The organism is Methylophaga thiooxydans DMS010 (assembly GCF_000156355.1).
GTDB lineage: Bacteria > Pseudomonadota > Gammaproteobacteria > Nitrosococcales > Methylophagaceae > Methylophaga > Methylophaga thiooxydans.
The window spans coordinates 8,746-124,088 of sequence record NZ_GG657889.1 but is presented as its reverse complement, the minus strand read 5'-3'; the positions used below and the strand labels follow the sequence as shown (position 1 = coordinate 124,088).

Here is a 115,343-nt window from a genome sequence, read left to right as displayed (position 1 = left end):
TTTTCCGGTTTTTTCGTTAAGGGGCCCCATCTGCATATCATGCAAAGTAACAATACGAGGTAATGAGGCAATTCCACTGATAAACTCACCAAACTGGTGATAGTTTCCAGTCACTTTCATGTTGATGGGCAACTCAGCATAGAAGTCGATGGGTCGTTCACCCTGTGGTTGGAATAGTTCAAATTCCAACCCATTAATCAATCCAGTTCGTGAAATATCGACCAGCAATTCAGGCACTTCCGTTTTTTTAGGTAACTGCTCAAGCATCGAAGCAAACATGACTCGCATCTCTGCTAACTGTTCTTTATAGGCTTCTAGATTAACCGCTTTGGCCTGTTTTACTTCAAAGGTCGTTCTGAGTTCGACTTCTTTCTGCTCAAGGGCTTCCAGTTCTATTTTTTTATCTTTCAACTGAAAGTAATACCCGCCCCCCCAAACCAGGACACAAATCAATAGAATGGCAATACTTTTTATCGGGGTCGGCCATTCACCACTTTCGTTAAAATCGAGCTCTGTGATTGAAGACAATTCCATTATTTTTCTCCGTCTTCAGACTTTAACTTGGACTCATTCACTTCAACCGTGAATTTCCTAATCGCATTGTCTTTACTTGACGTACGTTTAATGACGTTAAGCCGTGACTCACCATATTCTTCATTATTATCAACTTGGCTCATAAAAACAGAGACACGAGCATTTGATTGGGCCACCCCATCAAAATTGATTTTGTTACCTGTACGTTTAACTCGCTCAAGGTTAACCCCTTCAGGAACAAGCCGAGGTAATGAATCAAATACTTTTACAATTTTGGGACGACTTTCCTGTAACTCTTGAATCACTTGCATTCTTGCCAATAAGCGCTCACGTTGCTTTTCAAGATCTTTAATTTCTTTGATTTTTTTATCAACTTTTACAATTTCTTGCTGTAAAAACGTATTTCGTTGATTTTGTTCATCAATGAGGCCATTGGCGTAACTTAAAACGGCATATAAAACCAAGCCAGCAAAAACGAAACTGGCGATCAAAGCCATATAGAATTGTTTTTGTCTTTCTTCACGGAGTTCTTCACGCCATGGCAGTAGATTAATATGAGCCATTAGTCAAAACTCCTCATTGCCAATCCACAAGCAATCATCATTGATGGTGCGTCATTACTCAAGGCCTGAATTTTAACTCTCGACCCCAACACCATATCTGAAAAAGGATTTGCTACCGATGTCGATGTACCCGTTTCTTCTTCTATCATCTCGGCAACGCCCTTAATAGACGCACAACCACCAGCAAGGATAATGTGATCGATTGACTGGTACTGTGTCGAGGCAGAAAAGAAGAATTGCAAAGCCCGAGTAACGGTCATCGTCATCGTGCGTTTAAAGGGCTCAAGAACCTTAGGACCATAATCATCTGGCAGACTACCGTCTTTTTTGGCACGACCGGCTTCTTGATATGACATGCCATAATGCCGCTCGATATCTTCCGTTAACATTCGGCCACCGAAAGTCTGCTCACGAGTAAAGACGATCTTGCCATCGACAAGCACATGCAAGGTTGTCACTGTGGCACCTACATCAGCTACCGCTACCGTTAGACCTTGACCATGATGTGGTAATTGTCGCGCTATTAATTCAAAAGCATTTTCCATTGTGTAGGCTTCGACATCGACCAACATAGGTTTCAAGCCAGCCTTTTCAATCACCTCGGTACGGGCATCAACATTTTGACGTCGAGACGCTGCAAGTAACACATCTACAGCATCGACATCTGTGGCGGAGGTACCTAAGACTTCAAAATCTAATCGGACTTCCTCGAGTGGATAAGGTATGTAGTTTTCGGCTTCGAGCATGACATTTTCTTCAAGCTCACGATCCGATAACGTTGCAGGGAATGACACTGTTTTGGTGATGGCTGAGTTGGCCGAAACAGCAACAGCAGCTTCTTTAGTCTTGGTTCCAGAGCGCTTGACCGCACGACGGATAGCGCCGGCAACTTCGTCCCTGTTTTCGATTCGATTCTCGACTACAGCATTCACAGGTAAAGGTTCTACCGCATAGGACTCAACAGTATATCTATCCCCTTTCTTGTTGAGTTCAAGCACTTTCACCACTGATGAACTGATATCTATCCCTAAAAAAGGAGCTTTTTTTCGTCCTAACATTCGTCGCCTCAATTCCTGTTGAACCAATAGTGAGTGACTCACTTAGCTGTCTTAGTTAAAGTAGTTTATTAAGAAAATAACGGATGTCAACATAAATCTCAATAAAACTAAGGGTTTGAATTCAAGCACTGTTTTTATTGTTACCTTTATATATACTCTAGTGACTTATTTTTTGCGAACTTTTAACCCTTAAATTAGCGACCCAATTCACACAATGCTGCGACTTAGCCGATTTCTAATTAAACTCATATTAGCGCTCTCTTTCCTATCTTTGGTAGCAGCTATTGTTGTTTATTTTTTCCTAGCACCAAAGTTACCTGATACCAAAACATTGAAGCAAACTCAGCTGCAAATACCGCTACGTATCTATAGTTCCGAAGGTTTGCTTATGGCAGAGTTTGGTGAAAAACGCCGAATCCCGGTCGAAGCTAAAGAGATACCACAACCACTGATCGATGCCTTCCTCGCTGCTGAAGATGATCGTTTTTATCAGCATCCCGGGGTGGATTACCAAGGCATCATTCGTGCGGCATACTCACTCCTTACCACTGGCTCAAAGACGCAAGGTGGTAGCACCATCACCATGCAGGTTGCGCGCAATTTCTTTTTAAGCAATGAAAAAACCTATTTGCGCAAATTAAATGAAATTATTCTGGCCTTGGAAATGGAGCAGTTTATCGAAAGAGAAATTCTGACGCTGTATCTCAATAAATTACTAGTAGTCGGCTATGGTGTAGTGCTGCCGCCATGTGTATTACGGCCGTCCACTGAGTGAGCTCACACTGCCAGAAATGGCTATGATTGCCGGCCTGCCAAAGGCGCCCTCCAAATATAACCCGATTGCCAACCCTGAGCGTGCGTTGATTCGCCGTAATTATGTTCTGAGAAGAATGTGGGAAGTCGGCTACATTTCTGAACAGGATTATATTGATGCCAGTAAAGCACCCGTTTCAGCTCAGTACCACAGTCGAGAAATAGAAGTTTATGCACCCTATGTTGCGGAAATGGTACGAACCAGACTCATCGAACAATTTGGTGATGAGGCGTATACCAATGGCCTTAACGTCTACACCACAATTCGTGGCGATCACCAAAAAGCAGCCAACCTAGCTCTACAAAACGCCTTGCTATCTTACGATCGTCGCCATGGCTACCGTGGTGCCATTGCAGAAATACCTATAACGCTGGACAGCTCTGAAGACGAACTGCTTGCCAAAATCGACACCTTCGATTCAATCGGCCCACTCAAACCTGCCGTTGTGACTCAAATAAGTCAGGAATCGGCCACCATTTTTATTAAAAAACATGGCTTTGAAACACTCAGCTTAGGTTCAATGAAGTGGGCTCAGAAAAAACTCAGCACCAATAGTCGCGGCGCCGTCCCCAAAAAAGTAGCAGATGTCGTTAAACCCGGCGATGTTATTCGCGTTGAAAAAATGGAAGGTGACAGTTGGCAGTTAGCCCAACTACCAGAAGCTGAAGGTGCTCTTGTAGCCGTTGCTCCCTACGATGGCGCAGTAACGGCACTCAATGGCGGTTTTGACTATTTTAATAATAAATTCAATCGTGTCACACAAAGCAGGCGACAACCTGGCTCCGGCTTTAAACCGTTTATCTATTCAGCCGCTTTGGAAAAAGGTTACACGCCGGCCACAATCATCAACGATGCACCGGTCGTATTTGACGATCCTGGTTTAGAAAATGTGTGGCGTCCAGAAAACTACAGTGGCAAGTTTTTCGGTCCCACTCGCCTACGGGAAGGTCTGATCCATTCACGAAACCTAATCTCAATTAGACTATTACGTGATATCGGTGCCAATTACGCTGTGGAATACGCCAAAAAATTTGGCTTTGAAGACGGCATGTTGCATAAAAACTTATCATTAGCTCTGGGCAGTGGTAGCGCCGCCCCCTTGGATATGGCAACAGCGTACTCTGCACTCGCTAACGGTGGCTATCGTGTTAAACCCTACCTGATTACGAGGGTGGAAGACTCACAAGGCAATATTTTGTCGCAATCTGCGCCTGCTACTGTATGCGAAACCTGTGTTCTGGAGAATCAGGCATTTGCTAGCGAAACAAACGGCTTAAATGCCGCTGAGCAGATCATGACACCCCAAAACAATTACATCATGAATAGCTTGCTTAGAGACGTCGTCAAATACGGCACAGGCCGAAAAGCAATGAGTCTGGGTAGAAATGATCTCGCCGGAAAAACCGGCACCACCAACGATCAAGTTGATGCCTGGTTCAATGGCTTTCATCCTGAGTTAGTCGCGATAAGCTGGGTAGGTTTTGATAAACCGCGCTCATTAGGCCGTTATGAAACCGGTGGCCGTGCTGCCCTGCCAATGTGGATAGATTTTATGAAAGTCGCACTGAAGGGGCTTGCTGACACGCCACTTGAAGTACCTGTCGACATGGTTACGGTTAGAATTGATCCTGAAACCGGTAAGCTGGCCAGACCAGATGCAACAAATGCCATTTATGAAACATTCCGTGAACAGATGGCACCGACCGATATGGCTCCGGTACCCGGCACATATGCAGGAGAAAATGGCAGTACACCGGTGATTGATCTATTTTGATCAGTGTACTCTTTTTGCCTTTTTCCCATTTTTCAACTCACCATCAGGATAGTCTCCGTTCAGCAATTTCAACTGCTGCAATGGGCTATTACTGATGCGTGAGGTTTGCGCCCATTTGCCATAACTATCGTTATTCGTCACAGACACGATTTCAAGTTTCAACTCTCGGGCATGCTCGATTTCATCATCGCGTAGAGCATGAAAGCTGTTGATAGAACTCAGAAAGTGGTCATCAAACTGGGTAAAATCGCGGCTATCTTTGGCCGTTCCCAAAAAGATAAATGCCTGATCACGTAAATAAATCACAGCAATACGTACTGGTTTGTTCTGATGAACAGTCAGGCCTGTGTAACCGTCAAGTCCATGAGGTTTTATGGCTTGCCCGGAACGCAAATTATCCACTTTCAAGCGTTGCTCAATAAACTGCTTCGGTGACAACTTGCGGTTGATATCTGAAACCCCCATATCGATAAATGCTTTTCCGCCAGGAGAAATTGCCTGCAGACTGTTGGGGTTATTATTCACGTGCCAGCTAATAGGAAAGTCGACCGAAAAGCGCATAGCTAAGTGATAGAAATGATTTTCTGAACGAATACCCTGCTTTTCACTGTCTCCAAAAGTCATACCCGCGACTTTTTGTAAGTACGTATCGCGATAAACCTTACCGTTGCCTGCGCTAGTGTATTTCTCCGCTTCCCCCACAACTTGCTGAAGTCGCGTGTCGTTATCCGGGTGACTGGCAAATAAACCGTGATAGCCCTGATAATCTTGCCCCAGTTTTTTCGCTTCAGCGGCGGCAAATGTTTGCTGGTCTTTCAGTACACTAATAACATCGATCATCGCCCGTGGCTCATAACCAGAACGCGCTAAGTATTCGGCACCTAAGCGATCTGACTCCAGCTCATGCTCACGACCATAGCCGCTAAGTAACGCACCGCCAAGAATATTAAACAGATTTTGTGAACCCGCCCCACGAAGCCCCGGAAGCAAGATAGAACCAAGCGTGTAACCAAGGTTGGCGGCCTGTGCTGCACTTTGCTGACGCACACCGTGGCGTGCCGTCACATGACCAATCTCATGGCCTAATACAGCCGCTAGCTCTGCTTCTGAATTGAGGTAAGCCATAAGACCACGCGTGATATAAACATAGCCACCAGGTAGCGCCATGGCGTTGATGGTCGGCGAGTCTAATACCGTAAACCGATAAATAAGATCATCACGATGACTATTTTTGGCCAGCTTTTCACCCACTGATTGGACATAAGCCTGAAGCGCCTCATCCTCATAGCGACCATATTCAGCAATGATCTTAGGGTGATTGGTTCGCCCGATTTCCAGTTCAGTGTCTTCACCAAACATAACAAAGTTCTGATCACCCGTAACCGGGTTGGTGGCGCAACCTGCAAGCCCCAGAAACAACAAAGCCCCGACCATAAGGCAGAGGCTTCGAATTCTGTCGTGACTTGTACTAATTTGTACTAACACGTGAATCATAATCAAACCATAAGGGTTGATTCCGACAGATTATTTACCGTATTTCTGACGGAATTTGTCTACACGACCAGCCGTATCCAGCATTTTTTGCTTACCGGTGTAGAACGGGTGGCATTCTGAGCACACGTCCAGAGTCAAGTCTGAAGTGCGTGTAGAGCGAGTTTTGAAGGTGCTACCACAGCTACAGGTAACATTGATCTCGTTGTAATCTGGATGGATATCCGCTTTCATATCTGTACTCGTTAAATGTGTGTTTGCAAAAAATCTCGCTCCAACCATAGGTTATGAGCTTTTGAACCGCGTTATTTTATAGATCATGCCTTGCGCAAGCAAATTTATTTAGTCAAAAAAAGCTTTATACCTTTTCAGCCACTAACATAGCCTGATTTCGCCATCCCATAGAATGATCCCCTAACAGCGATTCTTCGCGGTATACCCTGACTTTAAGACCGGCGAACATCGTCAGGAGTTCATTATCTTTTAATAAGTAATCCGGGTTACTTGGTCCCTGCTGAGACACTTTATTGCGGCAAAATGTTTGGTAAAACAATAAACCGCCGGGTCTCAGCGTTGCTGTTAATAATTCGGTCATATCGCGCTGTAAAAAATGTGTCACAACCAGCATATCAACGCTATTTGCCTCAGGTGGCTGCTCAATGACATCTCTTACTTTGGCATCAATGCTGAGATTTTTTTCCTGAGCACGCTGCTGCAAATGGCGAATCGCTACGGGGGAAATATCCCAACTGCTGACGGTTAGGCCCTTCTCTGCCAGCAACAAGCTATTTCCCCCTAAACCACAGGCCAAATCCAGCACGTGGCCTGTTTCAGGTAGCAAATGCTGATTGTGTTGCAATACTTCTGCTGTAACGGGGTTGGTATCAGGTCTATTTGAATAAATCCGATCCCACTTTTCTTGATCTGGATGCACTTAACGCCTCCAGAATGCGGGCGTCAACACCACTAGCAAAGTAAAGATTTCCAGGCGACCTAACAGCATGGCCATGCATAACACCCATTTTGATGGCGAATTGATATCACCAAAGTTAGCGCCAACCTCACCCAAGCCTGGGCCTAAGTTATTCAGACAGGCAGTAACAGCTGAGAAAGATGTGACGACATCCAACCCTGTTGACATCAAAAACAGATGCATGATGCTAAAACAGAAAACATACATGGCAAAAAAGCCCCACACCGCCCCCACGACTTTCGCAGGCAAGGCTTTACCATTAACCTTGATGGCAAATATCGCATTAGGGTGAATCAGACGTAAGACTTCACGATAGCCCTGCTTGAACAGCAGCATGATGCGAATCACCTTGATACCGCCACCGGTCGAAAATGCACAGCCACCGATATAACTCGCCATTAACAGCAATATCGGTAGAAACCCAGGCCATAGGTAGTAATCGGTTGTAGTGAAACCGGTTGTTGTGCCTATCGAGACAGCCTGAAACACGCCCTGATGCACTGATGTCCAGATATCATCAAACGTACCACTGAAATAAAGATAGCTGGATGTGACCACCGAAATAAAGGCCAGAATGGCAAGATAAGTACGAAGTTCGGAATCTTTCCAGTAATGTTTAATACTGCGATGACGCCAAGCCAAAAAGTGCAAAGAAAAATTCATCCCTGACACCAGCATGAAGGCCACGGTGATCATTTCAATCATGGCGCTATCAAAAAAGCCCATACTGGCGTCATGCGTAGAAAAGCCACCTATTGCCACCGTAGAAAAACTATGACCGATGGCATCAAACCAACTCATACCCGCCCAGTGAAATGCTAAGGCACAGGCAACCGTTAGAGACAGATAAATATACCAGAGCGCTTTCGCTGTTTCGGTAATGCGTGGGGTCAGTTTGGCATCTTTCATTGGGCCAGGCGTTTCCGCACGATATAACTGCATACCACCGACACCCAATAGCGGTAAGATAGCGACCGCTAATACCACGATCCCCATCCCGCCTAACCATTGCAAAAACTGACGATAGAACAACACGGCTTTGGGAAGCGTATCCAAGCCGGTTAGTACAGTGGCCCCGGTTGTAGTCAAGCCTGACATCGACTCAAACACGGCATCTGTAAATGACATTTTGGGCACTTCTGTGAGGAAGAACGGTAAAGAACCGGACAAGCCCAACGCAATCCAGAACATGACGACAACAATAAAGCCATCGCGAATTTTTAACTCTTTACGGTGATGTCGTGCCGGTAACCAAAATAACAAACCTATCAACAGCAATAAAACGAAAGCCGACAGGAATGCCTCACTGGCGCCATCGCCAAAATACCAAGACACCAGAACTGGTGGCAGCATCGTCATGCTGAACAGAGATAATAAGATCCCTAAAATGCGCTGAATAGTCAGAAATTGCATGTATGTCGATTTTAGCCAGAATTTTTTTGTCGATAATACGCCCACAACAGCAACATGAACAACGACATCAGCCATATTGGCCAACGTTGCCAGCTAACGTAGGGGGTTTCTCCCTGACGTGGCTGCACGGTTTGGGTCAAAACGGACTGTTCAAATTGCGGTGTTTCCGACTGTATTTGACCTTTGTGATCAACAAACGCGGAAATACCGTTTGTTGTCGAACGTACCAGCGGTCGCCCGGTTTCTAAAGCGCGACTACGCGATATCTGCAAATGCTGATGTGGCGCAAAGGAATCGCCATACCAGGCATTGTTGGTCACATTTACCAGCAGCGTCGCTTCTGGCAAAGTTTGCAGCACCTCGGTGGAGAACACATCCTCGTAACATATCGAAATACCGACCTTGTTACCTGCTGCCTGCAATAAGGGCTGATTTATCGTCCCCGGCGCAAACGATGACATCGGTAAATTGAAAAAGGCTATCAAACCGCGTAACCACTCAAACGGTACATAATCACCGAATGGCACTAAATGTCGCTTGTGATAAAACCCCTGTTTCTCGCCCACTAGCATCATGCTGTTGTAATACTGCTGTGTTTCAACATCCTGCACCGGCAGACCGAGAAGGATGTCGGTATTGTTTTTCAACGCCAGTTGCCGCAGCGGGTTGAGATAAAAGTTTTCCAGTTGATGATAAAACGCCGGTAATGCATTTTCCGGCCATACCACTAAATCATTATCCCAATAAGCTTGGGTTGTTTTTTGGTACAAAGCGAGTGTATTAACAAGCTGCTCGGGGTTCCATTTGATGTTTTGCGGCACATTACCCTGCACAATCGCCGTTTTGATGGGCTCGCCTACAGGCTGTGTCCACTCAATGTTTTTTAAAGCTTGACCACCTACCCAGATAGCTAAAACAGCGACAAACCACTGCCAGCTTCTTTTTTGCCAACTAAGTAATAGCCCACCAGCCGTCAACGCCACCAGTACCGAAACACCATTAATGCCAATAACGGGAGTCCAGCCCGCGAGAGGACCTTCAATCTGGCTGATTCCTAATTCCAGCCAAGGGAAGCCACTTAAAAACCAGGCCTTAAATAATTCAAACCCCAGCCAAGCAACCGGTAATAACAACACTAAGTCGAAACAATCAAACTGACCGGGAGCCAGCTTTTTAATGCCCCAACCAAGAACGGCTAGATACAAGGCGAGAAAGGCGACAAAGATAAATGTCAGTAATGAGGCGAGAAACAGGCCTGATTGCCCAAACACATGAATAGCAACAAAGATCCAGGAAACACCGACACCAAACATGCCTAGACCAAATAGCCATCCACGCCATGCGGCCTGTCTGGGCGTAACTTGCTGCCAACTGGCAAACAATAAGACCAAACTAAGCACTGCAACAGGGAAAAAGTAAAACGGCGCGAAGGCAAGCGGCATAATGGCACCGGCCAGTAATGCTAAGGCGCTACCCTTCCAACCCTGAATACCTTCAACAGTCTCTGTCTGCATTATTCGAGTTCGGCTTCAGGCTCATTTTCCGGCGGCATGACCACCATTTTTAATAAATACACGCGGCGGTTGTCCGCACGTAACACGGTAAATTGAAACTGATCGATAGTGATCTGCTCGCCACGTTCTGGCAAATGCCCAAACTGGTTCATCACATAACCACCAACCGTGTCGAAATCTTCATTACTCCACTCAGTTTCAAAAAACTCGTTGAAGTCTTCCACCATCGTCAAGGCTTTGATGGTGTAGGTATCTTCGTTACGCTGCAAAATCGGTGCATCATCATCGATATCATGTTCATCTTCGATCTCACCGACAATTTGCTCCAGCACGTTTTCAATGGTCACGATACCCGCTACACCACCATATTCATCGACAACTATTGCCATATGATTACGACGCGCACGAAATTCACGTAGCAACACATTCAAGCGTTTACTTTCGGGAATAAACACAGCCGGACGCAATAATTCACGCAGTTCAAATTTAAATTCACCGCTGCTAACCACCGCTGAGAGCAGGTCTTTAGCCAGTAAAATACCGATAACATCATCCCGATCATCATCAATTACAGGAAAGCGGGAATGTGCCGTTTCTGTCACCAGTTTCAGCGTTTCTTCAGCGGGTGCATCACGCGACACCATCACCACTTGCGAGCGTGGCAGCATAATATCGCGCGCCTGCATTTGCGAAACACTGAGCGCGCCCTCAACAATAGAAAGCGCTTCTGAATCAAGGATATGGCGTTCAGATGCAGAACGCATCAGCTCGATTAATTGTTCCTGATCCTGAGGCTCCAGAAACAAATTACTTAATTTTCTAACCCAGGATTGACTGCCCGAGCGACTCGGTCGACCTTCACTCATGCCTGCTGATCTCCCTGTAGTTCATAGGGATTAGTAATATTCATTTTGTGCAGAATCTGGATTTCCAATGTTTCCATCTCTTCAGCTTCATCATCTTCAATATGGTCGTAACCAAGCAAATGCAAACAACCATGAATCACCATATGAGCCCAGTGATGTTCGGCTATCTTATCTTGCTGCTGGGCTTCTTTTTCTACTATCGGCACACAAATAACTAAGTCACCGAGCAAGGTTGGTTCTAATGCAATATCGGAATCAAACGGAAAGGACAACACATTAGTTGGGCCGGTTTTACCACGATACTGACTATTCAATTCAGCGCTCTCGTCTTCATCAACAAGCCGAATACTCAGTTCACAGTCCTCTTCAACTGTGGCTAGCGCAGCCTCCGCCCAACGTTGAAACGCTGCTTCATCAGGCGTATCACCATCAAATGCAGGCTGAAAATCAACGATGACGGTCATAACTGTTTGTCAGCCTTATCGTAAGCCAGAATCACTTTTTGTACCAGTGAATGGCGCACCACATCTTTCGCCTGGAAAAAGGTAAAGCCAATGCCTTCGACATCCTTTAACACTTCTATCGCATGACGAAGACCCGACTTTTGTGATCCGGGCAGATCGATCTGGGTAATGTCACCGGTGATCACCGCCGTTGAGTTATAGCCCATTCGCGTTAAAAACATCTTCATCTGTTCGATAGTAGTATTTTGCGCTTCGTCGAGAATAATAAAGGACTCATTCAACGTTCGACCACGCATATAAGCCAATGGCGCCACTTCAATAACATTACGTTCCATCAGCTTGGCAACACGCTCAAAACCAAGCATTTCGTACAAAGCATCAAATAAAGGTCGTAAATAAGGGTCAACTTTCTGCGCTAAGTCACCGGGCAAGAAGCCCAGTCGCTCCCCCGCCTCTACCGCCGGTCTCACCAGCACAATACGACGTGCGAAATCACGCTCCAAAGCCTCAACAGCACAGGCAACGGCCAGATAAGTTTTACCGGTACCTGCCGGGCCAACGCCAAAGTTAATATCATGTGTCATCACGCGGCGCAGATAGGCTTGTTGATTATCACCACGGGCTTTAATCAAGCCACGTTTGGTTTTGATAATCACTTCCTTATCTTCTTCAACCGCTGCAGAGGTATCTTCACCACCGCTTTTACGGATTGCTAAATGAATTTGCTCAGGCGCCAACACCATCTGAGCGGTTTCTGCATAAAGGTCATGTATAACCTCTTGTACAACCACCAGCACCTCAGCGGGACCAATAAGTTGAAATTTGACGCCACGATTATTGATTTCCACACCAAAGCCCCGTTCCATCATCCTGATGTGTTCATCAAGATGACCGCAGAGGTTGGCTAAACGAGGATTATCGGCAGGGCTTAGTTCGAAGCTAATGCTGTCGAGAGAATGCGAAGAATTGGTCACTATAAAATTCCGGATTTTTAGGCTGTCACGCTAGCAGTTAGCAATTCACCACGCAAGGAATTGCTAAACGCCTCTTCGATGCGAACATCGACAAACTGTCCAATCAGCGACTCATCGCCTTGGAAGTTCACAACGCGATTGTTTTCGGTGCGACCAGCCATATCTTCATCACCACGATGAGCAGCTCTTTCTACCAAAATACGCTGGGTGGTACCTACCATGGATTGAGCATGCATTTGCTCTAATTCCCACAGTCGGCTTTGCATGATTTGCAGCCGTTCTTTTTTCACATCTTCTGGCACTGAGTCGACGAATGCTGCAGCTGGCGTACCTGGACGAGCGCTATAAATAAAGCTAAACGAGTGATCGAACTCGACCTCGTTGATCAGATCCATGGTCGCCTGAAAATCTGCCTCGGTTTCATTGGGGAAACCAATGATAAAGTCACTCGACATACTCAACTCGGGACGAATCTCTTTCAAACGACGTATTTTTTCCAGATATTGTTTAGCGGTATGCCCCCGCTTCATCATCGTCAGAATACGATCAGAGCCTGACTGCACTGGCAAATGAAGATGATTGACCAGTTCAGGTACTTCGGCAAAGGCTTCAATCAGGCTGTCAGAAAATTCAACCGGATGTGAGGTCGTAAAGCGAATCCGCTCAATCCCTTCAATGGCTGCAACGTAATGGATCAATAACGCTAAATCAGCCGTTTCATCCTCGTCAATCTCACCTTGGTAAGCATTGACGTTTTGCCCAAGCAGATTGACTTCGCGTACGCCTTGCGCAGCAAGTTGGCGAATCTCACGTAAAATCGGACCAACTGGGCGACTGACCTCTTCACCACGTGTATAAGGCACCACGCAGAATGTGCAGTATTTGCTGCAACCTTCCATGATTGAAACAAACGCTGTCGGCCCATCCGCGCGCGGCGCAGGCAAATTGTCGAACTTCTCAATTTCTGGGAATGAAATATCAATACTGGGTTTACGGCTGATTTTCACCTCTTCCAGCATCGCAGGTAAACGATGCAAAGTTTGTGGGCCAAAAATCAAATCAACATAAGGCGCGCGCTTACGAATCGCTTCACCTTCTTGACTCGCCACACAGCCGCCGACACCAATCACCAGGTTCGGGCGCGAATCTTTCCAACGTTTCCAGCGGCCAAGTTGATGGAAGACTTTTTCCTGGGCCTTTTCACGAATCGAGCAGGTGTTGAGTAACAACACATCGGCTTCTTCAGGAATATCAGTCGGTTCCAGTTGGTGTGAGTCTGCGAGCACTTCTGCCATCTTCGATGAATCGTATTCATTCATCTGACAACCAAAGGTGCGAATATAAAGTTTGCCGGCCATAAAATCAGTTACTGTAAAAGGGCGCACAGGATACTATTTTTTACCTAATTAGTACATACAAGTGTTTGTTTTTACTAACAAGTAGAAATATAGTACTCACTTTGTGAATGACAAGGATGTGACTCATGGCTATCAAGGACTGGCCTGCCGATGACCGCCCGCGCGAGAAACTTTTGCGAGCAGGCGCAAAAGCCTTATCGGATGCTGAATTGCTGGCAATATTTTTGCGTACCGGCGTCAAGGGCTTATCAGCCGTTGATTTGGCCCGGCAACTTTTATCGGAATTCGGTTCTTTACGCCGCTTACTGGAAGCGGATGAGCCTAGCTTTTGCAACGGCCATGGACTGGGGCAAGCTAAATTTGTGCAGTTGCAAGCCGTACTGGAAATGAGCCGGCGCCATCTTGAGTCGACCATGATACGAGGCGAAGCGCTCAAAGACTGTGATCTTACAAAAAACTATCTCAAACAACGTTTACGCGCTTATCCGCATGAAGTGTTTGCCTGCTTATTCCTCGATAACCAACATCGCATGATTGCTTTCGAAGAACTGTTTCGTGGCACCATTGATGGCGCTAGTGTCTACCCTAGAGAAGTCGTCAAACAGGCATTACAGCATAATGCTGCGGCGGTAATTTTTGCCCACAATCACCCTTCTGGCGTAGCCGAACCGAGCCAGGCTGATATCCATATCACCCGCCGCCTTAAGTCAGCGTTAGAATTGGTTGATATACGCGTGTTAGATCACATCATCGTTGGTGATGATGAGCCGATATCAATGGCACAGCTTGGACAAATATAAGTGTGTCAATTGACACACCTTCACGTTAAATAACGCAGATACCTGGCTAAAGGCTTCTCTATAATCTTCCAGCTTTTACTGGACAAACTGATATGGAGAGCATTTTGAGATCAACTAATATTTTTGCTTTAAGTGGACTTTTGTTGAGCTATGCAGCAGGCATTCATGCTGAGATAAATCCATTGCTCGACGATGCTAGCCTGAGCTTGGGTAGTATTGTCGTCTCATCAAGTCAAAGTGGCCCTCTTACTTCACGAAGTTTGTCTACGTCTGTCGATGTTTTGGGTGAGGAGCGGATTGCAAATCAAAATGTGAATTACACATGGCAATTATTTGATCAGTTACCCGGTGTCATGCTGACCCAATTCAACATGGGTAATGAGTCGGGGAAAATCTCTTTTCGCGGCTTCAATGGTGAAGGTGAAATTAACGCTGTAAAGCTATTAATCGACGGAATCCCCAGCAACCAAAACTCAGGGAATATGCCCTATTTGGAGCTATTAACACCACTCGACATTGAAGCCATTGAAGTGGTTCGTGGCACCAATGATCCACGTTATGGTTTACATAATATTGCGGGTAATGCTGACATCCTGACTAAGCAAGGTGGCAACTACAATAAGGCCCGCCTAAGCTACGGCAGCTTTGCAACACGTAATGTGCAGTTTGTTAGCGGTATAGAAACCGATAATTTCACACAAAACTATGCCGTTAGTTACCACGATTCACATCGCTATCGCGACCATAGTGATATCGAAAAAACCACATTCTCCGGGAAGTGGTTTTACGCACCCACTAATGGTCGTGCACAAATTGGGTTTATAGCCAGACATGGACAGGCCGATGCTGAAGAAGCAGGCTATCTATCACGTTCACAAGCACGTAATGATTCAGAACAGTCTCGTCCTCATAATGAAACCGATGGCGGCGATCGCAGCATGAATCAATTTAGCGCCCACCTCGATGTTGATCTCAGTGACAATTTATTTTGGAGTACAAAAGCGTATCTCAATCAACTTGATGAAGATCGTTATGTCACCTTTTCAGAAGGCGGCAATCATAATGAACGCCTGACCAAAGAAGATCATAAAGGCGCATTAAGCACCTTAACCTGGCGGCCTGATGTGAGTTGGGCGCATGAATTTGCTTTGATGGGTGGGGTGAGTGCTGAGTTTCAAGATAATGAAAGTCGCCGTTTTATTACCGAAGATAGAGTAAGAACATCACAAACCCGTGATCAACAGTTTGATTTTGATATTTATGGCAGCTTTATTCAGGCTATTTATAAACCCACTGCAAAATTGAAGCTGGTACCGGCGTACCGTGTTGACACCGTCAGAGGTAGCTTTGACGATCGTTTAATCGGTTCGCATCGCGATATTAATGATTACGGTAACATCCACCAGCCTAAACTCAGTGCCGTCTATTCTTTCAATGAAAAGTATGCGCTCTACACTAACTGGGGTAAGACTTTCCAAGTCGCATCCGGAGCGGCAAGCTATAAAAAAACAGTCCTTTCAAATGACTTAGATGCCTCGATCAATGAAGGCTGGGAAATCGGGTTGAAGTTTACGCCAACCGATTGGCTAAATGGTCGTATCGCAGTCTGGCAGCAAGTTGCCTCCGGCGAGTTTAAAACGCGTTTAGGCGATGCTAATAATGACAGTGAAAACATTGGTGAAACCGAGCGTCATGGTGTTGATATACAATTCAACGCTCAAGCCACTGAGAAACTTGGTTTATGGATTGCAGCAGCGTTGCAGGACTCAGAAATCCGTAAGGCAGGCAGCAACGCCCCATTAACCAAAGGCAACGAAATTGATCATGTACCTCATTACCTCATTGATGCGGGCGTAGACTACCAAGCAACGCCTAAACTGAAGTTAGCCAGTTGGGTGAGTGCCCAAGACGATTATTATTTAAGGCAAGACAACAACACACGAAAGTTTGGCCAATATGTCCTTGTTAACGCCTCAGCCAGTTACGCTGTTACCCCCAAAGTAAAACTGGAATTAGAACTGAAAAACGTATTTGATCGTTATTATGAGTATGTTTGGCTCAATGGCACAGACACCATGCATTCACCAGGAGATGGTCGCGCAGTATATGGCTCTGTTCAATTCGACTTTTAATCTATCGTGACAGCAGCCCGACGGCTCTGGCTGCAACTGCACACCTACCTAGGACTTAGCATCGGTGTATTGTGGGTACTGGTCGGTCTCACCGGCAGTATTCTGGTGTTTTATCTACAGTTAGATCTTTGGATTAATCCAGAAATTGCCGCCGCATCATCACAGCCTGTTGCCTCACAACAGGCTGTGTTCGATGTGCTTGATGAGACATACCCTAATCGACACGCATCATGGCGTATCGAACAGCCACTGCATCCCGGCTGGCCCATTATGGCGCGTTATTACACGCCAGTGGAAAAAGCCCATTTACAGTTTGCGCCGTTAATGGTCACTGTAGATCCCGCTACGTTGACTGTCAGCAGTGAGCGGTTCTGGGGTGAGTTTTTGATGACCTGGGTTTATAACCTGCATTACAATCTTTTACTCGATAAGATCGGTAAGACTTTAATCGGTATTTTTGGGCTGGTCAGTCTTCTTTCACTGCTATCAGGAATAATTTTATGGTGGCCTGGCTGGCATAAATTACGCACGGTGTTGAGCTGGCGACTGCGATCAAGCACCGCCAAGAAAGTGTTTGATTTGCACATATTGTCAGGCAGTTACGGTTTTATTCTATTACTAATGCTTAGTCTTACAGGGGCGGCGCTTGCGTTTCCCACGCAAACCCATCAGATTCTGAAACAATTCTCCACGCTCTACTCTTCTAAGAGTCACCCACAGCATACCTCGTCATCAGACTCTGTCAGCATTACTGCTGATGAAGCGGTACTGCTTGCCCAGAAAGAATATCCAGAAGCCGAACTACGCTGGGTTGAGTCTCCCGGCAATAATAAAGACAATTGGCGTGTGGTGTTTTACCAGGCAGGTGAACCCAGCCGGCGTTTTTCCAGAACACAGGTTTGGATCAATCCACACGACGGAAAAGTGATTGCTGTGCGTGATGGTTTAGCTGAGACTGCTGGCGACGTGGTCTTGAACTGGTTACATCCTCTCCACAACGGCGAGGTATTTGGACTGACTGGCCGTCTGCTCGTCTTTATGAGTGGTTTTGTTCCACTTATTTTGTTTGTCACCGGTGTGATGCGATGGCAACAAAAGCGACGCGCGAAACAACGTATCGCACGTCGTCATTAATCCCCTACTCTTTATCCAACGGCTTTTCTTTAAACACTTTCTTACCTGTAACCATTGCTGAAACAAGCCCATTACGTTCACGTATTTCAGTGACAATCACACCAAACAAATGTAAGAAAATCGCTGCTAACAGAATAAAAAAGGTGATTTCATGCGTGTCTTTAAAGGGTGATCGAAAATCACGCATGGCTTTATAAGCTTCTTTATCAACCCCAATATCGGAATAAGGTCTGATTTGCTCAATCATGGCCGGACTCTCAGCGACCCACTCTTTAAACTGACTTCCGAACGGCGGCTTGTAAATATCGGTGCCGGCAAGCACCAGACCCGTGACAGCCATCACCGTCATCAACAAAAAAAGCACCATCACCATCCAGCGCGCTAGCGGGTTATGCCCCATAAACGCGGCGGGTTTGCCTTGCTTCCAGCCTGACCAGAAAGCACGACTTTGTTGTCTGTAGTTCGCACCAAAAGGCAATACAGCATTCCAGCGGCTAAACCGGTTACCGATAAAGCCCCAAACCAAACGCCAGCCGAGGTTAATCGCGAACACGTAACCAATGTATACGTGCCAAGTTTTGAGGAATATCTTGCCATCATCGGTTATACCAAGCGCTTTGCTGTTTATGAATGCAACGCCGATTGCTATCAGCCCTAAAACACATAAAACATTGATCCAATGAAACCAGCGTACGCTGCGATCCCAGACATGATATTCAGTTACGTGTGATTCTTGTTTCATAACAGACTGTCTCCATAAAAACAGTGAAAGCGTTTAAAGGCAGTCAGGATAGCGTCGTTAACTTAAAGCTCGCTTAATTTTTACACTGCTTTACACAGAAAATGGATAAGCAATCGGTTCGTGGCTTTGATAGCCCTCTACCTCAAAGTCAGCCAACGTTACCCATGTTTCCAAATCACTTAGTGATTTAATCTCGGGGTTGATATGCAATTTCGGCGAGGCAAAGGGTTCACGTTTGAGTTGCACATCACGCATCAATTCCAGCTGATCTTCATAGATATGGGCATTCGCAATCTTATGATACGCCTTACCCGGTTTCAGTCCGCTGATTTGAGCCATAATTTTAAGTAAGAAAAAGACCTGAACCTGATTGAAGTTTTTTGTTAGGTCAAGCTTTTTTTTAAATTTGCTACGCACACTTCCAGATGTATATCGATTTTTATGTTGTCAATGCATTAGCATGCTACAAGGATATATCCGTGAGCTAATAGCCATTACCTAATTATCAATAGAGACTTGTCACCTGATACATATGAATGACAGCTTATTATTAAACTATATTTGGCCATAGTCTACTCATTTATGTAATTGTCAACACCTGACTTGAACTATCGGCATTCAACCCCATATCTCCTACTTAACTTCTATGGAATGGGAGCAAGAACGATGAGTGGAAAAGTGTTGGCTTTGTCTGGCGGTGGCTTCAGGGGACTTTACACTGTGCGGGTTCTTAGACAACTCGAAGAACGCATAGGAAAACCTCTGTCTGAACATTTTGACCTCATCACAGGTACTTCAATCGGCGGAATTATTGCTCTGGGCATTGCCGCAGGAATACCTCTAAAGACTCTCGAAGATACCTTTATCGAAAAGGGAAAAAGCATTTTCCCTCATCCAGTCAAACACCCTCTAACCAGAGAGTTACCATGGCCATTTCGAGGGGTAATTTCTTTTTACCTTACAGTTCGAGCAATCTTCAAACCCATCCATAAAGTTGACGGCCTTAAGTCAGCCCTCATCGATTTGTTCGGTGACCTGCAAATGAAAGATCTAGATAAAGCATACGTGGCGGTAACATCGGCAAACTTGAGTACGGGGTCTCCCAAAATGTTCAAAACGCCACACCATCAAAAAATTTACCTTGATAAAAAACTCAAAGTCATTGATGTTGCGCTGGCGACAAGCGCTGCTCCTGCCTATTTCCCAATCCATGAGATTTCAGAGATAAATACATTCTTTGCAGATGGCGCATTGATGGGTAATGCGCCGGGGCTCTTTGGATGGCTAGAGGCGAAAACACGCCTCAATGCCCCTGACGACAAAATTTTTGTACTTTCAGTCGGCACTCTCGCGGGCAAGCCAAGTATTAGTGGTTCCACTAAGCCGTCCAAAGGGGCGTACTTCTGGCTGGGTCCCAAAAAACTTCGTCTAATGACATTTTTGATGTCTCAACAAGAACAGCTGACAAATTATATGCTCAGCTTATTACTCAAAGATCAATACCACCTCATTGATGGTTCTGTAAGCGATGATGCCATAAGAGACATCGATCTGGATGATGCTAGCGACGCAGCAAGAAAGACTTTGCTAAGCCATGCAGAAAAACATTTCGCAGACTTTACTGGCACACCATTTTGCCAAACTCATTTCCCAAGAAAGGATGCAATCTAATGCCAAATAAATTTCATAGTTTATTAGCTAGCACTACTCATGAGTCATTATTGGCCAATCTTGACTTATCTAAACGAGACGAAGAGGCGCTAGTTGATGCAGCCGAGGAAATTCGGAGTGCAATCATCGCTGGTTTCGTTGAATTAAGAGAAAAGCTACAACGCCAACACCTCGATTACGAGGTTCCCAAGCCAAAATTTGCTATACAGGGCTCCTACATCTACGGCACGCTCAACTCACCTGCAAACCCTCCGAAACAACAGGTTGATATTGACCTAGGTATGTACCTTCCATTTTCTGCTCTAGGTGATGGGCAACGTCCTAAAACAGCCACTCAATTCTATTTTTCTGCCGTTACAGAAATTTTAGAGAAATACATTCAAAACAAAAGAAAGCATTGGGTACTCCCCCCAGCAAGCCAACAAAAAGATACCTGTATCAGAGTACTAATCAATGAGAAAACACATATTGATATTCCATTGTACGCTGTACCGGAGGGCGAGTTAAATCGTGTAACCGAGGCAAATTTAGCAGCCTATGATCAAGACAGCTATATGCCTGAAATGATGCGGGGTAACGAATTATCGCTCGAGTATTTCGCACTTGAAGCAATTACCCCAGATGTCATTCACATGGCGCACCGCAAAGATGGTTGGCAACCGTCAGATGCGTTAGTGATTCGAGATTGGGTCAAATCGCAGTTTCGTAAAATGGGCTCGATGATCCGGCCTGTGAATCGATTTCTTAAGGCTTGGCGAGATCATGCCTGGCCTGATGGTGGCGGTCCTAGTTCAATTTTCTTACTCGCGCATAGTCTGCATAGTTTTCCTTCAGATACCAATGGATTGTCACACTGTGAAGCGCTTGAGGCTGTCATTAATGAACTGCCGAGCGTTTTTAACAGGCCGCTACTGGTTCCTCGTCCAACATCTACAGATAAGTTTGCTAAAGAGGATTTATGTGAACGAATTAGCGATGAAGAGAAAAAGGAGTTTTACACATATTTTGAGAGCTTAAGACAGCAGTATGCTTTGGCTAAACGTACTGACCCTAGGGCTGCAAATAGCATTCTAATCAGTATATTTGGCAGACGGATGCCAAATGATCCATCAAGAATTGTAGTCACCAATACTACTACGTCGAGGGTTGAAGAAATCAGAGGCTCCAAACCAGATATACGCCCTCTCTACACCACTGATCGTAGCAATTCTGGTTGATAATGGAGACTATTGAACGATTTCTAAATACGAGAGGCTTTGCCGCTACAAGAGCAATTGCCCTCACTGATACGCCCTGTTTTACAGGGCGTATCGATATTGAGACATGGAAATTACAACTAGAACTACGATTTCTCGAAGGTAAATTTAATTACCCTCAAGCCTATCTGCCAGAATGGCCTCATAACTCTAAAATGCGGGCAGCATTTGGGTTTCGTCATATTAACCACGAAGGAAAAATTTGTTTTGTGGATGAGAGTCGCTCTTGGTGGGACTCCTCTATGGCAGCAGAGTTAGTTGCCGGTGCACTCGAACGGATCGAAAAACTTCTCCAAGACAATCTCGCTGGTATCGCATCTGATGATGTTATTGCGCGAGACTTTGCTGGTTACTGGGGTTCAAATAAAACACTTCATGTTGCTGGTGTAGTTCAGAATGGTCAGCAATTTCTCCAAATCAAAGAACATGGTAGTCAACGACAATGGCTGATTCCAAATGAAGGTGACAAGAGTTGGGTCAAAAGAGAGCAGGAGGTTAGTCCCGGCACCTCATGGGTTGTTTTAAGACTTACTCGTCCGGCGACTATATTTGATACTGAAACCTGGCCTCCCAAAAGGCTTGATCAGCTACTGAGTTGGATGAACGAGAATTCTCCATGCAGTGTTACTAACCTAGTGAGACTTATTCGAAACTCGATTATCCCCAAAGGGAAAAAAAGACAATCAGGTTATAGCACACGTGTAGGTGTTGTTTTAATTTGGCCGAATCAAAATAGTATTGAAACACTTGGATGTGGTTTTAGCTTCAATATTCCTGAAGTCACAGCTCAAGAGATAGGTCATGGGCGGCTCGGTAAAGCTGAAAGAATGTTGAAAGCGGATCGAAATGAAATCATTCGTTATAGTCTTAACCGTGCTGATCCAGGTTATATTCAAACCCGAAATACACCTAATACTGAGCCCTCTCTCAGAAATAAACGAGTTATATTAGTTGGAGCTGGAACGATCGGTGGTCATCTGGCCAAGTTGCTTTGTGCTCACGGTGCCGGCTGGGGACCGCATGGGAAATTGCATATTGTCGACCCTGATTTTTTTAGCATTGAAAACATTGGCCGTCACCTCCTTGGGGCAGGTGAATTAGATGAAAATAAAGCTTTAGCTTTAGCGAATCATTTACGTCGTGATTTTCCGTATTTAAATATTAAACATCATGGGAAGTCACTAACGAATTGTTGGGATCTTATATCAGAAAATTCTGTAGTTATAGATGCCACAGGCTCACAAACTGTCAGCATTGCTATACCTGACTACTTGTCAAAAAATAATCTGAATCCAGTAGTCTTACACAGTTGGGTACATGCTCATGGCGCAGCTACTGTTGCCTTTCTAAATGACAGAAAAAAACATGGCTCAGCCTGTTTTCGATGCTTGTGGCGTCTTGTCAACAACACATACGAACCTCGATATATACTGAGCAAAAACTCAGAGCAGGACTCACCGGTGTTTGGAAGTTGTCACCATAGTTACCATGCCTATGCGTCCACTGTCTCAATGATAGCTGCTACACAAGCAATGACCCTTCTTTATGATTATCTATCTGATAAGGTAACTAATACACTGAATTTTCATACCATCAATAGCGATGTCTGCCAGAATCGTCCCAGTTTGTCGCCTAAAATCGCCAGTGAGTGCCCAATATGCAATCGCTGAGACGGTTTATCTCCAGAGATGAACAACTGTGGGATATGGGTAATGGCGGTCATCTTTATATAGATCCTAATATTTTAGATCTCATAGACCGTTACCGACAAAGATCAGAGCTCTCACCTGAGTCTGGAGGCTTTTTAACGGGCTACTATAAAGGGAATGACCTCCATGTTATGGACATAACAGTCCCACAACAAGGAGACTGCTACGGTCGAAACTATTTCAACCGAAAGGACCCAGAACACGTAAAAAAGGTTAAACAGTGGTATATCGAGACAGGTGGAGAAATCAACTGCCTCGGGGAGTGGCATACTCATCCAGTCCCTGATCCGTATCCATCGGGTGTTGACACAGCTGGCTGGTGTAAGTTCAATAAAAACCGCAACGGACAACAAGCCATTTTCCTCATTGCTGGTACAAAAAGTATTTGGGTCGGAGAACTATTATGCTAGCTGTATTGACTCGACCAACCAGAGCCTAAGTCAAAACAATGAAATCATGCGCTTGGAAAGTACAGGTCCAGGGTGAGAAAGTATCCATGCGGACATCCATAAGGAATTGGAGTTATTCCTAGAATTCTCATTACATCACCCGACATGGTCAAGTTATGTGGGTAGATGAAGTTTCTCAAGAAGCCAGTCAATTGCTGGTGCATTCAACACTATCATGAAGAAACTGATGAATTGGCTTGGATTTTAACGCCAACACAAGGATGAAATGATGTCTGAAAAGATTCGCGACTTTATAATGTATTTCGTTCAGCTAAGGCCATGTTCTAAGTTTTATGCTTTGGCTGGGACGCTATTATCTATCTATTTAGTAATCACCATACCTTTCACACTATTTGGTCAAACTAACGTTACCCAATCCGTTGCACAAATAATTGGCCCCGTTTGTATTGCTTTACTGACGTGTGCATTTCTCATCGAGTCAGCTCGACTGATATGTACATTATGGGAACATAAATGGTTCAAGGTGTTATTTGCTTTTCTTACATTCTCATCCTATTCAGTAGCGAAAATCCAAGCTGATAAATTCATTAATGAATTGACATCATTGGATCCAGCCACACTTCCTCAAGCACAGCTTTTATTAACTTCATTAGCTCTTGTGCCAAGTTGGATGGTAGTTCTCTTGATCATCGTTGTAGTCTATATGGTGCTTTCCATAATATTTTTCGGGTATCCGGATTATCTGGTTGGTATGCGAGATAGAAAGGTGGCCGGCAAGCTCAACCCACAACGGATTAACTGGTTGACATCTGGCTCAGTACACTCATTTGCTAGATAATAGATACTTCAGCAAACAAGTAAGTGATACTCAAGATCAGCGTAACAGTAAGGTAATATCTGTCATGGGCATCATCCAGCCCATAACCCCCATCATCCCGCAAGCAGTTGGTGTCATGTTCGTCATAATAGAACTCTTAGTGGTGTTGATGCCCAATCCAAATGGTGTTTCATGACGACATCACGCATGCATTCATATCGTTCATCCCGCACAGCAGGACAACTGATTCACATCTTTGGTGAAGGTCTGAGCGCAAAGCTTAAGGCCTTCCACCATGGTCAAATAGGGAAAAAGCTCATCACCGATGGCCTGTACCGTCATGCGTGCCCGCAGCGCCATTACCGCAGTCTGAATCAGTTCACCAGCATCCCCTGCGACCGCCTGCACCCCCAGCAACCGCCCTGAGTCGCGGTCGGCGACCATCTTGATTAATCCATGGGTGTCAAAATTCACCAGTGCACGCGGCACGTTCTCCAGATTGAGCACCCGGGTATCCACGCTGAAGCCTTGCTTGAGCGCCTCGGCTTCCGTCAGACCTACGGTAGCCACTTGGGGGTCGGTAAACATTACTTTTGGCATGGCACTAAGGTCTAGGATGGCCTCGCCTCCCGTCATGTTGATGGCGGCCCGACTGCCTCCGGCGGCGGCAACATAGACAAACTCGGGCTGATCAGTACAGTCACCGGCGGCATAAACACCCGGCACCGTGGTTTGCAGGTGCTCATCCACCAGAATCGCACCATGCGCAGTCTCCACGCCGATGTCTCCCAAGTTCAACGCCTCTGTATTGGGAGTCCGCCCCGTCGCCACAAGCAATTGACTCGCCCGTAAGATGCCGACATTGGTTTCGACAATAAATTCATGGTCGGTGTAGTCCACACGGCTCGCCTGAGTCTGCTTGTGCACCTCGATGCCCTCACGCTTAAATGCTGCCTCCATTGCCTCACCGATGGCGGGGTCTTCACTGGATAGCAAGTGGCTGCGTGCCAACACCGTGACCTCGCTGCCTAACCGGGCGAACGCTTGGGCCAATTCCAGGGCGACGAAGCCGGCACCAATAACGATCAGTCGTCCGGGAACGCTGTCCAGAGTCAATGCACTGGTGGATGTCAGGTAGGGCGTATCGGTCAGACCGGGTATCGGTGGCTCGGAGGGGCGGGCACCGGTACCAATAAAAGCGCGATCGAAGCTGACCGCCTGTTCGCCGCCTCCGTTCAACGTGACCACCAGGTTTTTGGTATCGACAAACCGAGCCTCACCGTTTAAAACCGTGATGGCTGTGTGGTCGCGCAGTATGCTTTCATACTTGTTATTACGAAGCTCCTCGACACGTGCCTGTTGTTGCTGAACCAGTTTCACTCGGTCCACCACGGGTAGATGAGCGCTCACCCCTGCGTCAAAGGGGCTGGTCTTACGCAAGTGCGCAATTTGTGCGGCGCGAATCATGATCTTTGAGGGCACACAGCCGATATTAACGCAGGTACCGCCGATGGTGCCTCGTTCGATCAGGGTGATGCGGGCACCGTGCTCGGCCGACTTCAGAGCGGCTGCCATGGCCGCCCCGCCGCTGCCAATCACGGCAATATACAGGTTGTTATCATCACTCATTCGAAGGCTCCTTGTATTGATAGAAGTATCGGGGTAGCCCCGTATCATCAGAGCAGGCGTGGAATTGCTTCTTACGCCATAGCTCATAGAAAGTCAGGCCAATGAAGAAGCCCCAGCACATCGCCACGAGCGCGGTGCCAATCACGCATACGTGCAGCAGCGTTTTAGGGTTCTTCATGTGTTATTCCGGATCTTCTTCCGAGGCTGTAGGGCTCGAGGGGTAGCCGGCGTTGGTGGTGGCTTGTGTCAATGCCTCCACAGATGTCAGGGTGCCATCGAAGGTGACCACGGCTTCACGAGCCGGATAGCTCACATCAACTTGCATGACGCCGTTCACCTTATTGAGGGCGGCTTTGACGGTGAACGGACAGGCCGGGCAAGTCATACCCGGCACCGATAAGGTGACAGTCTGCTGGGCCGCCAAGGCTGGCATACTAAGCAGGGCGAGAAGTGTAATAAGGGCAAAACGAGCTTTCATGGAAATATCCTTTTAATCGAACAGGGGCAGGACGTAGGGGAACAACATGGCAATCAGGATCAACACTGACACCACCCAGAAGATCACTTTATAGGCGACTCGGACTTGTGGAGCGGCACAGACTTCCCCGGGCTGGCATTCTTCCACTGGCCTATAGATGCGGCGCCAAGCGAAGAACATGGCCACCAATGCGACGCCGATGAAAATTGGACGATAGGGTTCGAGAGCCGTGAGGTTACTGATCCAGGCACCGGAAACACCCAGTGTGATCAGCACCAGCGGCCCAAGACAACAGGCCGAGGCGAGAATCGCCGCTATCCCCCCCGCAGCCAAGGGGCCACGCCCAGATTTGGATTTTGACATATCATTTTCACCTTTCTTTACTTTGTTCACTGAGATAAGATTACTTCCGTAGTCAGCTACGGAGTCAAGACGTATGCAGGATAAAGGAAATTCACTGACCATTGGTGGTTTGGCGAAGGCAACTAAGGTGCATGTCGAGACGATCCGTTATTACCAGCGACGAGGGCTATTACCGGAGCCCGAACGTCCTCCCGGTGGGATCCGACGCTATGGTTCGTCTTACATCGACAGGTTGACGTTTGTAAAAACGGCGCAACAGTTGGGCTTTAGCCTCAACGAGATCAGCGATCTACTCCGCTTGGAAGATGGCACCCACTGTCAGGATGCCAGTGTTCTCGGCGAGCACAAATTGCGGGACGTGCGTGAGAAGATCCACAGACTGGAGCAAATTGAGAAGATTCTGAGCAAAATGGTCGATCGATGCCACGCTCACCAAGGAAAGATCACTTGCCCACTGATTGCATCATTGCATGCAGGGGTCAGGGGGGCAGAAGACCCAAGGGACTAACTCATCGGAAGTTTGTAGAAATCGACTCAGCGAGTGAGCCGCAATTGCCTATATGCCTATATCGACAAAGACTGTTTACATGACCAGCCTGCCCGACAATATCATCTGCCTTCCAAAGTACCAGATCTTGAACATCAAGGAGGAGGAGCACGATCTCCACTTCCAAGTCGAAGCCCCTGAGCCTATAGCCTGTGAGGAATGTGGCGTAGAGGGGGAGTTTGTCAGGTTCGGCAAGCGGGACGTCGCTTACCGTGATCTGCCTATCCATGGCAAGCGGGTCACCCTCTGGGTGATCCGCCGTCGTTATACATGCAGGGCATGTGGGAAGACATTTCGACCAGCGCTACCGGGGATGGTGGATGAACACCGCATGACGCAGAGGCTATACAGCCACGTCGAGAAAGAAGCCTTCAACCATCCCTACGCTTACGTGGCAGATACCACTGGCCTCGATGAGAAGACTGTTCGCATGATATTCAGGAAGAAGGCTGAGTTCCTAGCGGCTTGGCACCCCTTCGAAACGCCCCGCTACCTAGGAATCGACGAGCTATACCTGAATCGCCGCTACCGTTGCATCCTGACCAATCTGGAGGAGCGCACCTTGCTAGATCTGCTACCCAGTCGCCAGCAAGAGGCAGTGACAAGGCGCCTCATGAGCATGGCCAACCGCCACCAGGTGGAGATCGTCAGCATGGACATGTGGAAGCCTTACCGTCGCGCTGTTCAGGCGGTGCTACCACAGGCCCGCATTGTGGTCGATAAGTTCCACGTCGTGCGGATGGCCAATGAGGCGTTGGAGAAGATCAGGAAGGATCTCAGGAAGGAGCTAACGGCCGGCCAACGCCGAACCCTCAAGGGTGATCGCAAGATACTCCTAAAGCGGGCTCACGACATTTCGGACCGCGAACGGCTCATCATGGAGACTTGGACCGGGGCCTTTCCTCAACTCCGGGCTGCCTACGAGCACAAAGAACGGTTTTACCATATCTGGGGCTGTACCAACCGGAGTGATGCCGAGAAAGCGCTGACTGCTTGGATTGACGACATCCCACAAGGGCAACAGGCGGTCTGGAAGGACCTTGTCAGCGCCGTCAGTGGCTGGCGTGAGGAGATGCTGGCCTACTTTGAGACCGACATCCCGATCACCAACGCCTTCACGGAATCGATCAACCGGCTAGCTAAAGACAAGAACCGCGATGGGCGAGGCTATTCGTTCGAGGTGATGCGAGCCCGGATGCTCTATACCACTAAGCACAAGAAGAAGTCACCGCAGACCAAGGAATCCCCGTTCCTGGGCAGAGCAATCAAGACCTACAGCATGGGAGTGTATGAGCCTGAGAAGAACTTCGGTGTCGATCTATCAACCTTCTGTGAAGACTAAGGTTGGGTGGGGCTGGAAGATCCCATCAACCACTTAATCCGGATACCCTATTTTTCCCTGTTCAAACCATAACAAATAGGGATGAACTCCTTGGTTTAAAGCGAATGGGGAGAATCGTGGGAGTAGTAGGTGTTATTGCACTGCTCACATCGGCACTAGAAACATATAGAGATGATGCCTCAATGATTAATGCCTTGATGAATGAGGTAGTCCTTCTGACGGAATATCATCCCCAAACACATTGTAAAAATATAACGGGAGATTATTTAGTGGCAGATATTGGGCGAGGTTATGCATCCATCTTTTCAAGAAAGAGCATGAAGTTCACTACACTCCAGTGCCGCTACAACTAAATCGATTCTATTTCTTTTGTACATCTGTGGAAGCATATTCCCCTCATGTAGGTTCTAGAGCTCCACGTTATGCCGTTACTGCTATTGAAATAGATTCATCAATATCTCGCTGCTCGCATATGTTAATTGGTGCATATATGAATTTCATTTTTGTAGGGTCGACCATAAATTGCAGCTTTACGACCATAAAATGTAATCGAACGTAATTGGCGCTTAAAGCTAGTCCATACAATAAGCCCAGATGACGCTGAAAATGATTTTCAGCGTCATCTGAGATTTTTAGATTTATGCTTTCACAGGGATACTGCGTGAAGGTAAGCAGCGCCATAACTAATCTACATTCTTTTTTAAAAAAGAAAGAAGCTAATCACCAGCATATTACATGCTCTCAGCTTGTCGATGCCACAAGTTGGAAAAACGTCACATTCAAAACGTATCTTGCCAAAGGTCAGTTATCCGATCTCATAAGCAAGGTTGGAGTTGAGCTATATGAAGCATACAATTGCACTTCTATAAACGAAGTCGAATTTGCAAAACTTTTATTTCAAAGCAAACACCGGCGTGGTTTAGGTCATAACTTTAAATCCAAGTTTGCTAAGGCCCTTCTTTAATAAAGCAAAAGACAATATTTTATTAGCACTTGAGCTTTATAACCGCCCTGCACTTGAAAACATAATGGATGCATTTGTCATGCTTTTTTGCACAGCCTGGGAACAACTTCTCAAGGCAGTAATAATAGAAAGACATGGCGAAGAAACAATATATCGAAAGAACCCGAAAAGCGGATTGAAAGAGACAATTTCACTCAGAGCTTGTTTAAGTATGTTGTATGTACCTAGCTCTAATGTTAGGAAAAATATTGAGCGTATCGCATCCATAGGGATAGCGCTGTACATCTCCTGATGCCAGAAATCGTTTATATGACTTATTTTTATTCTGATGCTGATTTCACGCTCAAGAAGTGTAATAGTACGAATTCAAAGTTGCGCCGTTTTGCGCATACTGGGAATGTTTAAGGTTCTATTATCGCTGACTTATTCATTCCGGTTTTCGGAAGCTTTCTTGATAGAAGCAGACTTTTGATCAACATAGCTCTCTGCGAGCTCCTCTGCCGTCGCACGAAACATTCTGTCAGCGGCGAGCCTTGAAGCTTTCGAGGTCAATGCCTCATACCAAGCATCATCTTCTGTCTTTGGTACTTTGTGTCCCGTATTTTCTTCTTTGTCGTCATTCATGGTAAATACCTACCAAGCTAAGTTAGCCTTTACGTTAACTGATCCTATTTAAAATATCATGCTGATAATGAAAACATTTTCTCATCGATTATTCTAGCTCAGCACTTTCATGCTGATTGAAGGCGGTATAACTGGACGAGTTGATTTGAGGTCTAATTTATTAAAGACGTCGTAGATTATTAGGAGAGAACTCAACCAATAGACGACTGTACCATTAGAGGGTATTATTTATTTGTGGTTCGTAAAGAGCATTGGGATTGGGGCGTCACCTGAAATTGGCCTCACCTTCGGACGAATAACCTTCAGGTGGTTATTGAATAGGACACGTGATGGTGGACTTCGACCCTATAAGCTAAGAAGTGGCTACTACTATTCCCACACCATTCCACTTGCAGTTGTTAGTTTGTTACAAGGCCACGCCAAATCAGTGTCGCCACACTAAAAAGAAGTTTTACATAGAACCTGTGATGTATTGAATAGCCACCGATTTTCTAGACATTTATCAGCCGTTTAAAAATCGGTTTTCAAACTCGATAGGCGACAGTTGATTATTAAAATTTTATAGTCGTCTTGAGTTGTAAAGCATCTTGATGTAACCGAAGATGTCGCTACTTGCTTCCTGTCCATGCACAATTATCAGGCGGTCAGGTCAATGATGTGGTTTATGCTCAAAGCCTAATTGCATGCGCTCTCACCGCCGAAAATGTCACTGCCGACAAAGGCTATCATAGCGAAGCATTAAGGCATCAAGTCAAGCGCCATAATCTGAGGCCAGTAACCTCACGATTTTAAAATAATCGTATTGGCAATCAGGGTATGGAGCGGTGTTGTACCGCTAGACACCTGATTGGAAATGTCTTTGCGAGAATCAAACATTTTCAGGCTATTGCAATGCGTTATGACAAGATTTAGCGTAATTATCACGGCATGCTTATGCTTGCTTTCAGCATCATGTAGCTGCCTGTGCGCCTGTGCGGGTTGATTGAGTTTTGAACATCAATGATCAACAAGCCCTAGAAAAACGTTGCGATATTTATTACCTGCTAAGAATCTAAATGAAACCTGAATCTGATCTGACAAATCTCTGTCTGTCAGCTGCGTAGGAATAACGACAACTAATTAGGAATGTATCTTTGGATCACTAATTTCAGCAAGAACACCACACGTCTCAATTTCCCGCTCATTGCTACAACTCGCTCTTAGTGAAACAAGTTGATTCTCAAGCGCTTGCAGAGAAGTTATCTGGGTTCGCACGTCAGATATGTGGTCATCGAGCAAGCTATTAATTGCGGAACAAGGTTGATGCGGATGTTTCTGGTAGCTTAGGAGTTCGTGAATTTCTACGAGTGACAGATCCAGTTTTCGGCAGCGCCGTATAAAGGTGAGCTGCTCTCCATGCATCTTCGTATAACTACGATAACCGTTCTCTTGTCGATCAGGCGGTGACAACAATCCTTGCTGTTCATAGAAGCGGATTGTCTGTGTTTCGATCCCTACCAACTGCGCCAATTGTCCAATACGCATCTCCCGGCCCCCCAACATTTATTTTTCTCTATTGACCTTATAGTAACTATATGGTTTTTAATATTCTTCATCAAGCTTCATTTACTGAATACGAAGGTCAAAATAGATTTCAGGTGCTACAGAGTTCAACATTACTAGAGGTAAACACTCATGAATAAGCGCAATCGTATGTTACTTGGCAGTACGGTAACCGTAATGGCTACTTCACTAACTGCATTACCTGTCATGTCAGCTGATAAGACCCCCTTTGAATCGCGTGAGATTCAACGCCCTGCCGATAATGGTCAAAAAATCGCCCAAGCTATGTGTGGTACCTGTGGTGGAAGTTGGGAAGGACGCTGCGGTGGTATGAAGGGAGGGATGATGCCTAATGCCTCTGGTACGGTGGAATTACCTGAACTGAACTCGGCCGGGGCGCGGCTGATTAAGCAGTACTGCATGCAGTGCCATGCATCACCAACCCCTAAACAGCATACGGCTCCAGCTTGGCCGACCATCGTGGCTCGCATGAATACGCGCATGCAATGGATGAGCAGCAATAATAAAGCAATGAATATCAAGGCGCCTACAGAAAACGAGCTGCGCACAATCACAGCCTACCTGCAAAAGCATGCTGCACAGCCATCGGATGCAAATACACAAGGGCCACAAGAACCCCTTGTCCCAGGGAAATCAGCTATCGAAATTCTCAAGGACCGTTATGCACGGGGAGAAATCGACCGTAAGGAATACTTACGCATGCTCGAAGATTTGAATAAACGTTAGTGAGGACGGTATTTTCGTGAGCGATATTGGCTATTCTGCTCAGTGTGAAATAAGGCCTTCAGCGTTCATCCCACGATTCATATTGAATTGCTGCTCACTTGGTATAGCCTCTAAAGCCATTTAAAATGGTTATCAAAGCAGTGTAAATGTACAAATAATCCCAAGAGTTTATAACTATTATCTATACACCGATGAGTAATGTGTCATATGACTGAATATAGTTATGTCAGTGAATACAAAGTTCCAAAAATGGACTGCCCTTCTGAAGAAGGTATGATCCGCATGGCATTGGATGGGATTGAACCCGGCGTCATACTTGAATTTGACACACCTAATCGTAAAGTCCGCATCTTCCACGGAGACAATGCAACAACGATTGAGTCGCGGATGCAATCATTGGGGTTGGGCGCCACACTTGAAAAAACTGTGCCCGTGGCAGATAAGGCTCTTGCCAGTGCATTGGATGCAGACGCTAAAGCATCACTGCAAGAAGCTGGAATTCTGAAATGGTTACTGGCGATCAATGCCACCTTATTTGTGACTGAATTATTTGTAGGTTGGTGGGCAGAATCGACCGGGTTGATTGCCGATTCTCTTGATATGTTTGCAGACGCCGCAGTTTATGGCGTCTCCCTCTATGCCGTTGGGTATAGCGCTAATAAGAAACTACGTGCTGCGCACTTTTCCGGCTGGTTGCAGTTGATACTTGCCGTTGGTGTCCTGGCTGAAGTCCTGCGGCGATTCATCTATGGCAGTGAACCATTATCCAGCATTATGATCATGATGGGACTAATCGCTCTCGCTGCTAATGTGACCTGCTTACTTCTTATTGCAAAAAAACGCCATGCTGGCGCTCATATGAAAGCCAGTTGGATTTTCTCCGCCAATGACGTCATAGCCAATTCTGGCGTTATCCTGGCAGGTTTGTTGGTTTCATGGACAGGTTCACACTACCCCGACTTAATCATCGGTTTGGTGATAGGACTTATTGTGATGAATGGGGCCCGACGCATATTACAACTGCGTCACTAGTCCCTCAACGTTAATTAGTGAGCGGATTCATCACGGCAGTATTCTTGTTTTAACTCGATCTCGATGGTGGTATGAGCCAGACTGAATGGTTTTAAAGTCTCGGCTACGGAATCTTTCATGCTGTTGTATCGCCCGTTTTCAAGGCTGCCCTCAATCACGAGATGAGCCGTCAGGACATGCTGTTCACCATCGAGCGACCAAAGGTGTTGATGATGAATGTCACTGATACCATCGATGTGTAAGAGTTTGTGTCGGATCTCATCATGCAGGTTCTTGTCGGGCACTGCCTGTAGAAAAATCTTGCCGGTTGCCCAGAAGTTACGAATCACATTGAATAAGATAAACAAGGTAAATCCGACTGATAGCAATGGATCAAGTATTGGCCAGTCCACGAATTGCAGGATCACCGACACAACCAGCACAGCAATCCATCCCAACACGTCTTCCAGTAAATGCCAGTTCAGCACTTTTTCGTTCATCGTGCTGCCTTTGCTAATACGATAAGCCGCAAACCCATTAATGGTCACACCCAATATGGCTAATGCGAGCATACCTTCAGTGACTGGCATCACTGGCTCAGAAAGACGGGGTATGGCCTGAGTGAGCACCCAAATGGAACCGGCAATAAGCACAATACTGTTTAAAAAGGCACCAAATAAGGTTAAGCGGCGGTAACCGTAGGTGAACTCATTATTAGCCGTTTTCTGCCCCCAGCGTGATAACAACCAGGCACTGCCAAGAGAGAGACTATCACCCAGATCATGTACCGCATCGGCCATAATCGCGGTACTGTTGGTCAGCAGCCCGCCAATAAACTCAATGATCGTGAAGCCCAAATTCAGCAAAAACACCAGGCCAATACGTCGTGAACTCGTCTCGTCCTGACTGTTGTGATTATGCATAAAACACTCCAATGTACTCAACAACACAGCAATTTCTTGTGATGAGATACACCGTTGCTGGTCATATCATGACCAGCAACGGACTCAGCATCGCCGGCTAGCTTTTTTTATCTCTACTATGAATCAACTTATAAAGTGCGGGTAACACAACCAGCGTCAATAACGTTGAGGAAATAATGCCCCCAATCACGACTGTCGCCAGCGGTCTTTGTACTTCAGCGCCGGTACCGGTATTAAGCGCCATAGGAACAAACCCCAGACTTGCCACTAAAGCCGTCATCAGTACGGGCCGCAACCGCGTCATCGCGCCCTCGACAATCGCTTTATGCAAGTCTCCGTGGCTATGCCAATAGTCGCGGATAAATGCCAGCATCACCAGGCCGTTAAGCACTGCAATCCCTGACAAGGCGATAAATCCGACACCGGCTGAAATCGACAGCGGCATATCTCTGAGCAGAAGCGCCATTACGCCCCCCGTTAGCGCCAGTGGCACACCGGTAAAAATAATGGCTGCATCACGAAACGAGCCCAACACGGTCACCAGTAAGCCCATGATGATCAGTAGCGTTACAGGGACTACGATAGACAGTCTTTGACTGGCTGACTGCAGCTGTTCATAAGTGCCGCCATATTCAACCCAGTAACCAGCTGGAAGCTCAACTTGCTCTGCAATCTGTTGCTGTGCCTCCTCAACGAATGACCCAAGGTCACGCCCTCTGACATTACTGGTCACAACAACTCGTCGTTTGGCATTTTCTCTGGAAATCTGGCTGGGAGCCTGGGTCAATTCGACTTTGGCTACTTCAGAGAGTGGGACATAATTACCATCCGGCAGACTGACCGGAAGCACTGACAGTGCCTCAATATCTTCCCTGATCTTCTCCGGGAGACGTACCACAAGATTGAAGCGCCGATCGCCATCATAAATGAGGCCGGCCATACCGCCGCCCACAGCTGTGGAAACCATATTCTGCAGATCATCAACATTGAGACCATAACGTGACATTGCCATCCGTTTAGGCTCGACCGTCAGCATGGGCATATCATCAACCTGCTCAAGACGTGCATCCGCGCTACCTGGGATCTGCTGCACGACGGCGAGAACCGCTTCTGCATTTTGCTTAAGCAAGTCTAAATCGTCACCGTATACCTTAATGCCTAAGTCAGCACGAACCCCTGAAATTAGCTCGTTAAACCGCATTTCGATCGGTTGGGTAAACTCATAATTATTGCCTGGCAATTGTTTAACCACAGCTTCAATTTGAGCTAAGAGTTCGCTTTTGGGTAATTCCGGTTGAGGCCACTCACTCCTTGGTTTAAGTATTAAGAAAGTGTCAGCCACATTAGGAGGCATAGGATCCGTGGCGACTTCCGGCGTGCCCAATTTAGCAAAGACTTTATCGACCTGCGGAAATTCCTTTAACCGTTTTTCGAGCAGTCCCTGCATCTTAATGGATTGTTCAAGACTGGTACCTATACTACGCAGTGCATGCAGTGCTATATCCCCTTCATTAAGTTGTGGGATAAACTCAGAGCCCATTTTGCTGGCCATATTGATTGATACCGTAACCAAAATAGCCGCAACGAGGAGAACAACCCAGCGCAATTTCAGACTGAGTAGCAAGACAGGACGGTAAAGCCATTTTGCCCCACTGATAATAAGGCTTTCCTTTTCCCTTACACTGCCGCCCATGAATGTCGCCACAGCGGCCGGCACAATGGTAAGGGTGAAGATCATGGCAGAAACCAGGGCAATAATGACTGTTGCAGCCATCGGTTCAAACATCTTCCCTTCAACACCGGTGAGTGAAAACAAGGGGATGTAGACGACGGTAATAATCGCCACCCCAAACAGACTGGGCCGTATTACTTCGTTAGTGGCTTCAAAAACGACCTGTAGTCGATCTTTTAAGGGTAATATTCCCCCAGCCTGTCTTTGTGCAATAGAGAGCCTGCGAATCGCGTTTTCAACCACAATCACAGCACCATCGACAATCAAACCAAAGTCGAGCGCCCCTAGGCTCATGAGGTTGGCAGAAATGCCCGCTTGGACCATACCGGTAAATGTTGCCATCATGGCCAGGGGTATAACTGCCGCAGTAATTAATGCAGCACGGATGTTCCCCAGTAGCAAAAACAATACGACGATGACCAGCAGAGCGCCTTCCAGCAGGTTTTTTTGCACCGTTTTGATGGCCTTGTCGACCAGTGTTGTGCGGTTATAGACCGCTTCCGCGATGACACCTTCCGGTAATGAGGATTGAATCGATTCAAGTTCCTTTGCGACCCTTTCAGAAACTGCGCGTGAGTTTTCACCGACTAGCATCATCACTGTACCTACAACGGCTTCTTTGCCATCGCGAGTCCCTGCACCGCTGCGTAGTGGTTTGCCGATGACGACATCGGCAACATCTTGGACTAATACTGGCCGATCATTAATATTTTTCACCACCACATGGCGAATATCGTCGATAGTCTTGAGTTGTCCAGGTGACCGAACCAGAATTTGTTCACCGAAGCGCTCAATATAACCAGCTCCTCGATTATCATTGTTTTGCATCAATGTCTGTTTCAATTCACTGAGACTGACACTAAAGTTCAGTAGTTTCGTAGGGTCTGGCTGAACATGGTATTGCTTGTCGAAGCCACCGTTGGTATTCACTTCAGTGATACCTTTAACGCGCTCCAGACGCGGCTTAATTACCCAGTCCTGAATGACGCGCAACTCGGTGGCGTTATAAGGTGAGCCATCATCCTGCTTGGCCCCCGGCTCGGCTGTCACCGTGTACATCAGAATCTCACCCAGCCCCGTCGCGATAGGTCCCATCTCAGGTTCTAGCCCTGCGGGTAATGAGCCTTTGATGACCGCTAGACGATTATTGATTAAATTACGAGCGAAATAGAGATCTGTTCCCTCCTCGAATATCACGGTGACCTGTGATAACCCATAACGCGATATTGAGCGGGTATAATCAAGATTTGGCAGGCCGGCAATCGCCCTTTCTACCGGGTAAGTGATCCGCTGCTCTGCTTCAAGTGGCGAGTAGCCGGGCGCTTTGGTATTGATTTGTACTTGTACATTGGTGATGTCAGGTACCGCATCAATCGGCAGTTTCTGGTAACTCCATACACCCAGACCGATGATGAGTAATATCAGGGACAACATCAGGCCCCGTCTCTCAATTGAGAGCGATAGAATGTTATTTAGCATGTTTAACTCCGTATTAGTGGGCGTGTGCCGCGCCTTCTTTTTCCAGATCAGCTTTGATGAGATAGCTGTTCTCTACGACGATTTCATCGCCTTGCCGGAGTCCGGATAACACTTCACTATATCTGCCATCAGAAATACCCAAATTCAAAGGTTTGACCTGATATTTTCCATCCGCTTTGAGAAAGGCAACTTGTGAGCCTTCATAACGTTGAATGGCACTGTTGGGGATTCTAATGTCTACGGTTTCTTGCTGGATAATGACTTGTGCTTCCACTAATAAGCCCGGAAATAGGGTTGCTTCAGTACTTTCAATGGGAACACGGGCAATTCGGTAAGGCTGGGCCTGATTATTTGGCAACAGTTGCTTGATGCTGGACTCAAACTTTCGATCGCCGTTGAGCAACTGAACTTTCTGCCCAGCTTTTATTTCAGAGGCCTGCTCAGGGAACACTTTAAGCTCCGCCCACAGTGAATTAGTATTGGTGATGGTGAATAGGGCTTGATCAGTGGCAACCTCGCCTGTGCTGGCTTCTTTTGCTGTAATAGTGCCAGAGATAGGGGCATGCAAATTGTAGCTCTGCAAACTGTTATTGGATTCCACACTCGCCAATAACTGCCCTTTTTTAACTTCATCACCAAAGTTCACATTAACGCGGGTAATTCGGCCAGGAAAACGGGCTCTGACCTGACTCACCTGATCAGGTGAAAGTACAATCCTGCCATAAAGCTTGGTCGTCAGTGATACCTCTCCGGCTAGGGCTTTCGCAGTAGCGAGGCCTTGTTGACGAGCCATCTCATCATCAATTTCGACGTGGTTTTCGTCTTCACCTTCATGCCCGTGCCCGTGCTCATCCTCATTAGCGTTCGCGGGTGACGTCTGCTCACTCTGAGATTCAGTTAAATTATGCGTTTGTTCGTCATGCTGATGCTGGTCGGTACTATGCGAGTCGTCTTCTTTGTGCATAGAACTTTCAGACGCTGAATCATGCTTATGGGCATCTTCTGATTTGTGTTGTTCAGTTTGCTTATCACCATGTTCATGCTCGTTTTGAGCGATAACAGGTGATGCTAGAATTATCAGCAATAGTGCCGACAGAATTGATAGACTGCTGTTCAAGGAAAAGTTAATCCATCGTTTTTCAAACATTTTGTTCTGATACATTTTGTTTACTCCGTTTTAGCCAGTGGCTCTGCTGTCAGTTGCTCAATTTCAGCTTCGTATTTGAGCGCTGCTGTGGCAGCCTCGATAACAGCTCGTCTGGCGTTGAGCAAATCCTGCCTGACAGTGAGTAAATCCAAATAACTATAGAGTCCACGCTGATAACCGACGCGTGTCTGCTCCAGGCTGGTATTAAGTTTAGGGATGATGTGTTGTTGCAGCTTCTGAATGCTGGTAATGGCCTGACTACGCCCTGAATAGGCGCGATACAATTCCGTATGAAGTTGCAGCAACACGTCCTGACGCCGATAGGTCACTTCATTTCTGGCCGCCAGTGCTGCTTCTATCCTGCTCTGAGCTCGCTCCTGGCTGAACAGGGGCATAGAAATGCCTGCAACCAGGGCTGAATCATCAATACCTTCATCTCGTCGTATCCCGACTGACCAGGTCAGATCAGCAACTTGCTGGGTGCGAGCCAGTCGGACTTCGGCATCACGAACCCGCGCCTCGGCAGCAAACATTTCGATCTGTGGATTTTGTTGTGCTTTAGAGAATAAGGCATCGAACGGCATCGCTTCATTAAAGGAATAGAGTGATCCTGATACCTCATCGAAAGCAGGCTGGTAGCTGCCCCACAAGTTAGCCAGTGCCATTCGGTGCGACTCAAACTGTCGCTGCTCTGCAAGCAGGGTCAACTCTGCTTGTTGAACTGAAGCTTCAGCACGGCCCAGGTCGGCCTTAGGCGCCACAGCAGCACTGACACGCCGGTTGACTTCTTTTAATGTCGTTTGCGCGAGTTCCAGTCCTACTTCTGCTAGTTTTACTCGCTCCTGGCTGTTGAGCACGTTGATGAATCTTCTTGTCACTTGCCCCAGTAAATCCAGTGCTTTGACTTTGCGATCGACACGAACAACATCGCTTTGTTGTTCAACCAAATCGACACGTGACTGGCGTTTATCGCCTAGCTCCAAAACAGATGATAATGTGACCCGTGTTTCAAGGGCTTTGATACCGCTTAGCTCCCCTGTTCCGGCGACATTTTCGACTTCAGCACCGACCACATAAGCCGGTTTAAGGTTGGCAGTTTTTTTCTGCGCTTCCAGACCTTGTTGTCGTAGAGGAAAAACCTGTAAGGAAGGATGCTGTTGTAGCGTTTGTTGCATCGCTTCCCTCAGACCCAATGCCTTTTCTTGTTGCCCGGCATCAGCATAGGTAAGCGGCGCCATCGCTGCTAGAAGCAATGAATAAACCAAAGCAAGCACAACGGGCTTACGTGAACTCAGCACGCAATCATATTGCTTTTTCATGAAAGAAATCCTGTATATCTGTGAACAACGGACTCAGATCGAGTCCGCGTGAAATGTCAGCAGATCAGGATTTAGGAGGGCGGTACATACTGACTGAAAAGTCAGTGACAGAAGCTAGCTGGTAGGGATAATAAAAGTTTTCCGGACTCGGATAAACTTCGATGTTTGAATTGGTGTTTATAGCGATAAAGTGTGAGCAGTGGCAGTGCATACACAAAACACAACTCTCAGCAGGATCAGAAGAGGGTGAATTGTGTTCACCGCCGAGTTGAACCTGGTCTTGGTGGCTGTCATTGAATTCATTATTGCTAAGGTGTTGCTCAGATGCATGCTCTGGCACAACATTGTGAACGTCAGCCGCAACAATGCCTGATTGAATGACAATCATCAGAATGAGCACTTTTACGAAAGAATGGACTGACATTTGGTTTAGCTATTTAAGATCACAATAGAATCTGAGACACGCCTATTATGAATCAGTTCCAACTATGAATACAACTTTTGGATTTTACTCTGCTTGTCTAGGTTTTTTGCGAATACGCTGGTTTGTAATCGAATCATGCTATTTACGGCACACTTTGCTTTTCATTAATATACGTCAATAAAAATAGCCGCTGAACATTTTTTATGATTTAGGTTGGTGCTGATTGAACTCCTACAGGGATACAAGACTGAGCACCATCAGGAATGGTGCTCAGCCAAGTCCGAATTTTTAAGCTTCATGACTTGCTCAGCGCTATTTAGCTGCTTTGATTGCTTTTCTGGCAAGTCGGTCGGCAGCGCCCTTGGCATCGGCATTTTTGATTTGTTCAAGGTTTACTGGATCACCAACAATGATCACGCCACCCATTCCGGCACCTCAGTGTGGAACACATTTCTAAGACCACGGCACTTATTCAACTGCTCAACGCCCTCTATAAGGTGTTTTACCTGGGGGGCCACGCCTAATACTCTTGGTTTTGGCGTCAGATTTTGATTGTTGGCCCTTTTCAGTTTTGTGTTCCATGTAACGGCGGGGACCTTTCCCGGGTGGACCATACGGATGCTTATGTTTTGCCTCGGCAGGTTGAATAATTACTTTGTCAGAATTTGTCGATGAGCTGCGTGAAGTGTCAGCATTGACAATACTGTAAGACATCGTCAATAAAATAGCTAAGAACATTCCAGCCCAAGATTTAAACTGTGTTTTCATGGTTATTTACCTAGAGTTAATGGGTGCAAGACCCAGTTTTCCTATTCTTTTAGACAATTATTTTTTTAATCGCTCATTCCGTAGTGTGTGCATTAATTAATGCAGAGCTGATTTTTTAATCAGCCCTGCATATTGTCAGTTACTTGACTTCAGTGATGACATAACCTTGTTCTACTTTCATAAACTCGAAATCAACAGTTTCTCCCACCTTAAGCTTAGTGAGTAAAGCCTCATCTTTAACTGAGAATCCCATGGTCATTGCAGGCCAGCTAAGACTTTCAACCGGTTCATGAGCCAAAGTTACTTTTTTTGAGCTGGCATCGACTTTAGTGACAGTTCCTATAGCAGAGTGGCTGATCTGTTGATCCAATGTATCCACTTTGGGATCCATGTTGTTCATATCGGCATGATTCATTTTTGGCTCTGCTAATATCGAGGTTGTCGAAAAGGACAGAATGAGCGTCAAAGAACTTACTAATAATTTTTTCATTTTCTTTTCCTAGAAGTTAAAAAGTAGATTAAATATCCGGCTCAAAATAGCTTAAACCGGGGGTCGTTTTTTCACCCGTTATTTGCTGATGAGTGAAAGGTTTCATTTTTGGCGTTCTGCTCGCCCCGTGGCTTGCGTATCAGTAAATAGATCACGGGAATGACCAACATCGACAACAGCGGTGCAGTCACCATGCCTCCCACCATGGGGGCAGCGATACGTTGCATCACTTCACTACCAGTGCCAGTGCCGAACATGATTGGAAGCAAACCGGCAAGAATCACTGTTGCCGTCATCGCTTTGGGTCTGACCCTTAATACAGCACCTTCACGGATGGCATCTAGCAGATTTGCGTCCGTAGCATTCCCTTCATCCAATCGTTTTTGCCAAGCCTGTTTTAAATAGAGCAGCATAATAACGCCAAATTCAGCGGCCACTCCGGCAAGGGCAATAAACCCGACTACACTGGCCACTGACAGGTTATGGCCCAGCAGATACAGTAGCCAGATCCCCCCCACTAGAGAAAATGGCAAGGTCAGCATCAGCAGCAATGCTTCGCCGAAGTTCTTAAATGTCAGGTAGAAAAGAATGAAAATGATAAGCAGGGTAAATGGCACCACCAGTTTGAGCTTGGCAGTCGCACGCTCCAGAAACTCAAATTGACCTGACCAGGTGATTGAATAGCCAGTCGGCAAATTGATTTGATTGGCAACGGTTTGCTGCATCTCCGCCACTGCCGAGCCCAGATCCCTGTCACGGATATCGACATAAACAAACCCGGCTAGACGCGAGTTTTCGCTACGTACCATCGGTGGACCGTCACTGATACTGATGTCAGCTAAGTCAGACAATAATATTTGCTGGCCGCGCATAGTCACAATAGGCAACGACCGTAATGACGCCAGTGAATCCCTTATTTCCCGGGGATAGCGAACATTGATAGGAAATCGTTCAAGCCCTTCCACGGTTTCACCAATGTTCATGCCCCCCACAGCCGAGCTGATAATCAACTGAACATCATCAATATTGAGCCCATAGCGTGCTGCAGCATCACGTTTGATATTGACATCAACATATCGGCCACCGGTCAGACGTTCAGCAAAAACACTGGTGACACCGGTGACTTCTTTGAGCACCGTTTCAATTTCGCCAGCTATCTTATCGATAACGTCCAGATCTTCACCGAGTACTTTGACGCCCACCGGGCTTTTGATACCCGTAGCAAGCATATCCAGCCGATTTCGGATCGGTGGCACCCAGATATTGGTTAACCCAGGTACTTTCACGGTGCGATCCAGTTCGTCGATCAATTTCTCCCGTGTCATGCCTGGTCGCCATTGTTCACGGGGTTTGAACTGAATGGTGGTTTCAAACATGACCAGCGGCGCCGGATCAGTTGCCGTATCAGCCCGCCCTGCTTTGCCGTACACGGTTTCCACTTCCGGCACAGATTTGATCATGCGGTTTGTCTGCTGTAATAGTTCCGCCACCTTACCGGCAGAAAGGCTGGGTAAAGCACTCGGCATATAAAGCAGGTCGCCTTCATCAAGTGGTGGCATGAATTCGCTGCCGATTTGTTGCAATGGCCAAAGGCTCGTCAGTAGCACCAGCAAAGCTGCGACTAAAGTAGTTTTGGGAAAGCGCAGTACTGCTTCTAATATAGGCCGGTAGATCGCAATCAAAAAACGGTTAAGTGGATTGGTCTTTTCCGCAGGGATCTTGCCCCGGATCAGATACCCCATTAATACCGGGATAAGCGTGACAGCAAGACCTGCGGCAGCCGCCATCGCATAGGTCTTGGTAAATGCCAGTGGCGAAAAGAGCCGACCTTCCTGTGCCTCCAGCGTAAAAATCGGAATGAACGACAGCGTAATAATAAGCAGCGAGAAAAACAGTGCCGGTCCGACTTCAACAGCCGAGTCACCAATCACCTTCCATCTACTTTCGCCATCAAGCTTCATTCCAGGATGGCTGTCATGCCAGCGTTCAAGGTGCTTATGGGCATTTTCAATCATCACTACAGCGGCATCCACCATGGCACCTACCGCAATGGCTATACCCCCGAGAGACATGATATTGGCATTGATTCCCTGCCATTGCATGACGATAAAAGCCATCAGGATGCCCAAAGGTAATGAGACAATGGCCACCAGGGCTGAACGAAGATGGAACAGGAAAGCGAGGCATACCAATGCGACGACAATAAATTCTTCAACGAGCTTTTCACTCAGGTTATGAACTGCCCGTTTAATCAGGCCCGAGCGGTCATAAACCGGCACAATATCGACGCCTTCCGGCAAACTGTTTTGCAAGGTTTTCAGTTTGTCTTTAACAGCCTCAATCGTGCTCAGCGCATTCTTTCCAGAGCGCATCACAATCACCCCGCCGACCGCCTCACCTTCGCCGTTGAGCTCCCCGATAACCCGCCGAATTTCAGGGCCTACTTGAATATGTGCCACATCCCCCAAAGTCACAGGCACACCGGTCTCACTCGTCAACAAGGGAATGGACCGAAAATCTTCCAAGGATTGTAGGTAGCCCGTGGCGCGGACCATATATTCCGCCTCTCCCATCTCCAGAACTGAACCGCCAGATTCCTGGTTACCGTTATTGATGGCTTCAATCACTCTAGAAAGTGGAATACGATAAGCCGCTAACTTATCGGGATCCACGACGACCTGATATTGTCGAACCATGCCACCCACGGTCGCTACTTCCGCGACATTAGGCACGGTTTTCAGCTCGTATTTAAGAAACCAGTCCTGCAGCGCACGTAACTGTGAAATATCCTGGGTTCCGGACCTGTCGACCAGTGCATACTGATAGATCCAGCCCACACCGGTGGCATCCGGACCAATAGACGAATTTGCCGTGGCCGGCAGTCTGGACTGCGCCTGATTCAGATATTCAAGCACCCGGCTGCGGGCCCAATATAAGTCGGTGCCCTCCTCGAACAAGATGTAAACATAGCTGTCGCCAAAAAAGGACAAGCCGCGAACCACCTTGGCGCCGGGCACAGAGAGCATCGTTGATGTCAATGGATACGTGACCTGATCTTCTACCAACTGAGGCGCTTGTCCCGGCCAGGTGGTTTTAATAATCACCTGCACATCTGAGAGATCGGGTAAGGCATCCAACGGTGTGCGTGATAAGGATACTAGGCTCCAGGCAAGCAACATGAGCGTCGCCAATAACACCAGAAACCGATTGCTGATAGACCAACGGATGAGATTTGCAATCATTTCGCACCTTCCATTTCCATCGCGGATGACAGTGATTGCAGATTAACAATGACAGGTGCCGCTCCCTCTTCTATACGGAACTCGATGTCTATTTTTTCACCGACGGTGAGCTCTTCTGGGTTTAATGAAGGGGCCAGTTTAAAATCCATGGTCATGCCCGGCCATTGCAGGCTGGGAATAGCTGGATGCGTTAAGGTCAACATCCGTCCATTGATAGCCTCCACGGTAGCCTGAGTTTGATGGGGCGCCATTTCCCTATTTGACCTATCCGGCATCGATGGCATTGCTGATATATTGTCAGCATCATCATCAGACAGGCGTGCTTCCACCCCGCTCAGGCTGGCTTCCGAATCCACCAGGAACTGACCGGATACCACGACTCGTTCATTTTCTTGCAATCCCTGCCTGATTTGAGTTTGACCGTCGGCCTCAATACCGGTTATCACCTCAACTGGACGGAAGCTACCGTTATTCATTGCGACCATCACCAGGGTGCGTTTCCCGGTTCGGATAAGCGCTTCGGTTGGCACCATCAACGCATCGCTGATTTCTTTACCTGCCAGTTGCATGTCGACGAACATGCCCGGCAGCAATTCACCATCAGGATTAGACAACACCATGCGCGCCCTGACCGTACGGGTGGTGGGATCCACTTGCGGTAATAGCCGTTCTATAGTGCCTTCAAACGTCTTACCGGGAAAGGCGGGACTGGTGGCGATAACCGAATCGCCAGCACTGATTTTTTTAACCTGATTCTCAGGCACTTCCGCATTGGCCCAGACAGGATCCAAACCATTAATCCGCATCAGTGTTGAGCCGGGTGATATGGTCATCCCTTCACGGACCACTAACTCTGTGACAACCCCATTGATGGGCGCGTTAATAGTTAATTGAGGTTGTAATTTGCTCGTGTTTATCACCCGCCGGATTTGAGCTTCACTCATCCCAACCTGACGCATGCGGGCAATTGAAGCTGTTATCAAGTGTCCTAATTTTTCACCCTGCATGCTTTTCAGAGCCAGATATTCTTCCTGCACAGCTAACCAGTCAGGCACATAAATAGCCATGAGTGGCTGACCTTTTTCGACTCGTTCCAGGCTGGTTTCCACAAAAAGCTTTTCCACATAACCCAGCGCCCGGGCCTGAATATTCACTTGCTCTCGCTCATTCCAGGCAACCGCTCCCACAGCAGGGATCGTCGTCGCAATATCTTCTCTGGTGACTGGCGCTATTCGCATACCAATGTTTTGCTGGATACGTGAATGAATGCTGACGCCTCCTTGTTCAGCTGTGCTATCGCTGGCATCAGTTCCTTTGTATGCTGGTACCAGCATCATATCCATATAAGGTGACTTACCCGGTGTCTCAAATTTATTGCCGGGCACCATAGGATCCTGATAGAAAAGAATTTGTCGGCCAGTATCCGGGTCGATGTCACCTGCTTTGAGTCCCGCTTCCATATGTCGGCGTGTTGCTTCTTCTCCTTCCGGGATGCTCCAGTTTGAGGGATCTTTGGTAGCCTTGGCGGCCGTTGTATTTGCGGGCATTGTTGACATGCCCATTCCCCGCTGCATGCCCCATTGGTAGGCGGCATAGCCTGCGGCAATCATCATCAGGATTACGAATATAAATACAATAATAGTTTTGAGATTCATTCTTTGAACTCCAGCAGTTGGGAGGAAGGCATTAAGCCAGCTTCAATATGACGTTGAGAACGATCAGGCAATGTCAGGTATTCGAGCGCGGCCCAGAGGGCAGCAGTTTCCATTTCAATACGCAGCTGTTCTATACGGGTGGCAATTTCCATTTTTCGGGCATCAAGCACGGCCACTAATTCTCCAACTCCCCCCCGGTATTCAGCTAAAGCGGCCTCAGTACGTTGACTGGCAAGCGGTACCAAAGCTTTTTCATAGTCCGCAAGCCTTAACAAATTACTTTGCCAACTGGTCAGCCAGCGTTCAGTCTCGGCCAGATGCTGACGAGTCATTTCTTCCCGTTCTGCTCTGATTTGCTCTGCCTTGGCTAGTTTGGCCGCGACCACTCTGTCCTGGCGGTTCTCCTGATTCCACTGCAGCGGTATGCTGACTCCCAGTGAAATCATGTCCGAAAAATCCGAACCGCGTTCGCTATAGCGCAGCGACCAGGTCCAGTCAGCTTGCTTTTCCTGACGCGCTGCTTTTGCTTTCGCTTTGGCGACGACCTCTTCGGCCATCATCACCGCAATATCGGGATGCTCACTTATCTCATGAGCTAAATGCTGCGTGTCGAGCTTGGTTTGAGAGATGTCAGGCGCTGAAACCAATCTCAGGTTGTCTGTCTCGCCTACCCAGCGCGCCAAAGTTGTTATCGCATTGTCAAAACCTGCCTGAGTTTTATGGATGCGATCCTTGATTTCAGCCACAGTGGTTCTGGCAAGGAAAATATCGGATTGAGGCCCTTTGCCACCACGATAGGCAGCTTCGGCGGCTTTCACCTGCAAAGTGGCTTCATCTTTCTGGCGTCTCAACAACGCCAGCATCTGCTGCAGATAATAAGCATCAAACCAGGCCGCCGCAGTTTTCTGGCGTAACTCTACGAGTGTGAGCGCTTTTGCTATCTGCGCTTTACCGACTTCCTGTTCAAACACATTGGCACGAGCTCGGCGCTTGTCTTTCCCCGTAAAGGTCTGGGAAAGGCCGATGCTACGCATCGTCATGAAATCTTCCGTCAGGCTGTAGGCCATTGAGCCGTTAGCTGGCACGTTGTCTATTGATAACTGTAATTCCGGATCGGGAAGTTGCGCAGCTTCAATAGCCAGTTCCCGGGAAGCCTGTGCTGAAGCATCTTGCGCTAACAAAGCCTGGGAGTGGTGTTCTGCGAGATGCAGTGCTTTTTCTAAGCTTAGTGGCTCAGAGGAAACGTGTGGTTGCGCCATTACTGCAGATGCAAAACTGGTAACCAGTAATGCAATAAAGTATGGCCAATGAATTCGCCGTTGTTGTGACGAATATCTTTTGAGCACAAAGGCTCTGATAAATTGGTTTGACATGAGCTGGAACCGAAGAAGTCATTGACGTTGCATCACATGCAACGTAAATGTTTCAAGCATAGAACAAAGTCATAGCTTGAAACGCTACGGAAATAACAGGATCAGCTCAGGGTTGGCGGACGCCAGAGGTCATTGGGCGCTAAGTTAGGCTCGAACGGTATATTCGTTAATGTCGAACTCATACCAGCGGAAACGAAGTTCCATGATGGAATAGAAGGAAAGATGATTAAATTAGGAATGCTGCAACCTTGCTCAGCTTTACAGGACTCACCTGATTTTGCGGCAGTCTCGGCATCATTACAGCAGTCGGGCATATCAGCATAATCCATGGTTGCCATGCTGACACCCTGCACCATAGGGCAATCGACATTATGGCTCTGCGCATAGCTAACATTGGCGAACGCCAACGAAAAACAAAGCAGAATTAAACTTAATATGCGCATTATCAAATAATACTTTTTTATAAATTTATTAACAAGTGAGACCTAAAGTCTCTGGTTAAGTTTCAAGCTAGATCTTTTTTTAAATCGTTCAGTGGTCAGGCCAGATAAAACTAAACATTCTAAGTTGAAAATGTAGCTACATTACTAGAGGAAGATACACAGTAAATGTGGTGCGAGCATTGTTCGACTCAACGGTTATTCGCCCATCATGTGTTTCGATAATAGACTTGGTAATAGCTAACCCTAACCCAGTCCCTTCAGAAAGGCGGTTTCTTGAAGGGTCAACTCGATAAAACCTATCGAAAAGTTTTGAAAGATGTTCAGCGGGTATCTGTTCCCCCGGATTGATTATTTCAACGTACACATTGTGGTTTTTATTTTGACCTATCTTGACTGTAATCTTCTCTCCATAAGGAGTATGCCTGATGGCATTTGATAGCAGATTTGATAAGGCACGTTTAAGAAGTTCTCGATCAGCAGGTATGGCTGGTGCTTCTCCTTCCAAGGTAAGCGTAATCTGGCTCTCTGCAGCTAAGGCATCAAAAAATTCGAACAAGTCTTTTATTTCAGAACTTAAATCAATAAGCGTAGAGGCCGGTTGAATAAGTTTATTATCGCTTTGCGCTAACCAGAGCATGTCACTGACCATTTTGGCTAATCGCTCTTGTTCCTCAAGATTTGAATAAAGAAGTTCTTTGTATTGCTCTATCGGGCGAGCTTGCGTGAGCCCTACTTGCGTCTGTGTAATGAGGTTAGTCAATGGTGTTCGCAATTCATGTGCAATGTCGGCAGAGAAGTTTGAGAGTCGTTCAAACCCATCCTCTAAATGCTGCAACATTTGATTAAATGATAGAGCTAATTCTCGTAATTCAATAGGCAATGAGTTTGGAGCTATCCTTTCATCCAGCTGGTTTGTTTGTATATTTCTAATTCGTCTACTGAGTTGGATTAATGGCCGGTGGCCTTGATAAATGCCAAACCACGTTGCAGTCAAAGTCGCTATACCAATGACAAGCATGATTAACCACATTTTTTCTTTAAACTTCTCGAGAAAACTTAAGTGAAATGCCATATCCATGGCAGCCATAACACGATACGGGATGCCCTCTACAGTGAAGTCGACAACAAGTCCTCGGTAAATCTCACTATCAATTTTCCAACTGACTAGGTTTGATTTATCTATACGATTAGCTGGTTGGGGATGTGTTATTTCCGAAAAAAACTCAGCACCTTTCGAGTGAAAAAGGTGCGTGCCAGGCGGTGTTTCTACTTGAAAATAAACACCGTGATGACCCGATATAGCTTGAGATAAGACGTCGGGTGCCTGACTTACATTGCCATTAATACTGTCAAGCCTCTGCTCAACAGTTTCTATAATAATTTTGAGTTCATCGTAGTCCTGCTCAATAAAGTGCTGCTCAACGGATTTGATGACAAAGAAACCGCTCAGTAATAAGCAAGCCAGGATAGCAAAGCCAGCGAAACTCATTACGCGTAGTGTTAGAGAAATGGGCATACCTTTTTTTTGTTTATTCACTTTCGTCTTCCAGCTTGTAGCCCATACCTCGAACAGTGTGTATCAGCTTCTGCTCAAATTCATCATCAATTTTTGCGCGCAGTCTTCTCACAGCTACATCTATCACATTTGTATCGCTGTCAAAATTCATATCCCAAACTTCTGAAGCAATGATTGAGCGAGGCAACACTTCACCCTGTCGACGAATAAAAAGCTCCAATAGCAGAAACTCCTTTTGTGACAACGTGATTTTTTTACCTGCACGGGTCACTTTCCTTGAAGGTATATCTAAAACGAGATCTGCAACCTTAAGCTCCTCAATAATTGCGGTGCTGTTACCACGTCTTAGGAGGCTTCTTATTCTCGCTAACAGCTCAACAAAGGCGAAAGGTTTCACAAGGTAGTCGTCAGCCCCTAATTCTAAGCCCTTCACCCTGTCAGTAACGCTATCTCTAGCAGTTAGAAATATAACAGGTGTTTGATTTCCAGCCTCGCGAAGTGATTTCAGTATTCTCCAGCCATCAATATCTGGCAGCATGACGTCAAGAATGATGACATCAAATGTTTCCGTCATTGCTTGGTGATAACCATCAAGGCCATTCGACATCCAGGTCACCAAAAATCCCGCCTCGGTCAGGCCTTGTCTGATGAACTCCCCAGCTTTGCGCTCGTCCTCGACAACGAGTAGACGCATTGGACACACTCCATTTCAATCTATTGACTGTTCTAAAACAGCATACTGGCTCAAGACTCAATGCACATTACAATTTTGTCATCAACAGGTCATGTCTACGTCAGACAGGTATCACTAACATTTGAGTAGTAACACGGAGGCCTCAATCTAGGTTGAGGTAGAAACATACTGAAAAACTTATCTGAACGAGGAATGAGCCGGTGATAAACAAAGCAACGCCCATCTGCATGGCCTTATTATTTCTATCATTCAATAGTCTTGCCCATGAACAAGAGAAGCATAATGCCCCGTCATCTCAATCCAGTTGTGATGCGATGTTAGATAGGAATCATACAGACATGGATATGGATGATCCTGTCGCCTTGGCCATGCTGAAAAAATGTCAGTCTTTGCCAAAAGAAAACGCTGATAAAAAGCCGGGACTTGATCCTCACCAAGAAAATAAAGCCGAGGCAAAGCAACACTAAACGCCGTTTTAACTGTATATAACTTTTTGGAGATAGCCACTATGGCGAAGACTCTACCGTCAAGTCGTCGTAAATTTATAAAATCAGCCTTAGGGCTAAGCTCTGCACTAGTGTTAGCAAGGTTAGCACCTGTATGGGCCTCACCATTAGGGCGTAGCTATGGTGAGCTTATACATAGTGACGGCCCCATCGATTTATTGATTGAACAGTCACCGATGAATGTGGCGGGTAAGTCTGCTTTCCCCATCACGCTTAATGGCTCAATGCCAGGTCCACTTATCCGACTTCGAGAGGGGCAGCGTGCACAACTCAATGTCACGAATGCACTGAAAACGGATACTTCGATTCATTGGCACGGGATCATTCTCCCTGAAAATATGGACGGTGTGCCGGGTGTAAGTTTTCCGGGCATTAAGCCCGGAGAAACCTTTCATTACGAGTTTGATGTCACCCAAAATGGGACTTATTGGTATCACAGCCACTCAGGCTTACAAGAACAAGTTGGTCACCTTGGTCCACTTGTTATCGAGCCCGCTGATGGTGATATAGGCGCCGATCGTGAACATGTGATTTTACTGAGTGACTGGACGTTTGAAGATCCTCACGCGGTATACCGCAATTTAAAAGTTGCAGAAGGCTATTACAACTATCAACAGCGGACCCTTTCAGATACGTTCGATGATATTAAAAAACAGGGTTTAGCTGATACCTGGAAGCAACGCTCGATGTGGAACAAAATGCGAATGAGTTCGCGAGATATTCTGGATGTCACTGGCTCGTTCTATACCTATCTAATGAATGGCAGAGACAGTGAAACCAATTGGACAGCACTTTACCGGCCTGGAGAAAAGATCCGTTTAAGAATCATAAATGGATCTGCCATGAGCTTTTTCGACTTCAGAATCCCGGGACTTGAAATGGTCGTGGTAGCGGCTGATGGACAACCAGTGAAACCAGTCACTGTTGATGAGTTCCGAATTGGCGTTGCCGAAACCTACGATGTCATCGTTCAACCTAAAGACAGTCAACCCTATACCTTTTTTGCTGAGAGTATCGACCGTAGTGGTTATGTTCGAGGCACACTCGCGACAGAAATGGGACAGCAAGCTGAAGTGCCTGAGTTGAGGCCAACACCGGAGCGAGGCATGGATGCCATGGGAATGGGTATGGACCATGATATGGGGAGTATGGGAGCGACAAATATGGATAGCATGGCGATGAGCCATAAAGGCCATGAGATGGCGTCTGGTTCTATGGACGGTATGCAGCACCAAGAACACGCTATCAGTGCAACCCGGCCCATTGCCCCGGTGATAGACATTAAACACACAAAAGCAGGCCATGGTCCTGGTGCAGCCATGCTGGCAGAAAACCCCACAAGCCGCCTAAACGAGCCGGGAATTGGTCTTGAAAATGTGAATCATCGTGTTTTGGTCTACGGGGATTTGATTGGTGCTCACCCATGGCCTGATGAAAGAGAGCCAGAACGCCAAATAGAACTACACCTTACCGGCAATATGGAAAGGTATATGTGGTCCTTTGATGGTGTGAAGTTCAGTGAAGTCGATGGCCCTGTTGAATTTCATCATGGTGAACGACTCAGGCTAGTTTTAGTTAACGATACGATGATGGATCACCCTATTCACTTACATGGTATGTGGATGGAGCTTGAAAATGGGCAATATCCTCGGCCACGGAAACATACGATTAGTCTCAAGCCAAGCGAAGTAGTCTCTTTACAGATAAGTGCTGATGCCCCGGGAAGCTGGGCATTTCATTGTCACCTGCTTTACCACATGAAAGCCGGTATGTTCCGTGTTGTATCAGTTGTTTGAATAGGTGTTTAAATGAAACGAGTAAAAACACTCACCGGATTATTATTACTGGGCTTTGCCTCTGTAGTTTCTGCTCAACATGCTGAGGATGATTGGCCCGAGCCGATGAAAACATCGCTGACAGGGCAGCTCATGATCGATAGATTGGAAATCAGTCAAACTGACAATGGCGACAATGTTGTCACCTGGGATGCCATCGGCTGGTATGGGGGGGATGAAAAACGCCTCTATATCAAAACCGAAGGAGAAAACCAGTTAAATGATGGTGAGCCTAGTGAGCTAGAAAGTGCTGAAGTGCTCGCCAGTCATTTGATAGCCCCTTTCTGGGAATTTCAAGCAGGGCTTGGTCTTCGGGGATCTCTAGACTCGGATGTGAACCGTGAGCATTACGCTGTATTTAGTTTATTCGGTTTAGCCCCCTATCGCTTTGAAATAGATCAGTCCTTAACGGTTAATGAAGATGGCGATATAGCAGCGAGCTTGGAGGCTGAATATGATTTACGCCTCACTCAGGTTTCCTATCTGCAGCCCAGGTTGGAAGTTGCAGCCGCTTTGACAGATGCACTCGACTATGACCGGCCACGAGGGTTCAATAGTATGACGTTGGGGCTTCGTTACCGTTATGAACTCAGCCGCGAATTTGCTCCCTATATAGGAGCCTATTGGCGGCAGTCTTTTGCAAAGACGGCGGATTTAGAAGCGGCACGAGGTAAAGACGATTCTGAATTTGGCATGGTGATTGGGGTACGTATGTGGTTTTAAATCGTGGCTCACGAGTTACGTTGAAGATTGAAAAGGAGTAGTTGATGCAAGAGCAGCAAGAAGATCATACAACGCATTATCAAAAGAACAGTCTTTCACTACTAGGCACAATAGCATTAGGAACCGGCGTTATGATTGGTGCCGGTATTTTCTCTTTAACGGGACAAATGGCAGAACTCGTCGGGTCTGCTTTTCCGTTCGCATTTTTGGCGGCGGCCATTGTAGTCAGTTTCAGTGCTTACTCTTACATTAAAGTCTCCAATAAATATCCCTCGGCTGGGGGGATCGGCATGTATCTTCATAAAATGTATGGTCACTCATTATCGACCGCATTTCATGCTTTGTTGATGTATGTTTCCATGGTCATTGCTCAAAGCTTTCTGGCAAGAACTTTCGGCAGTTATACAATGCAGTTATTTGATGTTGAGCAAACAGCATTCTGGGTGCCAACTTTGGGAGCCTTCCTGATAGCTGGCATATTTGCGGTCAACCTGACCAGCAACCGTTATATACAAGGTACAGCCTATTTTCTAGGCTTAGTCAAGATAGCTGGCATCCTGGTGTTTGGTGTATTAGGCATTTATTTGATGGTGAGCTCAGGTCAGACACTGGAATCTGAAATCAGTCTTGTTGCAGCAGAAAACGACTGGACCGCTTTTATTGCTGCAACCGCTCTAGGTGTATTGGCATTCAAGGGTTTTACTACTATTACCAATAGTGGCTCAGAGGTGATCAACCCTCGATTGAATATAAGCCGAGCCATCATTATTTCAATTGCGTCCTGTATCGTCATCTATGCACTCGTTGGCTGGTCTGTGGCCGGAAACCTCTCTATTAGTGAAATTATCGAGGCAAGAGACTATTCTCTCGCTGCGGCAGCCAGACCGGCAGCCGGCAATGTTGGTGTCTGGTTTACAGTAATAATCGCTATTGTCGCCACAGCAGGTGGTTTAATGGCGAGTGTGTTTGCAGTGTCTCGTATGCTGGCAATGTTGACTGAAATGAGATTAGTGCCTCATAGCCATTTTGGTATGCCAGGCAGTATCCAAAAACATACGCTTGTCTATACCGTTTTACTGGGGCTAGTCTTGACAGTGTTCTTTGACCTGAGCCGTATTGCCTCGCTTGGCATTATCTTTTATCTCGTTATGGATACCGCCATTCATTGGGGCGTCTTAAAACATTTACGCAATGATATTCAGGCGAATCCAGTTATCCCTTCTCTCGCTATCTGTCTGAATATGCTGTTGCTTGCTGGGTTTGGAGCAAGTAAATGGCAGAGCGACCCGTTAGTAATATGGGTTGCTCTTGCAGTGATGGCAGTGATCTGGCTTGTGGAGTATTTTTTCCTAAAAAAAGTTGAGCAGACAGAAGCTACTCATAGTCATCACTAACTACTTTAACTTGCAGGTAATATGAAATCATATATAAAAAATCTGACATTGTTGCTCATAGCAGTAGGTATCGCTTTTATGGTGTTTATCTATTCTGGCTGGTACGACATAGGCGCCGATACACGACATAACAAACTGACCTATTGGGCATTAGAAACATTAAGAGATAACTCTGTCGCTCGTGCTGCTTCTGAAATACAGATACCAGCAGATTTAGACTCATCAGCACGCTTACTACGTGGCGGCCCCGATTACAACGAGATGTGTGTGTCCTGTCATTTGGCACCAGGTAAATCCAGCACGGATTTCACTAAAGGTCTGTATCCTTCACCGCCCAATCTAACCGAAATACCTGAAGGAACATTGACCGAAGCACAACATGACCAGCGTCGTTTCTGGATAATCAAACATGGTATCAAAGCTTCAGGCATGCCCTCATGGGCTCCCGGTCATGATGATCAAAGGATTTGGGATATGGTTGCTTTTTTAAAACAACTCCCCGAGCTTTCACCTGAGCAGTACCAAATCTTAACCTCAAGGGGTGAGGGGAAAAGAGGTCATGCGCATTAATTTCAGTTTGGAAAATATTAATCATACTCACTTAATGGATTAGCTAGCTCGACATTGTGATTTCCCTTAACGGATAAAGAGGCCCGTCCTTGAAACAAAGTGATAATTATTCACAACAGTCGAAAATAGAAAGGCTCAATCAGCACTGTGTTTGTGTGACACTCGATTGGCCGACAGTCGAGCTTCAACTTCTTCAGTTGTTAGGTGATGATGCTGACAATGCCTTGTCCAACTCTATCATGCGACAATTCTTCTCAAATGTCGCTGTGTTTGTTCCCGACTCTGACCTGAACCAGATGCTGGCAATTGTTCAAGCCATTGAGTCCACAGCAGCACTGCCTGACTATCAGCGACAAGTCCTATCATGGGCGCCAGCGAGTGCGAAATACAATCCAGGACAAGCTGGTGCTTTCATGGGCTTTGATTTTCACCTCAGCAAGGACGGTCCGCGTCTTATAGAAATTAATACTAATGCAGGTGGCGCTTTCCTAAATTCAATCTTGGCACGTGCTCAGTCAAAATGCTGTGGTGGCCAAGTACACGGGGCTTGGACTGAAAATTTCGATGAAGCAGTAATAGCCCAGTTTATAAGCGAATGGCGTGTCCAACGTGGGAGCGGACAACCGGAAATAATAGCCATCATCGACGATGTCCCCACAGAACAACACCTGTATCCCGAGTTCATACTGGCGCAACAGCTCTTAAGTACGTATGGCATTAATACCGTTATCCTTTCCCCATCTGATCTCAGATATGAAGCGGGGGGCTTGTATACTGGTAATCAACGAATTGACATGGTTTATAACCGTTTGGTCGACTTCGGGCTAGAGACTCCTGAACATGATGCTCTGCGCTCAGCCTGGTTAGAGGGAGGGGTGGTGATCACCCCAAACCCGCATACGCACGCTATGTTCGCAGATAAGCGTAATCTGGCGGTGATGTCAGATCAGCAGCTTCTGATGGATTGGGGCTTAAGCCCTGGACATGCTGAATTACTTCAAAATGGTATTCCACACACAGTGAGGGTGACAGCATGTGATGAGGAGTCGCTCTGGCAGCATCGTCGACAGTGGTTTTTTAAACCGGTAGCAGGCCATGGCAGCAAAGGCGTCTACCGAGGAAGCAAACTCACCAAAAGCACATTTGCCCGAATTCTTGAAGGTGATTATGTTGCTCAAGCTTTTGTACCGCCTTCAGAGCGCATGGTTATGGTTGACGGTGAGCGAAAAATGCTAAAAGTCGACGTACGTTTATATACCTATGGAGGATCTCTAATCTTGGCGGCGGCAAGACTCTATCAAGGTCAAACCACTAACTTACGAACCCCAGGTGGTGGGTTCGCGCCCATACTCACACAAAACAATTAACCTTAAAATGATTGTCACCAAATTTGGACGAAGCCTAAATTTTCTTGATGCTATACGAGCCTTAATGCTAAATAACGCTGTCCATGCTTCATGCCTCATTTTCTGATATAAACAATCCGCACCCCATAGTTTACGAGGATATTAGCAGCCTTTCAGACTAGCCCCTCTGGTTTATCGGTTAGCACACACTGAAAATCATACATCATGGGGGGGAATGGATCATCGTCACATCAATGCATTATCTGCATACTATCTGTAATCAAACGGTTAACGTCATGTCACTGAATACTCATTTAAAGCTCGTCAGCCCTGCTGCAATCATCGTGATGATGATGTGGGCATTGTGCTACCCACTTATCAAGCTCAGCCTGCCTTTTGCTCCCGTTATGTTGACAGCTTTTTTACGTGCCATACTTGCTGGCTGTGTGATCGTACTCATTGCTCACCTTACGAACCGCCCTTTTCCTAAGGGTTGTCGACTCTGGGCCTATATAACAACAATAGGCCTCACCGCGACAAGTCTGGGTTTATGGGGCATGTTTTATGCCGGCAGTTTGATTGATCCCGGGCTTGCAACTGTCATCACTAATACGCAACCATTGATTGCCGGTATTTTAGGCTGGTATTTCCTGAAGGAACGAATGACCACCGTACCATTCATTGGTACTGTTATCGGATTTATAGGAATAGTCATCATTTCTTTGAACAGCCCGGCCCATAGTGAGAAGCAAATTTTATTGGGAATAGGCTTCGTGCTAATGGCATCGGCTGGCGTTGCTGTTAGCAATGTTTTACTTAAGAAAATTGCAGGTCAAGTCGACGTACTTTTTGCAATGGGATTCCAGTTACTCATCGGTGCCATACCGCTTGGTGTTTTGGCTTATTACACTACTAGCCCAGACAGCATAAACTGGAAAATGGATTACACCTTAATTCTCCTTGCATTGGCATTATTCGGAACCGCCCTGCCATTTATTTTGTGGTTCTGGTTAATGCAACAGGCACCACTTTTCAAGCTAAACGTATATAACTTCCTAACCCCTCTATTTGGTATATACCTAGGTCATACTTACTTTTCAGAGTCATTAACCACTATTCAGTGGCTTGGAGCAACATTAATTATTATCGCTATTTTCTTAGTCACAGTGATCAATGGAAAGACAAAACCTCAGCATTAACATAGCTTCAAGCTTTACCGTTAAGCCTCACTACTGAATCAAACTCAACATTTCAATTAAGCATAGTTAACTTCGAGTGTAGATCAAACTTGTATTCAGTTCATTATCAGAAATGAAAAGCATGCTGGCTTCTCATTCAAGACTTTTATTTCATAAGTCCTCTAGTCGGTTTGCTGACTGCACCATCTGCATCATTTCATGTTCTTCAAATGATTTGAGTGTTTCCATTAACTCTTCCGCCGAGGGTATATCTGCACGTTCATGTAGATAACGGTACAGGTCAATAACCTGCTTATGCTGATGAATAATTACCTGCATGATTTCTTTAGTCGATAGCTGAGAAAATGGTGCATCACAATCATGATGTTGAACAATTGGATGTTTATTCAAATACTCATAGCACCAGGTATTTAACGCGTGTTCGTTACCTGTGACTTCAAACTCGTGAATAACGTGTCTAAGCTTTTCTTCATGTTCTGATAAATACTTGAGAAGCATTTGAGCACGAGTACCCTCATTATTGTCGGCACAATGCTTCAAACACTCGCTGAGGTGTTGATGAAACTCGCTTGTCCAGTGAAGGACATCTCTTAAAGTTTCAACTTGCATAATTGGATCTCCTGATTTTGGTTCGACAGCCTAATTAGTCGTACTTGTAAATTGGCTCCCTATTTAGCCATATTAACTACAAATGGCATGTTTCTTTTAAGATATATACGAAAAGCGCCAAGTTTATTTCTGTAGCTGAGCAGCGAAAATTTTGAAGCTGAATTTCTGACTACCTGTGTTTGTTACCTGAAGGTACCTTATTGCAGCAATGGGGCTCATGTTTGGCGTTATTTTTTATGTTTTCGTCAGTTTGTCGTTGCCAGCCCAGCTTAGTTTGACTCCACCAACTGTCCTTAATTGATGCGCCATGTTTTTCAACAATTGCAATCAATTCATCAATACTATGGTGAGATGCCTCGTATGCAATTTTTATTGTTTGTTTCTCGGCTTTTAGCCAGACACGATCAACCCACGGTAGTGCGTCAATCTCAGTGAGCAACTTCTTACTATTGGACTGCTCAAGCCCGACAAGTCCTAACTGATGTTTTGTCAAAAATCCGGGATTAATGCCTAACCTATGCTCAGTCATTTCATCATCTCCACTACCACACCAGGCTATGTTGTTGACGTTTCCTCACCAATTTAGAGTTTAGGAATCCATGCTGGTGTCGTTTGCATATAACGTCTGTATTCATCTCCAAACTCATCAAGCGCCATGCGCTCTTCTCGCTTGGCTAACCGGATATAGACAATGACCAGAATTGGAAACATTACCAAGGTGGGGATAGTTGGCCATTGCAACAGAAAACCAAACATAATCATGATGAATGCGATGTATTGTGGGTGTCGGAGCCTGGCATACCATCCTGTTGTTGCTAACTGCCTGCTTTGTTGGGCACGGTGTAATACGCTCCAGGCCGAAGCCAGTAAAAAGAAACCAAGAATAATGACAACATTGCTTGCAATATGCAGCGGGTCAAAATGCGGGTTACCTTCAAAACCTAGTATCGTATGCAATAAATGTCCATTTTCATGCGCCATAAAATTGATATTGGGATATTGCTCCGCCAACCAGCCAGATAAAAAATAGATTGTTAGGGGGAAACCATACATTTCTGTAAACAACGCAATAATGAATGCAGAAAAAGCACCTAGACTACGCCAATCTGTTTTTGTCTGAGGCTTGGTAAAGCTGAAAGCAAAAAAGATAAATATCGCTGAATTAATCAATACCAGCGTCCAAAGACCATAAGCTGATTCACCATGCATGCTATTTCTCCAGTAATGTTGTCTTATCCTGAGCCTTAATGATGATGGTGCTCATGCTCCCGATGGTCATCCTCGACCTCACGTTGATTCGCATCTTGTTCACCTCCGTGTTGGCCATGGCCAGCATGTCCTCCATGACTACCATGCATAAACAGATGCAACAAAGGGCAAGCCAATAGAATCAAGTAAGGCAAAAACTGCCAGACATGCTGGCGATGTTCCATCAAAAGAAAGTAACTAACGACCCCAATCAACACCAGTGCAGCGAAACCCGCCGGGGTTTTCCAAAATGATGGTCTTTGTGTGTCCATAAGGCACCTCATGCGTAAGTGAAAATCAGCGTTTGTTACACTCCGCTTAACGTAGCGCTAGGAGTGTTCATTCACTCTAAAAAAACATCCAACTTGAATCCATTGAGACAAGCTGATTCAGATCCGTGCCCGGCGCAGCCTCAGCGAATTGAGAACAACAGAGAGCGACGAAGCACTCATGGCAAAAGCAGCAAAAATGGGCCCAATCAATATCCCAAGGAACGGATAGAGAATTCCTGCTGCGATAGGTACGCCTGAAGCGTTGTAGATCAGCGCAAAAAAGAGGTTCTGACGGATATTATGCATGGTTGTATGGGCAAGGCGGCGTGCGCGAACTATTCCGTCCAAGTCACCTTTTACTAGAGTGAATCCTGCACTTTCAATCGCCACATCAGCGCCTGTTCCCATCGCGATCCCAACATCAGCCTGTGCCAAGGCTGGTGCATCGTTAACACCATCACCTGCCATTGCCACTTTACGTCCCTGTTGCTGTAATTCTCTAATAATACGAGCCTTGTCAGCAGGCAGAACATCAGCACGAATTTCATCGATGCCAAGTCGTGCAGCAACTGCCTGAGCTGTACGTTCGTTATCACCGGTTGCCATAATGATATTAAGGCCTAGCTCATGCAGTGTCTTTAGTGCCGCCGGTGTGGTCTCTTTGACAGGATCAGCAACGCTGACCAATCCGGCAATTCTGTCATCAAGCACAATGAACATCACTGTTTCACCCTCATCACGGCGCGCATTGGCCTTAGCGGTCAAGTCTCCGCTTTGCAATCCCATATCAGTAATCAGGGCAAGATTACCCAACGCCACCGCTTTACCGCCTACAGTGCCTTTAACACCTTTGCCTGTAATCGCCTCGAAGTCTTCAGCATCAGCAAAGGCTACGTTACGCTCCTCAGCACCACGAACGATGGCCTCAGCCAACGGGTGTTCTGAGCCGCGTTCAAGCGAGGCCGCCAATCGAAGTACCTCAGCCTCGTCGTGCCCTGCTTCAGGCAAAACGGCAACCAGCTTCGGTTTACCTACCGTCAACGTACCGGTCTTATCCACGATCAGCGTATCGACTTTCTCAAAACGCTCCAGAGCTTCAGCGTTTTTAATCAACACACCAGCTTGTGCACCACGTCCAGTCGCCGTCATGATCGACATTGGAGTAGCCAAGCCCAGAGCACAAGGGCAAGCAATAATCAAAACAGCCACAGCTGATACCAGTGCATACGACAAGGCTGGCGCTGGCCCCCAAATAGACCAGGCAATAAAAGAGACAATTGCAACACCGATTACAGCAGGCACAAATTTGCCGGCAACCATGTCAGCCCATTTCTGAATGGGTGCTCGTGAGCGCTGCGCCGCTGCCACCATTTCCACGATTTGGGCGAGCATCGTGTCAGAACCGACACGCGTTGCTTCCATAACCAGACTACCTGTTCCATTGATTGTCGCCCCTGTCAGCTTATTTCCCTCGGTCTTTTCCACGGGTACGGGTTCACCTGAAATCATGCTTTCGTCAACTGAAGAGCGGCCATCGACCACTACACCATCAACGGGTACCTTATCGCCGGGTCTTACCCGAAGCCGATCACCAACCTGCACATCTTCAAGCGGAACTTCTTCCTCACTGCCATCCGGACGTATCACCCGGGCTGTCTTTGCGGCAAGATCAAGCAGTGCACGTATGGCCTTACCCGTGCCTTCTCGGGCACGTAGCTCCATAACTTGGCCAAGCAGGACTAATGTGACAATGACTGCTGCCGCCTCAAAATACACACCGACGTGTCCGGTTTCCGGATCACGAAAGCCAGGAGGGAAGATACCTGGTGCAATTATCGCAATCATTGAGAAGATATAGGCCGCCGAAACCCCCATGCCGATTAGTGAAAACATGTTGAGGTTCATGGTGCGGAACGAGTTCCAGCCGCGTACGAAAAATGGCCACCCTGACCAAAGAATGACAGGCGTAGCGAGCACCGCTTCAAGCCAGAGCGATGTTGTCTCACCTAAAAACTCACGAATTTGCGTAATCCCTATAAATGGACTCATTGTCAGGATCAGTAAAGGAATCGTCAGTGCTGCCCCAACCCAGAAACGTCTGCTAAAGTCCACTAGTTCGGGGTTAGGCTCATCTCCAGCCATCGCAGCTGATTCCAACTCCAGCCCCATGCCGCACAATGGACATGAGCCCGGTTCTGTCTGGCGAACTTCCGGATGCATTGGACAGGTGTAGACAGGTCCGCTCCAGCCCTCAGGAACGCTATCGTATTTACTACCTGCCATACTTTTGCTTTTGTTGGGCGAGCTATGTTCATGGTGCGCGTGGGAAGAAGTGTCATGACTACCACAACAGCCCGCTTCGCCATCGCTTTTTGACTCAGCATGGTGGACGTGTTCATTATGAGATTTGAGTTCACCTTCTGGCACAAGGTGCATGCCGCATTTCGGGCAGTCACCTGGTTGCTCGGACCTCACTTCCGGGTGCATTGGACATACATAGATAGTATTTTTTTCTGCACCTTGCTGGCTGTGCTTATTTGACGATTCTGTATTCTCAATATCCATGGCTAACTCCGGACTTAGTTGACAGCAGTGGCTGGGTATCCCACATTTTCGAGTGTCTCAATCAATTCGTCAGTTTGTACTGTTCTCGCCACTGATAAGACACGACTGGCCAGATCCATACTGACATCTGTAACGCCAGTCACGGCCCTAAGTGCATTCTCAATACTCTTTACACTGCTTCCACATGAGGCGCCTTCAACCTTTAACTGCTTGACTGGAAACTCACTGACAACGGGCTTAATAGCTACGCTGGCTGTAGTGGAGGTTTTTGGGGCACAACAGCAACCTGGCTTGGCTGTTCCAATTTGAACTGTTAAATGTTTTATACTCATTTTTCTTCCAGTATTAATGGGATCGTAAATTCTTCTATCAAATGGCAAATCATCTCGCCTGTGGGCTCCATATCTGGCATTCGTTGCCATACTGCCAAGGCCTTTTGCATCCTTTCTCTCAGTTGCTGCATTTCCTGGAAACGCTCTTCAGTTTCTTGCAAACGCTTTTCAAGCAAGTGCCTTACCTGAGGGCAAGGCGACCTCTTCTTGTCGGCGTCGGCCAATATTTGCTGAATATCATCAATCGAAAAACCCAGTTGTCTGGCTGTTAATACAAACTTCAAACGCTTTACATCTTTTTGGCTGTATTCTCGATAGCCATTGAATCGGTTTTTTTCAGGATGAAGCAACTTGGCACGGGTATAAAACCGAACCTTATCAGGGCCTACGTTCAGTAGTTTCGCAACCTTGTTAACAAGCATTCGCCCACTCCCATTGTCAGACTTTTGAACCCCAAAGCTGAGTTTTAAACTTTGGTTTGACTAACAGGTTAGTCCAACCTTAAACCTGTGTCCTTGACATAGGTCAATACGGTTGTAATTAATTATTTAAAATGTAACCCAATGCCTTTACCAATCATTTATTCACTTCTTATATTTTTATCTCCCTGAAGGGCATGTGCCTCTGCAAGGAGCGTCTATCCCAGAAGAGATTAAATAGCTCCGTCTATTGGATATACGTATAAGCATTACAAAGCTGAATAATAGGTTTCTACTTTGATTTCAGCTTCCATAGGTAATAGAAAGCGGGCAGTACTAATAAGGTTAAAATGACCGCACTTACCATTCCTCCTACCATCGGAGCAGCAATTCGGCTCATTACCTCAGAGCCAGTTCCTGTACCAAGTAGTATGGGTATCAAGCCTGCGATGACCGCTGCTGCAGTCATCATCACCGGACGAACACGCAATCCCGCTCCAGTGATAACCGCTTGCATCAATTGAGTCTTGGTTAGTGAGTTCCCGATTGAATTAGTTGAATTCTTAGTGAGCTTTTCTCGCCAGGCTTGATTGAGGTAAACCAGCATGATCACGCTGATTTCAACAGCCACCCCAGCCAGTGCGATGAATCCCACACCAACAGCAATAGAAAAGTTAAAGCCCATCAAGTAGAGCAACCAGATACTCCCAATCAAGGCAAAAGGCAATGTACCCATCAGTAGGACAACTTCCGTAAAGTTTCTGAAATTCATGAATAGGAGTATGGCTATAATCGCTAGTGTCAGTGGTACTACATAAGTGAGCTTTTCTTTGGCTCGAAGCATGTATTCATATTGACCTGACCAATGGATTGAGTAGCCGGTAGGGAGTTCCAGTTCTTTACGGACGGACTCCATAGCTGTTTCAACATAAGAGCCAATATCAACACCTTCTATATCAACGAATGTCCAGCCGTTGATACGGGAGTTTTCACTTTTGATTGCTGGGGGGCCACTTTCAATTTTTATGTCAGCTACATCACCCAGAGCGATCCTTTGTCCTTTAGCCGTGACAATCGGAAGTAATGCCATCTGCTCTGGTGAATCCCGATAGGACTGTGGGTATCTTATATTCACGGGATAACGCTCAAGCCCCTCTACAGTTTGGGTGACATTTACCCCGCCAATTGCAGATGCAACGACTTGTTGTACGTCGGCAATATTAAGACCAAAGCGTGAAGCTTTTTCTCGATCAATATCCACCTTGATATAACGCCCACCGGCAACACGCTCGGAATAGACTGAGGCGGTACCAGGCACATCTGCCAATATTGTTTCAAGTTGTTGGCCTATCTGCTGAATTACAGGGAGTTCTGCGCCAGCAACTTTTATCCCCACCGGGGTTTTAATCCCCGTTGCCAACATGTCAATCCGTGTTTTTATCGGCATGACCCAAGCATTGGTCAGACCGGGCAATTTAACCAAATTATCAAGCTCTTTTTTCAATGACTCTGTTGTCACACCTTCACGCCATTCACTTCGCTCTTTTAACTGGATGAAAGTTTCGATCATGGTCAATGGAGCTGGGTCGGTCGCTGTTTCAGCTCGGCCAATCTTGCCAAATACCGTTTTCACCTCAGGTACGGTCATAATTAACTTATCCGTTTGCTGAAGAATCTCTCGGGCTTTACCAATGGAAATGCCAGGATAAGTGGTGGGCATATACATGAGATCGCCTTCATCAAGTGGAGGGATAAACTCACTGCCAATTTTCTGTAAAGGCCAGTAGGTTGAAGCCAAGCCAAGTAGCGCAATGAAAATGGCTGTTTTGGGAAACGCTAAAACCATTTTCAAAACCGGCATATAAGCGGCGACCAACAACCGGTTGATGGGATTTTTGTGTTCCGGTAATACTTTCCCTCGGATGAAGTAGCCCATCAAGACAGGAACCAGCGTAATCGCCAACGCTGCAGATGCCGCCATCGCATAGGTTTTAGTGAAGGCGAGCGGTGAAAACATACGTCCCTCTTGTGCTTCCAGTGTAAATACCGGCACAAAACTGACAGTGATTATCAGTAGGCTGAAGAATAATGCTGGTCCAACCTCAGAAGCAGAGTCAGCCACTACTTGCCATCGATTTTCCTTGGTAAGAGACGTTTTTTCCATATGCTTATGCATATTTTCAATCATCACTATAGCGCCATCGATCATGGCGCCGATGGCGATAGCGATACCGCCCAATGACATGATATTGGCATTGATACCCTGGATATGCATGACGGTAAATGCAGTGAGAATACCGACAGGAAGACTAACAATAGCAACAAGTGATGACCGAACATGGAATAAGAAGAGCATACATACCAGTGCAACAACGGCAAACTCTTCCAGTAATTTGTGCCAAAGGTTGTCTACAGCACGCTCAATAAGTCCCGAGCGATCGTAAACCGTCACAATCTCAACACCTTCTGGGAGGCCTTGTTTAAGTTCCTGCAATTTATCCTTGACACCCTCAATGGTTTTTTGTGCATTCTCGCCAAAGCGCATGACGACAACACCACCTACAGTTTCACCGAGGCCATTCAATTCTGCGATACCTCTACGCATTTGTGGACCAAGCTTGATTTCTGCAACATCACCAAGTGTAAGGGGGGTACCCTGGCTATTGACGCCCAAGGGAACTTGGGCGAGGTCGGTTTGGGACTGAATATAGCCGGTCGCTCTCACCATATATTCGGCTTCGGCCATTTCTACTACAGAAGCACCCACCTCCTGATTGCCACGCTTGATGGCTGTCTGAATGTGTGACAGAGGGATACCAAAAGCTCGAATTTTTTCAGGATTCACATTTACCTGATACTGCTTGACCATGCCGCCAACAGCAGCAACTTCTGATACCCCTGGCACTGTCTGTAATTCATATTTCAGGAACCAGTCCTGCAATGAACGTAATTCGCTGATGTCGTGTTTACCGGTTCTGTCTATGAGCGCATATAGGTAAACCCATCCCACACCCGTAGCATCAGGACCCAATTGAGGTCTGGCATTTTCGGGTAGTGACGGTGCCACTTGACTCAAGTATTCCAATACTCTGCTCCGTGCCCAGTATAGATCTGTGTCCTCATCAAAAATTACATAGACATAAGAGTCACCAAAAAATGAATATCCTCTTACAGTGACCGCGCCCGGCACAGATAACATTGCTGTGGTCAGAGGGTAGGTCACCTGGTCCTCAACAACCTGCGGAGCCTGACCCGGATAGCTGGTTTTGATAATAACCTGGACATCGGAAAGATCAGGAATCGCATCTACCGGTGTGTTTTTTAAAGAGACCGCTCCAACACCAACCAAAATCACAGTGGCAAGCAAGACAAAAAAGCGATTACTGATTGACCAGCGAATGATTGACTCAACCATTATTGTTCCCTCTTACATGCCTGAGTGTTGTTGGTATGAATGCTCAGGGTCTTCAGCATTCGCCTTTTGAGTATTTGTTGCCTGATTCAGCGCTATACTGTCAGACTGAACATCATCAAGCATCGAACTCATTGGCCTATTAGATTGTGTTACAGGGCTTTGGTTTGTAGCACCATCATCATTATCTTTGATATGTATCTCGGTGATTTCGTAGCGATCAGTACCTGATTTAGTGATTTCCATGTGTAGTTGAGTACCTTTTGAGAGAGCGCTCAGATCAATACTTTCACTGACAATGAAATCCATAGTCATCGCCGGCCAATCCCACTCACTGATTGCTGAATGGGTAGCTGTGACCATTCGATGTTCCGCCATAACTGACTCAATCTTTGCCTCAACCCATACAGATTGAGGCTTGGAGTCTTCATGATGCATGCGCTTGAAATCTGAAGTCTTGCTGGATTCTGAGTCAAGAAGAAACTGTGCAGAACTGACCACTTCCTCACCCGGTTCAAGACCACTGATGATTTCTACATGATTTTCACCAATGTTGCCGGCGATAACTGCAATAGACTTAAACTTGCCCTCTCCAAGTGCCAGCACAACACGATCCTGATCGCCTGTTCGGATAAGCGCTTCAGTTGGGAGCATCAGTTTTTCTTCCCCTTCAGCAGTCGCTATCGTCACTTGAGCAAACATATTCGGTTTGAGGACATAATCTTCGTTATCAAAGCGAAGCCGGACTCGAACTGTTCTCGTCTCGTCATTTAATGTGGGGTAAACATAGTCGACTTTTCCAAGCCACTCTCTTCCGGGCATATAATCTAGAGTCATGATGACAGCTTGCCCTGCCTCGACCAGCTCTGCCTGACGTTCAAAGATTTCAGCTTCAACCCAGACTGTCATGAGGTCACCCACCGACATCAAATTCATGCCCGGCTTGACATAAAACCCCTCACGCACATTAAGGTTATCGACGACCCCAGTCTGTGGAGCATAGAACGTTATGGCTTGCTGGACCTTGCGTGTTTGTTTGATTTGGTTAATAACTGAGTCAGCTATTTGTAATGCCTTCAAGCGATCTTCAGATGCTTTAATTAAGCGTACATTGTTTCGATTAAGCGCCAAGACAAGCTCTTCTTGGGCGTTTACAAGTTCAGGTGAGTAAAGCTTATAGAGTGGTTGTCCTCTTTTAATTGGGTCACCGGCAGCTTTGACATAAAGCTTTTCTACCCAGCCCTCAACCCGTGGATGGATATGAACTAGTTTGTCTTCATCGTACTGAACATAACCAACCGTTTTTATTTCTGAATGAATGGGCAGGTATTCAGCCTTAACAGTCCTCACCCCGATATTATTGACAACATCTGGAGAGATGGTGATTGTTCCTGGGCCCGAGTCCATGGAGGTTTCGTTTTCTTGATAGACAGGAATCAGATCCATACCCATTGGTGATTTACCCGGTTGGTCTCGGCGATAATTGGGGTCCATAGGTGCAACCCAATATAACGGTTGCTTTTCTACGGAGTCATTATCATGAGCCGTGTTATCTTCAAAGTACTTCCGCGTCATACTATATGTGATTACTGCGGTTAGCATTATTGCAATCAGCATCAGTAATATAGTCTTGTGTGGACTAGTCATTTTGATTCCCGTTAATGAAAGTCTTGTATTCAGATGAACTTGAGAAATAGTTCAGTTCCGCAATTGTTTTTAGCCGGTCTATGTTGATAGACAGGTAGTCGATGTTGGCATTGAGCTCAGCAATACGAGCACGAACAACTTCGGCAAAGTCGCCATCATCATTGGTATAAGCGTTTAAAGAAGCTTCAGCCTGATCATTCATCTCTTTTAACAGGCGCTCACTGTACAGTTCTCGGCGCTTCTCCAGCCAGACTAGTCTCTCTTTGGCTTGATGAAAACGAGCCTTGATAGTACGTAATGCGAGGGTTTTCTCAGTTTTTAATGCTTCCTTACTGCTTACTGCTGCTTCAACTTTCTTGTCTTGTCGTTTTTCCGTGAAAATAGGTAAATCAAAGCTGATACCTAATGAAAAGAAATCACTGCGGTCTTGACCACCGGGGGCATCATCTCTGTAGCCATAGCTTGCATTTACTCCCCATTGTGATTTGTATTTCTGTCTTGTCAGATCAACATTGGTCTCTGAAGCTGTGATTTGTTGCTCTAGGCTCCTGATTATTGGATGGTTAATAAAATCTGGGGTTTCATACTGAGCTAGGTTGACCGTTTCTTCGTGGTCAGTTTTAAGCTTTAATTCTAATTCCGGCAGTGTTTGTGAAACTCCCGCTTCCTGCCAATTTGTTCCCGTGCCATAAAGCCATTCGGCAAGTTTTTCCTGAGTCTCACTTCTTTTTCTATCAAGTACTGTTAGTCGGTCTTCAATTCGTGTCAGCTCGAGCTGGGCTCGAACAAGATCCTGTTGGCGGCTTCTTCCAAATGTACTGCTGTAACTTACTTCAGCCACTTCGACAAGATACTCAAACAATGATCTGTCCTTTTCAATCAGTCGAATAGTCTCTTGGCTCTGATATAAGTCGAGCCATAATTGAGTAACTGTCAATTGCACTTTCGCGTATCTGTCTTGACGCAAAAAAGGGTGCCGGCGACTCATTTCTTCCAACTTTTGTCTTTGCAACTCGAGCGTTTCACCCCGAGGAAAAACTTGGGAGACACCCGCTTTAAATTGTGTCATTGGCTCTTGATTAAAGTCGAAACTGTCCAGAGGCATATTCGCGAATCCAAGTGATATGACAGGATCAGGTAACTGACCAGCAGCTATGCTCTGAGCAATATTGGCCTGTTCTTTCAGATAACTTCCTTCTATCCAGGGATCATTTTTCTGAGCCATCTCGATAGCTTTTTCAAGAGACAGCTCTTGAGCTGACAGAGGCAAAATATTGAGAGCTAGAGCCATAAAAACAAAAGCTTTAAGTGACTCAGTGCTAAAAATTTTAAACCGTAAATATTTGATATTACGCATTGGTACTGTTCCGGTTTGAGCTTGATGAACGTAGTGTCTGCACTGATTTTTGTTTGTCTTTTGAAGACTGGGAGTCAGAAGACACTCAACTCTGTGTTGATGTGGATAATTTAACCGCAAGCAAAAATACAAATATGCTGTTCGTCCCGTGAAACTTGAGCTTATGGTGCAAAATTATTGACACCATTTGAGCTCTACAGTCGTCTAAACAGGCGGATTTATCCTGTGATTAGGGAAATGGGAGGACGGAAAAATGAGTTCGAATCAAAGTCTAAATAGCTTACCCCAAGAACAGGGCGAAGGTAGTTTGAAATTTTGACTGAAAACAGTTGAGAGGGGATGGAAGATGTATGAGCTATCTGACTGAGGGACAAACAATAACTAGCATTACAAGTTGAGGTGTCACAGCAATCTAAAGCCAGCTCTTTACCATGTTTGACATGATGGGTTTGCTCAGAATCACGTTTGTCACTCGATTCCAAAATATGAGAGCCAGACGCATGCATGGTCATATCTTTGCATGGCGCAGATATAGCAATTAGTGGCTGACCTAAAAAAGCCATCACTACAACCACCTGCAAAAATAGTTTGGAAAAACTGAGCATCCTTTCATACGCCTTCAGGTAACATCTTTGAATTCTATAATAACTCCTGCTCTAACAAAAAAGAATATATGTAATGAACTTGTAATGATCTAAATCAAATGTGACAAAGATGTAATGAATTACAGCATTTTATCTATTAGTATTTGTACTTTTTAATCAACAATTATCATTAAAGTTCATATGTGGCTGGTAATTAATTTTAGGGAAGACGTCTAAATGAATGTGCAGTACGTTTGGTTAGTTTGGTCTCTGGCATTTCTTATTCCGTGGCTGATTGTATACATCGCTACACCGGCCTATCGTTCCGTAATGTTGAAAGCAAGCTTGATTACCATGCTCTTTGGATTTACTGAGCCGTTGTTTGTGCCAGAATATTGGAGTCCGCCAAGTTTATTCAATTTGGCTTTGGAAACTGGGTTTGATGTTGAGAGTTTGATTTTTTGTTTCGGTATCGGTGGAATCGGTGCGATAGCTTATAACGTTGTCACTCGCCAAAAGCTTCAAGCTATCTCTTTTCAAGTTCGTTTAACAAAGCGGCATAAACACCACACACTGGCAGTGATTACGCCTTTTCTCTTGTTCCCAATTTTGATGCTTTGGGATTGGAATCCGATTTATCCAGCTATCATGTCGATGATTGCAGGGGGCATAGCAAATAGCCTATGTCGACCAGACCTCGCTATTAAGAGTTTTTGGGGGAGTGTTCTTTTTCTTGTTTATTATTCTCTATATGTTCTTGGGCTTGAAAGCATAGCGCCTGGGTACATTGAACGTGTGTGGAATCTGGACGCGCTCAGTGGACTGTTCATTCTTCGTATTCCTATTGAGGAACTTCTCTTTGCAGCTAGTTTTGGTTATTACTGGACTGGCCTTTACGAGCACTTAACCTGGAAACAAACACAGAGATAACGGTTAATTGTCTTTATATGGATGGCCCAAATTACCCAGTTGTCCTTCTTCGTTGTAATGGATAAAACTATCGTGGATTTTGTCGAGCCATGACTGCTCGATGTGGATGCCCGTAGATTTAATGAAAGCTTCTATTTCTTCTAAAGACACCTCAACCAGATCGTACTCAATCTCGAGTTGGCCTTGATTTATCTTGGCTTCAGTGACTCCCATCAGAGAGTTTAGGGCTTGAACCAGCAGACTTGCTGACTCATTGTTATTTGGCAACTCTAGATTGAGGTTGCGTTTTTTATGCACTTTTATCCCATGTTGTTTGGCTGACTTACCTTGCTTGGGATCACCGATGTACAAGCTTGGTCTTAGATTGAATCTATCTCGGCATTGTTCAGAGCATAACCAAAAAATGATACCTCTGTGTGTGACTGTATAGCTATCTTCAGATACTGTCATTTTGCATACGGGACAATTTTTTGTTTGTGTCATTTCACTACCTTTTCGAATACATCATGACTGAAAGCGATTATATATTACCGCAAAAATCCAAGCACTCAGTCCGACAGACAAAGACCAAAGGATAAGACCTTTAATGAACCCTGATAATGTTAATGACCACATCATGTTCTGAATATCCATATGGATCATATCGCCTGAAGCTATCATGGTCGCTTGGGGTAACATAACTACTAAAAAGCTACACGCGACCCAAACAATAGCAGTTGTCAAGCTAGCAGCTAGAGCGAAGTTTGCACTGTTAAGTTTCATTTTGATTTTCACTCCTATGACTGTGTCTATACAGAACCATGATCATCCAACAGGAAATTTGAAGCAATGATCTATATCAGCAAAAGATGTTTATTATATTAACTCACTGATACTGAGATTTTTTGCCGAAAGTTGTCTAGGATAGTCAGGGCAATCCAATGGTGGCTAAAAAGTGTCTAGCAAATCGGTGGCTATTCATCCATTAATAACTTCATCCCCTAGTAGCTACTGCAGCGTAAAGCCAATTCATGGAATTACTTTGCGCAAATTTTTTTGGCTTTAAAAAAGTCATCGCATCAAATTTTTGTAAATCTTACTGAAAACAATAGTTTACAATTAGCCCAATTGTGTATCCAGATAACATTATGAAATTAAATGGAAATATGAAAAGAACTGTGCGACAACGTTGGTAGTTTTTATGGGGGGGGGTGCGTATGATTCAGAAAATTCCGCCGGGTCCGGTGACGATGAGTGACTGGAATTTTGTGATCGTCGAATATCAGGGGCACGTGGTCGAAAAATTTCTTGGGTATTACTATGAACTCCAACACATCAGGTTTAGTTCACAGGTTATTGAGTATGACCCACAGTCAAATACGGGTAAGACATGGTCGGGGTCAAAATATTTCTTTCTGGATCGACCCGGGCCTCTGTACCCCTTGGCGCAAATCTATTTAGCCCATTTCAGTAGGAATGAAGGTATTCGCGTTCGACTGAAATATCAGGGTTAAGCCATGCGTCGACAACTAGCAGAAAACATTTATCAGCAATGCCCGATCATTTACCGAGGAAGGCACCAGGGCCCAGATAAAAATTTAATGTGCTTCGGGTTTGACTGTGGTTCTGGCTGGTATGACCAAATCCTGACTCTATCGATACAAATAGAAAAGTTAACAGAAAAACTAAGAGACCGAGGGGTAGAGCTAGGGTATCTGCCCATGGTGACTCAGGTGAAAGAAAAGTATGCCGGCCCGCGTTTTTATTTAACCGTCAGCACAGAAGAAATGGGTGAACTAATTAGTAAAGCCGAAGAGGACTCTCTATGTATTTGCGAAGAATGTGGTGCTGAAGAAAAGCTAATGACTGCATATGGGCGGTTTCTAAAGACCTGTTGTGAGACGCACCGAATTCCAGGAGTGCCGTACAGCGAAGTCGATGACGAAGATGAATAACCTCATGAGTACAACTAATGGCAAAACGTCATGTTTATCTGGGTTTCACCTGGATAAATAGATCATTTCAAATGGAGGAAAGGATGATTTTCCCAGTACCAGCAGCTCACGTAACCATGTCCGAATGGAACATTATCTTGATTATCCATAAAGGCAAAACGATAGAAAAATTTCTGGGGTATTGCCTTAATGACTATACATACAGAATCAGTAGCCAAGTTCTTGAGTATGACGCTGAAAACAAACGAGGCCTCACTGAATCAGGCTCAGTTTATGAGTTCATCGATGCGCCCGGAAAGTTACACCCAACGGCTCAAGTTGTCTTCGATAAACTCAATGCATGGGATGAAGTCGAGGTATCACTCAAGTTTGAGATAGACCAGTCATGAGAAGTGATTTATCTGAACGTTTGTTAAAGCGCTGTCCAATCATCTTCTGTGGAGCAAAGGACAGCACTCAGAAGAACATCATGAGTTACGGATTTGAATGTGGTTAAGGCTGGTTTGAAATGCTGTTATTACTATCAGAATCCATAGAAAAAATAGCTTCAACAATGAAAGCAGAAGGTGTTGATGAAGATAAATTGCCTTTAGTTTGCCAAGTAAAAGAGAAACTCAGTGGCCTGCGATATTACATTGAGCACCGTAACTATGACATCAAGGCCATGATTGAAGAGGCAAAACAAAAGTCTTATGGGATTTGTGATGTATGTGGTGGTGCCGGTCAGTTACGCATCTTCGAAGGTATTTACATGGCACGCTGTCATGAGCACCTAAAGACGAGAGCCTCGTGAAATTTCAAACACTGAGCCATGAAGAGGGTTACAGATGAAATTTCAGCTTTACTCAGACATTCACATTGAAACGCGTGGCTATTTTTCTATCCCAAAACTGGACTCTGATTTGATTGTCTTGGCAGGTGATATAGATATTGGTTTAGAAGGTTTGATATGGGCCCAGGAGCTGACTTGGCTACATAAAAAGCCCGTCATTTATATTGCTGGTAATCATGAATATTACAGGCATGACTTCGTGAAACTGACTCAGCAGATGAGAGACTATGCAGCACAGTATGACCAGTTAATTTTCCTAGAAAAAGACGAGGTAATAATTAATGACGTGCGCTTTCTGGGCACGACATTATGGACGAACTATTTACACGAGCTCGGTATCATCGAGCGAGATAAAAACATATTGATACTCGATGATGCACTCTATGACCATAAAGTCATCAGGCACGGAAATGAAAGCTTCTCAGCTCTGAAAGCTTATGAAGAGCACCTCGTGTCAGAAAGGTGGTTGAGAGAGCGCCTGATGGAACCCTTTGACGGAAAAACCGTTGTTATCACACACCATGCCCCATCTTTTCAATGTAATCACATAGACTTCGGGATGAATTTATATAGTCCGGGTTTTGCCTCAAACCTTGATGTGTTGGTGGCTATGGCTGATGTCTGGTGCTATGGACACACGCATTCAAATCTTGATGCGACCTTTGCCGGCTGTCGATTACTTTCTAATCAAGCGGGTTACAAGAATGAAAAAAAACCTGTACCTCTGGAGCATAAATTAATCATTCTCTAATGGTTTACAAATTTGCCCGTGACCAATCTATAAGCCAGCTCAAGTTAAGCCCAAGATAAGAATTCAAGTCATTTCTTCAGAGAGTACGACAGTTATGAAAAAGCAGCCATATATGGAGTTTGTTGAGTCAAATAGCTGGTTCAGAGAAAGCCCCCGCAAACGAAAAAGCTATATCTCCAAAGTATCCCGACTGGCGAACTCTATACAAAAAGACGTTGATCAAGGCCCCGCTCAGATGCTGTTAACACCCGAAGAGCAAAGGACGATTAGAAGCGCATCAGAAGTCCTGAAAAAAATAAAACTCACTCTGGAAGACGCAAAGTATCATGCAATTCACGTTAACGAGTATCGTGAGTATGAAGTAGTCAAAGTCCATAGACACAAATATACAAAGCTGATTGATGAGCGATTGCCGATTGATAAAGAAAATTTTGTCGATGTTTGTAAAGCAACGATGGTGATGATTTATTTTAAAACATTAAATATTTTGTTCGTAGAGCGGTACGTCATGCTAATTGAAAGGCGAATTACCAGAGGGCAGCATACACCTGAAGAGTTAGTAAATTTGCTTATATTTAAGTACACAGAAGAGCGTGATCGGCTGGCATACAAATTTTACAGCAAGGATAAAGAAAGCGTTAATTATGACGAGCTGATACAAACAATTGATATTCCTGACCAAGAAACAGATGAAGTTCTAAGGCCTTATTTGAGTTTTTTTACAAAGCTTTCGGACGCGCTAACTTCCCCGCCACTACTTAGCGATAAGACATAGTAATTCTGCTTCCAGCCATATCTTCAGCGTGCTATACAAACGTTTATTTGCATAAGATCGTCAATGAAAAAATCTAACTAAATTTTTTCTTACTAATCTCCACGTCTCGATTTGAAAATATATCGTCTTTCGTAGCGGCGGAAATATTGAACTCGGTATTGCGATGAACTGCTTCTAATTGAAGCTCAGTACAGTATTGTGATACGAATTCCATAAGCTCGTCATCTGATAATTCTTTTCTTGTTTTTCCCTTTTTAGCCTTAAGAATCAACAATACCGCTGCAACTAGTGACTCAAGATCCGAGCCACTCTCGTCGTTATCAAGCTTATTCACCTGAGTAAGTAGGTACCCAAGCCAATAGTCTTTAAGGTTACGCGGCAAAACCTCATTAATGCCCTTTGATATTACACCTTCAACGAAATTATCGAACTGATTAGTCATTTGAAAACCACAAATATTTTATAAATGTAAACTATAGTTTGTAGAACTATAGTTTACAACATGGCTTTATGATGTCTTTTGTGGAATAAGCAATGGACATTAATCAAGCATTTGGAAACGCGCTAAGAGAAATCAGACTTGGCAAAGGACTTAGTCAGGAGAAAATGGCTAGTGCGGCATCTCGGGTCTACATTAGTTCACTTGAGAGGGGGCTGAAGAGCCCAACACTTGTAACTGTAGAGATGATTGCTGGTGAGTTGGGCGTTCACCCCTTAACGTTATTAACTCTAACGTATGAATATCTGGAGTCGGCGGATCTTAAGGTAGTTGCCAAAGAACTAAAAAACTTACATAAGTAAGTGCTTCATATTAATAATGCATCACGGTTGGATGTTCCATTCAATACAATGTTTTTGGCCTTTGTGGCTTAGTGCTCCATAATACTGTTTAACAGCATTTCAATCATTTCCGCAGAGATTTCTTTACCGGAGCCAATAGCATCTGCAATGGGCTTTAACTGCTCATATTGGGTGATCTGCTTGCGAAGTCTGCTTTCTTTTAACGCTAATGCTTTTTCTCTAGATTCTGAATGTACCCTAGCAGAACGATGTGAAGCTCTGGAGCTTGCCAGATAAGATCTAAGCGACATGGGGTTCTTCCACCCTGCAGCTTCTGCGGCTCTCAGTAGCACATCCCGTACAGCTAAGGGTTTGCCTTCAGCATCATAGCCATCATATGCCGCAACAATATCGGTTATTCCTTTCGCCCTAATTCGATGGCCAGACATTCTTTCGGGTAAATAACAGGAAATTCTAGATGAAATATATGTTGGATTCAGCGGTGAACCATCATTGTATGAAATAAAGACAAGACCTGGATCCTTATAGGCTTTATTGGCTCTCTTCACTCTTGAGACGATTTCGGCTCTTTGCCCATCAATATAATCACGAAACTCTTCAGCGAGTTCTGGGGTTATTTCTAACTCTCTGGTTATGTTTCTCTTTCCCAGCACCGTGATTTTAACTATTTTGTCGCTTTCGTTTGCTTCATCGATTTCTTCTTGAGTTGGTATTTGCTGAACTCTAATCCGCAAAGCATCCATACGTCGAGCTGTTCGCTCATACAGAGCCATTATCAATGCGTCTCGCTCACCAACGATATTAGATGTCTCAATTGCTTTGACATGAGCTTCTTCTAGATGCTCACCTGTCGGCACAGATTTGAATTCAAATTCATTAGATGGAAGATATGGCCATGTCCAGGATGAAAAATTTTCATTGTACTTAGCCGAAATAGCGTACGTGGAGTCATCATGGTAAATGGCAACATGTTTACGTATGTATTTGTTTTCTTCGGCCCACTTATAGAACCGAAAGACCGTTGTGAGAATATGACCGATATACTTATTCTTGCGTCCTTGGTTTTGTTTTTCATGAATAAACGAATGAAAATGATGATCCGTTACATCTTTCCAATCGTACTTCTTTCTTAAAAAGCCACTTGGTGTTTTTAATGTCTCGATAAATTTAAAAAAGACCTGGAGATGATCGGCATACGTTCCCACCGAACTCATAACATCTTTATGCTTTAACGCAACATCCATAAGGAATTTACTAGGCACTTCAAAAATTCCGTCATCATTGAACATTACGGGAATCTTGGGCGCAGGATATAACTTCAAATGTGATGTTACTTTGCACTGTTCATCAGTGGGAATAGAGAAAATCATCTGGCACACACACCATTGGCATTACTGGTCATTTTCGCTACCATCAAAATCTAGATGGGTTATATTTCCACCTTTTTTTTCATACCGTTTTATCTTTTCTCTTAACCGGACGGTTTCTCGTCGCAATTCACGGATTGACTGATTTTTAGTCTTAATTTCTTGTAACAAGTCTGCCTTTTCATCAAGTAGCCCTTGCTCACCGGCTTTGAGAATAGTTATTTCGTCTTTGAATTCATCCATCAGACTCTGATACGAAACAAATTGATTAGCAACATTTACGATCGTTTCTTTAAGGCGTTTATTCTCATTTTTAAGCTTTTCTAATTTAACACCAGCCGGTGTATATGCCTTTCTTCGAGGCTTCTTCAATTGAAGAAGTAGCTCATTTAACTCTTGAACCTTATGACCGTGTACGGGATGAGTGGTAGTGAATGAAGATGGACTGCCAATAGCTTCAATACCATGTTCTTGATTAACCCAGTCTTTGTTTTTCCTCAAAGATAAGGGTATGTCTAACTCAACCTCTCCCAATCGCGCCTTATTAGCAAGATCAATACGCAACTGGATCTGAGTTTTCAGTACGTTTGTTTTAGCTTGATTATTTTTAGCTCTAGTCATGATTCTATGAAAATAGGCTCTACCGACTGACTAGAGTTCAAAAGCTCCTGAAGAGAAATAAGTCTTATTTCAGCTTTCTCTCTCCAGACACTACCTTCGGGACTGGACGTTAAATTGCGTTGCTCGTCTTCAATTTTGTCTCCCACGCTTGATGCAAAGCGGTCTGTATGACAGGCAAAAGGACACCCTCCGCAAGCTATTTCGTCCGCATTTGCATAATCAGGGTGCTCGCCAACCGTCTTACATGCAGAGTATTTTGCAAAGCCAGTGTTTAAAGGACTAGTACAAATCGTTCCCCACACCTGTTGTGTAAAAGAGGCTCCCAGTCGGTTCATATATTTCATCATTTTTGAAACGACTTTTTCTTTGTCCACGACATCGACTTTGTTTCTAAACTCAGAAGCCCAGTCATGTATTTTTTTCTTTATTTTGTTGCCGGCTTTACCGCCAACAGCTCTTTTGCCTGAAATAACGTCGCGAAGAAAGCTAGCTTTCCACTCTTCCCCCGTCTCACGCATTTCCTTGCCAAACTCCTGGTCAGTGACATACCTTTTTGTCATTTCAATATTAAAATGACGGAGGTGGAAAGATAGAATGCCCAGAGCTGCATCATCAAATCTGTGATAGTAGATTAATGCAAAAAACCTTCGGAATTGATGTGGTGAAAAGCGCCATTCGATACCCACTTTTTCCTTAGTGGTTATCTCATAAAACCTATTCAAATATTGAGCTGGATCGTACTCAATCAGTTCGGTCGATTTATTTAACAAGACAAATATCGAATCTGTTTTATAAAGCTCTCTAGCCTCGCCACTAATTTTTTCAAGAATTTCTATAGCTTTTCCAACTAACGGAGGAACTGGCTGCGAGTCCATGCGCTGTGATGTTTTTTCGATGTACACCGACAACCAACCATCGTCATAACAACCAGCGACCAACTGACCCAACTCTTCTTTACGCCTGGCGGTCAATGAAGCGATAACAATAAAGCAGGCTGTGGCTAATAGCCTAGTTAAACCTATTTCATTTATCTTGTGAGTTCTTATACTCACGTAGGGCATTTCGAGTTTCGACGTTCTAGTCAACGATAAATTAAGACCTTGTGCAGAAAGCCAGTCATTTATCTGCTCTGCATCTTTATGTCCATCATAAAAATCTAAAATAAATTCACTAAGATCCTCAACCCATCTAGCAGCTTCCTGTATGAAAGGAAATGCAACCTTCGCAGGTATCGATGATGTTCTTCCAGCTTTTGCACCTAATATTGAAGCAAGTTTGCCACTCCCTTCTGGGTATGGCATAAGAGAGAGGTGCGTAGATTTTACATATTCTCCCCATTGATAGATTTCATCTATTGGCAGGAGCTGTCTATGCAAAGTCTGTTCAGTCACTTGTTGTGGAAATATTTCCAGCTTGTCTACGAGCGCTTCATAACCAATATCAGCCAATTTTTCTGCATCAATGCCACTGTTCAATTCGATGTCATAGAAATCCATAATTCTTGCGCATAACGTTCCCGGGTTCACACGTTTTGCATTGAACACGTCGACACCGGCTAGCTCATAAACACTTAATCTCTGGATTACATTTTTGCCTTTTTGCATAGGAACTGAGGCGGTACGCAAAACATTCTGCATGGTTTTATGTAGCTTTTTGGGCATCCCCATAACGGCTTCTGTTCCAAATGATGCCTCTTTAGCGTATTGGGTTAGATGACTTTTTGTTACATTTTCTAGTCGCCTGACCCCTCTATGATTAAGCCAGTAGATAAATTTGAGTATGCTTTTAACTCGCCCTTCGAACACTGATGTTGACGTTTCAGGGTTATGCATCTGAAATAGCTCGGCATACTCATATACCAATTTCAGCCATGTTCGGTGTCGAGGATCTGATAAGAGAGAACCATCACTCAACACCATATCCACAGGTATGTATCCTATTTGGCTAGAGCCTTGATAACCATCTATAACTTTCAGATGAGAGCCGTCATTGGATATTTTTTCAATCCAGGTGTATTTCTCTAATGTTTGTGTCGTTCCGGTTTCGATTGACTCTGTTACAGAGTTAAATAATGTTAGCTCCATCGTTACCACGGCTCCGGCAAAACATAGTTATCTGACAACTGTCTTTGCTGTGCTAGCTTAAGTGCTTCATTTTTGATAAAACTCAGCTTTCCTCTTACCATCTTGTCCTCTAAAACGACGGAAAAGAAAGCCTGCCAGGGAACCCATATTTTTTCCCATCGTTCTGGGTTTTTTAGAACAAAATCGTTCTCATGATGGTCAAGCGACTGTTTCCATAAAATCATGTCGCTGATTGACTCCTTGTCGGCAACGACTAACATTCTGTCTTGTTTGCACCTTACGCAATCTTGCACTTCGTTACACTGGATCTCTTTTCCATCATCATCTGCAATCAAACGATCTTTACAAAAAACACCCAGCCCCGTTTTTTGTGCGGCTGCCAATTTTGATTCATCCCTGTCATTTGAGGTTGATGAAAAAATGGCTTCCAAGTTTTTTTGATATTTCATCATGTGTTCTTCCATCACTACGCGATAGGGTAGTTTGTTTGTATAACCCATTGTTGTAGTCTCAGACTCATGATTTGCTTGTATCATCACTAAGCCAGCATTTGTTGGATCTTCAATTTGAGCCAATAGCAACACTGTTGGGCGGAGCATTGATGGCGTCACGTTCAAATGCCCCATGTAATCGGACTGCTTTAACATTCGTTTAAAGGCATCCCTAAACGCAAATTCGGTTAACTCGTTATATCGATTACCTAAGCTGAAATATCCGAATAAACCAATTTCAAAGGTTTCCTTGCTTTGATGGTATGAGATGTTTATGTCTGACAAGTACCTCAGCGCTGGTATAGCGCCAGTCAATCCAACTATATCGACTTTATTTGGCAGGTCATCAAAAATGCTTTTACCGCCAGCTCTAGCTTTTATACCCGTGACTCTTGTGTGGTTAGCAATTTGAGATTTAGAAAGTCGATCTGGAGTCAATGTAAGAGCTACTGCCACGTTAGCGCCTGACTCACATAAGTAAAGTGTAGCTGCAGCTGCTGCAGCCTTTTTTGTCACATTCAGCGAGCCATTGACTACATCTATACCACCAACTTTTTGATATTGTTTATTCCAAAATTGACTACCTTGGGCTGAAGTGGGGCAGTCATCTTTATAGTTATGATGAATAATGATTAACAGATTTTTAAGAGTAACTTCATAATTCTCTACAGGCATGTAGTCATTTGGAAAGCGGCTATAATTACCAGCTTGATATGCCTCAAATTTTTCAAGTGTGTCGTTGATTTCCGGCTCTTGAAGAGAGCTCAATATAGCTTGACCTTTTTCGTAATTTATTTTCCAGTTTGTAAAATCATTGGATGCGACACGTCTAATTTCCAATAGCCTTTTTTTGGTTATCTCTTTTATAGCGCCAACAGCGTCGCTGGGTAGAGTGTCATCGTTAGCACTTTCATTGAGAATACTCTTAACGAAGCCCTTCGTGTCTTTGTCACGGTCAATGACGATGTTTCTTTTTAATGCGCCTTCTTTGATTGACTCGGTAATCACATGTTCATGAATGTTACTTGCCTCAGCGATAGATTTTCTTCTTGCTCTATCAGTTAGCCGTTTTCTCTCTTTTACTGTTGTTTTAAATTTATAACTTGGGAATATTTTTGCTTCACCGAATGCGGTAATGACATTTGTGGCTACGACATTTTTTCTCACTTTTTCGAGCATTACCAGCTTGAAGTTCAGGCATGTAAACTCAAAATGAGCTTTGTTTATATTTTCCCCGCATTTAAGAGCATTGAAGACTTGTTTTATCTCATCATATTTGTCGGAAAAATCATGCATGAAGGTCATGAATGCTTTAATGGAAGTAAACCAGGCTTTAGGGTTTTTGATTTTTCTGGCTTCAATAATCGTGACAAATGCCGTCGCTATCTTTTCCGTTAGTTCTAACCCGCATATTTGAACTATCCCTCGAAAGTCATAAACCCTTTGCATTTGCATTGAATACGGAATTGCCCCTAGGTTTATGGTCGCTACACCATATATGTTGAATGACTTCTTTGTTTGACCGTTTCTGAGTGATGAGGCAATCCTTTTCTCTTCAACGTTAACAAGATTAGTGAGGCTAGGCGTATGCATGATGATGTTGTCATTAGTGCAAAGCGCCAGGCTGAGCTTGGTTTTATTTATGCTTATATGATCTTTGTTAAGCTCATATTTGCGCTCATTTAGAAGCCTCGCCAGCTTCTCCTGATATTGGTCCCCCGCATATGCAGTGACGCCACGTTTTTTGAGCTTTTTATCGAACTCGTCAAAGAGTTCTTTTAGCTTTGGCGCTCTTCTACACAATACGTCCACACTAATTTTTTCGGTAATGTAATCATGCTCCAGCATGAAGCTAAACCGATTTAATTTTCCATTTTGGTTTAGTGGAAGCTGCTTTTTTCCGTCTAGTTCGTCTAAAACACTTCTGAGTTCCGGCACCCTTCTTTCCCATGTCGTACCCAAAGCACCTAACTCATACATTTCATGATTGAACCTTATGAGCATTTGAGTTGCCCATTTCCAGTCATTGCTGATATGAAAGTTAACCGAAAAACCTAGCTCTTTTGTGATGGCTCGGATATTCAAATGACCTAAGTCACCACTGTGATCACCAGCATCTTTCGCTGGAATGTCTCCCCAATTGTCCCTTTTTTTCCAGAACCCAAGCTTTTCCTTCAGCTTTCTTGGAGTCCCATATTTATACTGAATGTGTTTGATTGAACCTTCATGTTTGATTAAGTCTTTTTCAATATCATCAACAGCAGTTTTCCAATCAAAATAGGCAGGTTTATTGGTTAAACCTTGAAGCGAGCCATGAACAAATTTAAGTCTCCTCTCTAACAGCCCTCTAGAAATTAGGCCTCCAGTAGCAACTAACATGGCATCGTCAGCCATCTGTTGAATGACTTCCTTCAAATCATTCGGCGTTTTAATGTCTGGATTTTTTGATGGAGTCACTTACCTAACACCCTTAAATTGCTACAGGAGCCTTAATGGCTGGGTGTGGGTCATAGCCTTCGAGCCCCAGATCATCAATCGTGTAATCAAAAAGTGACTTTTTCTTCGATTTAATGACAAGTTTGGGAAATGCCTTTGGTTCACGAGAAAGCTGTTCTCTAACTTGATCTAAATGATTTAAGTAAACATGAACATCTAGGCCATACCAAACAATTTCACCAGGCATATACCCTGTATGCTCTGCAATTAACGTTGTGATTAAGGCCAGATTACAAACATTGAACGCCACACCCAAAAAGGTATCAGCACTGCGTTGTACTAGTGAGCCACTTACTGTTCCTTTAACTGGATCAACAAAGAATTGATAGTGCTTGTGGCATGGTGGTAGGGCCATTTGATCAAGCTCGCCAACATTCCAGCCTTCAAAAATAATTCTTCTTGAGGTTGGGTTGTTCTTGATCTGCTCTAATACCTCTGAAACTTGGTCAATCTCTCTACCATCTTCGGTTTTCCATGCTCTCCATTGTTTACCATATACAGGCCCAAGGTCTCCCCACTGGGAGGCGAACTCGTCATCAGTCAAAACACGTTCCTCAAATGATTTGAGAGTGATGTCATCGCCTGTTTCATCAACATATTTTTTATGTGGCCATTCGCTCCAGATATGGACATTTTGCTCAAGTAAGTCTCTTATGTTTGGGTTACCCGTACCCCATTTTGATTTACCTTTAAGCATCCACAGCATCTCTTTGAATGCAGTTTTCCAGTAGACACGTTTAGTCGTGAATGCGGGGAAGCCTTCTGATAAATCGAAACGAAGTGTTTCGCCAAACAACGCCTTTGTGCCAACTCCAGTGCGATCTATTCGCTCGCTTCCGTTGCTTACTATTTTTTCAAGTAGGTTTAGATATTGGTACTCAGGATGTGTATTCGTCATGGTTTACCTATTACTTGTATAAAATCTTCATTTCAGTCCCTAGCATTTCGGCTGTTTGCCCAGGGGTTAGACACACTGTTCTATCAAATTCTATTAATTAGCCGAGCAATCTTCATAAGATTCCAGAATAACAGGCGCGCTGATTTTTGATTGTAAAAACTCGGCTTAATAAGGATAAACATTCCTGTAATTCTCCATGATAAAACTCACAGCCAGACACAACTATAACGTGTGTAGCGCTATTCTCAAAAAAAATAACCAACACCAGGCCATAAAGCCATACATTTCAATAAAATATAGAAAATAATCGTTGTCTGTAGTGTTTTATATAGAATAAAGGAAATTCAGCCCCAGCGGTACATCACAGGAACGCTGATAAGAGGTCAGATATAAGGTATCGCCTAGCACTGAAAATGTATGGGTATGCATACACGGGCGCAGGCAGCCCATGTCGAATTCACCCGGGTTATAGAAAGTTAGAATTTCACCGCGGTCATCAATACCTTGTGCCAAGTGATCCGCAATTTTTTGTAACTGATCCAGCGGCGTACCGTCTGGCTTTTGCCAGCGTCGGCCCTGTACGCCATACACGCGGCCCATATCATCTTCACCTTTTCGGTGAGGATTGTTGAGCCAATCCTGATTAGCGTTGGCATTCGCATCCCAGGTTTTACAACCAATCGCACGAAAATCAGCGGCATTGTCATACCCACGCAGATAGCCAAGCATTTCAGCAATGGCGGCTTTCCAGTAACTTTTACGGGTAGTGATTAAAGGAAACTGATTCGCCGCGACATCATACTCCAGATCTGCATTAATAACGGTTAAACAACGTTTGCCGGTACGTGTATTTTCAACCCACTCGCCATGCTCAATAATGCGTTGGCATAAATCCAGATACTGTCTCACGGAAAATCCTCATTGATATCGTTTATCGCTGTACTGATTTTGGCATTGCTGGCCGAGCCAAACAACTTTAATTCAGGGAGATAAATCGTATTTCTGCATTCTGTAAAGCAACGTATCGCGACTGATACCGAGCAAACGAGCTGCTTTAGAGCGATTTCCCGCGGCCATATCCAGAGCTTGTTCGATTAAATCCAGCTCCACCCGGGCTAAATCAACACCACCGGCAGGTAATGTAAATTGATGCTGACTGCTTCCATTCTCAGGACGAATCGTTTCCGGTAATGATTCCGGCGGCAGTAACTGGCCAACATGTAGCAGCGTCATGCGTTGACAAAAGTTTTGTAACTCACGCACATTGCCCGGCCATGAATAAGTCAGTAAGCAGTGTTCAGCTTCTTTTGTAAATCTCACCAGCGCATTGTTTCCGGCATATTCACGCAAGTAATACTTGAGCAGCACAGGAATATCTTCGCTACGCTCCCTCAAGGGTGGTAAATCAATTGGCACAACCTGCAAACGGTAATATAAATCTGCCCGAAACTGACCGACTTTTACCAATGCAGGTAAGTCAGCACTGGTGGCGGCAAGAATACGAACGTCTGCCACTTGTAACCGATGACTTCCTTGAAGCTGACATTCCCCGGCTTCCAAAAAGCGTAATACTTTAGCCTGAACCGATAATGGCAAGGCATCCACTTCATCCAGAAACACCGTAGAGCCCTCAGCAGCAAGCAAGCGTCCACGAAATGTAACGGTGCCATCAGGGTCACATTTACCAAACAAATCCAGTTCCACGTCTTCTGTCGGTAAAGCCGCACAGTTGATCGTCACCATCTCCAGATCACGACGACGGCTTTGCTCGTGCAACGTCTGAGCTATCAGTTCCTTGCCGGTTCCCGTTTCACCACTAATCAACACGCTGGCATCACTCAAGGCAATCATTGGTAACGTTCTGAGTATGTGATTAATATCAGGCGATAGCCCTAAGATCTGTTTCATCTCACGCTCCTTGCATCACTAAAACGTTACTGTCCTGAGCCACCTGATGATGTTCGTGCGCAGCTTCCAGTGGCCAAAACAGGGTGGCTATTGCCATCACAATAATCAATACCCCCGCAATCTGCCTTAATTGCTTTGATCGTGCTAATGCTGCGAGCATCCCGGTAAAGAGTCCTGCCCCCATCACCGCCGGCAAGGTGCCAGCACCAAATGCCAGCATCACTAACCCGCCTTTGACCGGATCACCAGCTGTCGCTGCAACAGCCAATGCCGCATAAACCAGGCCACATGGTAGCCAGCCCCACACCATGCCTAGAAAAAAAGCCTGAGAATACGATTTGACCGGTAATAACTTCTGTCCTATTGGCTGTAATAAGCGCCAAACCGGCGCACCCAAGCGTTCAGCGCGGGCGAATTTAGGAAACCATCCAGCCAAATACAGCCCCATGCCAATCATCACCATCACCGATACGATGCGAAGCACCCAATGTGCATTTAATTGTGTCAATGGCGTACTTAATAAACCCACAATCAAACCTGCGACGCCATAGCTGAGTATGCGACCAACATTGTAATTAAACACAAAAGGCAGCATGCGGCGCTGACTTTCGCGCACCTCAACCGGCAAGCTTAATGTCAATGCGCCAATCACCGAGCCACACATGGCGATGCAATGCACGGTGCTGAATAAACCCAGCAAAAACGCAGTGATATAAGAGCTGATTATGGCATCCATCGTAGAGTCCGGTTGGCGATAAGTACACGCAGATTAACACGCACTGTTAAATACAAGGTGTGGGATTTCACACACCTCAATAGCAAATCACTCACTTTTTTAATGCTTATGACACATATTCTATTTAGCTGAAAACTGGAGGAATGCTTGTGAAACCACAACAACTAACACTTAGCCTATTAGTCAGCTTGGCAATGACCTCAACGGCCTATGCCGAACATGTCGCCTTACCCGCCATGTCCATTACCGGTATCGCTGGTGAAACCACACCCTATGCGCTACCCGAATCCATTATCAGTAGCCCAGATAGCGGTGACATGTTGAAAAAACTGCCGGGCGCCAACATCAATCAAAATGGTCCGCTGACAAGCCTTGTGCAATATCGCGGCATGTATGCTGACCGCGTCAATGTTGTGGTCGATGGTTTAGCCCTGAGCACCGCGGGTCCCAACCGCATGGATAGCCCGCTTAGTTATGTCCCTAGCTCCCAACTCGATAATATCGCCATTTACCGTGGTATCGCCCCCGTCAGTTCGGGTATCGAAACCATTGGTGGAACGGTCAAAGCAGAGTCCAGACAAGCAGAATTTGGCAGTAGCGATGAAATTGAAGTCCACGGCAACCTGAACAGCCTCTATTCAACAAATGGTGATACGCGCTCTGTTGGCGCCAACACCAGTATGGCCAACCAACATCACCGTTTACAACTCTCCGGCAGCGTCGATCGTAGTCATGATCAAGAGTTCGATGGCGGCGATATCCTGCCAACCGAATCTGATCGTGACACTTTGGGCATTGCCTATGGTTTTAGGCACAATGATACCGAACTGGAATTTGATCTTAACCATCTTGATACTGGCGAAACAGGCACCCCGGCCCTGCCAATGGATATTATCTGGATTCGTGGTGAAACCCTGAAAGCGGGCATCACACAACAGCTTGATAATGGCGGCAAACTAACAGCAAAAGTTCATTATCAAGATGTCGATCACCAAATGGATAACTTCAGTTTGCGTCAGCCCGGCATGATGCTCCGTTACAATGATGCTGATGTATTGGCGAAGGGATTCCAGCTAGGTTATAGCCAAGGTAACTGGGGATTTGGCTTGGATGCCGATAGCGCCGAGCATAACTCATTAATTTCTGATCCCAGTAATGCGATGTTCTTTGTCAATAACTTCAATGAAGTGGAACGCGATCGTCTGAGCGCCTTTGCTGAGTGGGACGGGGCTATTGCTGATAAATGGCAAATGCAATCAGGCCTGCGGCTGACGCATGTTAAAACCGATGCCGATGATGTGGACAGCAGTATGGCCGGTATGATGATGCCTGTTGCCACATTGCGTGATGACTTCAACAATGCCGATCAAAGTCAGGAAGATACCCTCGCGGATATCGTCTTCAAATTCACCCGCACCTTAAGTTCTTCTTTGGATTTGGAACTAGGCTTTGCTCGTAAAGAACGGGCACCTAGCTATCAAGAACGTTATCTGTGGCTGCCTTTGCAAGCTACTTCTGGTTTGGCGGATGGCAAAAACTATATCGGTAACCTGAACTTAGACCCAGAAACATCCTATCAATTTGAAATCGGTCTCGACTGGCATCAACCCGACTTTGCCATTTCACCTCGCCTGTTTTACCACCATGTCAATGACTATATTCAGGGTGTCGCTACTGATAATGCTGCAGCCATCATGGTCAGTAATAACATGAGCCCTATGGCAGGAACGCCGCTGCAATATGACAATGTAGATGCCAAGCTGTACGGCATAGATACAAACTGGTTATGGGCTTTGACAGATCACTGGCAACTGGATGGCACCGTCAGCTATGTTCGCGGTAAACGTCGTGATACCAACGATAACCTCTATCGTATTGCCCCACTCACCGCGCGCACGCAGCTCAGCTATATTCAACCTGACTGGCGTGTTGCTGTTGAGGCGGTCACGGTAGCGGCACAAAACAAGATTTCGACAGAGAACGAAGAAGCAAAAACAGGCGGTTATGCCTTTTTCAATCTGTCAGGCCAATATTCAGTCAGCAAAGCTGTGTCTGTTCAGGCCGGTGTGAATAATCTGTTGGACCGTAAATATAGCAACCACCTTGGTGGCTATAACCGAGTCAGTGGTAATGACGATATTGCTGTTGGCGATCGCTTGCCGGGACTGGGTCGCAGCTTTTACCTGGGGCTCAACCTGAACTGGTAATTAATGAGGGATTAACTGCTCGAGCACATGTTGATGCGGTGCCAGATGAAATACCGTCTGGCGCTGCTCACCGAGCGTCGTCACATAGCGAAACGTTATCTGCGTAGGGCGGGTCAATTGCTGCGTGATAAACGTGCCAGAGTCTAACGGAAAATCAACCACTTCAAGACGCCGATCTGCTTCTAATTTGATGAATTGATCGTTATCCCAACCCAGTAATTTCAATACATCCGGTTTTGACTGAACCCCCTCAGTAAGCGACCAATTGGCTGGCTCTGACTGTTCAAACTGATACACCACCTGTTGCGGCTTAGGCGCAGGTGCACCACATGATCGGTAACCTTGCTCAAGCTTAATCGGTTTATGCTCATCAACTTGCAACACGATCAGTTCATTGCTGGCAAAACTGGCGGTCATCTGATCACTCAAAAACAGCGACCCCCACACCTCACCATTTTGTAGCCTTTGAATACTGAGAACATCACCATTAGCATGTTTCAGTTCCATCGCAGTGGTCTGTGCCATCACAGGGTGTGCCAACAGCAGTGCGAATAATACGGTATAGCGATAGATCATAATGCGCCTCCAGTTGCCATATGAGACTGCTTTAAAATCAATCCGTTCTATTTATGACTCAACGCTCAAACGTAAGTCTATTTTCTTTAAGTGCTCTTTCTCATGAGCCAAATCCGCTTCCGTCAATGGATGTTCAGCTAACCAGCCTTCTGGCAGCGTTAATACCACTTTTTTTCCATCAAGCCGAAGTTTAATGTAGGTATCAGCCTGCTCTGAACGACCGCGGTTAAATACCATCGCCAGACGCAAGATCACAGTTAAACGCTGCGTTGACAGTTGTAATTCATCAGGCAGTTTTTTGATGTGTTTACTTGGGAACGAGCGACGTTGTCCGCGCACCATCACAGACAAGGCATGCTGTTCTTCACGTGAAAAGCCCGGCAAGTCTGAATGCCCCACCAAATAAGACGAATGTTTGTGAAATTGATGATGTGAAATCGCCAGACCGACTTCGTGTAGTTTGCAGGCCCATTGCAAACGATGCATCAATTCATCGCTATCAATATCCCACTGCGCCGAAACTTGTTCAAAGAACTGGGTTGCCATCACACTAACTCGCTCGGCATGAACGTCATCCACATCGTAACGTCGTGCCAGTGCTTCGACGGTACGATCACGCTCATCATCGTGTTGGATCCTGCCCTGCAAGTCGTATAACAAACCTTCCCGTAAGGCACCGTCTGAGACAATCATCCGGTCAATACCAAGGCGATCAAAGGCAGCAGCTAAAATACACACGCCACCAGCAATCACATTAACACGCTCATCACTCAGCCCTTGCAGCTTAGCGTCTTCAACACTACCGGCATCAATCAAGTGCTGAACCATTTTTTGTAAGGCTTCAGCGGTAATCACACCATCATCAGCCCAACCCTGCTCCTTACAAATATTGGCAACACAACGGATGGTGCCAGAAGCACCGACGGCCTCTTCCCAACCAAACTTTTTATACGGCCGCTGAATAGTTCGAATGCGACGTGCCGCTGCCAACATGGCGCGCTGCATGTTGCTGGATGACGTTTTTTCGTTCTCAAAATAACGTTGCGAGAAGCTGACACAGCCCATTTCCAGGCTTTCACGCATCAAACCTTTATTCGCTTCACCAATGATAAACTCAGTACTACCACCGCCAATATCCATCACCAAACGCCGAGTAGAATCAAACGCTAGTGCCTGAGCAACACCAAGGTAAATTAGCCTCGCTTCCTCTTCACCGGTCACAATCTCAATCGGATGACCTAAAGCCTGTCTGGCCTGACGGAGAAAACGGCGCGAATTATGCGCGATACGTAAGGTATTTGTGCCAACCACCCGGACATCGCCATAGGGCAGGTCTCGAATTCGTTCGCCAAACCGTTCCAGACAAGCCAACGCTCGTTCCTGTGCTTCCAATGATAAGTAATTCTCTTTATCCAGCCCAGCCCGGAGTTGCACCATTTCACGAAGTCTGTCGACAACCTGAAAGTGCCCGTCACGTAGCCGTGCGATGATCATATGAAAGCTGTTCGAGCCTAGGTCAATCGCAGCCAGAATATCGTGATTATTTTGATCTTGCATAGCGCCTGTCATCATCCGTTTCAATCATTCTGCCCCAGCAACACATCGGTGAACAATGATTAATCTTATTTTGGGCAAAAAAAAGCCCACGCTAAATGGCGTGGGCTAAGCAAACAAGAGAGAAACGAAACAACAAATATCAGTCCAGCGGTTCACCTCTGATGACTTTCTCAGCTTTTTCAATGCTGAGATGGCGAACGTCTTTACCTTCTACCAAGTAGATAATATGTTCACAGACATTGTGCGCATGGTCACCAATGCGCTCTAAAGATCGCGCTGACCACATCATGTCAATCACGCGAGAAACGGCGCGATTATCTTCCATCATGTAAGTCATTAATTGACGTAAAAGCGCTTCGTATTCTGCATCAACATCTCTGTCTTCTTTCGCGACTTGCAGCGCCATTTCTACATCAAAACGTGCGAAAGCATCTAAGGCATCGCGTAACATGCCACGAACGTGGTTACCCAAGCTTTGCAATTCACGGTAATTACGTTTCGGCCGGTCTTTCTCTGACAGGTTAATGGCCATTTTGGCAATACCTACCGATTCATCACCAATGCGCTCTAGATCGGTGATGGTCTTCAAAATACCTGACACCAGTCGTAAATCACTCGCGGTAGGTTGACGCAATGCAATAATCTGAATGCATTCTTCATCAATGCTTAACTCCAGATCATTCACTTCATCATCAAATGAAATCACCTCACGTGCCAGCTCAGAATCGCCAGTTAGTAGTGCGTCCATGGCATTGGCGACCTGCTGCTCAACCAATCCACCCAATGCGAGTACACGTGAGCGGATATCCTGCAATTCTTTCTCAAATTGCTGAGAAATATGCTGAGAATTATTCGTTACCATCTTTCAATCTCCTCGATCTTCGGCTTAACCGTAACGACCGGTAATGTAGTCTTCAGTTTGTTTCTTAGCCGGATTGGTAAATAGCTCATCCGTGGCACCAAATTCGATCAGTTCACCCATGTACATAAAGGCTGTGTAGTCCGATACACGTGCCGCCTGTTGCATGTTGTGGGTAACGATTACGATGGTGTACTTTTCTTTCAGCTCGTAGATTAACTCTTCGATTTTCAACGTTGAGAGCGGATCCAGGGCAGAAGCCGGTTCATCCAGTAGTAAGACTTCCGGTTCAATCGCAATCGCACGTGCAATAACCAAACGTTGTTGCTGACCACCGGACATGCCCATCGCTGATTCATGTAATCGATCTTTGACTTCGTCCCATAACGCAGCACCTTTCAGCGATTTTTCAACCACATTATCCAGCGTTGCACGGTCATTGACACCCTGCAGGCGCAAACCATAGGCCACGTTTTCATAAATGGATTTGGGGAAAGGGTTCGGCTTTTGGAACACCATACCAACCTGACGGCGTAAATCAGCAACATTCACTGATGGCGCATTAATTTCGTTACCATCAAGTAGTAAGTCACCATCCATTTTTACCGTATCGATCAGGTCGTTCATACGATTAAAACAACGCAACAGTGTTGATTTACCGCAACCACTCGGACCGATAAAGGCGGTAACACGATTTTGCGGGATCTTCATATTGATCCCGTGCAAAGCCTGCTTGCTGCCGTAATACAGATTAAAGTCTTTCACTTCCAGACAGGTTGTCTCGTCTGCAAGATTGACACGAGGGCCGCGTTGCATTGATTCAATATCAATTCCACGGGCCACATTTCTTTGTTCTTTAGCTGCTTCCATTGTTAACTCTCAGTAGCTTTATAGGTTTCACGCAAACGATTACGAATACCAATCGCCGCCATGTTTAACACAATAATAATCAATACCAGCAAGAAGGCAGTGGCATAAACCAATGGTCTTGCTGCTTCAACATTCGGGCTCTGGAAACCCACATCGTAAATATGAAAACCCAGATGCATAAATTGACGATCCAGATGCAGATATGGGGCAATATTATCAACCGGCAACGCTGGTGCCAGCTTCACCACACCCACCATCATTAAGGGGGCTACTTCACCTGCCGCCCGTGCTACAGCAAGAATAAGTCCAGTCATCATGGCGGGTGCTGCCATCGGCAATACAGTGCGCCATAATGTCTCAGCTTTGGTTGCGCCAAGCGCCAGACTGCCTTCACGAATAGCACGTGGAATACGAGACAAGCCTTCTTCGGTTGCCACAATGACCACCGGTACAGTCAAAATCGCCAGCGTTAACGATGCCCATAACAAACCGGGCGAACCAAATGTTGGAGAAGGCAATTTTGCCTGGAAAAGCAGTTCATCTATGCTGCCACCAACAAAGTAGACAAAAAAGCCCAGACCGAACACACCGTAAACGATGGACGGTACACCCGCCAGATTGTTCACCGCGATACGAATCAGTCTGATGACAGGGCCTTGCTTGGCATACTCTTTCAAGTATACCGCTGCAACCACACCAAATGGTGTCACCATAATCGCCATGATGATGACCATCATCACCGTACCGAAAATGGCCGGAAAGATACCACCTTCCGTGTTGGCTTCACGTGGGTCACCCGATACAAACTCCCACACATGGTGGAAATATTGACCAAATTTTTCTGTGATGCCCATCCCATTTGGTTTGTATGCCTGAACCACTTTAGCCAATGGTATCTCGACTTCTTTATCGTTAGACATTCTAATCGTGATCTGGTCACGATTGAGATCGCCATACAACGTATCCAGTTGCTCACGCAGCTTGGCATAGCGTTGTTCGAAGACCGCCTCTTGTTCTTCAATTTCACGATAAGGCAAGGTGCCTTCCGCTACGTTATCGAGTTTAAGTCGGCGCTCGCGAAGTCGTAATTCTTCAATACCATGATTGATTTTGCCGATCTCGCCCTTTTCGATGCTTTTGATCTGGCTCACCAAGTCGTTGCTGCGTTCCAGACGTTGTTGAAATGCATCCCACGCGTTATCACCGTCAGCTACAACCTCACCTTGTTGTTTGACGTTGACCAGATAACCATAGAAATTACCCCATTCACGTCGTTCAACGGCCAGCAGACCTTCTGGATAAGTAACATCCTGTATCCATGGGTCATTAATCCAACGGAAATCTAGACCAAAATAGTCACGGTTGCCGACTTTTAATAAGGTGCGTTGTGCAAAGTCTTGGCCTTCAGGCAATTCAACACCAGATATGGCCAATCGTGCAGCCGGTACAGATTCGTGATCAACCTTTTCACCAATCAAGGTGATCGACTCCTGGCCGGGCTCTTGATAGCTGATTTGTTTGATGTCCGCAGGCCAGAAATGACTCAGGCCACGCACAGCAATCAGCAGTAACAACCCCACCACCATGACAAGACTTATACTGACGGCACCAGCATTAAGCCAAACCCAGGGCTTGCCACTGTCAAACCACGTTTTGATAGAAGTGCTTTTTGTCATTATTTCATCCACTACAGTGAGCTGTATTTATTACGTAAACGCTGTCGTACTAACTCGGCAACGGTATTAAGTACAAAGGTCGCCATAAACAATACTAAGGCGGCAAGGAACAACACACGATAGTGTGAACTGTTGACCTCAGCCTCTGGCATTTCTACCGCAATGTTGGCTGACAAGGCTCGGAAACCTTCGAAAATATTGAAGTCCATGATCGGTGTATTACCGGTGGCCATTAATACAATCATCGTTTCACCAACGGCACGCCCCAATCCAATCATCACCGCTGAGAAGATACCCGGACTCGCAGTCAGTAACACAACACGTGTCATTGTTTGCCACGGTGTGGCGCCCAACGCTAATGAACCTATTGTCAGATGTTTGGGGACACCAAAAATCGCATCTTCGGTAATCGAAAAGATAGTCGGTATCACCGCAAAGCCCATCACCAGACCCACAACCAGAGAGTTACGTTGATCAAAGTCGATACCGATTTCATTCAGAAACATCGGCATATTTCCATCAAACAACCATATTTCAATTGTCGAGCTAGCTGACATTGACACATAGCCCACTAACAATACGATTGGAATCAAGATTGCCGCTTCCCAACCATCAGGAATGCGTTCGCGCCATTGGCGAGGCAGTTTAGTCCAGCCCCAGGCGGTCAGAATTATCATCAGCGGTAGCATAAAGATAATAGTAAACACACCGGGCAGGTTGTCCTCGACCAGTGGTGCTAACCATAAGCCAGCAAGGAAACCGAGAATAACGGTGGGTAATGCTTCCATGATTTCAATGGTTGGTTTTACCAAGGTACGCATTTTTGGCGACATAAAGTAGGCAGTAAAAATCGCCCCCATAATCGCCAATGGCACAGCGACCATCATTGCGTAGAACGCCGCTTTAATCGTACCAAACGTTAATGGTGACAGACTGAACTTAGGCTCAAAGTCACTACTCGCTGACGACGACTGCCAGATATATTCAGGCTTATCTCGGTTTTCATACCAGACCTTTTCCCACAATGAGTGCCATGAAATATCGGGATGCTCATTTTCAACATCCAGTAAGGTGATGTTGCCTTCGGGTGTAATCGCGATCATGCCATTAGCACGAGGCGATATAGCCATGACAGCCTGATCGCTTTCAACCACTTTTGTCACCATCAGCGTTCTTTGAGCTGTGGTGTGATAGATGCCTAACTCACCTTGGTTATCAAGTGCCAGAAAACCTTTACGTGCTTGCTCAGGGGCGATGGCAATAATCGGGTTCGTTTGCTCAGCAAAACTACGCACATTATGCAGAGTGTAGTTATTATCTTTGTCACGTACTGGGAACCATTGGTCGATCTGACCATCACTACGCCCAACCAAAATGGAAATACCACCCGTCAAGAACTCTAAGCTTGTGATATCAACACTGGACGGTACCGCCTTCACTTTTTGTATGAGTCTTGGCTGTGCCGTGTTTTTAACATCATAGTAGTGAATAAAACCCTTATCATCAGCGAGATACAGTTCCCGTTGATTAATATCCAGTTTCAAATGATTTATTTTGTCTGAATTACCCAGCGTAATTTGTGCTGATTTTTCTTTTAAGGTAAAGACGGTGTTATCAAGAAAGTCTTCTTCCTTAGTCACACTCTTTAAAACGACACGATTGTCTGCTGTCAGTGCAGCAAAAGTTGTTTGATCATCATAACTTTGCACGTTAAGTAAGGTTAAAGCCTGACCTTCAGGATCAACCTTCACAATATTGTCCCCTAATGGGTATTCGATCTTTGGAACAATGACGCGGGTCGTGCCTTCAGGATAGGTGACTTTATATTCACTTTGAAAAACCAGCGCACTGCCGTTTTCAAAGCCATAGCCAAATACGCCAGTCGTGTTTGAGCCGGCACCAACACTGCTGATTTGATTATCAGCAATCGGCAATTCTGGCTCATACATCGTTTCGCCAGTTTCTGACTCAAAAAAGCGAACCTGTCCATCGGCATTGACGGTGACCGCAACGTCATTATATTCATTTATCGACAGGTAGCGGCTTTCACTAATCTCGCTCTGGTAGTCTGCCTTGGTCTCAATATCGGCCCCTTGAAACATAGGCATAACGACATAGAGCAGGTAGAAAAAGATCAAAACAATGGCAAGAATGACCGAAATACCACCAAATGCAACGGCATGTTTGGCAAGGCGATCTTTCGTTCCACGCCAGGCGCGTCTGCGTTTAGCCACCGGAGAGTCGGCAGCTGGCAGTACGCTATTATCAGCAGTTTGTTCAAGCATGTAGCGATACCAGTTTAGTTGAATTAAATCAGTTTATAACATTCATAAGTCCGCTTTATGACAGCAAACTTAGGGATATTACAACAGCAAAAACGCCCCGCACGTATTCCGGCGGGGCGTTTCTTTCACTTACTGTCAATATGGCTTAGTTCAGTTTGTTCAGCTCTTGTTCTACAACAGATGCAGGCAGAGGGACGTAGCCATCTTTAACGACAACTTGTTGACCTATTTTAGAAAGAACCATTTTGATAAATTCACGGTCAATCGGCGCTAAAGGTTTATTAGGCGCTTTGTTCACGTAAACGTACAAGTAACGTGACAGTGGGTAAGTACCGTTAGCAGCGTTTGCTTTCGTTGCTGCAATGAACTCACCGCCGTCTTCTTTAGATAAAGCAACGGCTTTAACACCCGATGTTTTGTAACCGATACCAGAGTAACCAATACCGTTCAGCGATTTAGTGACACCTTGAACTACTGAAGCAGAACCAGGTTGTTCGTTAACGCTGTTTTTAAAGTCACCTTTACACAGTGAAACTTTTTTAAAGTAACCGTAGGTACCCGATACAGAGTTACGTCCGTAAAGCTGGATGTTACCTAAATCTAAACCTAACTGGCTCCAGTTTGTGATGTCTTCAGAATAACCACAGCTGCGTGTTGCAGAGAACACAGCATCAACTTGTGGGATAGACATTCCTTCGATTGGGTTATCTTTGTGCGTGTAAACAGCCAGCGCATCGATTGCAACGCGAATAGGTGTTGCTTTGTAGCCATATTTTTCTTCGAAAGCCGCGATTTCTTTGTCTTTCATTTGACGGCTCATTGGACCAAAGTTTGATGTACCTTCAGTCAATGCAGGTGGTGCAGTAGAAGAACCCGCCGCTTGAATTTGAATGCTGACGTTAGGGTATTCACGGTTAAATTCTTCTGCCCACAGTGTCATCAAGTTTGCCAACGTGTCAGAACCGACACTAGACAAGCTACCTGAGATACCACTGACTTTTTCGTAGTCAGGCAAATCAGCATCAACATCAGCAAATGTTACTGGAGAAAATGCCATTGTCATTGCGGCACCCAGCAGAGCAAGATTTTTCTTGAACATATTGTTCAACTCCCAAAAGTTAAAAGAAAACTAGCAACGTTTATTCACGTTTAGCGCTGATGAAGTATGGATTTAGAGTGTGACAAGGATATGAAAGAAATATGACAGTTATATTACAGCACGCATTTTTTCTAAAAAAAATGAGGCTATACGTTGATATTTTCGATGACAATCCGAGAAGGGAAACAACAACTGAAGCAACTACCGTGACCGATTTCGCTGGTGATATTTAGGTTGGCACCATGTCGTTGTAGCACATGTTTCACAATCGCCAAGCCTAACCCTGTACCACCCGCATCTGAACTACGGCCTTTATCGACGCGATAAAAGCGCTCGGTGAGTCGTTCTAAATGGTGCTCAGCAATGCCATCACCGTTGTCTTCCACCGCAATACAGAAGTTATCACCCTCTTGTCGCCAGAAAATATCAATCTGGCTGGCAGCCGGCGTGTATTTGACCGCATTAAAAATAAGGTTGGAGACAGCGCTTCGCACTTCATCTATGTCACAGATCAACCACTTATCTGTTTCAAGGTTGAGGGAAAATCGATGATCGCGGAAATGTTCTACATTGTGTGCATCATCAATAATCGATTGCAGTAATGTAGCCACATCCGCGGGAACCCGGCGTAATGCTTTTTCGCCAGTTTCAAGCTGTGACAGCGCCAGCAGATCTTTAATCATAATATGCATGCGTTCACTTTGCTGACGCATGGCTGGCAACGCGGCACGCCACTGTTCACTATCACTATCGGCACTAAATGCCTCCAGATAGCCACGCAATACCGTCAGTGGCGTTTTCAGTTCATGCGACACATTGGCGACAAAGTCACGGCGCATACGCTGAAGTTTGATGGTTTGTGTCACGTCCCGCGCGATAAGCAGACGACCTGCCCCCATATAGTTGACTAGCTTCAACTCCAATTGCATGTCTTCGTCGAGGGGCGACTTTACAGTGGTAATGCTACCGAAACGGAATGGGTCTTCCAGCAATTGTTGAAAAGCCGGATCGCGAATCAAGTTGTTGATCCGCACATTGTTATCACGTGGCCAGTGAACCCCAAGCAGCTCGCGAGCAGAATAATTAGCCCAATCGACCTCACCAAACTCACCTAAAACCACAATAGCATCAGGCAGTGCAGCCGTCGCCGATTGGAAGCGTTTAAGGTATCCGGTGAGTTTTTTCTTGCGGTTACTATTTTGTTGTCGTACTTGCTCAATGAGACGACAGACATCATCAATCACCCCTTCAGCACTGGGGGAGCGACGTTTTTTAGGCTTTTGTAACCAATACCAGAGTTTATACCAGTTATGCTGTAACCATAAGGCGTAAACCAAGGTAGCCAAAAACAGAAACGTCATCATCTGCCCAAACAGCAGTCCAGCGAAACCGGCAAGGCTGAGTAAGCTGAGGAGTCGCCAATGATCCCATTGCATAGGGTTTAAACCCGTTTAATCGACAGAAAAACGATAACCAACACCACGCACCGTTTGTATAAGGTGATCGTGACCACTCGACTCCAGCGCTTTACGTAAGCGGCGAATGTGAACGTCGACCGTACGTTCTTCAATATACACCGTGTCACCCCAGACATAATCCAGTAATTGCGAACGGTTATAAGCGCGCTCCGGGTTTTTCATAAAGAAATGCAATAAACGAAACTCGGTCGGGCCCAGTTCTATGCGGGTGTCATCAACCGTCACACGGTGACTTTTGGTATCGAGCACTAAGTTACCCGATTGCAGCTGCTGACCTTCATCACTGCTATCCGGCTGGCAACGACGCAACACAGCTCTGATGCGCGCCATCAACTCAGGCGGTGAGAAGGGTTTATTCACATAATCATCGGCACCGACCGCGAGCCCTTTGACCATATCTTCGCTTTCGCCTTTCGCTGTCAGCATAATGACTGGGATATTGGCTAAAAACTCATTCGCACGGAGACGACGAATAAACTCAATGCCATCAATGCCAGGCAGCATCCAGTCCAGCAAAATCATATCGGGTTGCTGTTTCTTCAGAAAATCCAGACCCGCTTCCCCATCCCCCACACTGTCACAACCGAAACCGGCTTGTTTCAATGTGAAAGAGAGCATATCTCTGATGGCGACATCATCTTCTACGACCAATACACTTGTTGCCATATTCTTTATATCCCTGTCTCTATAATTTCATCAGCATATGCTACAAGGCGATTATTACAATTTGATAACAGTGTCGTATGCCTAGAGTATATGGCGCTCTGTACCGATGTAAGTAAACACTAACAATCTTGTTTTAAGCGTTAACTCGACTCAATATGACAAAATGTTACAAATCAGCCTATTCCATTATGCCTTTTATCATATAGAACAGGCAGGCAGATATAACAGCGGCAGCGGGCACGGTGATCAACCAAGCCGTAATAATCTTTTTCACCACATCACGCTTAACGTAAAGACTCTTTTTCTCTTTTTTCAGCGTTTTCTTGGCTTTTTTCAGTGTGCCTTTCTCTTCATCAATGGTTCGATACAGATCCGTAATGCGTTGGTAGTCTGCAACTGATTTTTGTTTCTTATCCATCAACGAGTTTAATTCACTGCGTAACGCACTGAGCAAACGTTTTTCATCCTGAATTTCTTGTTTTTCTTGTGCAATCTCATCTCGAAGATGACTTGACTGATCCAGCCATTCACGCAGGAAGCCGACACCAAAAACACCACCAATAGCGATGTGGGTTGAACTCACTGGCAAGCCCAATTGGCTGGCAATAATCACGGTAATAGCCGCCGCTATTGCGATCGAAAACGCGCGCATCTGATCCAATTCGGTGATTTCACCACCGACGGTACGAATCAGCCTAGGGCCATACAACGCCAAGCCCAGAGCAATACCAAACGCCCCTACTGCCATGACCCAGAATGGAATACCCGCTTTTGCATTGATACCACCGGTCATTACCGCATCATGAATAGCCGCCAAAGGACCAATCGCATTGGCCACATCATTGGCACCGTGAGCAAAGCTCAGTAACGCGGCGGCAAAAATTAATGGCACCGTAAACAGAATGTTGACACTGGCACGATCGTTTTTCAGTGTTGCACGACGTTTTTTCAAAGACCGCTTCAGCAAAAAGAAAACCGCCACAGCAACCACTAAACCAAATAGTGCGGCATTAAGAAATGTCGGCTTTTGGGTAATTTCAAAGCTAAAAAATAACCAGTCGTTTAACAATGTTAAAAATTGCGGCCAAACTTGCTTCAAACCTTTCAAGACCAAATAAGTAATGAAAGCCCATGCCATGATGGAAACGTAAACGGGGACCCACTTCAATGAGGCAGAAATTTTATCGTCACGGAAAATAATGGTTTTTTTGATCGCAAATAAAAACGCCGCGGCGATAATGCCACCAATCACCGGGGAGATAACCCACGAACTGGCAATGGCCGCCATTGTTCCCCAGTCAACAATATCAAAACCGGCAGCGGCGATCCCCGCTCCCATCACACCACCCACAATCGAATGTGTTGTCGACACTGGCGCTTTGGCAAATGTCGCCATATTGAGCCATAACGCTGCCGCAAGTAGGGCCGCCATCATTGCCCAGATAAAGAGCTCGCTATTTTGGCCGAAACCATTGATATCGATGATGCCTTTTTTGATGGTGGACACCACTTCACCACCCGCGATGATGGCACCGGCAGCCTCGAAGATCATCGCAATTACAATCGCCCCGCCCATGGTCAGGGCTTTCGAGCCCACCGCAGGCCCGACATTATTGGCAACATCATTGGCACCAATGTTCATCGCCATATAAGCGCCAAATACGGTCGCTATGGCAAGGAATAGGTTGTTCGTTACACCACCACTAGTGGCAAAGCTGTAACCCAGTACGGCAACGAGGAAAAAGAGCGCCATACCGATTCTGGCAAGTTCAGCGTGGCTCTTTTTATAGGCTTGTTTCTCGAGTTGATGGATATCTTTAATTTCCACAATAATCCCGTTATTTGCTCACCAAAATGCGGCAATTATTACAGTATTGTGACAACCGGCATACCCTTTACCTGACGTGTGTAACAATCGGCTGTTAAGATTGTCTAGTTAGAGACCGTCATCACAGGCCTTAGAGACTGATGAAAAAAATTTTATTTTTACTATTGTTATTGAGTGTTTTCAGTGCACATGCGCGCACTGGGTTGTTGGAAGGGTTAGGTATTGAACAAACCACTGATACCCCACCATTGGTAGAGGACGCATTTCAATTCGATGCCACCATTGAAAATGCTACGACACTGATGGCTCAGTGGCAGGTCATGGAAGGCAACTACCTGTATCGCGATAAAATCCGTTTTGAAATTCTCGACAATGATCAGGTTAAGCTTGCCGAGGTGACACTCCCTGCCGGTGAAAACAAAAATGATGAAATATTCGGCTTAGTTGAGGTTTATCACCACGATGTGATGATGCCACTCACACTCCAGCGGCCGGCTTCAGCCCAAAAGCTCACTGTCAAAGCCTTTTTCCAAGGCTGCTCAGAAACCTTTGGTATTTGCTATCCACCCAGCGCACAACAAGTCTCTTTGAACCTGCCTGTTGCCAGTGAAACAGTAGCAAATACCTCAAGCAATACTGAACCGACGCCAACAGCACAAACCCCAGTGGCTGAGCAGGATCGTATTGCCCAAAAGCTCGCGGAAGATAATTTACTGCAAATCTTTTTTGGCTTTCTGGGGTTAGGGCTATTATTAGCATTCACACCCTGTGTTTTCCCGATGATTCCGATTTTATCCAGCATCATCGTAGGGGAAGGCGAAAATATTACTACCCGGCGCGCGTTTACCTTATCGCTAGTGTATGTGTTGGCTATGTCGGTAACCTATACCGCTGCCGGTATTCTGACCGGCTTGCTGGGTGAAAACCTACAATCGATGTTTCAAAACCCATGGGTCATCGTTAGTTTTAGTGGTCTCTTTGTTGTGCTTTCTTTATCAATGTTTGGCCTCTATGAACTGCAGTTACCCCATGCTGTTCAGCATCGTTTACACCGCATATCGCACAAACAGCAAAGTGGCAGCCTGATCGGTGTCGCTATTATGGGCTTATTGTCGGGCCTGATCGTTGGGCCTTGCCTGGCACCGCCGTTAGCCGGCGCACTTATTTTCTTAGGACAGCACGCTGATCCTTTCCTGGGTGGTATGGCCTTATTTGCACTAAGTATTGGTATGGGCATTCCCTTACTGATCATCGGTACTTCTGCCGGCAAGCTATTGCCAAGAGCCGGGGACTGGATGAACGTGATCAAAGCCATTTTCGGCGTGTTGCTGATAGGGCTTGCCATTTGGATGCTAGAGCGCATCTTGCCGGGTTGGATCACCCTGTTTTTATGGGGCAGCTTGTTGGTGATCTCTGCGATTTACATGGGCGCATTGAATAGCCTCGCCATTGATGCCAACGGCACAGAGAAATTATTTAAAGGCGCCGGCCTGATACTGATGTTGTATGGCGCTTTGTTGATTGTTGGCAGCGCCAGCGGTAGTCACAATGTCTGGCAACCACTGCAAGCTGTTAATCTGACAAAAGGTCAGCTCCCAAGCCAGGTAACTGGACTGAAATTCACGCAAATAGACAACCTGCAACAACTGGAGGCGCAGCTCGCTACGACCAATCAACCTGTTATGCTGGATTTTTATGCTGACTGGTGCACCGACTGCAAGACCATGGAGCAAACCACCTTCCGCGATCCTGAGGTAGTGGCGGCAATGGATAACTACACCTTATTGCAGTTGGATATGACGGATAACACCCAAGCTCATCAGGATCTATTAAAAGCATTGCAGGTGTTTGGCCCGCCCACCATGTTGTTTTATGACAACACGGGAGAAGAGTTACGCCAACAGCGATTAGTCGGCCATATCAAGCCACAACAGATGCTGACACACCTGTCTCAGCTAAATTAACTGTTAATCACGAAACATCAAGAAAGCTGCCATTTCGACGAAAATAGCGACAAAAGTCTGCTTTTCTTTCCTGTTTACTGGACATTAGCTATCTGCTGGTGCACAATTCCGGCTAATTGTTTTTGACCTGAGTCCAAGGATCGAAATGGCGAACATTTTAGTGCTTAATGGCCCCAATTTAAACCTGTTAGGGACACGCGAACCAGAGCACTATGGTGCGGATACGTTGGCTGATATTGAAGATCGCCTGACACGAATTGCATCAGCGGCCGACATGACACTGCGTTTTTTTCAATCGAATGCAGAGCATGAACTCATCGCACAAGTGCATGCCGCGCGTGACAATAGTGACTTTATTATCATCAACCCAGCCGCATTTACACACACCAGCATTGCGCTGCGCGATGCTCTGTCTGCCGTTGAGATTCCATTTATAGAAGTGCACCTATCCAATGTGCACGCTAGAGAGACTTTTCGTCATCACTCCTATTTGTCTGATATTGCCCAAGGGGTGATTAGCGGACTCGGCGCGCAAGGCTATGAACTAGCTTTGCAGGCGGCCATCAAACAACTTAACTCATAACTATTAAATTAAGGTTATTGCATGGACATTCGTAAAATTAAGAAACTCATCGATCTTATTCAAGAATCGGACGTTGCTGAAATTGAAATTTCTGAAGGGGAAGAGTCAGTACGTATCAGTCGTAATGGCACCGCAGCCCCTGTTAGCTACGCTGCACCAGCACCTGCACAGATTTCAGCACCAGCAGCTCCCGCACCAGCGCCAGAAGCACCCGCTGCACCAGCAGCTGAAAAAGTCAGTGACGCCAATGCGGTACGCTCTCCGATGGTAGGTACCTTCTACCGTTCGTCTTCTCCTGAAGCCGCGGCTTTTGTCGAAGTCGGCCAAAACGTTGCTGCTGGTGATGTCATTTGCATCATCGAAGCCATGAAAATGTTCAATCAAATTGAAGCCGATCGCAGTGGTACTGTGAAAGCTATTCTGGTCGAAAATGGCCACCCGGTTGAATTCGATGAGCCTTTGATTGTTATCGAATAACGCTTTTTCGCGTATTTCAACGAACTTTGCTCATCCTGAACTGTGGATAAGAACATCACTATGATCGATAAAATTGTCATTGCCAACCGGGGCGAAATCGCCCTGCGTATTCTGCGAGCTTGTTGGGAGCTCGGAATTAAAACTGTTGCGGTTCACTCCAGTGTGGATCGTGATTTGAAACATGTCTTACTTGCTGATGAGAGTGTCTGTATCGGGCCAGCGCCTTCCACAGATAGTTACCTCAACGTACCGGCGATTATCAGCGCTGCTGAAATCACTGATGCAACAGCGATCCACCCAGGTTATGGGTTCTTGTCAGAAAATGCCGACTTTGCTGAGCGTGTTGAAGAAAGCGGCTTCATTTTCATCGGCCCACGTGCTGAAACCATTCGTTTAATGGGTGACAAAGTCTCTGCTATTAAAGCGATGAAAACGGCTGGCGTACCTTGCGTTCCGGGATCTGACGGTCCTTTAGGTAACGATGATGCCACGAATTTGCGACTGGCCCGTGAAATCGGCTATCCGATTATTATCAAAGCCGCTGGCGGCGGCGGCGGTCGTGGTATGCGTGAAGTGCACAGCGAAGCGCATTTACTCAATGCCATTGCTTTGACTAAAAGTGAGGCGCGTGCCGCATTTAATAACGATGTGGTTTACATGGAAAAATTCCTGGAAAACCCACGTCATATCGAATTCCAGGTATTGTCCGATCAACACGGTAATGCCATTCATTTAGGTGAACGTGACTGCTCCATGCAACGTCGCCACCAAAAGGTAGTGGAAGAAGCGCCAGCCCCCGGCATCACCCCTGAAATGCGTGCTCGTATGGGTAAAATCTGTGCCGATGCCTGTGTTCGTATTGGTTACCGCGGTGCAGGTACCTTTGAATTCTTATATCAAGATGGCGAGTTTTACTTCATTGAGATGAATACCCGTATTCAGGTAGAACATCCCGTGACCGAACGTATCACCGATATCGATCTGGTCGCAGAACAAATTCGCATCGCTGCCGGTGAAAAACTGTCTATCTCACAAGATGACGTCAAAATCAGTGGCCACGCCATCGAATGTCGTATCAATGCTGAAGATTCGCGTACCTTTATGCCGAGTCCCGGCAAAATCACGCATTATCACGCACCCGGTGGTGCAGGTATTCGCATGGATTCACACATCTACAGCGGCTACAAAGTACCACCTAACTACGACTCTTTGATCGGCAAACTAATCGCCTATGGTAAAGATCGTGATTCAGCGATTGCGCGTATGCAAACTGCGTTAAAAGAAATCGCCATCGAAGGCATCAAAACCAATGTCGAATTACAGCGAGACATTATGTCTGACACCCACTTCCAAAATGGTGGCACCAATATCCACTATCTTGAGAAGAAATTAGGTCTGTAAGCCCTTATGGCATGGATACAATTTATCTGTAATACCACACAGGAGAAGGCAGAAGCGTTGTCTGATGCCTTGTCCGAATGTGGTGCGGCGGCGGTGACCTTTGAAGATGATGCTGATCAACCCATCTATGAACCGGATGTGGGTGAAACACCGTTATGGACAGCAACTCGTTTAACAGCCTTGTTTGATGCTGAAACCCGCAGTGAAGACGTAACCAAGATGTTGGCTAACGTCATGGATGAGGTGCCGCATTTCAAAGTTGAAGCCGTTGAAGATAAGGACTGGGAACGTGAATGGATGGCAAATTTTCAGCCCATCCAATTTGGTGAGCGACTGTGGATTTGTCCGAGTTGGCACCAGCCACCAGCGCCTGAAGCTGTCAATATTCTGCTTGATCCCGGGCTAGCATTTGGCACCGGTACACACGCAACAACAGCATTATGTCTCAACTGGTTGGATACGGCCGATCTCACAGGTAAATATGTTATCGACTATGGTTGTGGCAGTGGCATCTTAGCCATAGCTGCCGCTTTACTGGGCGCGGAAAAGGTCATTGCTGTTGATACCGACCCACAAGCACTAGAAGCCACTCGGGCAAATGCCAAGCGAAATGGGGTAGAGATTGAGGCTTACCTACCTGGTGAATGCCCTGATGAACCCTGTGATTTGTTACTGGCCAATATTCTTGCTGGTCCTTTACAAACCCTCGCACCGCGTTTTGCCAACCTATGTAAACCCGCAGCAGACATTGTCTTATCAGGAATTTTGCAAACTCAAGCTGATGCGGTTTCTGACAGTTACGGTGCATGGTTTGCGATGCAAGCTGCCACGCAAAAAGAAGACTGGATTCGCCTAAGCGGTCAACGCCATGTCAAATAGCCCGCTGCATATCGGGCCCTATGCCCTGCCTAACCGTTTATTCTTAGCGCCAATGGCAGGTGTGACCGATCGTCCTTTTCGTCAGCTTTGTCGGCGTCTGGGTGCGGGTATGGCAGTATCTGAAATGATTACGGCAAACAAAGCGTTGTGGGCCAGCAAAAAATCTTTACTGCGGGCGAATCATGAAGGTGAGCCCGAACCGCGTAGCGTGCAAATTGCCGGTGCCGATCCAGTGATGATGGCAGAAGCGGCACGTCACAATGTGGATCAAGGCGCACATATTATCGACATCAATATGGGTTGCCCTGCCAAGAAGGTTTGTAATGTCATGGCCGGTTCCGCCTTATTGCAACATGAAACGCTGGTTGCCGATATTCTTGAGTCAGTCGTCAAAGCGGTCGATGTGCCCGTTACTCTAAAAATTCGCACTGGCTGGGATCGTGATAATCGCAATGGTGTCACCATTGCACGCATTGCCGAAGAAGCAGGGATCCAACTTTTATCCGTGCATGGACGGACCCGCGCCGATGCCTATAAAGGTGATGCAGAATACGACACCATTGCAGAAATCAAATCGCGCATTTCTATTCCACTGATTGCCAATGGCGATATTGATTCGCCGCAAAAAGCCCAGCTAGTACTGGAAAAAACCGGTGCTGATGGCTTGATGATTGGCCGTGCGGCACAGGGTAATCCATGGATTTTTAAACAGATTTTGCACTATCTCAATCATGGTCAATTATTAGCCACTCCCGCGGTTAATGAAATTTGTAAAGTCTTGCTTGAACACCTAGAAAACCTGTACGATTTTTATGGTGACTATACGGGTGTGCGTATGGCGCGTAAGCATATTGCTTGGTATAGCAAGGGTTTACGTGATGGTAATGCTTTCCGCCAACACATGAATCAGCTCGAACACCCCCAACAACAATTGCGCTACACTCGCGATTTTTTTGAAAAAATACAAGAACAACAGGGATCTCAAGCCGCATGACCAAACCGTTAGCCAAAGATGAATCAACTTGCGCTGAATTGGGTGTGGCGGCCGAGCGCTCGACAGCACCATTGAGTGACTGCGTCTCTAATGCCTTGAGCGACTATTTCCAGCAATTGGAAGGCCACCCAGCGGCCAATCTGTATAACATGCTGATGAACGAAGTCGAAGTACCGCTCCTCAAAGCGACCTTAGACCACACTGCTGGCAACCAAAGTCGTGCAGCAGAGATTTTGGGCATTAACCGCGGCACCCTGCGAAAAAAACTCAAGCAATACGGCTTGTAACGAATTCTCTTTACCCTGGAACACCTTTTACATGAACACGATTAAACGAGCTCTTCTGAGCGTATCAGACAAGACCGGTGTGCTTGAATTAGCACAAGACTTGAACCGACTTGGGGTTGAACTGCTTTCGACAGGTGGCACAGCTAAATTGTTGAGCGAAGCCGGCTTACCTGTCAAAGAAGTCTCACAACACACCGGTTTCCCTGAAATGATGGCAGGCCGTATCAAAACCTTGCACCCTAAAATTCATGGTGGCTTACTGGGCCGTCGTGGAACTGATGATGCAATTATGAACGAGCATGATATTGCGCCAATCGATCTGGTGGTGGTCAATCTCTATCCATTTGAAGCGACCATTGCCCGTGATGACTGCACGCTAGCGATGGCGATTGAAAATATCGATATCGGCGGCCCGACGATGTTGCGCGCAGCGGCTAAAAACCATGCTGACGTTACCGTATTGATTGATCCGGCTGATTACCAAAACGTAATTGACCAGATTCAGGCCAGTGGCGGTGTTGATGATGCAACCCGTTTTGATCTGGCAGTAAAAACATTCGAGCACACAGCACATTATGATGGTGCTATTGCCAACTACCTTGGCAAACTCACCGATGGTGATGAAAAAGCGGCATTCCCCCGTACCTTCAACACTCAGTTCCACAAAAAACAAGATATGCGATATGGTGAAAACCCGCATCAGAATGCGGCGTTTTATACTGAATCCACCCCAGAAAGCGGCTCTATCAGTGCTGCCGAGCAGTTACAGGGCAAAGCGCTTTCATATAACAATATTGCCGATACCGATGCCGCTTTGGAGTGTGTAAAAGCGTTTTCTGAATCACCTGCCTGCGTTATCGTCAAACATGCTAACCCTTGTGGTGTCGCAACAGCTGACAATCTGCTGGATGCTTATAATCTGGCATATAGCACCGATCCTGAATCAGCTTTCGGTGGCATTATTGCCTTTAACCGTGAGTTGGATGCAGCAACCGCGCAAGCTATCGTTGAACGTCAGTTTGTCGAAGTGATTATCGCACCGACTGTTTCAGCAGAAGCCATTGAGGTTGTCAGCGCCAAGAAAAATGTTCGCCTGTTGTCATGCGGACAATGGCCAGAACAAGCTAGGCAGCGTCTGGATTACAAACGCGTAACCGGTGGTCTGCTGGTACAGGATGCTGATCTGCAGCTATTAGACGAAGCGCGCGTTGTCACTGAACGCCAGCCGAGTGATGATGAAATGCGTGATCTGTTATTTAGCTGGCGCGTTGCTAAATTCGTTAAATCCAATGCCATTGTTTACGGCAAGGATGGAATGACTATCGGCGTTGGTGCAGGCCAAATGAGTCGTATCAACTCAGCACGTATTGCAGGCATTAAGGCTGAACATGCCGGTTTGGAAGTTAAAGGCTCTGTCATGGCGTCAGATGCGTTTTTCCCATTCCGCGATGGTCTCGATGCAGCTGCCGAAGCTGGTATCAAAGCCGTAATTCAACCGGGTGGTTCCATGCGCGATGAAGAAGTCATTGCGGCTGCTAACGAACATGGGATTGCGATGGTGTTCACTGGTATGCGCCACTTTAGACACTAACAGTGGCAATCTGACGTGGATCGGGTTCAGGCTCTTCGCTTTTTTCAGGCGCATAACCATGAGCGATTCCAGCGTCTGATCGAGCTTGCATCACCTCATCACGGGGTGATGCTTCAAGTACTGCCATTATTATTTCATCTCAATTCCAAGGTGCTGCCGGGCTTCATAAATGATGATGTCCCGGCGGGCCTGATTGACTATCAGCCCGACAAAACCACATTAGACAAAGCCAAGGAACTGGAAACCAGTTTCAAATATCGACGCAAGGCGTTACGACGCTATCCCTTGCGTGGCCTGTACCTGATTCATCCCCAAGGCGTATTAAATGCTACTGACAACGGCCCCCTTCAGCTGTGGCTTTTGCATAGCAATAATGTCAATGATGAGCAACGCCAGGGATTAACACTGAAACTGGATGCAGTGGTCGATTGGATGCAAGCGGCAGGGCTTACCGTTGAATACAAGTTGTTGGCAGAAGCGGATTTACATACCAATAGTTTACAAGGTTGGGAAATTGATCTGCTCTATCACAGCGGCATGGTATTAGCTGGCAGTGTGCCCTATTGGTGGTTAAGCACAACAGCCGAAGATCAAGATTACCAGCACACGATCAATGAAATAAAAAACCAACGCATGCTTAATCAGGTGAGTTTTGTTGATTTTGGTGCAGCAGCACCCAGCCATGCCGAACGTATTTTTACTCTTTGCTATCAAGCAATAAAGAACAGTCTGCACAGCGGTAATGACTGGCTTGAACTAGAGTATCTACACACACAACTTGAGCAGGACGAACTACCCTGCTTATCCCATCTTCTGAAACAGCAAGTTCATCAACAAAAACTGTCTTTATCACACGATATTAGTCACTTAAAGCTGCTACAAATCGCGCAACATAATCCGGCGAGTCATGCTCGCGAAGCGCTTTATCTTGTCAGTAGCGAATTATTATCTAAATCAGTAAAACAGGCTCGTTATCCTTGGCGCCGAGCTTTTATACAAAGCTTGGTCGAGCAATGGAACTGGTCAGAAGAAAAGCTACAGCAGTTGGATCAGCGAGATTATGCAGCAAATAAACGTTGCTTTGAACTCATCGGTGAAAGCTGTCACCGACTGTTAAAGCAGATGACTGACTTTGCTCGAGAGCACGCTCTTGAAGTGGATAGTCAACTGGCTGAATTAAAAAAATGCTACCAGCTTCGGTTCAAACCCGCCGCCGATGTGATTGATTGTTTGCCCAAGCAGATGCGCCCGGCCAGCAATAGCGATCGTCTTTTCTTACACCGGTTTCAGAATCATAGTGATTGGTTTATCAGTTTTCAATTGCTGCAAAAACCGACAGACTCCGCTTTGTTTCGACATGAAAGCCTTTTGCATGTTCTGGCATGGGCAGTCAGTAATCAGATCTTAAGTCGTAGTAACTGGCTGAGTGTCAACGATCAGCTGCAAAAAGTCAGCACCAATACGGTGGTCGAGCTTAGCCAGCATGTGTTTCGTCGTCATTTGGCCGATAGTGATTTGTTCACTCACAGCAACGCAGCAACCCAGCCAGAATCGATTCAACAAATCATGTTGATCAGTAACCTTGAACGCCAAGCCAGTGATAGCTTATCGCAGCAAGGCTTACAGTTATCGAGTAAACAAAATGATCCTTTCAACTACACCTCTTCCAGGCAAAGCCTGGTGCTGTCCGTTGATGGTTTGCTTTTATCTAATACAGGCCAATGGCATAGCTTTGCATTAAACGATGATCATGCTCCTTTAGAATTACTTATCTATCTATTGAATTGGCAACCGTCATCACTCACACAGGAAAATATCAGTGGCTGGTGCCCGACGCCTATTTTTGGCCAATCGATAACGCAGCGATTAAACAGTCTGACCGCTCAACTTTGTCGCCATTATCAACAGTTTCCACAGCATGGGCGCCTTTTACTCAACTATGCAGGTCGGGCATACAGTCTACAGTGGCAAGACAATCAGGCTGACTACACAAGACGTCCGGCATCACAAGATTTATGGCAGGCTTTGGCTGAAAATCGTCATGTCTTTACCCCTAGCGCATTAGATAACTATCTTGATTCCGACGGTTTGTTCAATTACCTGTTACAAAAACAGGCGAGTAACAGCATTAGTGTGTTCATCTATCTCGAGCAAAACACCATTATTTGTTATTTGATCGATGAGCTTGGCAACTTGATTCGTCAGCAATTTCAGCATCTCACGGAATCAACACTGGTGGCGCATTTGCATAAGTTTCTAAGCGAAATAAAAAACACCCGGCAGATAGACCAACTGCGTTTCTATCGATTGCGCAGAGAAAAGCAAGGCTGGCAGCGAGTCGCGCTTGCCACTCCCGCGCAAACACGTGGTTATTTGCCCATCACCGTCACAATGACAAGTCCGGCACTGGATGCTGAGTGTACCGTTTTATGTGGTCAAAAAAGCTTTCGAGGCAGAGCCGACGAACCGGCTTTATTTTCACAAGTCCACAAACTTGTATTGAGTTTACGCCAGCAGAAACAACACTATCCTATCTATCTCAATAGCTTGATCTTTGCCGATGGCAGCAGTCAACCGACCGCGGTTTACATGCAACAAAAATATCGACTAGAGCAGTTATTTAACCCCAATTAAGCGAATCTGAACTTTCGCTTTGGCTGCTGCTCTTTTATCATGTCTTATTCGAATCAAACGACAGAGTGCAGCATGATTAAAGTCGGCATCGTTGGCGGAACGGGTTATACCGGTGTAGAGCTTCTTAGATTACTTGCCAATCACCCAGAAGTCTCATTAGACGTCATTACTTCACGTAGTGAGGCTGGCATGGCTGTCAGTGAGTTATTCCCTAACTTGCGCGGTCATGTTGATCTGAAATTCAGTGAGCCGGATCCTGAAGTACTGGCACGCTGCGACGTCGTGTTCTTTGCCACGCCACATACTGTCGCCATGGCGCTCGTACCTGAATTAATCAAACGTGGTACCCGTGTTATTGATCTGTCCGCTGACTTCAGACTGAAAGACGTCGAGGTATGGGAGCAGTGGTATAACACTGAACACACTTGCTCAGAGTTATTTGAGCAGGCTGTCTACGGCTTACCTGAAATTAATCGTGAGCAGATTAAACCCGCTCAATTAGTGGCTGTGCCTGGTTGTTATCCTACCGCTACTGAATTAGGTTTCTTACCTTTGTTAGAAGCTGGACTGATTGATCCCAAACATCTTATCGCCGACGCTAAAACAGGGGTCAGCGGTGCGGGACGTAAAGCCGCTATTCCTATGTTAATGGCTGAAACCAGCGGTAGCTTTAAAGCGTATGGTGTTAGTGGACACCGCCACTTACCCGAGATTCGCGAAATTCTATCTGCGCATTGTGGTGAAGATGTTGATCTGACTTTTATTCCTCATCTGGCACCCATGGTGCGTGGTATTCATGCGACGTTATATGGCAGATTAAACAAACAAGCCGATCTCCAAGCTCTGTTTGAGTCACGTTATCAGCACGAGCCTTTTGTTGATGTGATGCCAGCAGGCTCAATGCCGGAAACACGCAGTGTTCAAGGCGCCAATGTCTGTCGTATCGCCGTTCACCAACCGCAAGGAAGCGATACGGTTGTTGTTTTGTCTGTGATTGATAATCTGGTCAAAGGGGCCTCCGGTCAGGCAATTCAAAACATGAATATCATGTTCGGTTTTGAAGAAACGCTAGGGATTGATGTCATAGCGACTATGCCCTGATGTTAGATAAACCGTACGTCATCCATTATCGCAGGCCCTACCGCTGCCTGTTCCTAGTGACGCTGGTACTAGTCATTGCAATGGTTGCTGCTTGGTACTGGAGTCATCAATGGCGGTTGCAACAAACCGAAAATTTAACCGCCTTACAAGGCCAATACGAGCAATTGTTGACTGAAAACCAAAACCTTGTTGAAAAAAATCAAACGCTAATGACCGAATTGCAGAGCATAAATCAGCTGCAAGCCATTCAACAAGCCACTGATTCACAACTGCAAACGGAATTGGAAGCGGTGCAGGATGAATTAATCCAACTCAACAAAGAGCTGTTGTTTTACCAAAATATCACGCAAGGAAAGGTCAGTAGCGAATTGCAAGTTCGTGAACTGCATCTTCGACAAAACACAGATGATCCGTCATCGTTTCACTATCGACTGGTAATAACGCAAGGCAAGAAAATCGCTAAAGCAATTCGCGGCAAGGTCGCGCTGACATTACAAATAAAAAATGCTGAGCAAACCAGCTCACGTGAGTTAAATGAGCACGCATTAAACATCAGGCATGTGCAAGTGCTTGAAGGCACACTTAAATTAACAGAGAATGAACAGCCCATCAGTATTCACGTTGCCCTGAAACAGGGAACAAAAAAACTGGCAGAACGCACATTTGAGTGGGATGCTACTCCAAGCCCATAACATGAGGTAGAGCATGTTTAAGAAAAGCAAACCAAAGAAAACCAAATCGACCACTCGCATTGATACCTTAATCGGTCG

At 45.8% G+C, this 115,343-nt stretch carries 108 protein-coding genes (1 of these 108 running past the window's edge); 43 read left to right on the top strand and 65 right to left on the bottom strand.

All coding sequences use genetic code 11. From position 1 onward, the window contains the following. The 3 genes in view from MDMS009_RS03630 to MDMS009_RS03620 are tightly spaced (each overlapping or abutting the next) and all read right to left on the bottom strand, a layout consistent with a single transcriptional unit that may run on beyond the window. On the bottom strand, window positions 1-534 hold the 5' portion of the coding sequence (locus MDMS009_RS03630; RefSeq protein ID WP_008290460.1) for a type IV pilus inner membrane component PilO. Its footprint begins 54 nt before the window's first position; 534 of the gene's 588 nt are visible here — the first part of the coding sequence; it begins with the start codon at window positions 532-534; its stop codon lies off the left edge, out of view. Beyond that, window positions 534-1,097 carry a PilN domain-containing protein gene (locus tag MDMS009_RS03625; protein WP_008290379.1) on the bottom strand — a complete coding sequence of 188 codons (564 nt, stop codon included), beginning with the start codon at window positions 1,095-1,097 and terminating at the stop codon, window positions 534-536. Before MDMS009_RS03625 ends, MDMS009_RS03630 begins: the two co-directional genes overlap by 1 nt. Further along, entirely contained in the window at window positions 1,097-2,155 is a 1,059-nt protein-coding gene (locus MDMS009_RS03620; RefSeq protein ID WP_043887880.1) for a pilus assembly protein PilM, read from the bottom strand. The genes MDMS009_RS03625 and MDMS009_RS03620 overlap by 1 nt, the downstream gene beginning before the upstream one ends. A gap of 271 nt (window positions 2,156-2,426) precedes the next feature. On the opposite strand from MDMS009_RS03620, the gene MDMS009_RS16470 reads away from it, so the two are divergent. Together MDMS009_RS16470 and MDMS009_RS03615 are read left to right on the top strand one after the other, a co-directional pair. Continuing rightward, window positions 2,427-2,930 (top strand): transglycosylase domain-containing protein, encoded by a 504-nt coding sequence (locus tag MDMS009_RS16470; RefSeq protein ID WP_272941066.1) that lies wholly within the window; start codon window positions 2,427-2,429, stop codon window positions 2,928-2,930. Window positions 2,931-2,946: 16 nt separating this feature from the next. Beyond that, complete coding sequence (locus MDMS009_RS03615; RefSeq protein ID WP_008290396.1) at window positions 2,947-4,743, top strand: penicillin-binding protein 1A; 1,797 nt, start codon at window positions 2,947-2,949, stop codon at window positions 4,741-4,743. On the opposite strand, the gene MDMS009_RS03610 is transcribed toward MDMS009_RS03615, so the two are convergent. The 9 genes from MDMS009_RS03610 to miaB form a co-directional block, all read right to left on the bottom strand. Beyond that, window positions 4,744-6,237, bottom strand: a complete 1,494-nt coding sequence (locus MDMS009_RS03610) for a M48 family metalloprotease (protein WP_043887879.1) — start codon at window positions 6,235-6,237, stop codon at window positions 4,744-4,746. A gap of 30 nt (window positions 6,238-6,267) precedes the next feature. Continuing rightward, complete coding sequence (gene rpmE, locus MDMS009_RS16015; protein WP_081443592.1) at window positions 6,268-6,468, bottom strand: 50S ribosomal protein L31; 201 nt, start codon at window positions 6,466-6,468, stop codon at window positions 6,268-6,270. A 124-nt stretch (window positions 6,469-6,592) separates the two neighbouring features. Further along, complete coding sequence (locus tag MDMS009_RS03605; RefSeq protein WP_043887878.1) at window positions 6,593-7,168, bottom strand: class I SAM-dependent methyltransferase; 576 nt, start codon at window positions 7,166-7,168, stop codon at window positions 6,593-6,595. Further along, window positions 7,169-8,620, bottom strand: a complete 1,452-nt coding sequence (locus MDMS009_RS03600) for a TrkH family potassium uptake protein (protein WP_008290484.1) — start codon at window positions 8,618-8,620, stop codon at window positions 7,169-7,171. A gap of 11 nt (window positions 8,621-8,631) precedes the next feature. Continuing rightward, window positions 8,632-10,134: an apolipoprotein N-acyltransferase gene (lnt, locus tag MDMS009_RS03595; protein WP_008290430.1), complete on the bottom strand. Its 1,503-nt coding sequence runs from the start codon at window positions 10,132-10,134 to the stop codon at window positions 8,632-8,634. Continuing rightward, the gene (locus tag MDMS009_RS03590; protein WP_008290422.1) at window positions 10,134-11,000 is read right to left on the bottom strand and encodes an HlyC/CorC family transporter; all 867 of its coding nucleotides are present in this window, start codon (window positions 10,998-11,000) and stop codon (window positions 10,134-10,136) included. The genes lnt and MDMS009_RS03590 overlap by 1 nt, the downstream gene beginning before the upstream one ends. Further along, window positions 10,997-11,464: an rRNA maturation RNase YbeY gene (gene ybeY / locus MDMS009_RS03585; RefSeq protein ID WP_008290367.1), complete on the bottom strand. Its 468-nt coding sequence runs from the start codon at window positions 11,462-11,464 to the stop codon at window positions 10,997-10,999. Before ybeY ends, MDMS009_RS03590 begins: the two co-directional genes overlap by 4 nt. Then, a complete protein-coding gene (locus MDMS009_RS03580; RefSeq protein WP_008290372.1) occupies window positions 11,461-12,333 on the bottom strand; it encodes a PhoH family protein in 873 nt (290 codons plus the stop codon). The genes ybeY and MDMS009_RS03580 overlap by 4 nt, the downstream gene beginning before the upstream one ends. Window positions 12,334-12,455: 122 nt before the next feature. After that, window positions 12,456-13,796 (bottom strand): tRNA (N6-isopentenyl adenosine(37)-C2)-methylthiotransferase MiaB, encoded by a 1,341-nt coding sequence (gene miaB / locus MDMS009_RS03575; RefSeq protein ID WP_008290499.1) that lies wholly within the window; start codon window positions 13,794-13,796, stop codon window positions 12,456-12,458. A 125-nt stretch (window positions 13,797-13,921) separates the two neighbouring features. Here miaB and radC point away from each other — a divergent pair, with 125 nt between their 5' ends. The 3 genes from radC to MDMS009_RS03560 all read left to right on the top strand — a co-directional run bounded on the left by radC (window position 13,922) and on the right by MDMS009_RS03560 (window position 17,862). Continuing rightward, complete coding sequence (radC, locus tag MDMS009_RS03570) at window positions 13,922-14,596, top strand: RadC family protein (protein WP_008290473.1); 675 nt, start codon at window positions 13,922-13,924, stop codon at window positions 14,594-14,596. A 104-nt stretch (window positions 14,597-14,700) separates the two neighbouring features. Beyond that, on the top strand, window positions 14,701-16,728 hold the full coding sequence (locus tag MDMS009_RS03565; RefSeq protein ID WP_237700470.1) for a TonB-dependent receptor: 2,028 nt from the start codon (window positions 14,701-14,703) through the stop codon (window positions 16,726-16,728). A 6-nt stretch (window positions 16,729-16,734) separates the two neighbouring features. Continuing rightward, the gene (locus tag MDMS009_RS03560; protein WP_043887876.1) at window positions 16,735-17,862 is read left to right on the top strand and encodes a PepSY-associated TM helix domain-containing protein; all 1,128 of its coding nucleotides are present in this window, start codon (window positions 16,735-16,737) and stop codon (window positions 17,860-17,862) included. A gap of 4 nt (window positions 17,863-17,866) precedes the next feature. Here the strand turns inward: MDMS009_RS03560 and MDMS009_RS03555 are convergent, their stop codons facing one another. Further along, window positions 17,867-18,604, bottom strand: coding sequence for a cytochrome b/b6 domain-containing protein (locus tag MDMS009_RS03555; RefSeq protein WP_008290459.1), 738 nt, complete (start codon window positions 18,602-18,604; stop codon window positions 17,867-17,869). Window positions 18,605-18,694: 90 nt separating this feature from the next. Further along, window positions 18,695-19,021: a thymidylate synthase gene (locus MDMS009_RS03550; protein WP_202811602.1), complete on the bottom strand. Its 327-nt coding sequence runs from the start codon at window positions 19,019-19,021 to the stop codon at window positions 18,695-18,697. Between the two features lie 249 nt (window positions 19,022-19,270). Here MDMS009_RS03550 and MDMS009_RS03545 point away from each other — a divergent pair, with 249 nt between their 5' ends. The 6 genes from MDMS009_RS03545 (at window position 19,271) to MDMS009_RS16465 (ending at window position 24,663) form a co-directional block, all read left to right on the top strand. After that, window positions 19,271-20,275 carry a CBASS cGAMP-activated phospholipase gene (locus MDMS009_RS03545; protein ID WP_008290495.1) on the top strand — a complete coding sequence of 335 codons (1,005 nt, stop codon included), beginning with the start codon at window positions 19,271-19,273 and terminating at the stop codon, window positions 20,273-20,275. After that, entirely contained in the window at window positions 20,275-21,492 is a 1,218-nt protein-coding gene (locus MDMS009_RS03540) for a CBASS cGAMP synthase (protein WP_008290435.1), read from the top strand. Before MDMS009_RS03545 ends, MDMS009_RS03540 begins: the two co-directional genes overlap by 1 nt. A 2-nt stretch (window positions 21,493-21,494) precedes the next feature. Then, window positions 21,495-23,201: a ThiF family adenylyltransferase gene (locus MDMS009_RS03535; protein ID WP_008290426.1), complete on the top strand. Its 1,707-nt coding sequence runs from the start codon at window positions 21,495-21,497 to the stop codon at window positions 23,199-23,201. Further along, entirely contained in the window at window positions 23,189-23,650 is a 462-nt protein-coding gene (locus tag MDMS009_RS16680) for a Mov34/MPN/PAD-1 family protein (protein ID WP_052093795.1), read from the top strand. Before MDMS009_RS03535 ends, MDMS009_RS16680 begins: the two co-directional genes overlap by 13 nt. A 268-nt stretch (window positions 23,651-23,918) precedes the next feature. Next, window positions 23,919-24,488: a hypothetical protein gene (locus tag MDMS009_RS03525; RefSeq protein ID WP_036310908.1), complete on the top strand. Its 570-nt coding sequence runs from the start codon at window positions 23,919-23,921 to the stop codon at window positions 24,486-24,488. Continuing rightward, window positions 24,478-24,663 carry a hypothetical protein gene (locus tag MDMS009_RS16465; protein WP_237700469.1) on the top strand — a complete coding sequence of 62 codons (186 nt, stop codon included), beginning with the start codon at window positions 24,478-24,480 and terminating at the stop codon, window positions 24,661-24,663. Before MDMS009_RS03525 ends, MDMS009_RS16465 begins: the two co-directional genes overlap by 11 nt. Window positions 24,664-24,689: 26 nt before the next feature. Here MDMS009_RS16465 and merA read toward each other — a convergent pair whose 3' ends face one another. The 4 genes from merA to merT are packed head-to-tail and all read right to left on the bottom strand — an operon-like array spanning window position 24,690 to window position 26,937. Further along, the gene (gene merA, locus MDMS009_RS03520; RefSeq protein ID WP_008290479.1) at window positions 24,690-26,096 is read right to left on the bottom strand and encodes a mercury(II) reductase; all 1,407 of its coding nucleotides are present in this window, start codon (window positions 26,094-26,096) and stop codon (window positions 24,690-24,692) included. Then, window positions 26,089-26,274, bottom strand: a complete 186-nt coding sequence (locus MDMS009_RS03515; protein WP_036310910.1) for a hypothetical protein — start codon at window positions 26,272-26,274, stop codon at window positions 26,089-26,091. The genes merA and MDMS009_RS03515 overlap by 8 nt, the downstream gene beginning before the upstream one ends. Before the next feature lie 3 nt (window positions 26,275-26,277). Beyond that, a complete protein-coding gene (merP, locus tag MDMS009_RS03510; RefSeq protein ID WP_036310913.1) occupies window positions 26,278-26,574 on the bottom strand; it encodes a mercury resistance system periplasmic binding protein MerP in 297 nt (98 codons plus the stop codon). 12 nt (window positions 26,575-26,586) lie between these two features. After that, entirely contained in the window at window positions 26,587-26,937 is a 351-nt protein-coding gene (gene merT, locus MDMS009_RS03505) for a mercuric ion transporter MerT (RefSeq protein WP_008290454.1), read from the bottom strand. A gap of 73 nt (window positions 26,938-27,010) precedes the next feature. On the opposite strand from merT, the gene merR reads away from it, so the two are divergent. From merR to MDMS009_RS16675, 3 genes are all read left to right on the top strand, one after another. After that, window positions 27,011-27,445 (top strand): Hg(II)-responsive transcriptional regulator, encoded by a 435-nt coding sequence (merR, locus tag MDMS009_RS03500; protein ID WP_008290380.1) that lies wholly within the window; start codon window positions 27,011-27,013, stop codon window positions 27,443-27,445. 79 nt (window positions 27,446-27,524) lie between these two features. Then, window positions 27,525-28,826 (top strand): ISL3 family transposase, encoded by a 1,302-nt coding sequence (locus tag MDMS009_RS03495; RefSeq protein ID WP_008290469.1) that lies wholly within the window; start codon window positions 27,525-27,527, stop codon window positions 28,824-28,826. 944 nt (window positions 28,827-29,770) lie between these two features. Continuing rightward, window positions 29,771-30,082 (top strand): DUF3644 domain-containing protein, encoded by a 312-nt coding sequence (locus tag MDMS009_RS16675; protein WP_406564439.1) that lies wholly within the window; start codon window positions 29,771-29,773, stop codon window positions 30,080-30,082. A 131-nt stretch (window positions 30,083-30,213) separates the two neighbouring features. Here MDMS009_RS16675 and MDMS009_RS03480 read toward each other — a convergent pair whose 3' ends face one another. Both MDMS009_RS03480 and cadR read right to left on the bottom strand, forming a co-directional pair. Further along, a complete protein-coding gene (locus MDMS009_RS03480) occupies window positions 30,214-30,414 on the bottom strand; it encodes a hypothetical protein (protein WP_008290388.1) in 201 nt (66 codons plus the stop codon). A gap of 1,119 nt (window positions 30,415-31,533) precedes the next feature. Then, window positions 31,534-31,938, bottom strand: a complete 405-nt coding sequence (gene cadR / locus MDMS009_RS03475) for a Cd(II)/Pb(II)-responsive transcriptional regulator (RefSeq protein WP_008290384.1) — start codon at window positions 31,936-31,938, stop codon at window positions 31,534-31,536. A 150-nt stretch (window positions 31,939-32,088) separates the two neighbouring features. On the opposite strand from cadR, the gene MDMS009_RS16420 reads away from it, so the two are divergent. Together MDMS009_RS16420 and MDMS009_RS03465 are read left to right on the top strand one after the other, a co-directional pair. Next, window positions 32,089-32,703, top strand: coding sequence for an SHOCT domain-containing protein (locus MDMS009_RS16420; RefSeq protein ID WP_008290363.1), 615 nt, complete (start codon window positions 32,089-32,091; stop codon window positions 32,701-32,703). A gap of 207 nt (window positions 32,704-32,910) precedes the next feature. After that, window positions 32,911-33,735 (top strand): cation transporter, encoded by an 825-nt coding sequence (locus tag MDMS009_RS03465; protein ID WP_237700468.1) that lies wholly within the window; start codon window positions 32,911-32,913, stop codon window positions 33,733-33,735. 14 nt (window positions 33,736-33,749) lie between these two features. Here the strand turns inward: MDMS009_RS03465 and MDMS009_RS03460 are convergent, their stop codons facing one another. From MDMS009_RS03460 to MDMS009_RS03400, 13 genes are all read right to left on the bottom strand, one after another. Next, a complete protein-coding gene (locus MDMS009_RS03460; RefSeq protein WP_008290390.1) occupies window positions 33,750-34,637 on the bottom strand; it encodes a cation diffusion facilitator family transporter in 888 nt (295 codons plus the stop codon). A 97-nt stretch (window positions 34,638-34,734) separates the two neighbouring features. Then, complete coding sequence (locus MDMS009_RS03455; RefSeq protein WP_036310924.1) at window positions 34,735-37,848, bottom strand: efflux RND transporter permease subunit; 3,114 nt, start codon at window positions 37,846-37,848, stop codon at window positions 34,735-34,737. A 13-nt stretch (window positions 37,849-37,861) separates the two neighbouring features. Beyond that, window positions 37,862-38,995, bottom strand: a complete 1,134-nt coding sequence (locus tag MDMS009_RS03450; RefSeq protein ID WP_036311962.1) for an efflux RND transporter periplasmic adaptor subunit — start codon at window positions 38,993-38,995, stop codon at window positions 37,862-37,864. A 20-nt stretch (window positions 38,996-39,015) separates the two neighbouring features. Beyond that, a complete protein-coding gene (locus MDMS009_RS03445; protein ID WP_008290404.1) occupies window positions 39,016-40,314 on the bottom strand; it encodes a TolC family protein in 1,299 nt (432 codons plus the stop codon). A gap of 64 nt (window positions 40,315-40,378) precedes the next feature. Continuing rightward, the gene (locus tag MDMS009_RS03440) at window positions 40,379-40,702 is read right to left on the bottom strand and encodes a hypothetical protein (protein WP_008290369.1); all 324 of its coding nucleotides are present in this window, start codon (window positions 40,700-40,702) and stop codon (window positions 40,379-40,381) included. A 516-nt stretch (window positions 40,703-41,218) separates the two neighbouring features. After that, a complete protein-coding gene (locus tag MDMS009_RS03435) occupies window positions 41,219-41,506 on the bottom strand; it encodes a hypothetical protein (RefSeq protein ID WP_036310929.1) in 288 nt (95 codons plus the stop codon). 139 nt (window positions 41,507-41,645) lie between these two features. Next, window positions 41,646-41,996: a copper-binding protein gene (locus tag MDMS009_RS03430; protein WP_036310932.1), complete on the bottom strand. Its 351-nt coding sequence runs from the start codon at window positions 41,994-41,996 to the stop codon at window positions 41,646-41,648. Between the two features lie 71 nt (window positions 41,997-42,067). Beyond that, window positions 42,068-45,238 (bottom strand): efflux RND transporter permease subunit, encoded by a 3,171-nt coding sequence (locus MDMS009_RS03425; RefSeq protein ID WP_008290393.1) that lies wholly within the window; start codon window positions 45,236-45,238, stop codon window positions 42,068-42,070. Then, the gene (locus MDMS009_RS03420) at window positions 45,235-46,893 is read right to left on the bottom strand and encodes an efflux RND transporter periplasmic adaptor subunit (protein WP_008290448.1); all 1,659 of its coding nucleotides are present in this window, start codon (window positions 46,891-46,893) and stop codon (window positions 45,235-45,237) included. The genes MDMS009_RS03425 and MDMS009_RS03420 overlap by 4 nt, the downstream gene beginning before the upstream one ends. Continuing rightward, on the bottom strand, window positions 46,890-48,266 hold the full coding sequence (locus MDMS009_RS03415; protein ID WP_008290437.1) for a TolC family protein: 1,377 nt from the start codon (window positions 48,264-48,266) through the stop codon (window positions 46,890-46,892). Before MDMS009_RS03415 ends, MDMS009_RS03420 begins: the two co-directional genes overlap by 4 nt. Window positions 48,267-48,367: 101 nt before the next feature. Then, window positions 48,368-48,673: a hypothetical protein gene (locus MDMS009_RS03410; RefSeq protein WP_237700467.1), complete on the bottom strand. Its 306-nt coding sequence runs from the start codon at window positions 48,671-48,673 to the stop codon at window positions 48,368-48,370. A 172-nt stretch (window positions 48,674-48,845) separates the two neighbouring features. Continuing rightward, on the bottom strand, window positions 48,846-50,246 hold the full coding sequence (locus tag MDMS009_RS03405) for a heavy metal sensor histidine kinase (RefSeq protein WP_008290502.1): 1,401 nt from the start codon (window positions 50,244-50,246) through the stop codon (window positions 48,846-48,848). Beyond that, window positions 50,239-50,919, bottom strand: coding sequence for a heavy metal response regulator transcription factor (locus MDMS009_RS03400; RefSeq protein WP_008290500.1), 681 nt, complete (start codon window positions 50,917-50,919; stop codon window positions 50,239-50,241). The genes MDMS009_RS03405 and MDMS009_RS03400 overlap by 8 nt, the downstream gene beginning before the upstream one ends. A 200-nt stretch (window positions 50,920-51,119) precedes the next feature. Here MDMS009_RS03400 and MDMS009_RS03395 point away from each other — a divergent pair, with 200 nt between their 5' ends. The 7 genes from MDMS009_RS03395 to MDMS009_RS03365 all read left to right on the top strand — a co-directional run bounded on the left by MDMS009_RS03395 (window position 51,120) and on the right by MDMS009_RS03365 (window position 58,492). Then, entirely contained in the window at window positions 51,120-51,386 is a 267-nt protein-coding gene (locus tag MDMS009_RS03395; RefSeq protein ID WP_154646962.1) for a hypothetical protein, read from the top strand. A gap of 41 nt (window positions 51,387-51,427) precedes the next feature. Then, complete coding sequence (locus MDMS009_RS03390; RefSeq protein WP_008290361.1) at window positions 51,428-53,221, top strand: copper resistance system multicopper oxidase; 1,794 nt, start codon at window positions 51,428-51,430, stop codon at window positions 53,219-53,221. A 12-nt stretch (window positions 53,222-53,233) separates the two neighbouring features. Next, on the top strand, window positions 53,234-53,983 hold the full coding sequence (locus MDMS009_RS03385; protein ID WP_008290462.1) for a copper resistance protein B: 750 nt from the start codon (window positions 53,234-53,236) through the stop codon (window positions 53,981-53,983). A 44-nt stretch (window positions 53,984-54,027) separates the two neighbouring features. Further along, on the top strand, window positions 54,028-55,377 hold the full coding sequence (locus tag MDMS009_RS03380; RefSeq protein WP_008290464.1) for an APC family permease: 1,350 nt from the start codon (window positions 54,028-54,030) through the stop codon (window positions 55,375-55,377). A 21-nt stretch (window positions 55,378-55,398) separates the two neighbouring features. Beyond that, a complete protein-coding gene (locus tag MDMS009_RS03375; protein ID WP_008290478.1) occupies window positions 55,399-55,947 on the top strand; it encodes a c-type cytochrome in 549 nt (182 codons plus the stop codon). Window positions 55,948-56,036: 89 nt separating this feature from the next. Continuing rightward, window positions 56,037-57,314 carry an ATP-grasp domain-containing protein gene (locus MDMS009_RS03370; RefSeq protein WP_008290456.1) on the top strand — a complete coding sequence of 426 codons (1,278 nt, stop codon included), beginning with the start codon at window positions 56,037-56,039 and terminating at the stop codon, window positions 57,312-57,314. Window positions 57,315-57,547: 233 nt separating this feature from the next. Continuing rightward, a complete protein-coding gene (locus MDMS009_RS03365) occupies window positions 57,548-58,492 on the top strand; it encodes a DMT family transporter (protein WP_406564438.1) in 945 nt (314 codons plus the stop codon). Between the two features lie 150 nt (window positions 58,493-58,642). Here MDMS009_RS03365 and MDMS009_RS03360 read toward each other — a convergent pair whose 3' ends face one another. The 10 genes from MDMS009_RS03360 to MDMS009_RS03315 all read right to left on the bottom strand — a co-directional run bounded on the left by MDMS009_RS03360 (window position 58,643) and on the right by MDMS009_RS03315 (window position 70,353). After that, the gene (locus MDMS009_RS03360) at window positions 58,643-59,101 is read right to left on the bottom strand and encodes an ATPase (RefSeq protein ID WP_237700465.1); all 459 of its coding nucleotides are present in this window, start codon (window positions 59,099-59,101) and stop codon (window positions 58,643-58,645) included. A gap of 169 nt (window positions 59,102-59,270) precedes the next feature. Then, window positions 59,271-59,630, bottom strand: a complete 360-nt coding sequence (locus MDMS009_RS03355) for a hypothetical protein (RefSeq protein ID WP_008290471.1) — start codon at window positions 59,628-59,630, stop codon at window positions 59,271-59,273. A 53-nt stretch (window positions 59,631-59,683) separates the two neighbouring features. Beyond that, complete coding sequence (locus MDMS009_RS03350) at window positions 59,684-60,310, bottom strand: methyltransferase family protein (protein ID WP_008290420.1); 627 nt, start codon at window positions 60,308-60,310, stop codon at window positions 59,684-59,686. Between the two features lie 35 nt (window positions 60,311-60,345). After that, entirely contained in the window at window positions 60,346-60,621 is a 276-nt protein-coding gene (locus MDMS009_RS03345; protein WP_008290399.1) for a DUF2933 domain-containing protein, read from the bottom strand. 117 nt (window positions 60,622-60,738) lie between these two features. Further along, on the bottom strand, window positions 60,739-63,186 hold the full coding sequence (locus MDMS009_RS03340; protein ID WP_193345547.1) for a copper-transporting P-type ATPase: 2,448 nt from the start codon (window positions 63,184-63,186) through the stop codon (window positions 60,739-60,741). A gap of 14 nt (window positions 63,187-63,200) precedes the next feature. Next, complete coding sequence (locus tag MDMS009_RS03335; RefSeq protein WP_052093803.1) at window positions 63,201-63,518, bottom strand: heavy-metal-associated domain-containing protein; 318 nt, start codon at window positions 63,516-63,518, stop codon at window positions 63,201-63,203. Beyond that, window positions 63,515-63,940 carry a MerR family transcriptional regulator gene (locus MDMS009_RS03330; RefSeq protein ID WP_008290477.1) on the bottom strand — a complete coding sequence of 142 codons (426 nt, stop codon included), beginning with the start codon at window positions 63,938-63,940 and terminating at the stop codon, window positions 63,515-63,517. The genes MDMS009_RS03335 and MDMS009_RS03330 overlap by 4 nt, the downstream gene beginning before the upstream one ends. Before the next feature lie 289 nt (window positions 63,941-64,229). Next, window positions 64,230-67,352 (bottom strand): efflux RND transporter permease subunit, encoded by a 3,123-nt coding sequence (locus tag MDMS009_RS03325; protein WP_008290452.1) that lies wholly within the window; start codon window positions 67,350-67,352, stop codon window positions 64,230-64,232. A gap of 12 nt (window positions 67,353-67,364) precedes the next feature. Next, window positions 67,365-68,924 carry an efflux RND transporter periplasmic adaptor subunit gene (locus tag MDMS009_RS03320; protein ID WP_237700464.1) on the bottom strand — a complete coding sequence of 520 codons (1,560 nt, stop codon included), beginning with the start codon at window positions 68,922-68,924 and terminating at the stop codon, window positions 67,365-67,367. 64 nt (window positions 68,925-68,988) lie between these two features. Continuing rightward, window positions 68,989-70,353 (bottom strand): TolC family protein, encoded by a 1,365-nt coding sequence (locus MDMS009_RS03315; protein ID WP_008290463.1) that lies wholly within the window; start codon window positions 70,351-70,353, stop codon window positions 68,989-68,991. Window positions 70,354-71,267: 914 nt separating this feature from the next. Between MDMS009_RS03315 and MDMS009_RS03305 the strand changes: the two genes are divergently transcribed. Then, on the top strand, window positions 71,268-71,867 hold the full coding sequence (locus MDMS009_RS03305) for a lycopene cyclase domain-containing protein (RefSeq protein WP_237700463.1): 600 nt from the start codon (window positions 71,268-71,270) through the stop codon (window positions 71,865-71,867). 3 nt (window positions 71,868-71,870) lie between these two features. On the opposite strand, the gene MDMS009_RS03300 is transcribed toward MDMS009_RS03305, so the two are convergent. Next, entirely contained in the window at window positions 71,871-72,350 is a 480-nt protein-coding gene (locus MDMS009_RS03300; RefSeq protein ID WP_237700462.1) for an eL24 family ribosomal protein, read from the bottom strand. Window positions 72,351-72,371: 21 nt separating this feature from the next. Further along, on the bottom strand, window positions 72,372-72,629 hold the full coding sequence (locus tag MDMS009_RS16670) for a DUF5676 family membrane protein (RefSeq protein WP_036310941.1): 258 nt from the start codon (window positions 72,627-72,629) through the stop codon (window positions 72,372-72,374). A gap of 434 nt (window positions 72,630-73,063) precedes the next feature. Here MDMS009_RS16670 and MDMS009_RS03285 point away from each other — a divergent pair, with 434 nt between their 5' ends. From MDMS009_RS03285 to MDMS009_RS03260, 6 genes are all read left to right on the top strand, one after another. After that, window positions 73,064-73,360 carry a hypothetical protein gene (locus tag MDMS009_RS03285; RefSeq protein ID WP_008290421.1) on the top strand — a complete coding sequence of 99 codons (297 nt, stop codon included), beginning with the start codon at window positions 73,064-73,066 and terminating at the stop codon, window positions 73,358-73,360. A gap of 3 nt (window positions 73,361-73,363) precedes the next feature. Continuing rightward, a complete protein-coding gene (locus MDMS009_RS03280; RefSeq protein ID WP_036310944.1) occupies window positions 73,364-73,801 on the top strand; it encodes a hypothetical protein in 438 nt (145 codons plus the stop codon). Window positions 73,802-73,917: 116 nt separating this feature from the next. Continuing rightward, on the top strand, window positions 73,918-74,190 hold the full coding sequence (locus tag MDMS009_RS03275; RefSeq protein WP_008290386.1) for a hypothetical protein: 273 nt from the start codon (window positions 73,918-73,920) through the stop codon (window positions 74,188-74,190). A 119-nt stretch (window positions 74,191-74,309) separates the two neighbouring features. Beyond that, window positions 74,310-74,594 carry a hypothetical protein gene (locus tag MDMS009_RS03270; protein ID WP_008290389.1) on the top strand — a complete coding sequence of 95 codons (285 nt, stop codon included), beginning with the start codon at window positions 74,310-74,312 and terminating at the stop codon, window positions 74,592-74,594. A gap of 34 nt (window positions 74,595-74,628) precedes the next feature. Beyond that, complete coding sequence (locus MDMS009_RS03265; RefSeq protein ID WP_008290458.1) at window positions 74,629-75,384, top strand: metallophosphoesterase; 756 nt, start codon at window positions 74,629-74,631, stop codon at window positions 75,382-75,384. A 94-nt stretch (window positions 75,385-75,478) separates the two neighbouring features. Further along, window positions 75,479-76,159: a hypothetical protein gene (locus MDMS009_RS03260; protein WP_008290373.1), complete on the top strand. Its 681-nt coding sequence runs from the start codon at window positions 75,479-75,481 to the stop codon at window positions 76,157-76,159. Between the two features lie 73 nt (window positions 76,160-76,232). Here the strand turns inward: MDMS009_RS03260 and MDMS009_RS03255 are convergent, their stop codons facing one another. Next, window positions 76,233-76,601, bottom strand: a complete 369-nt coding sequence (locus tag MDMS009_RS03255; RefSeq protein WP_008290457.1) for a hypothetical protein — start codon at window positions 76,599-76,601, stop codon at window positions 76,233-76,235. Between the two features lie 92 nt (window positions 76,602-76,693). Here MDMS009_RS03255 and MDMS009_RS03250 point away from each other — a divergent pair, with 92 nt between their 5' ends. After that, entirely contained in the window at window positions 76,694-76,960 is a 267-nt protein-coding gene (locus MDMS009_RS03250) for a helix-turn-helix domain-containing protein (RefSeq protein ID WP_036310948.1), read from the top strand. A 68-nt stretch (window positions 76,961-77,028) separates the two neighbouring features. Here MDMS009_RS03250 and MDMS009_RS03245 read toward each other — a convergent pair whose 3' ends face one another. The 8 genes from MDMS009_RS03245 to MDMS009_RS03210 all read right to left on the bottom strand — a co-directional run bounded on the left by MDMS009_RS03245 (window position 77,029) and on the right by MDMS009_RS03210 (window position 87,561). Continuing rightward, complete coding sequence (locus MDMS009_RS03245) at window positions 77,029-78,249, bottom strand: site-specific integrase (protein ID WP_154646960.1); 1,221 nt, start codon at window positions 78,247-78,249, stop codon at window positions 77,029-77,031. Window positions 78,250-78,351: 102 nt separating this feature from the next. After that, window positions 78,352-78,948: a hypothetical protein gene (locus MDMS009_RS03240; RefSeq protein ID WP_008290496.1), complete on the bottom strand. Its 597-nt coding sequence runs from the start codon at window positions 78,946-78,948 to the stop codon at window positions 78,352-78,354. Continuing rightward, window positions 78,945-81,032, bottom strand: a complete 2,088-nt coding sequence (locus tag MDMS009_RS03235; protein WP_008290505.1) for a tyrosine-type recombinase/integrase — start codon at window positions 81,030-81,032, stop codon at window positions 78,945-78,947. Before MDMS009_RS03235 ends, MDMS009_RS03240 begins: the two co-directional genes overlap by 4 nt. Before the next feature lie 2 nt (window positions 81,033-81,034). Further along, a complete protein-coding gene (locus tag MDMS009_RS03230) occupies window positions 81,035-83,980 on the bottom strand; it encodes a hypothetical protein (RefSeq protein ID WP_008290438.1) in 2,946 nt (981 codons plus the stop codon). Between the two features lie 13 nt (window positions 83,981-83,993). Then, window positions 83,994-84,917: a thymidylate synthase gene (thyA, locus tag MDMS009_RS03225; protein ID WP_036310953.1), complete on the bottom strand. Its 924-nt coding sequence runs from the start codon at window positions 84,915-84,917 to the stop codon at window positions 83,994-83,996. A gap of 324 nt (window positions 84,918-85,241) precedes the next feature. Then, window positions 85,242-85,826, bottom strand: coding sequence for a thymidylate synthase (locus MDMS009_RS03220; RefSeq protein WP_008290364.1), 585 nt, complete (start codon window positions 85,824-85,826; stop codon window positions 85,242-85,244). A gap of 72 nt (window positions 85,827-85,898) precedes the next feature. After that, window positions 85,899-86,825 (bottom strand): sigma 54-interacting transcriptional regulator, encoded by a 927-nt coding sequence (locus tag MDMS009_RS03215; protein ID WP_008290489.1) that lies wholly within the window; start codon window positions 86,823-86,825, stop codon window positions 85,899-85,901. A gap of 1 nt (window position 86,826) precedes the next feature. Continuing rightward, window positions 86,827-87,561 carry a sulfite exporter TauE/SafE family protein gene (locus MDMS009_RS03210; protein WP_008290408.1) on the bottom strand — a complete coding sequence of 245 codons (735 nt, stop codon included), beginning with the start codon at window positions 87,559-87,561 and terminating at the stop codon, window positions 86,827-86,829. A gap of 149 nt (window positions 87,562-87,710) precedes the next feature. Between MDMS009_RS03210 and MDMS009_RS03205 the strand changes: the two genes are divergently transcribed. Further along, entirely contained in the window at window positions 87,711-89,768 is a 2,058-nt protein-coding gene (locus tag MDMS009_RS03205; protein ID WP_161596146.1) for a TonB-dependent receptor, read from the top strand. Here the strand turns inward: MDMS009_RS03205 and MDMS009_RS03200 are convergent, their stop codons facing one another. The 10 genes from MDMS009_RS03200 to MDMS009_RS03155 all read right to left on the bottom strand — a co-directional run bounded on the left by MDMS009_RS03200 (window position 89,769) and on the right by MDMS009_RS03155 (window position 102,662). Further along, on the bottom strand, window positions 89,769-90,344 hold the full coding sequence (locus MDMS009_RS03200; RefSeq protein ID WP_043887874.1) for a hypothetical protein: 576 nt from the start codon (window positions 90,342-90,344) through the stop codon (window positions 89,769-89,771). Between the two features lie 51 nt (window positions 90,345-90,395). After that, complete coding sequence (gene ppx, locus MDMS009_RS03195; protein ID WP_008290387.1) at window positions 90,396-91,901, bottom strand: exopolyphosphatase; 1,506 nt, start codon at window positions 91,899-91,901, stop codon at window positions 90,396-90,398. A gap of 139 nt (window positions 91,902-92,040) precedes the next feature. Continuing rightward, the gene (phoU, locus tag MDMS009_RS03190; RefSeq protein WP_008290365.1) at window positions 92,041-92,763 is read right to left on the bottom strand and encodes a phosphate signaling complex protein PhoU; all 723 of its coding nucleotides are present in this window, start codon (window positions 92,761-92,763) and stop codon (window positions 92,041-92,043) included. Between the two features lie 24 nt (window positions 92,764-92,787). Beyond that, window positions 92,788-93,630: a phosphate ABC transporter ATP-binding protein PstB gene (gene pstB, locus MDMS009_RS03185; protein ID WP_008290439.1), complete on the bottom strand. Its 843-nt coding sequence runs from the start codon at window positions 93,628-93,630 to the stop codon at window positions 92,788-92,790. Between the two features lie 2 nt (window positions 93,631-93,632). Beyond that, window positions 93,633-95,306, bottom strand: a complete 1,674-nt coding sequence (pstA, locus tag MDMS009_RS03180) for a phosphate ABC transporter permease PstA (protein ID WP_154646959.1) — start codon at window positions 95,304-95,306, stop codon at window positions 93,633-93,635. Window positions 95,307-95,317: 11 nt separating this feature from the next. Beyond that, window positions 95,318-97,591 carry an ABC transporter permease subunit gene (locus MDMS009_RS03175; protein WP_008290451.1) on the bottom strand — a complete coding sequence of 758 codons (2,274 nt, stop codon included), beginning with the start codon at window positions 97,589-97,591 and terminating at the stop codon, window positions 95,318-95,320. 145 nt (window positions 97,592-97,736) lie between these two features. Continuing rightward, complete coding sequence (locus MDMS009_RS03170; RefSeq protein ID WP_008290412.1) at window positions 97,737-98,690, bottom strand: PstS family phosphate ABC transporter substrate-binding protein; 954 nt, start codon at window positions 98,688-98,690, stop codon at window positions 97,737-97,739. A 146-nt stretch (window positions 98,691-98,836) separates the two neighbouring features. Then, a complete protein-coding gene (gene phoR / locus MDMS009_RS03165; RefSeq protein ID WP_008290370.1) occupies window positions 98,837-100,126 on the bottom strand; it encodes a phosphate regulon sensor histidine kinase PhoR in 1,290 nt (429 codons plus the stop codon). Window positions 100,127-100,141: 15 nt separating this feature from the next. Then, a complete protein-coding gene (gene phoB / locus MDMS009_RS03160; protein ID WP_008290391.1) occupies window positions 100,142-100,834 on the bottom strand; it encodes a phosphate regulon transcriptional regulator PhoB in 693 nt (230 codons plus the stop codon). A 178-nt stretch (window positions 100,835-101,012) separates the two neighbouring features. Further along, window positions 101,013-102,662, bottom strand: coding sequence for an inorganic phosphate transporter (locus MDMS009_RS03155; protein ID WP_008290394.1), 1,650 nt, complete (start codon window positions 102,660-102,662; stop codon window positions 101,013-101,015). Between the two features lie 140 nt (window positions 102,663-102,802). Here MDMS009_RS03155 and dsbD point away from each other — a divergent pair, with 140 nt between their 5' ends. The 8 genes from dsbD to purH all read left to right on the top strand — a co-directional run bounded on the left by dsbD (window position 102,803) and on the right by purH (window position 110,838). Beyond that, window positions 102,803-104,626: a protein-disulfide reductase DsbD gene (gene dsbD, locus MDMS009_RS03150; protein WP_008290411.1), complete on the top strand. Its 1,824-nt coding sequence runs from the start codon at window positions 102,803-102,805 to the stop codon at window positions 104,624-104,626. A gap of 145 nt (window positions 104,627-104,771) precedes the next feature. Next, on the top strand, window positions 104,772-105,209 hold the full coding sequence (gene aroQ / locus MDMS009_RS03145) for a type II 3-dehydroquinate dehydratase (protein ID WP_008290427.1): 438 nt from the start codon (window positions 104,772-104,774) through the stop codon (window positions 105,207-105,209). Window positions 105,210-105,230: 21 nt separating this feature from the next. Beyond that, the gene (accB, locus tag MDMS009_RS03140; RefSeq protein ID WP_008290417.1) at window positions 105,231-105,686 is read left to right on the top strand and encodes an acetyl-CoA carboxylase biotin carboxyl carrier protein; all 456 of its coding nucleotides are present in this window, start codon (window positions 105,231-105,233) and stop codon (window positions 105,684-105,686) included. A gap of 60 nt (window positions 105,687-105,746) precedes the next feature. Further along, window positions 105,747-107,087 carry an acetyl-CoA carboxylase biotin carboxylase subunit gene (accC, locus tag MDMS009_RS03135; RefSeq protein ID WP_008290486.1) on the top strand — a complete coding sequence of 447 codons (1,341 nt, stop codon included), beginning with the start codon at window positions 105,747-105,749 and terminating at the stop codon, window positions 107,085-107,087. Window positions 107,088-107,093: 6 nt separating this feature from the next. After that, on the top strand, window positions 107,094-107,966 hold the full coding sequence (prmA, locus tag MDMS009_RS03130) for a 50S ribosomal protein L11 methyltransferase (protein ID WP_043887873.1): 873 nt from the start codon (window positions 107,094-107,096) through the stop codon (window positions 107,964-107,966). Beyond that, a complete protein-coding gene (dusB, locus tag MDMS009_RS03125) occupies window positions 107,956-108,960 on the top strand; it encodes a tRNA dihydrouridine synthase DusB (protein ID WP_008290428.1) in 1,005 nt (334 codons plus the stop codon). Before prmA ends, dusB begins: the two co-directional genes overlap by 11 nt. Beyond that, entirely contained in the window at window positions 108,957-109,247 is a 291-nt protein-coding gene (fis, locus tag MDMS009_RS03120) for a DNA-binding transcriptional regulator Fis (protein WP_008290441.1), read from the top strand. Before dusB ends, fis begins: the two co-directional genes overlap by 4 nt. Window positions 109,248-109,278: 31 nt before the next feature. Further along, a complete protein-coding gene (purH, locus tag MDMS009_RS03115) occupies window positions 109,279-110,838 on the top strand; it encodes a bifunctional phosphoribosylaminoimidazolecarboxamide formyltransferase/IMP cyclohydrolase (RefSeq protein WP_008290467.1) in 1,560 nt (519 codons plus the stop codon). On the opposite strand, the gene MDMS009_RS16460 is transcribed toward purH, so the two are convergent. Further along, window positions 110,828-110,965, bottom strand: a complete 138-nt coding sequence (locus tag MDMS009_RS16460) for a hypothetical protein (RefSeq protein WP_237700476.1) — start codon at window positions 110,963-110,965, stop codon at window positions 110,828-110,830. The two genes, purH and MDMS009_RS16460, sit on opposite strands and share 11 nt — an antisense overlap. Between MDMS009_RS16460 and MDMS009_RS03110 the strand changes: the two genes are divergently transcribed. From MDMS009_RS03110 to MDMS009_RS03100, 3 genes are all read left to right on the top strand, one after another. Further along, window positions 110,914-113,472 carry a class I adenylate cyclase gene (locus MDMS009_RS03110; RefSeq protein WP_237700472.1) on the top strand — a complete coding sequence of 853 codons (2,559 nt, stop codon included), beginning with the start codon at window positions 110,914-110,916 and terminating at the stop codon, window positions 113,470-113,472. The genes MDMS009_RS16460 and MDMS009_RS03110 overlap by 52 nt on opposite strands. A 72-nt stretch (window positions 113,473-113,544) precedes the next feature. Then, window positions 113,545-114,573 carry an N-acetyl-gamma-glutamyl-phosphate reductase gene (argC, locus tag MDMS009_RS03105; RefSeq protein ID WP_008290423.1) on the top strand — a complete coding sequence of 343 codons (1,029 nt, stop codon included), beginning with the start codon at window positions 113,545-113,547 and terminating at the stop codon, window positions 114,571-114,573. Continuing rightward, window positions 114,573-115,265 carry a DUF6776 family protein gene (locus tag MDMS009_RS03100; protein WP_081443586.1) on the top strand — a complete coding sequence of 231 codons (693 nt, stop codon included), beginning with the start codon at window positions 114,573-114,575 and terminating at the stop codon, window positions 115,263-115,265. The genes argC and MDMS009_RS03100 overlap by 1 nt, the downstream gene beginning before the upstream one ends. The last annotated feature ends 78 nt before the right edge of the window (window positions 115,266-115,343 follow it).

Coding starts and splice junctions, on each gene's coding strand:
- MDMS009_RS03625 (WP_008290379.1), bottom strand. CDS start 1,097: ATGGCTCATATTAATCTACTGCCATGGCGTGAAGAACTCCGTGAAGAA.
- MDMS009_RS03620 (WP_043887880.1), bottom strand. CDS start 2,155: ATGTTAGGACGAAAAAAAGCTCCTTTTTTAGGGATAGATATCAGTTCA.
- MDMS009_RS03615 (WP_008290396.1), top strand. CDS start 2,947: ATGGCTATGATTGCCGGCCTGCCAAAGGCGCCCTCCAAATATAACCCG.
- MDMS009_RS03610 (WP_043887879.1), bottom strand. CDS start 6,237: ATGATTCACGTGTTAGTACAAATTAGTACAAGTCACGACAGAATTCGA.
- rpmE (WP_081443592.1), bottom strand. CDS start 6,468: ATGAAAGCGGATATCCATCCAGATTACAACGAGATCAATGTTACCTGT.
- MDMS009_RS03600 (WP_008290484.1), bottom strand. CDS start 8,620: ATGCAATTTCTGACTATTCAGCGCATTTTAGGGATCTTATTATCTCTG.
- lnt (WP_008290430.1), bottom strand. CDS start 10,134: ATGCAGACAGAGACTGTTGAAGGTATTCAGGGTTGGAAGGGTAGCGCC.
- MDMS009_RS03590 (WP_008290422.1), bottom strand. CDS start 11,000: ATGAGTGAAGGTCGACCGAGTCGCTCGGGCAGTCAATCCTGGGTTAGA.
- ybeY (WP_008290367.1), bottom strand. CDS start 11,464: ATGACCGTCATCGTTGATTTTCAGCCTGCATTTGATGGTGATACGCCT.
- MDMS009_RS03580 (WP_008290372.1), bottom strand. CDS start 12,333: ATGATGGAACGGGGCTTTGGTGTGGAAATCAATAATCGTGGCGTCAAA.
- miaB (WP_008290499.1), bottom strand. CDS start 13,796: ATGGCCGGCAAACTTTATATTCGCACCTTTGGTTGTCAGATGAATGAA.
- radC (WP_008290473.1), top strand. CDS start 13,922: ATGGCTATCAAGGACTGGCCTGCCGATGACCGCCCGCGCGAGAAACTT.
- MDMS009_RS03555 (WP_008290459.1), bottom strand. CDS start 18,604: ATGAAACAAGAATCACACGTAACTGAATATCATGTCTGGGATCGCAGC.
- MDMS009_RS03545 (WP_008290495.1), top strand. CDS start 19,271: ATGAGTGGAAAAGTGTTGGCTTTGTCTGGCGGTGGCTTCAGGGGACTT.
- MDMS009_RS03540 (WP_008290435.1), top strand. CDS start 20,275: ATGCCAAATAAATTTCATAGTTTATTAGCTAGCACTACTCATGAGTCA.
- MDMS009_RS03535 (WP_008290426.1), top strand. CDS start 21,495: ATGGAGACTATTGAACGATTTCTAAATACGAGAGGCTTTGCCGCTACA.
- MDMS009_RS16680 (WP_052093795.1), top strand. CDS start 23,189: ATGCAATCGCTGAGACGGTTTATCTCCAGAGATGAACAACTGTGGGAT.
- MDMS009_RS03525 (WP_036310908.1), top strand. CDS start 23,919: ATGTCTGAAAAGATTCGCGACTTTATAATGTATTTCGTTCAGCTAAGG.
- merA (WP_008290479.1), bottom strand. CDS start 26,096: ATGAGTGATGATAACAACCTGTATATTGCCGTGATTGGCAGCGGCGGG.
- MDMS009_RS03515 (WP_036310910.1), bottom strand. CDS start 26,274: ATGAAGAACCCTAAAACGCTGCTGCACGTATGCGTGATTGGCACCGCG.
- merP (WP_036310913.1), bottom strand. CDS start 26,574: ATGAAAGCTCGTTTTGCCCTTATTACACTTCTCGCCCTGCTTAGTATG.
- merT (WP_008290454.1), bottom strand. CDS start 26,937: ATGTCAAAATCCAAATCTGGGCGTGGCCCCTTGGCTGCGGGGGGGATA.
- merR (WP_008290380.1), top strand. CDS start 27,011: ATGCAGGATAAAGGAAATTCACTGACCATTGGTGGTTTGGCGAAGGCA.
- MDMS009_RS03495 (WP_008290469.1), top strand. CDS start 27,525: ATGACCAGCCTGCCCGACAATATCATCTGCCTTCCAAAGTACCAGATC.
- MDMS009_RS03480 (WP_008290388.1), bottom strand. CDS start 30,414: ATGAATGACGACAAAGAAGAAAATACGGGACACAAAGTACCAAAGACA.
- cadR (WP_008290384.1), bottom strand. CDS start 31,938: ATGCGTATTGGACAATTGGCGCAGTTGGTAGGGATCGAAACACAGACA.
- MDMS009_RS16420 (WP_008290363.1), top strand. CDS start 32,089: ATGAATAAGCGCAATCGTATGTTACTTGGCAGTACGGTAACCGTAATG.
- MDMS009_RS03465 (WP_237700468.1), top strand. CDS start 32,911: ATGACTGAATATAGTTATGTCAGTGAATACAAAGTTCCAAAAATGGAC.
- MDMS009_RS03460 (WP_008290390.1), bottom strand. CDS start 34,637: ATGCATAATCACAACAGTCAGGACGAGACGAGTTCACGACGTATTGGC.
- MDMS009_RS03455 (WP_036310924.1), bottom strand. CDS start 37,848: ATGCTAAATAACATTCTATCGCTCTCAATTGAGAGACGGGGCCTGATG.
- MDMS009_RS03450 (WP_036311962.1), bottom strand. CDS start 38,995: ATGTTTGAAAAACGATGGATTAACTTTTCCTTGAACAGCAGTCTATCA.
- MDMS009_RS03445 (WP_008290404.1), bottom strand. CDS start 40,314: ATGAAAAAGCAATATGATTGCGTGCTGAGTTCACGTAAGCCCGTTGTG.
- MDMS009_RS03440 (WP_008290369.1), bottom strand. CDS start 40,702: ATGATTGTCATTCAATCAGGCATTGTTGCGGCTGACGTTCACAATGTT.
- MDMS009_RS03435 (WP_036310929.1), bottom strand. CDS start 41,506: ATGAAAACACAGTTTAAATCTTGGGCTGGAATGTTCTTAGCTATTTTA.
- MDMS009_RS03430 (WP_036310932.1), bottom strand. CDS start 41,996: ATGAAAAAATTATTAGTAAGTTCTTTGACGCTCATTCTGTCCTTTTCG.
- MDMS009_RS03425 (WP_008290393.1), bottom strand. CDS start 45,238: ATGATTGCAAATCTCATCCGTTGGTCTATCAGCAATCGGTTTCTGGTG.
- MDMS009_RS03420 (WP_008290448.1), bottom strand. CDS start 46,893: ATGAATCTCAAAACTATTATTGTATTTATATTCGTAATCCTGATGATG.
- MDMS009_RS03415 (WP_008290437.1), bottom strand. CDS start 48,266: ATGTCAAACCAATTTATCAGAGCCTTTGTGCTCAAAAGATATTCGTCA.
- MDMS009_RS03400 (WP_008290500.1), bottom strand. CDS start 50,919: ATGCGTCTACTCGTTGTCGAGGACGAGCGCAAAGCTGGGGAGTTCATC.
- MDMS009_RS03390 (WP_008290361.1), top strand. CDS start 51,428: ATGGCGAAGACTCTACCGTCAAGTCGTCGTAAATTTATAAAATCAGCC.
- MDMS009_RS03385 (WP_008290462.1), top strand. CDS start 53,234: ATGAAACGAGTAAAAACACTCACCGGATTATTATTACTGGGCTTTGCC.
- MDMS009_RS03380 (WP_008290464.1), top strand. CDS start 54,028: ATGCAAGAGCAGCAAGAAGATCATACAACGCATTATCAAAAGAACAGT.
- MDMS009_RS03375 (WP_008290478.1), top strand. CDS start 55,399: ATGAAATCATATATAAAAAATCTGACATTGTTGCTCATAGCAGTAGGT.
- MDMS009_RS03365 (WP_406564438.1), top strand. CDS start 57,548: ATGCATTATCTGCATACTATCTGTAATCAAACGGTTAACGTCATGTCA.
- MDMS009_RS03360 (WP_237700465.1), bottom strand. CDS start 59,101: ATGCAAGTTGAAACTTTAAGAGATGTCCTTCACTGGACAAGCGAGTTT.
- MDMS009_RS03355 (WP_008290471.1), bottom strand. CDS start 59,630: ATGACTGAGCATAGGTTAGGCATTAATCCCGGATTTTTGACAAAACAT.
- MDMS009_RS03350 (WP_008290420.1), bottom strand. CDS start 60,310: ATGCATGGTGAATCAGCTTATGGTCTTTGGACGCTGGTATTGATTAAT.
- MDMS009_RS03345 (WP_008290399.1), bottom strand. CDS start 60,621: ATGGACACACAAAGACCATCATTTTGGAAAACCCCGGCGGGTTTCGCT.
- MDMS009_RS03340 (WP_193345547.1), bottom strand. CDS start 63,186: ATGGATATTGAGAATACAGAATCGTCAAATAAGCACAGCCAGCAAGGT.
- MDMS009_RS03335 (WP_052093803.1), bottom strand. CDS start 63,518: ATGAGTATAAAACATTTAACAGTTCAAATTGGAACAGCCAAGCCAGGT.
- MDMS009_RS03330 (WP_008290477.1), bottom strand. CDS start 63,940: ATGCTTGTTAACAAGGTTGCGAAACTACTGAACGTAGGCCCTGATAAG.
- MDMS009_RS03325 (WP_008290452.1), bottom strand. CDS start 67,352: ATGGTTGAGTCAATCATTCGCTGGTCAATCAGTAATCGCTTTTTTGTC.
- MDMS009_RS03320 (WP_237700464.1), bottom strand. CDS start 68,924: ATGACGCGGAAGTACTTTGAAGATAACACGGCTCATGATAATGACTCC.
- MDMS009_RS03315 (WP_008290463.1), bottom strand. CDS start 70,353: ATGCGTAATATCAAATATTTACGGTTTAAAATTTTTAGCACTGAGTCA.
- MDMS009_RS03305 (WP_237700463.1), top strand. CDS start 71,268: ATGTTGAAAGCAAGCTTGATTACCATGCTCTTTGGATTTACTGAGCCG.
- MDMS009_RS03300 (WP_237700462.1), bottom strand. CDS start 72,350: ATGACACAAACAAAAAATTGTCCCGTATGCAAAATGACAGTATCTGAA.
- MDMS009_RS16670 (WP_036310941.1), bottom strand. CDS start 72,629: ATGAAACTTAACAGTGCAAACTTCGCTCTAGCTGCTAGCTTGACAACT.
- MDMS009_RS03285 (WP_008290421.1), top strand. CDS start 73,064: ATGATTCAGAAAATTCCGCCGGGTCCGGTGACGATGAGTGACTGGAAT.
- MDMS009_RS03280 (WP_036310944.1), top strand. CDS start 73,364: ATGCGTCGACAACTAGCAGAAAACATTTATCAGCAATGCCCGATCATT.
- MDMS009_RS03275 (WP_008290386.1), top strand. CDS start 73,918: ATGTCCGAATGGAACATTATCTTGATTATCCATAAAGGCAAAACGATA.
- MDMS009_RS03270 (WP_008290389.1), top strand. CDS start 74,310: ATGCTGTTATTACTATCAGAATCCATAGAAAAAATAGCTTCAACAATG.
- MDMS009_RS03265 (WP_008290458.1), top strand. CDS start 74,629: ATGAAATTTCAGCTTTACTCAGACATTCACATTGAAACGCGTGGCTAT.
- MDMS009_RS03260 (WP_008290373.1), top strand. CDS start 75,479: ATGAAAAAGCAGCCATATATGGAGTTTGTTGAGTCAAATAGCTGGTTC.
- MDMS009_RS03255 (WP_008290457.1), bottom strand. CDS start 76,601: ATGACTAATCAGTTCGATAATTTCGTTGAAGGTGTAATATCAAAGGGC.
- MDMS009_RS03250 (WP_036310948.1), top strand. CDS start 76,694: ATGGACATTAATCAAGCATTTGGAAACGCGCTAAGAGAAATCAGACTT.
- MDMS009_RS03245 (WP_154646960.1), bottom strand. CDS start 78,249: ATGTTCAATGATGACGGAATTTTTGAAGTGCCTAGTAAATTCCTTATG.
- MDMS009_RS03240 (WP_008290496.1), bottom strand. CDS start 78,948: ATGACTAGAGCTAAAAATAATCAAGCTAAAACAAACGTACTGAAAACT.
- MDMS009_RS03235 (WP_008290505.1), bottom strand. CDS start 81,032: ATGGAGCTAACATTATTTAACTCTGTAACAGAGTCAATCGAAACCGGA.
- thyA (WP_036310953.1), bottom strand. CDS start 84,917: ATGACGAATACACATCCTGAGTACCAATATCTAAACCTACTTGAAAAA.
- MDMS009_RS03215 (WP_008290489.1), bottom strand. CDS start 86,825: ATGAAACAGATCTTAGGGCTATCGCCTGATATTAATCACATACTCAGA.
- MDMS009_RS03210 (WP_008290408.1), bottom strand. CDS start 87,561: ATGGATGCCATAATCAGCTCTTATATCACTGCGTTTTTGCTGGGTTTA.
- MDMS009_RS03200 (WP_043887874.1), bottom strand. CDS start 90,344: ATGATCTATCGCTATACCGTATTATTCGCACTGCTGTTGGCACACCCT.
- ppx (WP_008290387.1), bottom strand. CDS start 91,901: ATGCAAGATCAAAATAATCACGATATTCTGGCTGCGATTGACCTAGGC.
- phoU (WP_008290365.1), bottom strand. CDS start 92,763: ATGGTAACGAATAATTCTCAGCATATTTCTCAGCAATTTGAGAAAGAA.
- pstB (WP_008290439.1), bottom strand. CDS start 93,630: ATGGAAGCAGCTAAAGAACAAAGAAATGTGGCCCGTGGAATTGATATT.
- pstA (WP_154646959.1), bottom strand. CDS start 95,306: ATGACAAAAAGCACTTCTATCAAAACGTGGTTTGACAGTGGCAAGCCC.
- MDMS009_RS03175 (WP_008290451.1), bottom strand. CDS start 97,591: ATGCTTGAACAAACTGCTGATAATAGCGTACTGCCAGCTGCCGACTCT.
- MDMS009_RS03170 (WP_008290412.1), bottom strand. CDS start 98,690: ATGTTCAAGAAAAATCTTGCTCTGCTGGGTGCCGCAATGACAATGGCA.
- phoR (WP_008290370.1), bottom strand. CDS start 100,126: ATGCAATGGGATCATTGGCGACTCCTCAGCTTACTCAGCCTTGCCGGT.
- phoB (WP_008290391.1), bottom strand. CDS start 100,834: ATGGCAACAAGTGTATTGGTCGTAGAAGATGATGTCGCCATCAGAGAT.
- dsbD (WP_008290411.1), top strand. CDS start 102,803: ATGAAAAAAATTTTATTTTTACTATTGTTATTGAGTGTTTTCAGTGCA.
- aroQ (WP_008290427.1), top strand. CDS start 104,772: ATGGCGAACATTTTAGTGCTTAATGGCCCCAATTTAAACCTGTTAGGG.
- accB (WP_008290417.1), top strand. CDS start 105,231: ATGGACATTCGTAAAATTAAGAAACTCATCGATCTTATTCAAGAATCG.
- accC (WP_008290486.1), top strand. CDS start 105,747: ATGATCGATAAAATTGTCATTGCCAACCGGGGCGAAATCGCCCTGCGT.
- prmA (WP_043887873.1), top strand. CDS start 107,094: ATGGCATGGATACAATTTATCTGTAATACCACACAGGAGAAGGCAGAA.
- dusB (WP_008290428.1), top strand. CDS start 107,956: ATGTCAAATAGCCCGCTGCATATCGGGCCCTATGCCCTGCCTAACCGT.
- fis (WP_008290441.1), top strand. CDS start 108,957: ATGACCAAACCGTTAGCCAAAGATGAATCAACTTGCGCTGAATTGGGT.
- purH (WP_008290467.1), top strand. CDS start 109,279: ATGAACACGATTAAACGAGCTCTTCTGAGCGTATCAGACAAGACCGGT.
- MDMS009_RS16460 (WP_237700476.1), bottom strand. CDS start 110,965: ATGGCAGTACTTGAAGCATCACCCCGTGATGAGGTGATGCAAGCTCGA.
- argC (WP_008290423.1), top strand. CDS start 113,545: ATGATTAAAGTCGGCATCGTTGGCGGAACGGGTTATACCGGTGTAGAG.
- MDMS009_RS03100 (WP_081443586.1), top strand. CDS start 114,573: ATGTTAGATAAACCGTACGTCATCCATTATCGCAGGCCCTACCGCTGC.